We start from the raw sequence: 114282 nt of genomic DNA on the forward strand, positions 1-114282 counted from the left end.
GAATACCCGCACGCCATCGCCACGCTGGAAGCGGCCATCACCCGCGCCCGCAGCGTGGGCTGGCTGGGCGCGGACGTGCACGGCAGCGGTCGCCGCTTCGACCTGGAAGTGCGCAAGGGCGCGGGCGCCTACATCTGCGGCGAAGAAACCTCGTTGCTGGAAAGCCTGGAGGGCAAGCGCGGCGTGGTGCGCGCCAAGCCGCCGCTGCCTGCCATCTCGGGCCTGTTCGGCAAACCCACCGTGATCAACAACGTGATCTCGCTGGCTACCGTGCCCATCATCCTGGCCAAGGGCGCCACCTACTACCGCGATTACGGCGTGGGCCGTTCGCATGGGACGCTGCCCTTCCAGTTGGCGGGCAACCTGAAGCAAGGCGGGCTGGTGGAGAAGGCCTTCGGCCTGAGCCTGCGCGACCTGCTCTATGAATTCGGCGGCGGCAGCGCCTCGGGGCGGCCCCTGCGCGCCGTGCAGGTGGGCGGGCCGCTGGGCGCCTATCTGCCCGAATCGCAATGGGACGTGCCGCTGGACTACGAGGCCTATATCCAGATCTCGGCCATGATCGGCCACGGCGGGCTGGTGGCGTTTGACGACACCGTCGACATGGCGCGCATGGCGCGCTACGCGATGGAATTCTGCGCCATTGAATCCTGCGGCAAATGCACGCCCTGCCGCATTGGTTCGACGCGCGGCGTCGAAACCATCGACAAGATCGCGGCGCCCGGGGCCGACGCCCGGCAACGCGAACAGCAGGTGCATCTGCTGCGCGACCTGTGCGACACGATGATGGGCGGTTCGCTGTGCGCGCTGGGGGGCATGGCGCCCTACCCCGTGCTGTCCGCGCTGAACCACTTTCCGCAGGACTTCGGCATCGAGTCCTCGCAGTCTGCCGCGCACGCGGCCTGAACCCGAGAGGCGACCATGCTGGAAACCGTTATCAAGCGCGAACGCGACCTGGGCACACCGGCCCGCGTGTCCGAGAACACCGTCACCCTGACCATCGACGGCCAGGAAATCCGCGTGCCCGAAGGCACGTCCCTGATGCGCGCGGCCGCCGAGGCCGGCATCAACATCCCCAAGCTGTGCGCCACCGACAGCCTGGAACCGTTTGGATCCTGCCGCCTGTGCCTGGTGCAGATCGAAGGCCGGCGTGGCTATCCCGCGTCGTGCACCACGCCGGCGGAAAACGGCATGGTGGTCTTTACCGAAACACCCAAGCTGCACGAACTGCGTCGCGGCGTGATGGAGCTGTACATCTCGGACCACCCGCTGGACTGCCTGACCTGCCCCGCCAACGGCGACTGCGAATTGCAGGACATGGCCGGCGTGGTGGGCCTGCGCAATGTGCGCTACGGCTACAACGGCGCCAACCACCTGGACGCCAAGGTCGACGACTCCAACCCCTACTTCAGCTACGACGCGTCCAAGTGCATCGTCTGCAACCGCTGCGTGCGCGCCTGCGAAGAAACGCAGGGCACCTTCGCGTTGACGATATCCGGCAAGGGCTTTGAGTCGCGCGTGTCGCCCGGGCAGGACCAGCCCTTCCTGGACAGCGAATGCGTGTCCTGCGGCGCCTGCGTGCAGGCCTGCCCCACATCCACCCTGCAAGAAAAGACCGTCATCATGATGGGGCAGGCCGAGCACTCGGTGGTCACCACCTGCGCCTATTGCGGCGTGGGCTGTGGCTTCAAGGCCGAGATGAAGGGCCAGGAAGTGGTGCGCATGGTGCCGTGGAAAGACGGCCAGGCCAATCGCGGCCATTCCTGTGTGAAGGGCCGCTTTGCATGGGGCTACGCGACGCACAAGGAACGTGTGCTGAAACCCATGATCCGCAAGCACATCACCGATTCCTGGAAGGAAGTGTCCTGGGACGAGGCCATCAACTACGCGGCCTCTGAATTCCGCCGCATCCAAAGCGAGTACGGCCGCGACGCCGTGGGCGGCATTACCTCGTCGCGCTGCACCAACGAAGAAACCTGGCTGGTGCAAAAGCTGGTGCGCGCGGCCTTCGGCACCAACAACGTCGACACCTGCGCGCGCGTCTGCCATTCGCCTACCGGCTACGGCCTGAAGCAGACCTTGGGCGAATCCGCCGGCACGCAAACGTTCGACTCCGTCATGCACACCGACGTGGTGATCGTGATGGGCGCCAACCCCAGCAGCGGCCACCCGGTGTTTGCCTCGCGCCTGAAGCGTCGGCTGCGCGAAGGCGCGCGCCTGATCGTGATCGACCCGCGCCGCATCGAACTGGTCAGTTCCCCGCACATCAAGGCCGACTTCCATCTGCAAGTGCGGCCGGGCACCAACACCGCGCTGCTGTCGTCGCTGGCCCACGTGATCGCCACCGAAGGCCTGATCGATGACGCCTTCGTGGCCGAGCGCTGCGAAACCAAGGCCTTCAACGAATGGCGCGACTTCGTGTCCTTGCCCGAGAACTCGCCGGAAGCCATGGCCGAGATCACGGGCGTGCCGGCGCAAGACGTGCGCGGCGCGGCGCGCCTCTTCGCCACCGGCGGCAACGGGTCCATCTATTACGGCCTGGGCGTGACCGAGCACAGCCAGGGGTCCACCACCGTGATGGCGATTGCCAACCTGGCCATGGCCACCGGCAACGTCGGCCGCGAGGGCGTGGGCGTGAACCCGCTGCGCGGCCAGAACAACGTGCAGGGCTCGTGCGACATGGGCTCGTTCCCGCATGAGCTGCCCGGCTACCGCCACATTTCCGACAACACGGTGCGCGCGCAATTCGAAAAGGATTGGGGCGTAACCTTGCAGCCTGAACCCGGCCTGCGCATACCGAACATGTTCGAAGCAGCGCTGGGCGGATCCTTCAAGGGTCTGTACTGCCAGGGCGAGGACATCGTGCAGTCCGACCCCAACACGCAGCACGTGGCGGCCTCGCTGGCGGCCATGGAGTGCATCGTGGTGCAGGACCTGTTCCTGAACGAAACCGCGAAGTACGCGCACGTGTTCCTGCCGGGGTCGTCGTTCCTGGAAAAGGACGGCACCTTCACCAACGCCGAACGCCGCATCTCGCGCGTGCGCAAGGTGATGGAGCCCAAGAACGGCAAGTCAGACTGGGAAGTGACCGTGGCGCTGTCCAACGCGCTGGGCTATCCCATGAACTACACGCACCCGCGCCAGATCATGGAAGAAATCGCGCGGCTGACGCCGACATTCGCGGGCGTCAGCTACGACAAGCTGGACAAGCTGGGCAGCCTGCAATGGCCGTGCAACGACGACGCGCCGGAAGGCACGCCCATCATGCACATCGATACCTTTGTGCGCGGCAAGGGCAAGTTCATGATCACCAAGTACGTGCCGACCGATGAACGCAGCACGCGCCGTTTCCCGCTGCTGCTGACCACCGGCCGCATTCTGTCGCAATACAACGTGGGGGCGCAGACGCGGCGCACGCCCAACGTCATGTGGCATGGCGAAGACGTGCTGGAACTGCATCCGCAAGACGCCGAGGACCGGGGTGTAGCGGAAGGCGATTGGGTGGGCATTCAAAGCCGCGCGGGCGAGACCGTGCTGCGCGCCACACTGACCGACCGGGTGCAACCGGGCGTGGTATACACCACGTTTCACTTTCCCGAGTCCGGCGCCAACGTCGTCACGACGGATGCCTCCGACTGGGCGACCAACTGCCCCGAATACAAGGTCACGGCCGTGCAGGTCACGCGCGTGTCCCAGCCTTCGGAATGGCAGCGCCAGTGGTCGCGCTTTGCCGACATCCAGCAAAAGCTGCTGCGCGAGCGATCGCGCGAAAACGAAGCGGCGCTGACCGGGAAATAACGCCCTACAGCCCTGGATGCCATGACCGCCCCCACGCCCCCGTCCTCTCGCCCCGACTGCACGCCGACCCAGGTTACGCGCGTGCGGGCCGGGGCCATCGCCCCGGCCACCGAGTCTGACTTCGTTGCCGAGGAAACGCCGGTGGCGTTGGAGTTCAACGGCATCAGCCACGCCACCATGCTGGCCACCCCCGCCGACCTGGAAGACTTTGCGGTGGGCTTTTCGTTGTCGGAAGGCATCATCGACAGCGTCAGCGATGTGCGCGGCATTGATGTGCTGCCGCAGTGCGACGGCATCGTGGTGCAGGTGGAAATATCCAGCGCCTGCGAAGTGCGCCTGAAAACGCGACGGCGCGCCATGGCAGGCCGCACCGGCTGCGGCCTGTGCGGCGTGGAGACGCTGCCCGAAGTGCTGCGCCCGGTGGCGCCGGTGACGAACGGGACGTCCGTGCGCATCCAGGCCGTGCTGAACGCCATGCGCGACATGCGCGCGCGCCAGGCGCTGCACGACATCACGGGCGCCACGCACGCGGCGGGCTGGGCGGGCGCCGATGGCGTGGTGGCGCTGGTGCGCGAAGACGTGGGCCGCCACAACGCGCTGGACAAGCTGATTGGCGCGCTGGCGCGCCAGGCCATGCATGCCGGCAACGGCATCGTGCTGGTGTCCAGCCGCGCCAGTTTTGAAATGGTGCAGAAGACGGCGGCGGCCGGCGTGGCCGTGCTGGCGGCGGTGTCCGCCCCCACGGCGTTGGCCATCCGCCTGGCGCACGACGCCAACGTCAGCCTGGTGGGTTTCATGCGCGGCGACGATGCCACGCTGTATTCCCACGCCGAACGAATCATCCCCTGAATCGGGCCTTGAACCGAACCATGAGCCGGACCATGAACCGGACCTTGAACCGGTCTCAGAATCGGACCCTGAATTGGACTTAGACACGTAATGGAAATCGGCAACCTGATCCGCATGGCCAACCGCATCGGCCAGTTCTTTGATGCCATGCCGGACCGCCACGAAGCGCTGGAAGGCGTGGCCAACCATATCCACAAGTTCTGGGAACCACGCATGCGCAACGAGCTGCTCGGCTTCCTGGCGGCCACCCCCGACGGCGATGCCGGCGACGAACAATTGCATCCGCTGGTGCTGGAGGCGGTCACGCAGAACCGCCAGCGCCTGACGCCCGCGCCCCGCGTGGGCTAGCGGGCAAGCAAAACAAAAAAACAAACAAAGCGGCAATAAAGCCGCACCCCAGAGGAGACTGTATGGAAAGCACCGCCACCTTGGACTTGCCCGGCGCCAAGCCGGGTTTTTTTGACAAAGAACGCACCATCGCCGGGCCGGGTTTCTCGCGCTGGCTGGTGCCGCCGGCCGCCTTGGCCATCCATTTGTGCATCGGCATGGCCTACGGCTTTTCGGTCTTCTGGTTGCCGCTGTCCAAGGTGGTGGGCGGCGCCCAGCCGCTGGCCTGCCCGGCCGACATGAGCCTGGCCGCCGAACTGTTCACCACCAGTTGCGACTGGCGCATTTCCACCATGGGCTGGATGTACACGCTGTTCTTCGTGCTGCTGGGCTGCTCGGCGGCGCTGTGGGGCGGCTGGCTGGAACGCGCCGGCCCGCGCAAGGCAGGCGTAGTGTCAGCGGTGTGCTGGTGCGGCGGGCTGGTCATTTCGGCCATCGGCGTGTACCTGCATCAGATGTGGATGCTGTGGCTGGGGTCCGGCGTCATTGGCGGCATCGGGCTGGGGCTGGGGTATATCTCGCCCGTCAGCACGCTGATCAAATGGTTTCCCGACCGCCGCGGCATGGCTACCGGCATGGCGATCATGGGTTTTGGCGGCGGCGCGATGATCGGCGCGCCGCTGGCCGACATGCTGATGCGCCACTTCGCCACGCCCACCTCGGCCGGCGTCTGGCAGACCTTCCTGACCATGGCGCTGGTGTACTTCGTGTTCATGATGTCGGGCGCGCTGGGTTACCGCGTGCCGCCCACCGGCTGGAAGCCGCAAGGCTGGACCGCACCGGCCAAGCATGCCAACAACGCGATGATCACCAAGGGCCACGTCCACGTGAAGCGCGTCTGGGGCGTGCCGCAGTTCTGGCTGGTGTGGCTGGTGCTGTGCCTGAACGTCACGGCCGGCATCGGCATTCTGGGCATGGCCTCGCCCTTGCTGCAGGAAGTGTTTGGCGGCGGGCTGATCAACAAGCCGGAACTGGGCTTTGGCCAACTGGACAAGGAACAATTGGCCGCCATTGCAGCCATTGCGGCCGGCTTCACCGGCCTGCTCAGCCTGTTCAATATCGGCGGGCGTTTCTTCTGGGCCAGCCTGTCGGACAAGCTGGGCCGCAAGATGACCTATCTGATCTTCTTCGTGCTGGGCTTCGTGCTGTACGCCGCCATTCCCTGGACGGCGCACATCGGCGCGCTGGCCCTGTTCGTGGCCGCGTTCTGCGTGATCCTGTCCATGTACGGCGGCGGTTTCGCCACGGTGCCCGCCTACCTGGCGGACCTGTTCGGCACGCAGATGGTGGGCGCCATCCACGGCCGCCTGCTGACCGCGTGGTCGGCGGCCGGTATCTTCGGCCCGGTGCTGGTGAACTACATCCGTGAATACCAGTTGTCGATCGGCGTGCCGCGCGCGCAGGTGTACGACATCACCATGTACATCCTGGCGGGCATGCTGGTGCTGGGCTTCCTGTGCAATCTGGCGATCCGCCCGGTCAACCCCAAGTACTTCATGACGGACGAAGAACTGGCCCAGGAAAAGGCGCTGGCGCACGAGCGCGCCGCAGCCGCCGAAACCCACGGCGTGGGCGCGTCCACCTTCCGCACGCCCATGGCGCTGGTGCTGTTCGCCTGGGCCTGCGTGGGCATTCCGCTGGCCTGGGGCATCTGGATCACGTTGCAGAAGGCGGTGGTGTTGTTCCACTGAGCCCGCCTGAGACCGGGTCTGCTCCCGGCCTGACCCCGATCTGACCGCACGGCGCGTGGCGCGCCGTGCTCCGCCCCAGGGCGCGAAGCTGCTACATTGGCAGCCCGCGCCCTATCTTTTTTTATTGGTCCCCATGATTCTTACCCATTCCCCCGTCTTTGCCGGAGCGACACATTGAGCGCCCCCGAATTGCACTGGGAAGAAAACGACATCTCCCACACCGCCCGCTGGCGCTCAGAAACCGGCGCAACGCCGCCCAAGCGCGTGGTGGTGGTGGACGACAAGCTGACCGCCGACATGGCCTATCGCCAAGCCTGCGAAGGCGTGGGCCTGCTGTGGCGCGGAGACTTCCAGAACGCCCGCCAGTTGCTGCTGGCCATGACCCGGCGCGTGGACAAGCGTCCGCGCAAGCCCGTCGAGACCATGCTGGAAGCCTTCAACCAGCACCGCCAGATCCAATCCCAACGCGCCCGCATCCTGGGCATGCTGCTGATTCCGTTTGACGCCGGCCACGGCATTTCGCTGCGCCGCGCGCCGGATGCGCGCCAGGCCTGCGAAGAAGCCCACGGCCCGGCCGACGAACCCTATGTGGCGTCGCTGCGCGAACTGCTGGGCCTGATCGGCGCCTTTGAATGGCGCAAGAAAGGCGTGGAGATTCCCGCGCTGAACAACCGCATCCACCCGCACTACGGCGTGTTTTCGCCGCTGCGTGGCGAATATGTCGACCTGGTGGCGAACACGCCGATGCCGCGCGGCAGCGTGGCGTTTGATGTCGGCACCGGCACCGGCGTGCTGGCCGCCGTGATTGCGCGCCGAGGCGGCAAGCGTGTCATCGCCACCGACCTGGACCCGCGCGCGCTGGCTTGCGCCCGCGAAAACCTGGAACGGCTGGGCCTGTCCAAGCAGGTTGATGTGGTCGAGGCAGATCTGTTCCCCGAAGGCCGCGTGTCGCTGGTCGTCTGCAACCCGCCGTGGCTGCCGGCGCGCCCCAGCTCGCCGCTGGAACAAGCCGTGTACGACCCCGACAGCCGCATGCTACGCGGCTTTCTCAACGGTTTGACGGCGCACCTGACGCCCAATGGCGAGGGCTGGCTGATCTTGTCGGACCTGGCCGAGCACCTGGGCCTGCGCACCCGCGAACAGTTGCTGGAAATGATCGACGCCGCCGGCCTGCGCGTCATCGAACGCATCGACACCCGGCCCACCCACAGCCGCGCCAAAGACCCCAGCGACCCGCTCTATGCAGCGCGTTCGAAGGAAGTCACGTCCTTGTGGAGATTGGGCGCCGCCGCCTGATCGCCAGCGGTGACCCATGCCTTCCAGGTGTGTGGGGCCTTGCCCCACACACTACGCTTTACCCGCCGCCACGTTCACGCTGATCGCGATGATGAACACATTGAAGAAAAACGCGATGACGCTGTGCATCAGCGCCATTCGGCGTACGCGGCGGTTGACGATCTGTACGTCGGACACCTGGAACGTCATCCCCAGCACCAGCGCGAAATACGCAAAGTCCCAGTAGTCGGGTTCCTGCGTACCGGGAAAATCCAGCCCCTTGTGCGCCCCCGTGCGATGGCCGTAATAGCCATGCGCATAGTGCAGCGCAAAGATCATGTTCATGTAGAGCCATGCCAGCACGATGGTCGCGCCGGCCGCCAGCACCGCCAACGCGCCGCCCGGGCTGTTTTCGCCATGCAGCTCGACCCACAGCGCCATCAGCACCATGCAGGACAGCGCCACGCTGCTCCACAACACGCCGACGCGGCCGACGTCCTGCTGCTTGGCGCGCACGTGCAGGGACGCCGGGCTGGCCTGGCCGAATACCCGCGCCGTCAGCACCAGGAACACCAGCGCGGCCGCATCAAAACCCAGCAGCAGCGCCAGGCCGGCGGAACGGCTCCAGACGTAGGACGCGGCGCCCACCGCCAGGAATAACAGGCCACACAGCACCAGGCGCCGATGCGCGTGAAAGAAAGGCAAGCGGTCGACGGCCGTTGCGGCGTCGTCGGGCTGCGGTTCGTCCGGAATCGGCTTGGTCATGAAGGCTCCGAGTGCGGGTGGCCACGTGCGAAGGTCCCGCGTGCGACAAGAGCCCAACGCTAACCGATCGCCAGCAAACCCACCAGCGCGCCGCCGAACAAGAGCCATAAGGGATGGATGCGCGTCGTGCTGCCCAGCACGGCCACCACCGCCGTGATTGCGCCCAGCAGCCAGCTATGCACCGAGGCCTCGGTGATCAGCGCAGCACTGGCGGCCACCAGGCCCACCGTCATCGGGAAGATGCCCGCCTGGATCACGCCGCGCCACGGGCGGTCCTTGAAGCGTTCCCACAAGCCCAGCGCCAGGATGGTGATGAGCGACGACGGGCCGAACTTGGCAATGGTGGTCACCAGCATGCCCCACCACCCGGCCACGTGCCAGCCCACCAGCGTCACCACCATCAGGTTGGGGCCGGGCGCGGCCTGGCCCAGCGCGAACAACGCGGAAAAATCAGCGGCCGTCATCCCGCCATGCACGTCCACGACCTGGCGCTGCATCTCGGGCAGGATGGTGTTGCCACCGCCGAACGCCAGCACGGAAAGCTGGGAAAAGATCAGGGCCAGCGCAATCAGGGTATGGATCATCGACGTTGCCTCCAGACCAGCAGGATGCTCAACGGCGTCAGCACCGCCATGGTGGGCAAGAGCGGAATGCGCAGCACGGCAATGGCCACGAAGCACAGCGTGGCCACCACGCCCGCCAGCCAGTCGCGCCGCTTGATGACCGGCACGCCGATCTTGACCGCCATCGATATCAGCAGCCCCGCCGCCGCGGCCGCCAAGCCCGCGAACAGGTGCTGGATATGCGGGTCGTGTTGAAAGCGGTCGTACACCATGCCCAACAGAATGACGATGGCCGACGGCGCCAGGATCAGCCCCATCAAGGCCGCGAAAGCGCCCCGCGGCCCGCGAAATTTCATCCCCAGCGCGACAGACAGGTTGATGATGTTGCCGCCCGGCAGGAACTGGCACAGGCCCAGCAGGTCGGTAAACTCAGCGCCGCTGAGCCAGCCGTGCTTTTCAACGACCATGCGGCGCGCCAGGGGTAGCGCCCCGCCAAAAGCGGTCAGGCCCAGCATGAGAAAACCGGTGAACAACTGCCCACAGGTGGGTGGCGGCCGGTTGGCGGCCTCAAGGGTGGAGGGTGCTGCATTCATGGGACGAAGAGCCGGTGCATAGCCGGCGAGCAAGGGCTGGCGCATTGCAGCGCACAGCAGAAATAACAAGGCGGGAGCCTACTCTTGGCCCCGGATAATGTCTAATATATGACCCCATCGACACTCATATTCACTGCATATGGCATCAGTTGATCTCCGCCTGCTGCGCTACTTCCTGGCCGTTGCCGAAGAGGCCCACCTGACCAAGGCCGCGGCGCGGCTGGGCATCCGCCAACCTCCCCTTAGCCAGCAGATTCGCGTGCTGGAACAAGAGCTGGGCGTGACCTTATTCAACCGGCTGCCGCGCGGCATGGAACTTACCGAAAGCGGCCGCGCGTTGTTGGAAGATGCCCGCAACATCCTGGCACTGGTGGATCAGGCCGTGGACGGAGTGCGCCGCGTCTCGCAAGGCGAAGCCGGCCGGCTGACGGTGGGGTTTACGGGGTCGGCCGCGTTCCATCCCTTCGTGCCCTCGGTCATCCGCCGTTTTCGCGAAAGCGCGCCCAACGTGCGGCTGGTGCTGGAAGAAAGCAGCACGGGCGAACTGCGCGACGCGGTCAGCGAAGGCCGCGTGGACGTGGCCTTCATTCGTGGCACGGTCCTGACCACGCCGGGCGTGTCCGAAGAAACCGTGCTGGAAGAAACCATGCTGGCCGCCTTTCCCGCGGACCATCCCTTCGTCAAGGGTCGCGACCGGCGGCAGATTGCGCTGGCGGAACTGGCCGAGGAATCGCTGATTCTGTACCGCCGCCATAGCGGCCCCGGCCTGTATGACGCCATCATCACGGCGTGCAGCGCGTCGGGCTTCAGCCCGCGCGTGGTGCAGGAAGCGCCGCGCATGTTGTCCACGCTGAGCCTAGTGGCGGCGGGCCTGGGCGTATCGCTGGTGCCGGCGTCCTTGCGGCGGGTCAACATCGAAGGTGTGGTGTACGTGAACGTGACGGGCCCCGTGGCGTTGCGCGCCGGCTTGAACCTGATCTGGCGCGACGCGCCGCTGTCGGGCGCCACGCGCAAACTGATCGACGAAGTGCGCCGCCATCGCGCCGAGGGCCTGGACGAGGGGCATTCCCATCATGTCCAGTGATTCCTTGATCGGCGTGTACGACTCCGGCGTGGGCGGCCTGAGCGTGCTGCGCGCCATCCGCGAGGCGCTGCCCCAGGAACAATTGCTGTACGTGGCCGATTCGGCGCATGTGCCGTATGGCGACAAGACGCAGGCGTTCGTCCTGGAGCGTGCCTACGCCTTGGCGGATTACTTCGTCTCGCGCCAGGCCAAGGCCATGGTCGTCGCTTGCAACACGGCAACCGCCGCCGCCATCGCGCCGCTGCGCCAGCGCCATCCCGACCTGATCATCATCGGCGTGGAACCGGCCATCAAACCCGCCGCGCACCTGACGCACAGCGGCGTGGTGGGCGTGTTCGCCACCACCGGCACCTTGGCCAGCCCCAAATTCGCCACCCTGGTCCAACGCGAAGCGCCCGAGGTGCGTATCCTGTTGCACCCCTGCCCGGAATGGGTGCGGCTGGTGGAGCAAGGCACGTTGTCCGGGCCTGAAGTCGACGCGGCCGTGAGTGGGCCGGTGGCCGCCTTGCGCGCGGCGGGGGCCGACGTGCTGGTGCTGGGCTGCACCCATTTTCCCTTTCTGCGCGATGCGATCCAGGAAGCAGCAGGACCCGACGTGCCCTTGCTGGAAACGGGCGCCCCCGTGGCGCGCTGGCTCAAGCATCAACTGCACCAGCATGGCCTGTTGCGCACCGAGGGCGTGGGCTTGCTGCGGCTGGAAACCACCGGCCATGTGCCCACCTTGGCGGCCTTGGCCAGCCGGCTGCTGGCGCCGGGCCTGGACATTGGGGAAACGCCCGAACGCTGGCGTTAGGCGCGAGATTGTGAACGGGGGTTGATCAAGCGCATCTTTCGATCGGCAAAATGGGCGAAACGGGCAGATCGCGGGAAAACAATTCGAATACAGTAGAACGACCCGCCTACCCAGGCTCGCATAACAAAGGAGACGCGCATGAAACGCATCCTGATCCCCGTTGACGGTTCGCAGCCCTCGCTGCATGCCGTGCAAGCCCTGCTGGCGGCGCGCGCATATGACCCGGTCGAACGGGTGGCGCTGTTGACGGTGCAGATTCCGCTGCAATCCGGCAAGATCGGTCGAGGCCTGTCTCAGGCCGATATCGATGCCTACTACCAGGACGAGGGCGCCGCCGCGCTGCAAGCCGCCAGCGACCTGCTGTCCAAAGCCGGCGTGCCCTTCGATGTGCGCGTGGAGATCGGCGAAGCGGCCGAAACCATCGTCCGCGTGGCCGGTGAATCCAACGCCGATGAAATCTACATGGGGTCGCGCGGGCTGGGCTCGGTGTCGTCGCTGTTCATGGGGTCTATCGCCACCCGCGTCCTGCACCTGACGGACCTGCCCGTCACGCTGGTCAAGTAACGCATCAAGGAGCAACCATGCTGAACATACTTGTCCCCGTCGACGGCTCAGACAATGCCAACCGCGCCGCGCTGTACGCCCGCGAACTGGCCCAGGGCGCGTCCGCCGCGCACGTCCATCTGCTTAACATTCAAACGCCCACGCACGGGCGCGTCGGCCTGTCGCGCTTAATCACGCAAGACATGATCGATGAGTTCTACCTTCGGCAAGGCCAGGAGGCCACGCGGGAAGCCCGCAAACTGCTGGACGTGACCGGCACCGACTACACCACCCACACCGCATTCGGCCACGCCGCCACCGAAATCGCCGGCTACGCGCGCGACCACGGCTGCGCGCGCATCGTCATGGGCACGCGCGGCAATGGCACGCTGACCAACATCCTGATCGGCTCGGTCGCCAACCAGGTGCTGCAACTGACGGATGTGCCGGTGACCTTGGTGAAGTAAAAGCTCAGGCCGTGGGCAGCCGCAGGGTGACGCGCAGCCCGCCCAGCGGTGAACGCCCGGCGTGCACCTCGCCGCCATAGGTGCCGGCAAGGTCTCGCACGATGTCCAGGCCCAGGCCGGAACCCGGCAGTTGCTCGTCCATGCGCACGCCGCGCAGAAAGATCCGTTCGCGCGCATGGTCGTCGATGCCCGGGCCGTCGTCGTCGACATGCATAAGCAAATGCCCCGCGTTGGGCATTTCGCCCGTCACCCGCACCTGGCTGCGCGCCCATTTGCAGGCGTTGTCCAGCACATTGCCCAGCATTTCCTGCAAGTCCTGCGGGTCGCCCCGAAACACCATCGCGTCGGACAAACCCTGCATCTCGATGTGCAGGCCGCGTTCGGCATACAAGCGCTGCATGACGCGCACCAGCCCTTCTGTCGCCTCGCGCAGCGGCGCGCGCCCATCGGCGGCGCCCGATGACGCCGCGGCGCGGGCGCGTGCCAGGTGGTGGTCGATCTGGCGGTTCGCCATGGCAACCTGTTCGTTCACCAAGGCGGCCGGTACGCTGGCCTCGCGCGACGCGGCATTGGCCAGGATGGTCAGCGGCGTCTTGACCGCATGCGCCAAATTGCCGGCCTGCGTGCGCGCGCGCTGCACGATCTCGGCGTTCATCGCCAACACCTGGTTGAAGTCGTCCACCAGGGGCTGGATTTCGCTGGGGTAGCGGCCGTCGATGCGGGTGCTGCCGGCGTTCTGCCTGGCCAACTGTTGCCGCAAGCGCGCCAAGGGCCGCAGGCCGACCACCACCTGGACCACCGCCGCCACCGTCAACCCGGCAGCCAGCGCGCCCAGCGCCATGATCAGCATGCCGTTGAAGCGGCCGATGGGCTCGGCCAGCACGCGGCGGTCGGCGGCCACCACCAGGCGCAGCGGCGCGGCGTCTTCCTCGGCGGGTTTCAAGGTGCGCGCCAACGCGGTCAGCTCGCGTCCTGCCGGGCCTGTCGTGTCATAGGTTTGGTCGCCGGACTCGGTGGCGTGTAGCGCCGACGGTGCCGGCGCGGGCAAGGTCTGGTCCCACAAAGAGCGCGAGCGCGCCACGCCGATGGCGGCCGGACGCGCGCCATCGGCCAGCCTGTCCACCTGCCAATACAGGCCCGACAAGGGCTGCTCCAGCCGGGGGTCGCTCAGCGGCGGGGATACCACGGGGCGTCCATCCGCGCCCACGTTGACGGCGGCGGTCAGTTGATTCAAATGCAGGGCAAGCTCGGCCTGGAATTGCTGCGTGACGTGCTGGCGGAACAGGCTGGCCAAGCCCCAGCCGGCCAGCGCCACCGACCCCACAATCCAGGCCAGGGTGCCCGCCAGCAAGCGCAAGCGCAGCGAGCCCAGCATGCCGGCGCGCGCCGGCGTCATCCGCGCGCCGCCAGCCGGTAGCCCAGCCCGCGCACCGTTTCGATGGTGTCGGGCGGCAGCTTCTTGCGCAGCCTGCCGATGAAGACCTCGATGGTGTTGGAGTCGCGGTCGAAGTCCTGCGCGTAGATGTGGTCGATCAATTCCGTGCGCGACACGACCTCGCCCGCGCGTTGCATCAACACGGACAGCACCTTGAATTCGTGGCTGGTCAACGACAGCGCCTGGCCGTCGACGGTGGCCTTGGCCTGGCGCGTGTCCAGCATCAGCGGGCCGCAACGCCATTGCGCGCTGGCATGCGCCGTACTGCGGCGCAACAGCGCGCGCACGCGGGCCAGCAGCTCTTCCATGTGAAAGGGCTTGGTCAGGTAGTCATCCGCTCCGGCGTCGATGCCCGCCACCTTTTCATGCCAGTTGTCGCGCGCCGTCAGGATCAGCACCGGCATGTTGCGCTGCGCGGCGCGCCACTGCTTCAGCACGGTCAGGCCGTCCATGACGGGCAGGCCCAGGTCCAGCACCACGGCGTCGAACGCTTCGACGTCGCCCAGGAAACGCGCGGATTCCCCGTCGCCGGCCTTGTCCACCGTGTAACCCGCCGCGTGCAGGGCATCGGCCAATTGGGCGGCCAGCGTAGGCTCGTCTTCTACTACCAGGATGCGCATCAGTCCTTGCCCTTGAATTTGATGTCGCGCCCCTTCACGGCCAGCAAGGTGCCGTCGCGCGCGTCGATCTTCAGTTTCAGGATGCCGCCGCCGCTTTGCAGCACGCGGATCTCGTAGATGAATTCGTCATCGTCCTCTTCGAATTCCACCTTGACCACCTGGCCGGGGAACTCGCGTTCAACGATATCCAGCACCGCGCCCAGCGGCAGCACCTTGCCGGCTTCCAGCGCCTGGCGCGCGCGTTCGTGGTCATTGTCGTCGGCCAGGCCGCTGACCGGACCCGCCATCAGCGCCAAGGCCAGCACGCAGCCCGACAACAGGATGCCGCCACGTTTACGCCGAAAGAATGGGGGTTGCCGCAATGCAGGGCCTTTGAAAAATAGGGGGAATCGACCGCCATTTATACCGCGCCACCGATGAACCGCACATGAACAAAGGCTTCAGAAAAGGTTCATGCGACGACCCCAATAATGGCCACAGGGTCAACGAAACGACCTGATTTTCTCACTACGCTTTTTCAGTTCCCTTTTTCCCCTACCCTTTCCATTACTAGGAGCTACCCATCATGACGCGCATTCAGAAAAGCTTGGCCGCATTGGCAATTGGCGCTTCCGCTCTGGTCGCCGGCACCGCCGTGCAGGCGCAGACCGCCACGCCGGCGCCCGCAGCGCCCGCCGCCACCGCCCCCGCCGCACCGATGCTGACCATCCGCCAGGTCTACGACAAGATGGAAGCCGCGGGCTACCGCAACATCTCCGAGATCGAGCGTTCCCGCAAACATGGCTACGAGGTCAAGGCCTACGACCCGCAAGGTCAGCGCGTGAAGCTCTACGTCGACCCGCAATCCGGCGCCGTCACGCGCAGCCGCTTCGACGACTGATCGGTCCGGCCGCGCGGCCCGCGCGGGTGAGTATGATGGGGCAGTCCAACCGCCTTGGAGTCGCCTCATGCCACCCCTGCGAATTGCGCGTGCCCTGGCGGCCGGCGTGGCGCTTGCCGCGCTTGGCGCCCTGGCCGCCTGCGGCGAAATGGCCACCCTGCCCGTAGAAGCAGGCATGGGTCCCGCGCCCACGCTGCCCGCCCCCAACACCACCCTGATCCCCACCGTCAACACCGCTCGCGCCGTCGGCTGGGCAGATGGCGCACAGCCCGTGGCCGCAACCGGCCTGGCCGTGAACGCCTACGCCAGCGGCCTGGACCATCCGCGCTGGCTTTATGTGCTGCCCAACGGCGACGTGCTGGTCGCCGAAACCAACGCCCCGCCCAAGCCCGAAGGCGCCGGTGGCGGCCTGAAGGCCTGGGCGGCGGGCATCGTCATGAAGCGCGCCGGCGCCAAGACGCCCAGCGCCAACCGCATCACGCTCTTGCGCGACGCCGACCATGACGGCGTGGCCGACACCCGCAGCGTCTTGCTGCAAGACCTGAATTCGCCATTCGGCATGGCCTTGATCGGCAATCAGCTGTATGTGGCCAACGCGGACGCCGTGCTGCGCTTTCCGTACGAAACAGGCCAGACCCAGATCACCGCCCCCGGCGTGCACGTGACCGACCTGCCCGCCGGCATCAACCACCACTGGACCAAGAACCTGATCGCCAACGCCGACGGCAGCAAGCTGTACGTGTCGGTGGGTTCCAACAGCAATGTGGCGGAAAACGGCATGGACATCGAAGCAGGCCGCGCCGCCATCTGGGAGATCGACGTGGCCAGCGGCAACAAGCGGCTCTATGCCACGGGCCTGCGCAACCCGGTCGGCATGGCCTGGGCGCCAGACGGCAAGACCTTGTGGACGGCGGTCAACGAACGCGACGAGCTGGGCAGCGACCTGGTGCCCGACTACATGACATCCGTTAAAGACGGCGGCTTCTACGGCTGGCCCTACAGCTATTTCGGGCAGCACGTGGACACCCGCGTCACGCCGCAACGCCCGGACCTGGTTGCGCGCGCCATCGTGCCCGACTACGCGTTGGGTCCGCACACGGCATCCCTGGGGCTGGCCTGGTCGGGCAAGACCCGGCTGCCGGCGCCGTTTACCGGCGGCATGTTCGTGGGCCAGCACGGATCATGGAACCGCGATCCGCGCAGTGGCTACAAGGTCATCTTCGTGCCGTTTTCCGACGGCGCGCCGAACGGCCCGGCACGCGATGTGCTGACGGGGTTTCTGACCGAACAAGGGCAAGCGCAGGGGCGGCCGGTAGGCGTGGCCATCGACAGCCAGGGTGATCTGCTGACGGCGGACGACGTGGGCAATGTGATCTGGCGCGTCAGCCCGCAGCCGTAATTCGCGCCGGCTTGCGTTGTATCAAATACGCCCTTGCGGGCGTTGGCATTCTGACCGGTAGCGGGGTGAGAATGTCATGAAACCGGTTTTGTGCGCGCGTCGCACAGGCCGGACATCCGCTTTTTGCGAAACGTTGGAGGCATGAATATGTTGTTCAAGAAATTGTGCGTGGCAGCAGTCCTGGCTGTCGCGTCGGCCCCGGTCCTGGCCGCCGAATGCTCGGTGGATATCGCCGGCAACGACCAGATGCAGTTCGACAAAAAGGAAATCACGGTCAGCAAAAGCTGCAAGCAGTTCACCGTGAACCTGACGCATCCGGGCAAGCTGGCCAAGAACGTCATGGGCCACAACTGGGTGCTGACCACCACGGCCGACATGCAAGGCGCCGTGAACGACGGCATGGCCGCCGGGCTGGACAAAGACTACGTGAAGCCGGGTGACGCCCGCGTCATCGCGCACACCAAGGTCATCGGCGGTGGCGAGAAAGATTCCATCACCTTCGACGTCAGCAAGCTGGCCGCCGGCACCGCCTACACCTACTTTTGCTCCTTCCCCGGCCACTTTGCGCTGATGAAAGGCAGCTTGAAGCTGGTCGACTAAGCAGCGCGGGCGCTGCGACTCACCGACCAAGCGGCGCGCAGGTGCCGCGCCTTACCGAATAGCCAGCGCGCAAGCGCTGCGCCGCACGGGCTCCGCCCTCCGGGAAATCCGGGGCCGGGGCCCGTTTCAATGAAGGGGTTCCCCCTACAATGGCCGCTCTTCGTACACCCCGACAGGAGCAGGCATGAGCACCGAAAAAGTAGCGATCGTGACGGCGGGCGGCAGTGGCATGGGCGCGGCCGCGGCGCGCAAACTGGCGGCTGACGGTTATCGGGTCGCCATTTTGTCATCGTCCGGCAAGGGCGAGGCCCTGGCGGGCGAACTGGGCGGCATCGGCGTCACCGGCTCGAACCGGTCGACCGACGACCTGGCCCGGCTGCTTGAAACCACCTTGGATAAATGGGGCCGCGTAGACGCCGTGGTCAATAGCGCCGGCCACGGACCCAAGGGCCCGCTGCTCTCCATCAGCGACGACGACTGGCATCTGGGCATGGAGTTCTATCTGTTGAACGTGGTGCGCATCACCCGCCTGGTCGCGCCCGTGATGAAGCAGCAGAAATCCGGCGCCATCGTCAATATCTCCACCTACGCCACCTTCGAACCCGAAGCGCTGTTTCCCACGTCGGGCGTGTTTCGCGCCGGCCTGGCCGCCTTCACCAAGGTGTTTTCGGATGAGTACGCCGAACACAATGTGCGGATGAACAACGTGTTGCCCGGCTTTATCGACAGCCTTCCCGAAAAAGAAGACCGCCGCACCCGCATCCCCATGGGCCGCTACGGCACCGCCGAGGAAGTGGCGGACCTGATCGCCTTCCTGGCGTCCGACGCGTCGTCCTACATCACCGGCCAGAACATCCGTATCGACGGCGGCATCACGCGCTCGATCTGAGCCTCATGCTTTGGGATTAATCCTCTCGTCCGTATGACGGTATTGAAGCGCGCGGCGCGGTTCAGTACCGTAGTCAATCGCATACGACGAGAGGCTTGCGATGACAGTTACCCCCGGCCAGGCCTCGCGCTTTCTGGCGCAGGCCACGTTCGGGCCCACCCCCGCCCTGATCGACGCCGTGGTGCGCGACGGCTATGCCGACTGGCTCGACGCCCAGTTGGTGATGCCGCCGTCCCAGACGCACTTCGATTGGCTGCTGCAACAGCGGAAAAACACCGAAGCGTTCAAGGGCAACGGCATCAACGCGCCGCTGGAGTCCACGCTGTGGCGCAAGTTCATCAGCGCGGAAGACCAGGTGCGCACGCGCATGGCCTTCGCCCTGTCCGAGATATTCGTGGTGGGGGTGCAGTCCATCACCGCATCGTGGCCGCTGTTCGGCGCGGCGGGCTTCATGGACCTGCTGGCCGAGCACGCGCTGGGCAGCTACCAGGCGCTGCTGACCGCCGTCACCAAGAACCTGTCGATGGGCTGCATGCTGACGTATCGCGGCAACCGCAAGGAAGACCCCAAGACCGGCCGCCATCCCGACGAGAACTACGCACGCGAGGTCATGCAGTTGTTCAGCATCGGGCTGCTGATGCTGGAGCCGGACGGCACCGTGAAGCTCGTGAACGGGGCGCCGGTGGAAACCTATACCAATGCGGATGTGCAGGGGCTGGCGCGTGTGTTTACGGGCTGGGACATCAACGGCCCGGAAACCAATGTGGAATTTCACCGGCGGCCCATGGCGTTGAACAACGCGCTGCATTCGATGAGCGAAAAGCGGTTCCTGGGCGCGGTGATACCGGCGGGCACCGACGGGCGTCTGTCGCTGCAAAAAGCCATGGACGTGATTTGCGCGCATCCCAACGTGGGGCCTTTCATCGGCATGCAACTGATTCAGCGGCTGGTCACCAGCAACCCCAGCCCGGCCTATGTGCGGCGCGTGTCGGCGGTGTTCGACGACGACGGCAGCGGCGCGCGCGGCAATCTGAAGGCGGTGCTGCGCGCCATCTTGCTGGACCCCGAGGCGCGTGCGCCTGACCTGAACGACCCCACCTGGGGCAAGGTGCGCGAGCCCATCCTGCGCTTCTCGGGCTGGGCGCGCGCCTTCGGCGCCACGTCCATCAATGGCGCGTGGGCCATGCCGGATACCACCGACAACACCATCCGGCTGGCGCAAAGCCCCATGCGGTCGGCAACGGTGTTCAACTTCTTCCGCCCTCGCTACTCGCCCCCCGTCACGGAACTGGCCAAGCGCCATCTGGTGGCGCCCGAGCTACAGATTACCGACGAGACGAGCATTGCGGGTTACTTGAATTTTCTGGCGATCTACGCCGATCGCGGGTGGGAAGATTTGCAGACCAGCTACGCGCCAGAGATCGCCTTGGCGAAGGACCCGCAGGCCTTGGTGGCGCGCGTCGTGCTGCTGCTGGCCGGCGACGCCTTCAGCGAGCGCACCGCCGAAGCCATCGCAGAGGCCGTCGCCACCGTGCCCGCCAATCGGCCGCGCGACCGCGTGCGAGCAGCCATCCTGCTGGTGGCCGCCAGCCCTGAATACCTGGTGCAGAAATGAAGCGATCCCACGACGCCGACCGCCGCGCCTTCCTGTTGCGCGCCTGCGCATTGGGCGCAACCGGCGCCGCCGCGCCGCTGGCCTTGAACCTGGCGGCCTTGGGCGCAGCGGCGGCGCAGTCCGCCCCGGCCTCGTACAAGGCGCTGGTCTGCGTGTTCCTGTATGGCGGCAACGACCCCTACAACACCGTCGTACCCTACGACACCGACGCCTATCGTGCCTATGCCGCCGCGCGTGGTGATATCGGCTTGAAACGCGATGCGCTGCAAGCCACGGTCTTGCGCGGCAAAGCGCCCGCGGCGGGTGGGGGGCAGTTTGCCTTGGCCCCCGCGCTGGCGCCGCTTGCGCCGCTGTACGAAAGCGGACAGTTGGCCGTGCTGCTCAATGTTGGGCCACTGGTCACGCCCACGTCCAAAGCGGAATATATCGGTGCGCGCGTACCGTTGCCGCCGAAACTGTTTTCACACAACGACCAGCAAGCGTACTGGCAGGCGCTGGCGCCCGAAGGCGCGTCGTCAGGCTGGGCGGGCCGGCTGACGGATCTGTTCGCCGGCGCCAACGCGCAGCGCACCTTCACGGGTATTACGGCAGGCGGCAGCACGGTGCTGCTGGCCGGGCGCAAGGTGGCGGGGTATCGGGTGGGCGTCAATGGGTCCACGTCGATTGATCTGTTGGGCCGGGATATGTATGGCTCCAGCGCCTGCACCGCCCTGCTGCGGCAGTTGATCACGCAACCGCGCGAACACTTGATGGAACGAGAAATGGCGCGCATCGCGGCGCAGTCCATCAGCGCCGATACGCAATTACGCGCAGCGCTGGCAGATGTGGCGGTGCCGGGGGATTTTTCGTCACCCTTGGCGCAGCAGTTGAAGATCGTGGCCCGCATCATCGGCGCCCGCCAGGCTTTGGGCGCAAGGCGGCAGGTGTTTTTTGTGTCGCAGAATGGGTACGACAATCACACGGGTTTGAACGATACGCACCCTGCCCTGCTGCGCGAGCTGGGGCAGGCAATGGGGGCGTTCCAGCAGGCGCTTTCGTCGATGGGCGTGGCGGATCAGGTCACCACCTTTACGGCATCGGAGTTCGGACGCACGTTGGGTTCAAACGGCAACGGCTCGGACCACGGCTGGGGTTCGCACCATTTCGTGATGGGCGGCGCGGTCAAGGGCGGCCGCTATTACGGCACGCATCCAGAGATTGCGCTGGACGGCCCGGGGTTTGTGGATAACGGGCGTTTATTGCCGACGCTGGCGGTGGACCAATTGGGCGCGGCGCTGGGCGGATGGTTTGGTGCCGGGAAGGAGGAATTGGGGATGGTGTTTCCGAATTTGAGGAATTTTGATGCGGGTGGGGTGGGGGTGATGTGATGACGGCTGCTTGATGGGTTGCGCGCGATCTACGCTTGGGTTCTTTTCCTGGGCATATCGCGCTTCACCCATCCTACGATCAACGGGTCATGCAGCCATCGTAGGATGGGTGAAGCGCGAGGATGGCCGGGGCAAGGAAAAGGTGGGGATCGCGCGCAACCCATCTGCCGCCATGGAACACCGCGCGCCATACGAACGCACGGCATCTGCGATGCGTGCCGAAATCAGCTCTCTATCGCGGCACGCGTTACGCCAATTTCTTATGCTTCCCTTTTCACTCCGGAGGCGGAAATGACTGCGTATCGGCGTTTGTATATCCCCGGTGGCACTTACTTCTTCACCGTTGCGGTACTGGCGCGGGAACATCACGATTTGATCCCTCACGCATCATGGCTGAAGGCTTGCATACGGGCCGAACAACAGACCGCGCCGTTCGCGGTGCTGGCGGCGGTGTTGCTGCCCGACCATCTGCACATGATCTGGCGGCTGCCCGATAACGATGCCGACTACTCTGGCCGCTGGCGTCGGATCAAGGCGCGGTTTTCCCGGGCTTTTCGCCCTTACCATGTCCGCCGCAGCGTCTACCGCAAAGGCGAACGTGGCATCTGGCAGCGGCGCTTTTGGGAACATGTCATCCGCGATGAGCGTGAGCTTTCCGCCTGCATCCACTACATCCACATGAATCCCATCAAGCACGGCCATGTCGCCACGCCAGACGCCTGGGAGCACACGACGTTTCACGCTTGGCAACAGCGGCAAATTGCCTGGCACAGCGCCTGCCGTCACACCCATCGCTCGCGACCTGCACCGGCGGCGTCCTAGCACGCCGCCCGCTCCACGGTTCGCGACCGACACCAGCCACGTAGCACGCCACCCGCCCCTCAACTCGCGACCGTCACCAGCCACGTAGCGCGCCACCCGACCCTCGACTCGCGACCGTCACCAACCGAGTAGCGCGCCACCCGCCCCGCAACTCGCGCCCGACACCAACCGCGTAGCACGCCACCCGCCCCTCAACTCGCGACCGACACCACCCACCCACTACCGCGCCGCCAACTTTTGCTTGTCCGCCAATTGCTTCCACCGCACGGCCTCGCTTTGCACGAACGCCCCCAGTTCAGCCGGTGTACTGCGGCGAACTTCCGCGCCTTGTTCAGCTATCTTCTTCGCGACAACCGGGTCCGACAAGGCCTGATTCAGCGCCTTGTTCAGCTTATCCACCACCGCCGGCTCGACCTTGGCCGGGGCGAAGATGGCGTACCACTGCGGCACGTCCACCCCAGCCACGCCCGCCTCGGCCAAGGTCGGCAGATCGGGCAGTGCCGCGATACGGCTTGACCCTGCTACCGCCACCGCCTGGATCGCGCCCGACTTCAGGTGCGGGTACACGCTGAACAAGCTGGGGAACATCACCTGCGTCACGCCGGCCAAGGTGTCGTTCAGCGCGGGCGCGGAACCTTTGTAGGGCACGTCCAGCATGGCGATCCCGGTGGCCTGGTTGAAGAGCTCACCCGCGATCGCCGGTGCGGTACCCGGCCCGGCGGAGGCGAAGTTCAGGCCATCGGGATGCTCATGCCCGTACTTCACCAGGCCGGCCACGTCCTTCACCGGTATGCGCTTGGACACAACCATGATGGTGGGTGAATCGGCCACCATGCCGATGGGCGTGAAGTCCTTGACCGGGTCGTAGTTCAGCTTCTGCATGGCGGGGTTGATGCCATGCGTGCCGATGTAGCCCAGCATCAGCGTGTAGCCGTCCGCCGGCTGGCGCGCGACGTAGTCGGACGCAATCGCGCCCTGCGCGCCGGGCTTGTTCACCACGATGACGGTCTGGCCCAGGAGTTCGCCAACCTTCTGGCCCACCACGCGCGCCAGCACGTCGTTGCCGCCGCCCGCGGCGGTAGGCACGACCAATGTGATTGCACGTTCAGGGTAATCAGCCTGCGCCACGGCGCTTGCGGCCAGCAGCATGGCGGCGGCGCACAGGGCTTTGATGGGATGATGCTTCATTGCTTGTCTCCAGATATAGCGATTGCCGTGTTGTGACAGCCTCTTTGCGGGCCGCTTCGGCGGTAGAAAAAGTTGAATTGATCGGCGTACTAAAACTAGCGTCTTATGCAACCGCGCGCATCGGCTCGGCGCCCGCCAACACATAATGGCCGGGCACGTACAGCAGCCCCTTCATGATCTTGCGCGCCGTCCGTACCAAGCCCGCGGCGCGTACCTCGCCGCTGGCCGTGTCCAGATCGACATCGATATCCATGCCCCCCGAAGGGTGCTCGATGCGCACGGTGCGATACCCCGCCACCACGGGCGGCCCACCGCAAGCATGCGCCACGGTGCCCGGCATCAGAAACGCGCTGGCCACCCCAACCGCACCCGTTGCCGCGTGAGCGCGATGGCAAGCACGAGGCGTGAAATAGCGTGAATGCAGCGCCAAGCCGCCCGCTTCATTGCAAGGCGCCACCAGCACCGGTTTGGGGATGACGCTCTGCGACACGTCACCCAGCCCCATGCGACGACCCGCTTCCAGCCGAATGCGCTCCATGCGTTCAAGCAAGCCGGCGTTGGCGTCCAGTTGCGCGGGCGTTTCGTCGCCGCGCAGGCCGAAATCCTGCGCTCGCATCAGCACCATCGGCATGGCCGCATCGATCAGCGTCACCGCCACCCCGTCGACATATTCCTGCCGCTGCCCGGTGGGAAACAGCTTGCCGGTGATGGCGCCCCAAGCCTCCAGGAAGTTCAACCGCACCGGTGCCGCCGTGCCCGGCACGCCATCGATGCGTGCATCGCCTTCATAGGTCAGGTGGCCGCCCGGCGTCTGCACCACAGCTTCGATCACCGCGCCGGTGTTGACGTTATGCACCCGCACCGATGTGACGCCATCGCGCGGCACGACCAAGCCTTCGTCAATGGCAAAGGGCGCGGCGCCCGACAGCATGTTGCCGCAGTTGGGCCGGGTGTCGACCATGGCGCGGTCCACCGACACCTGCGCAAACAGGTAATCGATATCGCAGTCCGGCCGGGTCGAGCGCGACACGATGGCCACTTTGCTGGTCAGCGTGTTGCCGCCGCCGATGCCGTCAACTTGTAGCGCATGGGGCGAACCCATGGCGGTCAACAGCAGGCGGTCGCGCTGCACCGGGTCGGCCGGCAGCCAGTCGCCCAGAAAAAAGGGGCCGCGCGACGTGCCGCCGCGCATCAGTACGCAAGGGATTACGGTTTCCATGGAAGCCATTCTGCGACTTGGCGGCTATTATTTGAATTGCAACTTACGGATGGATTAATGCATGGCACGCATCAATTTCGATTTACAGGAATTGCAGGCCTTCGTGGCGGTGGCCGAACGCGCCAGCTTTCGCGCGGCGGCCGACGACCTGCATTTATCGCAGCCCGCGCTCAGCCGGCGCATCGACAAGCTGGAAAGCATCCTGGGTGCGCGCCTGTTGGAACGCACCACGCGGCGCGTGGCCTTGACGCAGGTGGGGCGCGTATTCCTGGAGCGCGCGCGCAGCGCCATCGACGAACTGGAAAGCGCCGTGCTCAGCATCGGCGACCTGGCCGCGCAGCGCGGCGGGCTGGTGACGGTGGCCTGTGTGCCGTCCGTGGCCTATTACTTCCTGCCGTCCGTCATCCGCGACTACACCGAGCGCTTCCCGCGCATCCGCGTGCGCATCATCGACGAAACCGCCAACACGGTGCTCAACAGCGTGGTGACGGGTCGCGCTGATTTCGGCATCAGTTTTTTCGGCACGCAGGAACCGGACGTGGATTTCAAGGCGGTGCTGCGGGAAGACTTCGTTCTGGCGGTGCGGCGCGACCATCCGCTGGCCAGCCGCCGCAGCGTGTCCTGGGAAGCGCTGTCGCAGGAACGCTTCATGACGGTCGCGAAAGAAAGCGGCAACCGCCTGTTGATTGACGATGCGCTGGCAAAGAGCGGCAAGCGCACCGTCAGCGCGTTTGAGGTCAGCCACGTGATGACCTTGCTGGGTCTGGTGGAAGCGGGCCTGGGCGTGGCCGCCGTGCCGCAGTTGGCCATGCCGCTGGCGGGGCATGCCACGCTGACGAGCGTCAAGCTGGAACACCCGCGCGTCACGCGCACGCTGGGCTTGATCGCCCGGCGCGGCCGCCCCCTGGCGCCCGCCGCGCAACAGCTTTATAACTTGATCCATCAGGCCGGCAAGACGGCCAAACGCAAAACGCCCTCCGCAGAACCCCTTACGCAGCCGTAATTCCATGACGTATTCCCCTGCCCCGGAGCATTCCCTGGCGCTGCAACCCGCCACCGAAGAAGACCTGCCCTTTCTGCTGGCGCTGCGCAAAGCCACCATGCAGGAACATATGGAACGCGCCGGTGCGCCAGCGACTGACGAACATCATCTGGCCCGCATCCAGTACCACTTCGACGACGCGCAAATTGTCTGGGTGGATGGCCGCCCCGCCGGCCTGTTCAAGCATTACCGCGATACGGACGGGTGGCACATTGTGCAGATACAAATCGCGCCGGATTTCCAGGGCATGGGCCTGGGCCGCCGCCTGATCGAGCCCGTGCTGGACCGGGCGGACGCGGAAGGCGCGCCCGTCACCCTGAGCGTGCTGAAAGGCAACCCCGCCCAGCGGCTCTATGCAGCCCTGGGTTTCACCCCCGTCAAGGAGACCGACCTGGAGTTTGAAATGCGTTACGAACCCGGCGCTGGTCGGCCGGTCGGCTGAACGTTGCAGATTTTTTTGGGCTGACGGGAATAATCCCGCCATGGCCGACGTCTGTAGCGGGCAGTCATCCCTTTCCCCCATCTACGTACGAGGCTCAACATGCGCACACATATCGCCGCCGCCCTGGTTCTTGGCTCCGCCGCCCTGTTCTCGGCCGGCGCCCACGCCCAAGCCGTCAAAACGCAAGACGGCATCCTGGTCAACAGCGCGGGCATGACGCTCTACACCTTCGACAAAGACGCTGGCGGCAAAAGCGCCTGCAACGACGGGTGCGCCAAGGTCTGGCCGCCCGTCGCCGCCCCCGCCGACGCCAAGCCCATGGGCGACATGACCGTCATCACCCGCGACGACGGCTCCAAGCAATGGGCCCATAAAGGCAAGCCCGTTTACCTGTACGTGAAGGACACCAAGCCGGGCGACAAGACCGGCGACAACTTCAAGGAAGTCTGGCACGTCATCAAGCCCTGATCCGCGACGGCTCCTGCCTGGCTGCCATGCGCGCCGACGACGAGGCCCTGATCCTGGCCTGCATCCCCAGCCTGCGGCGATACGCGCGTGGGCTGACGGGCGACCCGCATCGGGCCGATGACCTGGTTCAGGACACGTTGGAGCGCGCCTGGAGCCGCTATTCGCGATGGCAAAAGCGCGGCGAGCTGCGGGCCTGGATGTTCGGCATCATGCACAACCATTTCATCGACGGCGTACGCGCCAACAGCCGGCGGGCGGATCAGACCGCCCCGGGCGATCTGCCCGACATGCCGGTGCGCGCCACGCAGACCGATCAACTGGAGGTGCGCGACCTGGACCGCTGCCTGCAAGCCCTGCCGCCCGAGCAGCGGGAAGTGCTGTTGCTGATCTGCGTGGAAGACCTGTCCTACCAGGACACCGCGCGCGTGCTGGACGTGCCCATCGGCACGGTCATGTCCCGGCTGTCGCGCGCCCGTGAAAAGCTGGGCGCGCTGATGCGCGGACACGATTCGGTCAGCCGCTTGCATCGCGTGAAATGACATGAACGAAAAATCCCTCCATCCGGTGCCCAGCTCGGGCAGCCCCATCACCGAAGCCGATCTGCATGCCTATGCGGACGGCCAGTTGGCCCCTGCCCGCCATGCCGAGGTCGACGCGTTCCTGGCCTCGCATCCGCAGGACCAGACCCGCGTGGCGGACTGGCAGGCGCAACGCCGCGCGCTGCATGCGCTGCTGGACCCAGTGCTGGATGAACCGTTGCCCTTGCGCTTGCCCTTGAAGGCGCCGACACGGCAGTTGCCGTGGCGTGCCTTGGCGGCCGGCGTGGCGATCGCGGCGGTCAGCGCGGGCGCGGCATGGACGGTACGCGGCGCGATGGATGCGCGCCATCTGCAAACCGTGCTGGCCACCGCCGGCCCGGACCGCGCGGCGGGCGGTTACGCCCAACGCGCCGCCATCGCGCATGCGGTGTATGCACCCGACATGGGCCGCCCGGTGGAAGTCAGCGCCGACAATGAAAAGGGTTTGGTCACGTGGTTGACCAAGCGCATGGGCGCACCGGTGCGCGCGCCATCACTATCGCAAGCAGGTTATGAATTGGTGGGCGGCCGCTTGTTGCCCGGCGGCTCGGGACCGGTGGCACAGTTCATGTACGGCGCGGCCGACGGGCAAAGGCTGACGTTGTACGTCACCCGCGAAGCCGCGGGCGGCCAGACCGCGTTCCAGTTCACGCAGGAAGGGGCGGTACGGGTGTTCTATTGGGTGGAAGGCCAGTTCGGCTACGCCCTGTCCGGCGCAGTCAGCCGGGATGAACTGCAACGGGTGTCGCAAGAGGTATATAGGCAGTTGCAGGGGTAGCGAATGTGATTCGGTCACGGCGGGTAAACCCCGGATGGATCACGTCGCGGGCACCGCCCGATGGGTTACGCGCGATCAGCGCCGGTGTTCTTTAGAAGGCATTCCCGCGCTTCACCCATCCTACAATTCCCGAGCCCACCGTAGGATGGGTAGCGCGCAAGGTCCGCCGCCAAAACCCCACCCCCGATCGCGCGCAACCCATCGAACACCCCCCCTCACCTCCCCCCTTCCCTTGCCTCATGCAGCATATGCAGCGTGATCTTCCGTACCTCCGCCTTGCTCATCTCAATATGCGACTTCAGCATCCTTGCCGCCTCATCCCCGCGCCGCGCCAGCACCGCGCGCAAAATCGCTGCATGCTCGTCATACGTCGCATCAACCCGGAAATCCTTCGTGAAATCCAGCCGCCGGACAATGCGGATCTTCTCCGTCACGTCCCGGTGTATCTGCGCCATCTCCGGATTCCCGGCCGCCGCCACCAATGAACAATGGAACGCCTCATCCAACTGCGCCACCAGCCGCCCGTCCAGAATCCGCTGGGGTGGCGGCACCAACCAAACGTCTTTCAACGCACCCAGAATGCCGGACTCGTCCATGTGCTCGCGCGTGCACAGCTTGTCCACCGCCGCCTGTTCCAGCACCACCCGCACGTCGTACAGCGCTTCGAAGCGTTCAAAATCGAACGGCCGCACCTGCCAGCCGCTGCGCGGGCTGGCCAGCACGAAGCCTTCGCGCTCCAGCCGTGCCAAGCCCAGCCGCACCGGGGTACGGCTGACGCCCAACCGCGCCACCAGGTCCGCCTCGGTAAAACGCTCACCCGGCAGCATCCGGAAATCGAACAAATCGTCCTTGATGCGCTGATACACCTGGTCAGCCAGTGACCCGGCCAGCGCCGGCGCCTGCCGGATCGCCGGGCTGACCTGGACGGATTCCAGGCGCATCATCCCGCCACGGTGCAGGTGGCGTCTTCCGCCAGCACCACCAAGGGGTCGCCCGCGTTCACCGGCTTGCCCGGCACGCAGCGGATCGCCGTGACCGTGCCCGACGCGGGCGCAATCACCGACAGCTCCATCTTCATGGCCTCGACCACCACCAGCGTGTCGCCCGCCGATACGCTCTGCCCCACCTGGACCGGAATCTTCCAGATGTTGCCGCACATATCCGCGCTGACCAGGCGTTCGCCCTCGCGCAGTGCCGTGTCGGCCTCGGCCTCTTGAGCCGGCGCCTCTTGCTCCACCGCCACGTCCTCGCTCTTCCACAACGCCACTTCGGCGTCGAAGGCGCTTTTCTGGCGCGTCTGGAACACGGCGATGCTGTCCGCCTGCTCGGCCAAAAAGCGCTGGTGCGCGGCGAAATCAAACACTTCCTCTTCAATGCGCACGGTCGCGCGCCCTTCGCGGAAGTCTTCGCGCAGCACATCCAGCTCGGCCTCGGTGACCGGGTAGAAGCGCACCTGATCAAAAAAGCGCAACAGCCAGGGCTTGCCGTTCTGGAACACCGGATTCTTCAAGAACTTGTTCCAGATGGGCAAGGTGCGGCCGACCAACTGATACCCACCCGGCGAATCCATGCCGTAGATGCACATGTACACGCCGCCGATGCCCACCGTGCCTTCCGCCGTGAACGTGCGCGCCGGGTTGTACTTGGACGTCAGCAGGCGATGGCGCGGATCGATCGGCACCGCGCAAGGCGCGCCCAGATACACGTCGCCCAAGCCCATGATCAGGTAGCTGGCGTCGAACACAATGTCGCGCACGTCGTTGCGGCTGGCCAGCCCATTGATGCGCTGGATGAAGTCCACATTGTTCGGTAGCCACGGCGCGTTGGCGCGCACGGTTTCCTGATAGCGCTGCACCGCGCCCAGCGTGGCCGAATCCTCGAAGGCCATGGGCAGGTAGACCACGCGCGTGGGCACCTTCAGCGTGGCCACGTCGGCCAGGCCGGCTTCGATCTTCAACAAGCGTTCGATCAACGCACCTTGCAGAATCTGGCGGCTGTCGTAACGGATCTGCAACGAGCGCACGCCCGGCGACAATTCCTGCACGCCCTCGATCGGGTCGGCATTCAACGCCTCCATCAGCAAGTGAATGCGCATGCGCAACGCCAGGTCCAGCACGTTGTCGCCATATTCCAGCAGCAGGTAGCCGTCACCCGCCTGGCGGTACGACACCGACGGGCGCGAGCCCTCGGCCGGCAAGGCGGCGACGATGGTTTCGGACACCGTGGCGGGCACGGGCGATGGCGCGGTTGCCTCGGGCGCTACCGCCGACAGCGCCGCCACGCTTTGGTCTTGCGCGGCTTCCAGCGCCACGGCTTGCGGATAGTCCATGCGCACGAAGCGGATGCGGTCGCCTGGCTTCACCTGGCCCACCTTCCACAGTTCGGCGCGCGCGATGGTGACGGGGCACACAAAGCCGCCCAGGCTGGGACCGTCGCGCGTCAGGATGACAGGGCTGTCGCCCGTGAAATTGATGCTGCCGATGGCGTATTCGCAATCGTGGATATTCGACGGGTGCAGGCCCGCCTCGCCGCCGTTCTCGCGCGCCCAGGTGGGCTTGGGGCCGATCAGGCGTACGCCCAGGCGGTTCGAGTTGTAGTGCACTTCCCAATCCGCCGCGAAGAAGGTGTCGATGGCTTCGGGCTGGAAGAAGTCCGGCGCGCCATGCGGGCCGTACAGCACGCCGATTTCCCAGGTGTTGCCGTAGGTGGGAATCAGCTCGGCCGGCGCGGGCATCGGCTCTGCCACCGGCGCGGCGACAACACCCTCGCCCAGCTCCGGTCGCACCAAGGGCAGCATGTCGCCCACGCGCAGCGTGCGGCCGGCGTGTCCACCGAACTGGCCCAGCGCAAAGGTCGAGCGGCTGCCCAGGTAAACCGGCACGTCCAGCCCGTTGCGCACGGCCAGGTAGCTGCGGCAGCCCGACAGCGCGCGGCCGGTGGCCAGCACCTGACCCGAACGCACGGCAATTGGCTGCCACATCGGCACGGGTTCGCCGTCCAGCGTGGCGGCGCATTCGGCGCCGGTCAGCGCCACGACGGTGTCGCCGTGAAAGCGCAAGGTCGGCCCAATCAGCGTGGCCTCGATGCCGGCCGCGTCCGGCGCGTTGCCGACGATGCGGTTGGCCAGGCGGAAGGCATAGTCGTCCATCGGGCCCGAGGGTGGCACGCCGATGTCCCAGTAGCCCGTGCGGCCGGGGTAGTCCTGCACGCTGGTGTAGGTGCCGGCTTCCAGCACTTCGATGGCGGCGGGCCGGTACGTGAAGCTTTCCAGGAAGCGCGTGGACAGCTTGCCGGCGCGGAAGCGTTCGTCGGCGACGATCTGGCGCAGGTAGTCCAGGTTGGTGGCAATGCCGTGCAGCCGCGTGCGCGCCAGCGCGTCAGCCAGCTTATCCAAGGCGGCTTCGCGGGTGTCCGCGTGCACGATCAGCTTGGCCAGCATGGGGTCGTAGAAAGCCGGCACGTCGGTGCCGGTCGCCACCCAGCCATCCACCCGCACGCCTTCAGGGAAGGACACCTCGGTCAGCACGCCCGGCGACGGCTGGAACTGGCGCAGCGGGTCTTCAGCGTACAGGCGCACTTCGATGGACGCACCCTGCGGCGCGCGCGACATCGCGGCGATATCCAGCGCTTCGCCCGCGGCCACGCGCAGCATGCATTCCACCAGGTCCAGGCCCGTAACGGCCTCCGTCACCGGATGCTCGACCTGCAAGCGCGTGTTGACCTCCAGAAAATAAAAGCTGTCGCGGGCCGGGTCGTAGATGAATTCAACGGTGCCGGCGGAGCGGTAGTTCACCGACTCGCCCAACTGCACGGCCGCCGCCAGCAAGGCCGCGCGTGTCGCGGCCGGCAGCAGCGGCGCGGGCGTTTCCTCGATCACTTTCTGATTGCGCCGCTGCACCGAGCAATCGCGTTCGCCCAGCGCCAGCACGCGGCCCGCGCCATCGCCAAAGATCTGCACTTCCACGTGGCGCGCGTTATCCACATAGCGTTCGATGAACGCGCCGCCATCACGGAAGAAGTGTTCGCCCATGCGCTGCACGCTGTCGAACGCCACGGTCAGTTCCGCTTCGTTCTCGCAGCGCGACAAGCCGATGCCGCCGCCGCCAGCCGTGCTCTTGAGCATGACCGGGTAGCCGATGCGTTCCGCGTGCAACAGCGCTTCACCCAGGCTGGCCAAGAGCCCCGTACCCGGCGTCATCGGCACGCCCGCTTCGGCCGCCAGTTCGCGCGAACGGTGCTTCAGCCCGAACTCGCGGATCTGCAAGGGCGTAGGCCCCACGAACGCAATGCCCGCCGCTTCGCAGGCTTCGGCGAATTCCGCGCTTTCGGACAGGAACCCATAGCCGGGGTAGATGGCTTGTGCGCCATGCTCGCGCGCGGCCGCCAGCAGCAGGTCCATGCGCAAGTAGCTGTCGACGGCTTTTTCGCCGCCCAAGGCCACGGCCACATCGGCCTCGCGCACGTGCGCGGCGTTGCGGTCGGGGTCGGAATACACGGCCACACTACGGATGCCCAGCCGCTTCAGGGTGCGGATGGCGCGGACGGCGATCTCGCCGCGGTTGGCAATCAGAACGGTATCGAACACGGTTCGGCTCCCAAATGGCTTGCGGGGTTAGCGGGGGGTGGCGTTGGAGTTGGCGCCGGCAGCAGCACTAAGGCTCGCCAGATAGGCGCGCCAGCCGCCAAAGGTGGTGATGTCGCGCGCGCCATCCAGGCCGCGTGGTTCGCAGATGAAGCCCTTGACCAGGCGGCCGTCTTCCAGCTCCAGCGTGCCGATGCCCAAGGGCGCGGGAATCTCGGCCACGAAGGCGCCGAACGCCGTCACCGGCACATCCCACAGTTCCACTTCAATCGGCGCGCCGGACTCGGACTTCACCAGCCCCGGCTTGGGCGGCGTGGTGTTGGCCAGCGCATACAGGCGGTAGTCGCCCGCCGTGCGGGTCTTTTCCACCAGCACCGCGTGGCGCGACGTCAGTTGATGGTTCAGCGGCATGCCGGTCAGGTGCGCGCCCACCACCGCCACACGCACGGTATCGGCGGGCGGGGTCGCCACGTCCATGCCGGCCGGCAGCGGCGCGCCCGTGGCGCCCAGCGGCAGGCCGCGCTGCGCTTGCCACAGGCGGCCGAACTGCGCCAGCGCGCGGTCCTGCCAGGCCAGGCCGATCAGCGTGATGCCCGACGGCAAGCCGTCGGCGCGCATGCCGGCCGGCACCGCCAGCGCAGACAAGTCGGCCAGGTTGGCAAAGTTGGTATAGACACCCAGCCGCGAATTCAGCGTGACCGGGTCAGCTTGAAGCTGCGCGATGGTGTAGATGGACGGAGACGTCGGCACCACCAGCGCATCAAAGCCCGCCAGCGCCTGATGGATGCGCCGCGTCAAGTCAGCACGGCGGTATTCGGCCTTGAAGGCATCCAGCGCGCTGTAGTTGGCGGCTTGCTCGACGATGCCGCGCACGACGGGGTTGATGACGTCCGGCGTCTGCTTCCACAGGTCTTCCACCGCCGCGAAGCGTTCGGCCACCCAAGGTCCTTGATACAGCAGCGCGGCCAGCTCGTTGAAGGGCGCGAAGTCTATCGCTTCCACTTCGGCGCCGGTGGCCTTCAACGCACGCACGGCGTCGTCGAACACCGTGGCCGCCTGCGTGTCGCCAAAGAATTCCAGCGTGGCGGGGATGGCCAGCTTGGGCGCGCGTGGCCACGGCAGCGAGGCGCCGGCAGGCATCTTGCGCGAATAGGGATCGCGTTCGTCAAAGCCGCCCGCCACCTCGGCCACCAGCTCGGCATCGGCCACGGTCAGCGCAAAGATCGACACGCAATCCAGCGTGCGGCACGCCGGCACCACGCCTGCCGTGCTGAGCCAGCCCTTGGTCGGCTTCAAGCCCACGATGTTGTTGAAGCCCGCCGGCACGCGGCCCGAGCCCGCCGTGTCGGTGCCCAGCGAAAACGCCGCGATGCCGCGCGCCACCACCGACGCGGACCCCGAGCTTGAGCCGCCGCTGACGTAGTCGGCGTTGAAGGTGTTGGCCACCGCGCCATGCGGCGAGCGCGTGCCCACCAGGCCGGTGGCGAACTGGTCCAGATTGGTCTTGCCGATCAGGATGGCGCCCGCCGCGCGCAGGCGCTGCACCACGGTCGCGTCCTCGCCCGGCGTGTAGGCAAATTCGGGGCAGGCGGCGGTGGTGGGCCAGCCGGCCGCGTCGATGTTGTCCTTGATGGCGAAGGGCACGCCATACAGCGGCAGGCGCGCCAGGTCGCCACCAACGGCGGCCAGCATCAGCCGCAGCCCGTCCAGCTGTTCGTCCAGCGTGGCGCGGTCCACTCGCTGAATCCAGGCATTGTCTGCGGGCCCGTCTTGCGGCGCGGCGTAGTCGGCCAAAAGCGTTTCGGGCTGGGCCCCGCCTTCGCGATAGGCGGCTTGCCATTGCGCGATGGTCCAACCGATGGGGCTCGTCTGCGTTGCTGCGGCGTTCATGCTGGAATCCTTTCTTGTATACAAGTACGGATTCCCAAGCAATCGGCGTGCCATGTTTGGCGGCTACGCGGCTTTCCCTCTGGCGCCACATGCCAACGCCGTCAAACAGGCATCACGCGCCGCTTCCCGGCCGCTACGCCCGCACCGCAAGCGGGCAGGATGCGCACCTGTTTTGTGCATGACGCACGGTTTTGATCCGACCACGCCACGCGCGCAAGACCCAGCCGTATTCGCGTAAACACCCCCTCTTCATACAGCGGCCTGCCCGGCCTTGGGCACTTGGCATGCCTTTTGCTTTGATGTCCTTGAAGTCCTTGTTGTCGACTGTTTTCAGAGACCGTTCCTGCCGGCCAACCCGGCACATACCAATCAGGAGTCACCATGAAACGCAGACTAGCCCTTAAGCAACTGACCGCCGTGAGCCTGTTGGCCATGTCCGGCTGGATGCCGCAGGTATTCGCCGCCGAAGACACCATCAAGGTCGGCATCCTGCATTCCTTGTCGGGCACCATGGCCATCTCGGAAACGTCGCTGAAAGACGTTGCGCTGATGACCATCGACGAAATCAACGCCAACGGCGGCGTGATGGGCAAGAAGCTGGAAGCCGTGGTGGTGGACCCCGCGTCGAACTGGCCGCTGTTTGCCGAGAAGTCGCGCCAACTGCTGTCGCAAGACAAGGTGGCGGTGGTGTTCGGCTGCTGGACCTCGGTGTCGCGCAAGTCGGTGCTGCCGGTCTTCAAGGAACTGAACGGCCTGCTCTTCTACCCCGTGCAATACGAAGGCGAAGAGCTTGAGAAGAACGTGTTCTACACCGGCGCCGCGCCCAACCAGCAAGCGATCCCGGCCGTGGAATACCTGATGAGCGAAGATGGCGGCGGCGCCAAGCGCTTCGTGCTGCTGGGCACCGACTACGTCTACCCGCGCACCACCAACAAGATCCTGCGCGCCTTCCTGCATTCCAAGGGCGTGAAGGACAGCGACATCGACGAGGTCTACACGCCGTTTGGCCATTCCGACTACCAGACCATCGTCGCCAACATCAAGAAGTTCGCCACCGGCGGCAAGACGGCCGTCATCTCGACCATCAACGGCGATTCGAACGTGCCCTTCTACAAGGAACTGGGCAACGCCGGCCTGAAGGCCACCGACGTGCCGGTCGTGGCGTTCTCGGTGGGTGAAGAAGAACTGCGCGGCGTGGACACCAAGCCGCTGGTCGGCCACCTGGCGGCATGGAACTACTTCCAGTCGGTGAAGAACCCGGTCAACGAAGACTTCATCAAGAAGTGGAAGGCCTATGCCAAGGCCAAGAACCTGCCCAACGCCAACACGGTCGTGACCAACGACCCGATGGAAGCCACCTACGTCGGCATCCACATGTGGAAGCAGGCCGTGGAACAAGCCAAGACCACCGACGTGGACAAGGTGATCGCGGCGATGGGCGGCCAGAAGTTCAGCGCGCCGGATGGCTACACCATCGAAATGGACAAGAGCAACCACCACCTGCACAAGCCGGTCTACATCGGTGAAATCAAGGCGGACGGCCAGTTCAACGTGGTGTGGAAGAGCAAGGGCCCGATCCGTGCCCAACCCTGGAGCCCGTACATCCCGGGTAATGAAAGCAAGCAAGGCCTCTAAGCGGAGCTAGCATGCACATCGCGGCAATCGCCCATTTCTTGCGTCGTTTCATTCTTGCGTGGCTGCTGGCCATGCCACTGCTGACCGCGCCCGCGGCGGCGGCGGGCGTGGACCCGGCCCTGCTTGCGCCGCTGACCGGCGACGACACGGACGCCAAGCTGCAAGCGATTGCCGCGCTGGGCCAGTACCCTGACCCGGCCGCGGCCGCGGTCTTGCAAGCGCTGGGCAATGACCAGCTCTATGCAACGGCCGATGGCCGCGTGCTGATCGGCATCGACAGCACGCGCGCCACCGATCCGACGACGGGCGCGGCCGTGGATCTGCCTGCGGGTTCCGGCACCGTCAGCATCAACAACCGCCTGCGCCGCGCCATCCAGGCCGCGCTGGCGGGTTCGCGCTTGTTCTCGGACCAGCCAAACGAACGCCTGGATGCCGCGCGCCGCCTGCAACAAACGGGCGACCCGGCGCGCCTGCCCATGCTTGAAAAAGCATTGGCTACAGAAAAGAACGAGGCCGTGCGCGAGGCGCTGTTGATCGCGCAGGCCAACCTGGAATTGAAAAGCACCGACCCCGCCAAGCGTCTGCATGCCGTGGAGGTACTGGGCGAAACACGCAACGCCGCCTTCCGCCCCGTGCTGGCCTCGCTGACGCAGCAGCGCGACGGCGTCTACACGGAGCCCGATGCGACCGTGCGCGATGCGGCGGCCACGGCGCTCAAGCAGATCGACCGTCATCTGGCCACCATCGAATGGGCGGGCAACCTCTTTTACGGCATCAGCCTGGGCAGCGTGCTGCTGCTGGCCGCGCTGGGCCTGGCCATTACCTTCGGCCTGATGGGCGTCATCAACATGGCGCACGGTGAATTGCTGATGATCGGCGCCTACGTGACCTATGTGGTGCAGACGCTGTTCCGCGCCTGGTTGCCGGGCTGGCTGGACTGGTATGTGGTGGCCGCGCTGCCGCTGGCGTTCGTAGTGACGGCGCTGGTCGGCATGGCGCTGGAACGCACCGTGATCCGCTGGCTGTACGGACGCCCCTTGGAAACGCTGCTGGCCACCTGGGGCATCAGCCTGATGCTGATGCAAGGCGTGCGCACGCTGTTCGGCGCGCAGAACGTGGAAGTGGGCAACCCCAGCTGGATGTCCGGCGGCATCAACGTGCTGGGCGGGCTGGTGCTGACCTACAACCGCATCGTCATCATCGGCTTTGCGTTCTTCGTGGTGTTCCTGGTGTGGGTGCTGCTGAACCACACGCGGCTGGGCCTGTTCGTGCGCGCCATTACGCAGAACCGACGCATGGCCGATTGCGTGGGCGTGCCCACCGGGCGCGTGGACATGCTGGCCTTTGGCCTGGGCTCCGGCATCGCGGGGCTGGCGGGGGTGGCCCTGTCGCAGTTGGGCAACGTGGGGCCGGACCTGGGCCGTGGCTACATCGTGGATTCCTTCATGGTGGTGGTGCTGGGCGGGGTGGGCCAGTTGGCCGGCACCGTCATCGCCGCGATGGGCCTGGGCGGCGTGAACAAATTCCTGGAGCCCTATGCGGGCGCCGTCATGGCCAAGATCACCATCCTGGTGTTGATTGTGCTGTTTGTCCAAAAACGGCCGCAAGGCCTGTTCGCCCCCCGCGGCCGGAGCGTTGAATGAAACAGACCGCGCTGACCGATCTGACCCTGCTGACCCGTCGCCCGCTTTTTTCAGGCCGCGCCTGGACAGCCCTGGCCGTGGCGGCCGCGCTGCTGGCGCTGCTGCCGCTGCTGAACCTGGTGTTTCCGCCGGGCCATGCGCTGCACGTGTCGGCCTACGCCGTGGCGCTGCTGGGCAAGTTCATGTGCTATGCCATGGCCGCGCTGGCCCTGGACCTGGTGTGGGGCTACGCGGGCATCCTGTCGCTTGGGCACGGCCTGTTCTTTGCGCTGGGCGGCTACGCGCACGGCATGTACCTGATGCGCGCCATCGGCCGCGACGGCGTCTACCAAAGCAACCTGCCCGACTTCATGGTGTTCCTGGATTGGAAGAGCTACCCCTGGTACTGGTCCTTCACCGAACACTTCTGGTACGCCATGCTGCTGGTGGTGCTGGTGCCGGGCGTGCTGGCGTTTGTGTTCGGCTACTTCGCCTTCCGCTCGCGCATCAAGGGCGTGTACTTTTCGATCATCACGCAGGCGCTGACGTTCGCCGCCATGCTGCTGTTCTTCCGCAACGACACGGGCTTTGGCGGCAACAACGGCTTTACCGATTTCAAGCGCATCCTGGGCTTTGACATCACCGCGCCGGGCACGCGCGCCACCTTGTACTGGATCACGCTGGCGGCCTTGGCGGGCGCCTTGATCCTGGCGCGCATCGTCACGCAATCCAAGCTGGGCCGCGTGCTGACCGCCGTGCGCGACGCCGAAAGCCGGCTGCGCTTCATCGGTTACGACCCCTTGGGTTTCAAGCTGTTCGTGTGGACCTTGTCGGCCGTGCTGTGCGGCATCGCGGGCGCTCTGTACGTGCCGCAGGTGGGCATCATCAACCCCAGCGAAATGTCCACCGAGACCTCGATTGAAATGGTGATCTGGGTGGCCACCGGCGGGCGCGGCACCTTGATCGGCCCCATCATCGGCGCGGGCGCGGTCAATGGCCTGAAGACCTGGTTCACCAGCGTGCTGCCGGAATTCTGGTTGTACGCGCTGGGCCTGATCTTCGTGCTGGTGACGCTGTTCCTGCCCACCGGCATCGTCGGCCTGGCCCGCCGCATCACGGCACGCTTGCAGGAGAAAAAGGCATGACCAGCACGCATACCGAACTGGCCACGCTGGACGGCGGCCCCAGCGGCGACGCCGGCTACGGCCGCGTCAGCCCCAAGGGCCTGGACACCAGCCACGGCGCCATCCTGTACCTGGAAGGCATTACCGTCAGCTTCGACGGCTTCAAGGCGCTGAACGACCTGACGCTGGATATCGGCGTGGGCGAACTGCGTTGCATCATCGGCCCAAACGGCGCGGGCAAGACCACGATGATGGACGTCATCACCGGCAAGACGCGGCCCACCGCCGGCACCGCATTCTTTGGCCAGAGCATCGACCTGACGACCCTGAACGAAGCGCAGATTGCGCACGCGGGCATCGGCCGCAAGTTCCAGCGGCCCACGGTGTTTGAACAGCACAGCGTGTTTGAAAACCTGGAGCTGGCGATGAAGACGGACAAGCGCGTGCGGCCCACGCTGTTCTCGCGCCTGACCAGCGAACAAGCCGACAAGATTGGCGAAACGCTGGACCTGATCCGCCTGCGCCCCGAAGTGCAACGCCCTGCCGGCCTGCTGTCGCACGGTCAGAAGCAGTGGCTGGAAATCGGCATGCTGCTGATGCAGGAACCGCAGTTACTGCTGCTGGACGAACCGGTTGCCGGCATGACCGACGCCGAGACCGAACGCACCGGCGAGCTGCTGAACGAACTGCGCGGCCGCCATTCGCTGATGGTGGTGGAACACGACATGGACTTCGTCAACCAGATCGCGGGCGACGGCAAGGTGACGGTGCTGCACGAAGGCTCGGTGCTGGCCGAAGGGCCGATGAGCAAGGTGCAGGCCGACCCGCGCGTGATCGAAGTCTACCTGGGGCGCTAAAGATGCTGGACGTAAGCACGATCAACCAATACTACGGCGGCAGCCACACGCTGCGCGGCGTGTCGCTATCGGTGCGCCAGGGCGAGTGCCTGGCGCTGCTGGGCCGCAACGGCGTGGGCAAGACCACGTTGCTGAAATGCGTGATGGGCGTGTTGCCCGTGGCCAGCGGCAACATCGCGTTTGACGGCGCCGACATCACGCGCCTGGCGCCGCACCAGCGGGCCGCGCGCGGCATGGCTTACGTGCCGCAGGGCCGCGACATCTTCGCGCGGCTGACGGTGGAAGAGAACATCCTGATGGGCATGGCGACGAAGCCCGCCGCCCGCGCGCGCCGCATCAAGGAAGAAGTCTTCGAACTGTTTCCCGTGCTGAAGAGCATGCTGTCGCGGCGCGGCGGCGACTTGTCCGGCGGGCAGCAGCAACAGCTTGCGATTGCGCGCGCGCTGGTGGCAGAGCCCAAGCTCATCATCCTGGACGAGCCCACCGAAGGCATTCAGCCGTCCATCATCAAGGACATCGCGCGCGTCATCCACATGCTGCGCGAACGCGGCGACATCGCCATTTTGCTTTGCGAGCAGTACTTTGATTTCGCGCGCGAGCTGGCGGATCAGTTCGTCGTGCTATCGCGCGGGGAAGTGGTGGCCAGCGGCGACCGCAGCACCATCGATGGCGAGGACGTGCGCCGGCACTTGTCGGTATAGCCGAGGGCTAACGGAAACGCCATGAGGAAAAGACGCGGGCGGGCGTCTTAAGATTTCCTTGATACTGCGCGCGCATCGGAAAACTGCTCCGATATAATTCCGCTCCATGTGCTTCGCTACTTTCCTGACCCGCCCCAACCTGTGGATCGCGCTTGCCGCGATCCTGTGGGCGTCGTTGGCGCCGTCGCTAGCGCATGCCTTGAGCCTGTCGCCCGATAGCGATCACTTCCATCGCATCAGCGTTGAGTACTGCGCCAGCGAAGGGGAAGCCAGCGGCACCCTGACGCTGGAAGTGCCGCACAACGACTCGCATAACGACCTGCACGATAGCCCGCACGGCAGCAAGGCCGACGACGCCCATGGCGATCATCATTGCCCGCTGTGCCGCAACCCCCAAGCCGACGTGAGCATCCTGCCCGCGCCCGTGCCGGTGGTGCCCGTCCCCGTGGGCCGCGCCATCACCTACCCGCCGCTGTTCTTCCTGGCGGAAAACTCCCTTCATGCCTGGAGCGCGGTACAGCCGCGCGCACCGCCCGCAAACTGAGCGGGGCTTCGGTTGTTTGCCGCATGGGTTTTCCGACACGTCGGTTTCCCGTCATTGCCTGCGGCAGCGCCATGCGCCCACGCCATCGTCTTTCCTGACACGCACGACTAGCGGCTTTCGCCGCCAGGCTTAGCGCCGTCGACATCAGACCCTCGCGACTCGTCGCGCCCCGCTTATCCGAGGCGGCGCGCTGGATGCGCTCGCCCGTTTGCTCGTTTGCCGACCTCCGACATGAAACACACGACTCTCTACACCTTGCTGCTGGGCGCCATCGCCGGCAGCCCGGCCCTGGCCGCCGAACCCGCCGTGAAGACCCTGGCGCCCACCACCGTCTACGGCGCGGGCTACGCCGCACCCGCGCCCAATGGCGTGATCGACCTGGACGCCCACGACAACACCGGCAGCCGCCTGGGCCTGACCCTGCGCGAAACACCGGCCAGCGTCACCGTGATCTCGCGCGAGCAGATCGAAGCGCGCGGTTCCCTGAACACGCAGGAGATTGCGCGCGGCATTCCCGGCGTGGACAACGCCTCGCCCCCGGGCAACGCCGGCGCGGTGAGCTATCGCGGCTTCTCGGGCGGCCAGGTGTCGCAATTGTTCAACGGCATTTCCGTGCAGTACGACGCCATTGCCGGGCGCCCCATCGATAGCTGGATCTACGACCGCGTCGAAGCCATCGGCGGCCCCGCCACCTTTCTGTTCGGCGCGGGCGCGGTGGGCGGCGCCATCAACTACGTGACCAAGCTGCCCGAACGCGACACCTTCTACGACGCCCAGTTCCGCCTGGGTTCGTTCGACAGCCGCCAATATTCCATCGGCCTGAACCAGCAGTTGGCGGGCGATGCCGGCGGGCAAGGCCACTACCTGCGCATCGACGCCAACACCGGTTCCAGCCACGGCTGGGTCGACGGCAACCATAGCCGCGCCACCCAGGTGGCCGCGTCCTTGCTGTCGGACCTGGGCGCCGACGTGACCCAGACCTTCGCGTTTGAATTCCAGCGCGAACAGGTCGACCGCCCCTACTGGGGCACGCCGCTGAAGACCAATGCCAACGGCGTGGTGCAAGGCGAAGGCCACATCATGGATGGCACGCGCTTCAAGAACTACAACGTCAACGACGGCCTGTACGAGCAGTCGGTGCTGTGGGCGCGTTCCGTGACCGAATGGCGCGCGGGGACGAACCTGACGTTGAAGAACACGCTGTACCACTACCGCGCGGACCGCGACTTCCGCAACCTGGAAAGCTATCGCTTCAACGCCGACAACAGCCTGGTGCTGCGTTCGGGCGCGTTGCTGCAACGGCACGAGCAACGCCTGCTGGGCAACCGCGTCGAAGGGCTGTATCGCTCGTCCATCGCGGGCCTGCGCAGCGATTGGTCATTTGGCGCCGACATCAGCCAGAACAAGGTCACGCGCTTTCCCACCAGCCTGTCCGGCCAGGTGGACGCCGTGGACCCCTACGATTTTTCGGCGGGCGATTTCTACGACATTCCCGGCATGACGCGCGGCCACAAACCCGACCGCGAGAACCGCATCCGCACCTTTGCACTAACGCTTGAAAACCGCACGGAAGTGCTGCCGGGCGTGGCGATTGTGTCGGCGCTGCGCAAGGACTTTATCGACCTGGACCTGACCAACCGCCGCGCGGTCACCGCCACCTCGCCCGCCAGCGCGCAGCGCAGCTATTCGCCCTTGACCGGACGTCTGGGCGTGAACTGGGAGATCAGCCCGGAAGCGTCGCTGTACGCGCAGTACGCCACCGCGGCCGATCCCCCGTCGGGCCTGATGGCCACCGCGTCATTCGCCGACGTGTTGAACAACGACAAGCTCACCACCGGCACGCAGGCCGAAGTGGGCGGCAAGTTCAACTTCTGGGATGGGCGGGGTGCAGCCACCGTGTCGATCTACGAGATCAAGCGCAAGAACCTGGCGACGTCTGACCCCAACAACCCCGGCGTCAGCGTGCCGGTGGGTGCGCAGTCCGCGCGCGGCGTGGAACTGGCGGGCGGTTTGCAACTGACGTCCAAGCTGTCGCTGCAAGGCAACGTGGCCTTTGTGGACCCCAAGTACGACGACTTCACGCAGTCGGTCGGTGGCGGTTCGGTATCGCGCAACGGCAAGGTGCCGACCAACACGCCGCGCCGCCTGGCCAACGTGTGGGTGGACTACGCCTTCGTGCCCGATTGGAACGCCAGCGTCGCGGCGCGCTACGTGGGCCGCGCGTATGCGGACTCGGCCAACACGGTGTGGGCGCCGTCCTACACGGTGTTTGACGCGGCGCTGTCGCACCGGATCAACCGCAACGTGGACGCGACCTTCCGCGTGCGCAACCTGACCGACAAGGTCTACGCCGCGAACAGCAGCCCCACGATGTACTACCTGGGCGCGCCGCGTTCGGTGGAACTGACCTTGCAAATGCGGTTCTGACGAACGCGCTTAAGGGGAATGCCATGAGCGCCACGTCTACACGCCAAGCCACACCTAAGCCTGCAGGTACGCCCGCGATCAAGCCGGAAAGCAAGCCCGCCCGCCGCGCGGGGCCGCCGCTGTCCTCCCGCGTCAAGCGATGGCTCTACCTGACCCATCGCTGGGCCGGCATCGTGCTGTGCCTGTTCTTTGCCATGTGGTTTATTTCCGGCGTGGTGATGATGTACGTGGGCTACCCCAAGCTGACGCCGCAGGAAAGGCTGACGCACCTGGCGCCGCTGGATGCCGCCGCCATCGCCATCACGCCCGCCCAGGCGTTGGCGGCGGCGGGCGCCAGCGACACCACCGGCCTGAGCCTGGCCGCCACGCGGGCCGGCGCGCCGGTCTATCTGATGCCCGGCGCCCCGCGCACGGCGCCCAAGGTGGTGGATGCCGCCAGCGGCGCCCTGCTCCCGCCCGCTGATGCCGCCGTGGCCAAGGCGTCCGCGCTGGCGTGGTTTGGCGGCCAGTACGCCGCGCGCCACCAGGAGACGGTGGACGAAGACGTCTACACCCACTCGGGGTCGCTGGATGTGCACCGGCCGCTGCACCGCATCGACATGGATGACCCGGCGCGCACCCGGCTGTATGTCTCGTCGGCAACCGGCGCGGTGGTGCTGGACGCCAGCCGCAACGAACGCGCCTGGAACTACGCGGGCGCGTGGATCCATTGGTTGTATCCGCTACGCGGCAACGCGCTGGACCGCTGGTGGCACGACGTGGTGGTGTGGCTGTCGGTGGCTGGAGTGGTGCTGGCGCTGACGGGCACGGTCGTGGGCATCCTGCGCTGGCGCTTTTCGCGCCCCTACGCCACGGGCAGCCGTTCGCCCTACCGCGAACGCATGATGCGATGGCATCACATCAGCGGCCTGCTGTTTGCCGCCATCACCATTACCTGGATCTTCAGCGGCCTGATGTCGATGAACCCGTGGAAGCTCTTCACCAGCACGGCCGCGCCGCTTGCAGCCAATGCCTACGCCGGGCCCCCGGCCGACGCGCCGCTGGCGTCGCCGCGCGACCTGATTACCGCCCTGCCCAGCGCCCCGCGCGAATTGGTGTGGACCCGCGCGGCCGGGCAGGACGTGGCGCTGGCGCGCACCACCGTGGGCGCGCCGAGCGTGATGTCGGCCATCGATGCCACACCTACTGCGTTCGTGGAGAACGACTTGCGCCAAGCCGCCACGCGCTTGCTGCCGGGCGCCACGGTGCGCGAGGTCCAGGTGCTGACCCACTACGATTTCTATTACTACGCACGCGACGCGCACGCCATGCTGGGCCACGTGGAAAAGCCGCTGCCCATCTGGCGCGTGATCTACGACAACCCGCAAGCCACCTGGGTATACCTGGACCCGGCCACCAGCCAGATCGTGGGTCGGCAAGACCGCAGCAACCGGGTCAGCCGCTGGCTATTCTCGTTTCTGCACAGTTGGGACTGGACCGGCCTGTTGTCACGCCGGCCCATCTGGGACGTCTTGCTGATCGTCCTGAGCCTGGGCGGCGCGGCGTTGAGCCTGACGGGGGTTGTGATTGGGTGGCGCCGACTGGGCAAGAAGCTGGGCGGCGGATGAAGGCGCAGGATGAAACAGAACGATGAAGCAGACGTATCAAGCAGAAGGATGAAGCTGAAGTGTCATCCCGAAGCACGATCCAGGCGAATAGCGAAGCGCGTGTCCAGAAGTAAAAGCCCGCATTCAGCCGCATTTTGTAAGCGGACTGACGGGTAACCCCACTACCATCGCGACTATTGATTATTACGCTGCGATGACGTGTCATGAATGCTCTGGATGCTTTGAACCATGCCCTGTTTCTGTCGATCAACGCCGACCCGGCCACCGCCGCCTGGCAGATCCAGGCCGGCTTGCTGCTGGCCAACCGACTGATCCTGTTCGTGCCGGGCGCGCTGGTGGCGATGTGGCTATGGGGCGGGCAGGCGCAACGCAGCCTGGCCCTGAAGGCGCTGACCAGCATTGGCGTCGCGTTGTTCATCAGCTACCTGTGCGGCGCGCTGTGGCCGCAGCCGCGGCCCTTTGTGCTGGGCCTGGGCCATGCGTTTTTCCCGCACAAGGCCACCTCGTCATTCCCCAGCAACCACACCATCATCATCGCCACGTTTGCGTTCGCGCTGATTTGTGACCGGCGTTGGGCCGGCTGGGGTTGGGCGGCGCTGCTGGCCGCCGTGGTCGTGGGCACGTCGCGCGTGTACCTGGGCGTGCACTTTCCGCTGGACATCGCGGGCGGCCTGATCCTGGCGCCCATCGTGGCAGCGGCCACCGCCGCAGTGTGGAACCGCGTCGGCGGGCCGCTGACACTGGCTGCGCAAGCCCTCTACCGCAAGCTGCTGGCCATGCCGATTGCGCGCGGCTGGATCCGCGCGTAGCGGCTTCAATTGCCGACCGAGCAGCGGACCGAGCAGCGAACCCGCAAGCTCAGTTGATCGCCACGTTCGCGTCCTTCACCAGCTTGGCGTAGTTGGCCGTATCCGTGCCGATGCGGGCGCGCATCTGCTCCGGCGTGTCGCCGATGGGCACCGCACCAATCTCGGCCATGCGGCGCGAGAAATCGGGCGACTGGATGATCTTCACCATCTCGGCGTTCAGCCGCGTCACCACGTCCTTGGGCGCGGCGGCCGGCGCCAGCACGCCGAACCAGGTGCCCATGTTGAAGGGCTTCAGACCGGCCTCTTCCATCGTCGGCACGTTGGGCAGCGCCTCTGAACGCTTATTGGTGGTAACCGCCAGCGCCCGCAGCTTGCCGCTTTGTATGTGCGCCAGCACGGGCGTGATGGTGTCGAACGACATATCGATCTGCCCGCCCAGCAGGTCCGTCGTCAGCGGCCCGCTGCCCTTGTACGGCACGTGCAGCAGCTTGACGTGACCTTGTTGCTCAAACTGCGCGCCAATCAAATGCTGGCCGGTGCCCATGCCGTTGGACCCGAAGGTGAGCTTGCCGGGCGCGGCCTGCGCCAGTTTCAACAAGCCTTGCACAGTGGTCGCGTCCAGCTTGGGGTTGACCACCAGTACATTGGGCACCAGCGCCACCGTGGTGACCGGCGCGAAGTCCTTCTGGAAGTCGTAATGCAGGCTCTTGTAGACGCTGGTGGCGATGGTGTGATGCACCGCACCCATCAGCAAGGTGTAGCCGTCAGGCGCGGCCTTGGCCACGTAATCCGCGCCCAGGGTCGAGCCCGCGCCGGGCTTGTTTTCCACCACCACCGGCTGGCCCAGGCTTTTGCTTAGCTCCTGGCCCAGCGCGCGCGCCAGCACATCGGTGGTGCCGCCCGCCGGAAACGGCACCACCAGGCTGATGGGCTTGGCGGGGTAAGTCTGTGCAACGGCCATGCCGCCTGCCAGCGGCAGGCTGAACAGGCACGCGAACGCCAACGCGCGCGCGCGGGAATTTTGCTTGGACATGCTTGTCTCCTTGGACTACGAATGAACTTCGCTTCTTGTTGTATTGCCGGCCAGGCGCCCTCCAGCGCTATGCCGCTTTCACTGCCCTGCCCTGCGCCAGCCGCGCGCACACTGCGGCCGTGACTTCTTCGGTGGTGGCGTTGCCGCCCAGGTCGCGCGTGTGCAGTGCGGGCGTGCCCGTGACCTGTTCTATGGCTTGCATCAAGCGTGCCGCCGCATCCGTCTCGCCCAAATGCTCAAGCAGCATCACCACCGACCAGAACGTGCCGACCGGATTCGCCAGGCCCTGGCCCATGATGTCGAACGCCGACCCGTGGATGGGTTCGAACATGGACGGGTAACGGCGTTCGGGGTCGATGTTGCCGGTAGGCGCAATGCCCAGGCTGCCGGCCAGGGCCGCGGCCAGGTCGCTGAGGATGTCGGCATGCAGGTTGGTGGCGACAAGAGTGTCCAGCGACGCGGGCCGGTTGACCATGCGCGCGGTGGCGGCGTCCACCAATTCCTTGTCCCAGGTCACGTCCGGAAATTCGCGGCTGACTTGCAGCGCGATCTCGTCCCACATCACCATGGCATGGCGCTGCGCGTTGGACTTGGTGACGACGGTAAGCAGCTTGCGTGGCCGTGATTGCGCCAGCTTGAAGGCAAAGCGCAGGATGCGTTCGACCCCGGCGCGCGTCATGATCGACACGTCGGTCGCGGCTTCGATGGGATGGCCCTGGTGCACGCGCCCGCCCACGCCGGAGTATTCGCCTTCGGAGTTTTCGCGCACGATGACCCAGTTCAATTGCTCGGGCGTGCAGCGCTTGAGCGGCGCGTCGATGCCGGGCAGGATGCGCGTGGGGCGCACGTTGGCGTACTGGTCAAAGCCCTGGCAGATCTTCAGGCGCAAGCCCCACAGGGTGATGTGGTCGGCAATGTCGGGGTCGCCCGCCGAGCCGAACAGAATCGCGTCTTTGTCGCGCAGGGCGTCCAGGCCGTCGGCCGGCATCATCACGCCGTGCTGGCGGTAGTAGTCGCCGCCCCAGTCGAAATTCTGGAACTCGAAATGCAGTCCGCCTTCGTCGGCCAGGGCCTGCAAGACGCGCTGGCCGGCTGGAATGACTTCCTTGCCGATGCCGTCGCCGGGGATGGTTGCAATGCGATAGGTCTTCATGGCCGACAGGGCTCCTTGCTGATAAGGGTCTGTCGGCAATGTACCGAGCGCCGCGCGCCGTGCGCGCAGCGCCATTCACAACATCTTCAACTTCAGGTTGAAGATGTTGTGCCGGGGATCAGCAGCGGCTGACGTTCAGGTTGTTGATCAGGTTGTTGAATGTCTGACGCAGGCTGTAGGCGTCGTCGACGATGGTGGGGCGCATCATCTTGAAGGCGCCCGTGCGCGCGGCGTCTTCCTTGTAGCGGCCGCTTTCCGTGTGTTCCAGCACCTTGCGTCCCGCCGCCAGGAAGGCGTTGGCTTGCATCATCGTGCTGGCGCAACCCTTGGGATCGGCTTCGCGGGTCTTCTTGTCAAAGCCCAGCGCCATCTCGTTGAGCTTGTCCAGGTCTTGCTTGAAGGCGTCCTTCTTGTCGCCCAGGCCCGTGCCGTCAAAAATGCCGGTCGCCTGATTCAACGTCGACTTGCCGTAATACACCATGCCGGCGCGGTAGTAGGCCACCGTGTCCTTCTTGGCCTTTTCAAACGCTTCCTTGGTGTTGGCGGTGTCTTTCACGGAAATGCCGTGGTAGAAAGCGCTTTCCGCCTTGGCCGCCTCGGTCAGCGCGGCCACGTAGGCCGGGCTTTTCTCGCGCGCCAGCGCGCCGTTGTCCGACAGGAAGGTCTTGGCGGCGGCGTAGTTCTGCAGGTCGGTGCTAAGCGGGGCCAGCTTGCCCAAGGCTTGCGCAAAGTCCTTGGCGGCGGCGTCGATCTCGGGAATGGCGGGCTGCATCGCCAAGGCCTTTTCCAACTTTTCCTTGGTGCGCAACACCATGATGTCGTTGCCGATGACGTAGTCCTTCACGGGCTTCTTGTCGGCCAGCTTGGGCACCATGTACTGCTCGTACTGGTCCAGCGTTTCTTCAAACGACTGGTTGATACTGTTGGCCGTATCGACGTACTGGTTGTACTTGACGATCTCGGCCTGGGCGGTGCTGGCTTCGGCGGTTTTCGCTTCCGGCTTGGCGTTGTCGTCGCCGCACGCGGCGAGCATCAACGTGGCGGCTAACAGGGCGGACATGCACAAGGGGCGCGACATAAACATCTATTCTCCGAAAAAGGGAACGCATCATATGCCGCCGCCATCGTTAACACGCTACAAAGTCATTCAAACCTGTCACAAGGGTTTGCAAAGCGCGACCACTTCTGTTCATGGTCCAACAACCAGCGCTTGCGGTGCAGGCCGCCGCCATAGCCCGTCAGCGACGCATTGGCGCCCACCACACGATGGCACGGTACGACAATGCCGATGGGATTGGCGCCGTTGGCCAAGCCAACCGCCCGCACCGCCGTCGGCCGCGCGATGCGCGTGGCAAGGGCGCCGTAGCTGATGGGCGCGCCGCCGGCAATGCCGCGTAACGCTTGCCAGACCTGCCGCTGAAACGGGGTGCCGGCGGTTGCGACCTCAAGCTCGTCGACGGGCCGTAGCTCACCGTCGAAATACGCAGCCAGCGCCTGCCGGGCCGGGGAGGCTGACGAAGCATCGCGCAAGACAATGGCGTTTTTGCCGTACTGGCGGCGCAGCAGCGTATGCATACGGCTTTCGTGGTCTTTCCAATCCACCGCGCGCAGCCGATGCCTTGCATCGGTCACTATCAGCATCAGGCCGATGGGGGTGGGCGCGCGTTCAAGCAAAAAGACTTCAGGGTCGGCAGTCATCGGGCAGGATCCGGTTGGAGCACGAACATGCGGCCACGATAGCCGCCCGGGACGGCGGCAGGCTGGCGGTTTTCGGACAGGAATGTCATTGGCACAACAAGGTCCGAAAACCGCTAGATCCGCGCGCGATGGCAGCGCTAGCATGGCGGCATGAACCTTGACCACGACGCCTGCTACCGCGCGATCAGCGTGCGCGATGCCCGTTACGACGGCCGCTTCTTCACCGCGGTGAAGACGACGCGCATCTATTGCCGCCCCGTCTGCCCAGCCCGCACGCCGCTATCGCGAAACGTCACGTTCTTCGGCAGCGCCGCCGCCGCGCAAGAAGCGGGGTTTCACCCTTGCCTGCGCTGCCGGCCCGAAACCGCGCCCGAACTGGGGCCATCGCGCGACCTGCCCGACAGCGTGGCGCGCGCGCTGACGCTGATCGAGGCTGGCGCGTTGGATGAAGCCGGCATGGATACGCTGGCCGCCAGGCTGGGCGTGGGCGAGCGCCAGCTACGCCGCTTGTTCCGCCAACATCTGGGCGCGTCCGCCGTGACCGTGGCGCAGACCCGGCGCGTGCTGCTCGCCAAGCAACTGATCCACGAAACGCACCTGCCCATGGCCGACATTGCGTTTGCGTCCGGCTTTGGCAGCATCCGCCGTTTCAACGAGAGTTTCCTGGCGCTGTTTGGCCGGGCGCCGGGCGAGCTGCGGCGGTCCGCGCAACCCGAAAGACCTTTCGCGCCGCAAGGTGACATCAAGCTGCTGCTGCGCTACCGCCCACCCTACGACTGGCAGGCCATGCTGGGCTTTCTGCGCCTGCGCGCCATTCCTGGCATCGAGCGGGTGGACGGCGACCGTTATTCCCGCACGATCAGCCTGGATGGCATGCAGGGCACGATCAGCGTGCAGCCCGGCAAGGGCAACGCGTTGCAGGCCACGGTGCGCGTGGCGCGCGTGCACGCGTTGCCGGCCATCATTGCGCGGATCCGGCGGGTGTTTGATCTGGGCAGTGATCCAGTGGCGCTTGCCGCGCAGTTCGCGCACGACCCGATACTGTCCGCGTTGATCGCCGCGCGCCCCGGCCTGCGGGTGCCGGGCGCGTGGGACGGCTTTGAATTGGCGATGCGCGCCGTGCTGGGCCAGCAGATCACGGTGTCGGCGGCGATCCGGCTGGCGGGCAAGCTGGTGGCCGCGCACGGCGCCTTGCTGGCACAGCCGGAGGACGGGCTGACGCATGTGTTTCCCACGCCCGAGGCGGTGGCGCCCGCCGAGCTGGCCGTGCTGGGCATGCCGCGCAGCCGCGCGGCCACCTTGTCCGCCGTGGCGGCGGCAGCGGTGGCGGACCCGAATTTGTTCGAACCCGGCAGCAGCCTGGACGACGCCGTCTCGCGGCTGCGCGCCATCCGGGGCATCGGCGAATGGACGGCGCAATACATCGCCTTGCGGCAACTGCGTGAACCCGATGCGTTTCCCAGCGCGGACATCGGCCTGATCCGGGCCTTGGAAAAATTGGAATCGCGCGCCTACACGCCCAGGCAACTGCTGGCGCGTGCCGATTCATGGCGGCCCTGGCGGGCCTATGCCGCGCAGCATTTGTGGTCGGCGGGATGAGGGCTTAACCGCATTGGGGCTTAACCGCATTGGGGCTTAACCGCATCGGGCCTGAACCGCATCCGGGCTGAACCCCATCCGGCCTACCAGCGCGCTTGCGTGTCCTGCTGGAAATAGCCGACCAGGAAGTCCACGAAGATGCGGACCTTGGCTGATAGATGATGGCGTTCCGGGAACACCGCGTAGATGTCCGCCTGCGGCAGCGCGTAGTCTTCCAGCACGCGCACCAGGCGGCCGCTGCGCAGGTAGCGCGCCAGATCCCATTCGGCACGCTGCAAGATGCCCAGGCCCGCCAGGCCCCAGGTCAGCGTCACTTCGCCGTCGTTGCTGCTCAGCGCGCCGCGCACCTTCACGGTTTCGCTGCGGCGCCCCTTGGTGAAACGCCACAGGCTGTAAGCATCTTCGTTTTGCCGCAGCACGATGCACTGATGGCGCGCGAGGTCGTGCGGCGTGGTCGGCACACCATGCGTCTTCAGGTAGCCGGGGGACGCGCACACCAGCCGGCGGTTGGGCGCGATCTTGCGGGCGATAAGACGTGTATCGGGCAGGTCGCCAAACCGGATCGCCACATCGAAAGCGTCGCGCACGAAGTCGGCGGGGCTGTCGGTCAACTGCAATTGCAGCGTGACGTCGGGATATTTCTGCGCGAACTCGGCAATGGCGGGTGCGATGTAGCTGCGGCCAAAACCCAGCGGCGCGTTGACCTTCAGGCGCCCGCGCGGGCTGTCCTGGCGACTGGCGATAAGCTGATCCAGGTCTTCGATTTCATCCAGAATGCGGCGCGCGCTTTCCAGGTAGACCTCGCCTTCGGCGGTCAGGCTCAGGCGCCGGGTGCTGCGGTTGAACAAGCGCACACCCAGCCGCGCCTCGATCTGCGCAAGCCGTTTGCTGACGGCCGCCGGGGTCACGTCCAACTGGCGGGCAGCGGCGGACATGCCGCCCGCGCGCGCCAGCTCAACCACCAATTGCAGTTCGCTGGAGTGCCCCATGGCTAGCGGCCGGGGCGCTTAGTCGCGGAAGTTCTCGAACTGCAGGGGCAGGTCTACGTCGGTCTTTTTCAACAGCGCGATGGCGGCTTGCAGGTCGTCGCGCTTCTTCCCGGTAATGCGCAGCTTGTCGCCGTTGATCTGCGATTCCACCTTGAGCTTGGCGTTCTTGATGGCGGCGATCAGCTTCTTGGCCACGGGCTGTTCAATGCCCTGCTTGATGGTGACCTTCTGGCGCGCGCCGCCCAGGTTTTCCAGCGGGTCGGCCACGTCCAGGCAGCGTACGTCGATGCCGCGCGCCGACAGGCGGCCGCGCAAGATGTCGAGCATCTGCTTGAGTTGAAACGCGCTGGAAGCAACCTGAGTTACGACGAAGCCTTCCAGTTCGAACTTGGCCTCGGTGCCCTTGAAGTCGAAACGGGTGGCGAGTTCGCGGTTGGCTTGGTCGATGGCGTTGGTGAGTTCGTGTTTGTCGACTTCGGAGACGACGTCAAAAGTAGGCATGACACGGGTCCTGTTGGTGATGAGTGAAATTAGGCCGCCTATTTTACCGGCCCTGGAGCGGGCTTCACATCGTCACCTCCTCGCAACGACATCGCTTCACATCGTCAACACCAGCAGGCGGTCCTGTTGCAGCGGATGCGGGATCACCTGCGCGTCGATACCGAACGCCAGATACAGGTTGGCGGCGGTCAAGACCTCCCCCGGCGTGCCCTGCGCGATATCGCGGCCGCCGCTCAGCAGCAGCAGGCGGTCGCACCAGCGCGCCGCCAGGTTCATGTCATGCAGAATCACCAGTACGCCCGTATTGCCGTCGTGCGCCAGTTGCCAGGCGCGGCGCAGCAGGTCGGTTTGATGCTTGGGGTCCAGGCTGGCGGTGGGTTCGTCCAGCAGCAGGTAGCGCGCCTCACCGGGCGCGCGCGCGGCGTGGCATTGCACCAGCACGCGCGCGAACTGCACGCGCTGCTGTTCGCCGCCAGACAGTTCGGGATAGCGGCGGCCACCCAGGTGGGAAGCGTCGGCCAGGTCCAGCGCCTGCGTGACCAGCGCATCGACCTGGGCGGGCGCCAGTTCGGGAAACGGGTACGCGCCCATGGCGACCACTTCGCGCACGTCCAGGTCGAAGGTCAGACCCGGCTTTTGCGGCAGGACGGCGCGGCGCCGTGCTTGCCGCGCCAAGGCCATGTCGGCAAGCGCGGCGCCGTCCAGGCTCAACTGGCCGGCATCCGCCGAGAGTTCGGCCGCCAACGCCCCCAGCAGCGTGGATTTGCCCGCGCCGTTGGCCCCCAGCAAGCCCACGACTTCACCAGGGCGGACCGCCAGCGACACATCGGTCAGGATGCGCGTGCCGCCGCGCGACAGCGTCAGTTGGTGTGCGGCAAGCGTCATCCCAGCCTCCGTCCACGCGCCAGCAGCCACAGGAAGAACGGGCCGCCCACCAGCCCCGTGACCAGGCCGATCGGCAATTCGGCGGGTACGACAACCGTGCGGGCCATCCAATCGGCCAGCACCAGCGCCAGCCCCCCGGCAAGAACCGTGGCGGGCAGCAGCCAGCGGTGATTGGCGCCCAGCGTCATGCGTACCAGGTGCGGCACCACCAGCCCTACAAAAACGATGGTGCCGGTAGCCGCCACCAGCGGGCCGACGATCAGCGCGCTGGCCAGCACCAGTTGCGCGCGCACGCGCTTGAGCGCGTAGCCCAGGTGCTGGGCCTCGCGCTCGCCCAGCAGCAAGGCGTTCATGACGCGCCATTGGCTGATCAGCCAGGCGCTCATCAACAGCACCCACGGCCCCAGGAAGGCCAGCACATTCCAGTTGGCCCCGCCCAGGCTGCCCATGTTCCAGAACGTCAGGTCGCGTAGTTGCGCATCGGTGGCCACGAAGGTGAACAGCCCGATCACACTGAACGACATCGCCGTGATGGCCACGCCCGCCAGCAGCAAGCCCGCCACGCCCGGCACGCGCCGGCCCACGGCGTAGGCGCACATCGTGGCCACCAGGCTGCCGACGAAGGCCGACGGCGCGGTGATCCAGAAGCCGCCCGAGGTCAGCACAATGGCGGCCACTGCCCCCAAGGCCCCGCCCGCCGAAATACCGATCAGCCCGGGCTCGGCCAGCGGGTTGCGAAACAGCGCCTGCATGGCGGCGCCCGAGATCGCCAGCCCCGCGCCCGCCACCACCGCGAACAGCACGCGCGGCAGGCGAATGTCGATCAACACATTGCGCCACAGGGCGTTGTCCGGCGTGGCCGGACCCCACAGCAGCGCGGGCAGTTCGCGCAGCGGTATCGACACCGCGCCGTGGGCGCTGGCGGCCAGCACGGCCAGTACCAGCGCCACGGCCAAGAGGCCCAAGGCCAAGGGCGCGCTAACGCGCCATGACATGGGCAACCTCTTGCTTGAGCTGGGTCAGCGCCAAGGGCAGGCGCGGCCCCATGCCCAGGATCAGCAGGTCGTCCATGACCACCACGCGGCGCTTGGCGGCCGCCTGCGAACCGGCGATACCCGGCTGGGCCAGGAATTTTTCCATGCCGCCGCCGGCGTCCAGCGACGCCTTCGTCACCACGATCAAGTCCGGCCCCAGCGCGCCGATGGCCTCGGCGGACAAGGGCTTGTAGCCTTGCTGGCCGTCCAGCACATTGACCAGGCCCGCCAGATGCATGACTTCGTTGGCGGCGGTGTCGCGACCCGCGCCCTGCGGCGTGCCGGTGCGGTTCAGCAGCAGCAAGGCGCGCGCGCGCGTGGCCGGGATGGCTTCGGCGCGCGCGAGTTCGCGGGTGACCTCGTCCACCATGCGCTCACCCGCGGGCGCGACGCCCAGCGCCTCGGCCACGGCGCGGATGCGCGCCTTCAGTGAATCCACCGACGGCGCATCCGATACGGTGACCACGCGCACGCCCACGCCGGCCAGCCGCTTGAGCGCGTCCGGCGGCCCCGCCTGTTCGGACGCCAGCACCAGGTCGGGCTTGAGCGACAGCACGCCTTCCACCGGCACGGCGCGGTAATAGCCCACGCGCGGCAGCTTGGTGGCGGCCTCGGGGTACAGGCTGGATAAATCATCGCCCACCAGCCGATCGCCCTCACCCAAGCCATAGACGATTTCCGTGACGCTGCCGCCCAGGCTCACCACCCGGCTAGGTTCGGCGGCATGCACGCTCACCGCGACGACCCAGCCCAACGCAATTGCCAACCATTTTTTCATCAAGCGTCCTTACAGGATCTTCAAAGCGTTCTTAGGTCGTCTTCAAACCGCCAGCGGCGCGCCGCACAGGCCCACCATCAATTCGCGCCAGCCCGTCAGTTCCGGCTTGCCGGGTTTGCGCTCGCCAAAGAACTGCACGATCAGGTCGCCCGTGGCGGCGTACACCTCAAGCGAGGTCACCCAGCCGTCGGACGTGGGCTTGTTCACCACCCAGGCCGATGCGATGGCGGTGGTGTCCAGATGCAGGTTGAACTTCGGGTCCAGCACGTTGTACCAAGGGCCGGTGCGGCGCAGTTGCTGGACGGGGCCGGTGTGGATCTGGATCATGCCGCGATTGCCCACGAAGCACATGATGGACAGGCCCGATTCCGCCGCCGACTGCAACATGCGTTCAACGGATTCCGCCGGCACGGGCTGCGCCAGGTCTTCACCGGCCGCCGCCAACGCCGCCAGGCGCGACACCTTGAACTTGCGCAGCAGCGGGAAGAATTCGTGCGTGTCCTTCATGCCCAGCCAGGCCTCGCGCCAGCTTGCCGCGTCATCGACCTCGTCCGCATCCGTGGCGGGCGCATAGGCTTCGGTGGTGGGCCATTGCGCGTCGCCCGCGAACTTTTCCACCAGCGCGTCGTAGGCAGCGGCATTGGTGGCCTCGGTGCGGTAGACCTTGTGCACCGCCACGCCGGCGCCGTCGAAGAATTGCAGGCTGTGGCGGCCGTCCTGCTCAACCGCCCAAGCGGATTTCCACGCGGTGAAGAACACGCGCAGGTCAATGTCGGGCCCCAGCACCAGGCCCACGGGGCCGTCGGCCTGGATATCCAGATACGCGCCGTGGCGCTCGTGCACGCACCAGTCGTTGCGCGTCAGCGCCATTACTTCGCCCAGCGTGCCCAGTTCGCGGAAGATGTCTTGCGGGGTGCCGTGCAGCGCGGTGGACCTCACGCCGCCACAGCCCGCGGCGATCCACTCCGCCTCGGATACGCCCAACGCCTGCGCCAGGTTGCGGGCGCGCAGGCCCGGCTGCGACGCGGCCAGCGTTTCGTTGCGGGCGCGCAGTGCTTCGGCGCGGGTGTTGAAATCTTGATTCGTCATCGTAGGCCTCCAGCCTTGGGTGTTGCTTGCGCTTCGATATGCAAACTGCCGCCGCCGGACCAATGCCGGCGGCGGCGCGAGATCAATACTGGTACGTCAGCGACACGCGCACGCTGCGTCCCGGTTCCGTGTACCAATCCACCGTGCGCGGCAGGGCGAGCGAACCCGCGGTCGGCACGTTGATGGCTTCCCAATACTTCTTGTCGAACAGGTTGAACACGCCTGCCTGCACTTGCAGCCCCTTCACGGCGGTGGGCCGCCAATACCCCATCAAGTCCACCACACCATAGCCCGGCGCTTGAAAATCGGCATTGGGCGTGGTGGCCGATGCATCCGGGTATTCAACCTTGTCGCGCTTGAGCGCGGTGGTGAGCATGGCGTCCACGCCCCACACATCGCGGCCATAGCCGACGCCCAGAATGGCCTTCAGCGGCGCCACCGAATTCAGGTATTGCCCGGTGCCTTCATCCTTGCCCACGGCCCACGCCAGCGAACCCCAGGTGCGCCAACCCGGCGAGAACTTCCAGTGCGCGCTGGCCTCGGCGCCATAGATGCGCACCTTGGCGCGGTTGACGTTGCCCGTGATTCCCAGCGGATATTGCCCCGCCCAGCCCGCCTGCCATTGCGGCGAATTGGGGTCCAGCGGCTGATTGCTATCAATGAAGTTCTGATAGCGGTTATCGAAGAACGATACCGCACCGCCAAGCGCATCAGACCCGATCTTGGCGCCAAGTTCCCAGCCCTTGCTGGTCTCGGGTTTCAGGTACGGATTGCCCACGCGCAGATAGGTGCCGGGGCCGCCATAGTTGGTGTAGAGCTGGCTGGCGCTGGGCGCCTTGAAGCCGTAGGCGTACTGGGCGTAGACGCTCAGTTCGTCCATCGCCTTCCACGTGGCGAGCAGCTTGGGCGAGAAGCGGCTGCCGCTGTTGGACGGCGGCAGCGCGCCCGCGTTGGGATTGCTGTCGTAGCTGTCGGTGGACTGCGGCTTTTGTTCGTAGTGGTCGTAGCGCAGGGCCGGCATGACGGTGTAGCGGCCGTCGGCGAAGCTGAACTCGTCTTGCACCCACAGCGCCCATTGGTCACCCTTGGACTGCGGCACGTCGGCCTGGTTGGTGTGCAGCATGTCGCAGGCACGCGGGCCGAACGGCGCCGGCAGGCCGGGGCGGATGGTCGGGCAATTGTCGTAGCCGCTGGAATTCTGCTCGGTCTTGTTGCCATACCATTCGCCGCCCACCGTCCACAGTTGCGACACGGACGTGCCGGCGAAGCGCTTGGTCAGTTCGCCGTTCACGCCGAACAGCGTCTGCTGGATGGAGTTGCTGCGCCCGTAGGGACCGCTGGGAAAGCCGTAGCGGAACGGGTCGCCGGGAATGATGCGGGCGCGCGAATCCACACTGCGCACGCCGTCCAAGGAATTGTCCAGCCGCACGCGCTGCCAGTAGACGATGGCGGTGGCCGTGTCGATCAGGCCGCCCGCGCTGGGCGCCTGGTAGGAATAGTCGAACGACACGCGCTCGCGCTCGGTTTCTTTCTTGGTGCTGTTTTCGCCGTACAGGTAGCTGGTGCCCGCGCCCTGCTCGAACATGTTGTCGATGTCGGCATTGCGCTTGAAGGTTTCGCCCGTCAGGCCGAAGCGGTGGCCGCCTTCCACGCGTTGTTGCAGCTTCAGCAGGAAGCTGCGCTGGTCATAGTTTTCGGGGCTGGGTTCGCTGCGCTGAGGACCATAGCCGCCCACGTCGCCCCGGTTGTCCAGCGCGTGGCCGTTGCGCACGCCGGCCTGCACCAGCCAGAAGGTATTGCTGTGGATCTGCCCCGCCAGCGCCGCGTTGGCGCCCCAGCTTGAATCGGCGGAATCGTAATCGGTCTTGGCCAGCGCGCCGAGGGTCTTGCCGTCGGTGAGCAGGTCGGACGGGTCCAGCGTGCGCAGGTCGGCAATGCCCGAGATGGCGCCGGAACCGCCGCCGGTGGCGTCCGCGCCGCGCACGATGTCCAACCGCGACAGGCTGTTGAAGTCCACGGCTTCCAGGCCGCCCTTCACGCCGCGCGCGCCGTCATCCAGCCACGGCAACCGGATGCCGTCCACGCGGGTCAGCACGCGGTCTTGGTCCAGGCCACGAATGTTGATGCTGTTGGTGGTTCGGTTGAAGCTCACACCGGCTTCGGCGCGCTTGCCCAGGTCGCTCCAGTTCTTGATCTGCAAGTCGTCCATGCGCTGACGGTCGGTGCTGGTTTCCCAGGCGGGCGTGATCAATGCGCCCTCGCCTTCCACCTTGACGGGCGCCAGTTGCGTTACGCCGGGCTGCGGGGCGGCGCGCAGCACGAAGACGCCCGCGCTACGTTCCTGCACGGCCAGGCCACTGCCCTCCAGCAATTGCGCGAAGCCGTCCGCCACGGAGTAGGTGCCCGCCAGGCCCGATGTGCGGCGTTGGCCCACCAGCGCGCCATCGAACAACACCGTCACGCCCGCGCTGTCGGCAAAGCGCGGCAACGCCTCGGCCAGCGTGCCCGCCGGAATGCGATAGCTGCGCGCGGCGCTGGCGCTGGCTTGCGTGGATTGTGCCTGGGCGGCGGCCAGCGGCAGCGTCGCGGCGGACACGGCGGCAAACGCCAACGCGGCATGCACGGCGCAAGTCAGGTGAGTGACGCGATGCGCAGCTTGCGCGGGTCGGGAGCCGCTTGCGCGGCCGGCGGGAAGATAAGCCATGGTCGTCCTTTCGATCCAACGGGTATCGGCATTCGTTTGCCTATACAGACCATGACCCGCGTGATTTTGAAATCGGACAGCTCGCGCGCGGGTATTTTGTAACAGAGACTCATTCACGCTGACGACGCGCGCGGACCGATGGTCACCCAATAGGGGGTGCGGTAGCGCACTTGCACCGGCAGGGTCGCGGGCAAGGCGGCAAGCACGGCGTCGGTGTCGTTCAGTTGGAAGGCGCCGGATATGCGCAGATGCGCGACTTCGGGATCGCAGCGCAGCACGCCCGGGCGATACCGGCCAAGTTCCACGGCGAAGGCATCCAGGCGCAACTGGCTGGCGTGCAGCACGCCGCGCATCCAGTCGCCGGCGTGCGGATCGGCGGGTGATGGGTGGGACAAGCCGGCATCGCTCAGGCTGCCCTGCTGGCCCGCCGTCAGGTTCAGGATTTGCCCGCCCCGGCTGACACGCACACGGCCTTCCTGCACGCTGACCTGGCATTGCACGCCGTCCTGCCGCACACAAAAGCGCGAAGGCGGCGCTTCGATATCGCCCAGGCGGGTGCGGACGACGAAGGGGCGCGGTTGTGCATGGGGAGCTGCCGCCGAATCGGCCACGGAATCGACAGCGGAGCTAGCCGCTGAATTGCGCACGGGATACGCCACCGAGTCAGCCACAACATGCACGGCGATTTCGCCGGCGCGCAGCCGCAGCAGGCGCGTGGTGGCATCGAAGGCCACGTCCACCGCGCTGGCGGTGTTCAGTTGCAGGGTGGACCCGTCGGCCAGCACCACGTCGCGCCGCTCGCCGGCGCCGCTGCGGTAGTCGGCCGTCCAATTCATGGGGTCGGCGCGCCACGCCGCCCAGCCCACCGGCCCCGCCACCACCAGTGCCACCAAGGTCTTCAAGGCCGCGCGGCGCGATGACAGTTCGGGCCGGTTCAAGGTGGCCATGCCCAGCGCCGACGGGATCAGTCCAAAGCGTTCATTGACCCGTTGCGCGCGTTGCCAGGCGTGTTCGTGTTCGGCCTTGCTGGCCCGCCACTGATCGCAAGCGTGTACGTCGGCATCCGTGGCGCGGCCCGAGCTCAAGCGCAGCAACCAGCGCGCGGCTTCGCGCGCCACATTGCGTTCGACGGCGGGCAGTTCGCCGCCCACGCCGTTCAACTCACCGCCATGATGCATTGCTCGAACCCTCGGGCGATATAGCGGTGCACGGTGCGCAGCGACACGTTGAGCCGCTGGGCGATTTCTCCATGGCTCAGGTCTTCCAACTGCGCCATCAGGAAAGCCTGGCGCGCGGGCAGCGATAGCCCGGCCAGCATTTCATCAATTTCCTGTAGCGTTTCCAGAATGATCAGGCGCTGCTCGGCGGGCGGCGCAATCTGTTCGGGCATCAGCGCCAGTGCTTCCAGATAGGCGTTTTCGACCGAGCGGCGCCGATGATGATTCAGCAGCAGGCGCTTGGCGATGGTGGTGAGATAGGCGCGCGGTTCACGCAGCGCGTCCAGATCGTGGCGATGGCGCAGCACACGCACGAAGGTGTCCTGGGCCAGGTCGGCGGCGTCGAAGGTGTTGCCCAGCTTCGCGCGCAACCAATTTTGCAGCCACCCGTGGTGGCTGCGGTACAGACATTGGACGGTGTCGCCTGAAGCGAGCACGGGGTTCGGCACGACGGGCTCCCAGTACGCTAAAACACAAATAACAATCAATCTCATTCTAATTGCAAAACCAGGTTTCCGGTCAAGTCCAAGCGAAACACGGCGGCGGAGATATCATGCGGACAGACCGGCCGCGCCCCGCGGCCCCCTTACCGACCGGGCTGGCTCCATGATCTATAGCGTCTTGAAATTCATCCACGTGATCGCCGTGATTCTGTGGGTGGGCGGCATGCTGTTCGCGCACTGTTTCCTGCGGCCGGCGGCCGCGCAGTTGGAACCCAAGACGCGCCTGACGCTGATGGCCTCGGTGCTGCGGCCCTTTCTGAACGCGGTGCTGGTGGCGATCGTGCTGATCCTGCTGACGGGCGCGTGGATGATCGGGCAGGCAGGCAGCCTGGCGGCGCAGACCGGCGGCGAATTCTTCATGCCGCGCAGTTGGACGCTGATGGCCACTGGCGGGCTGGTGATGATGGCCATCTTTGGCCATATCCGCTTTGCGTTGTACAAGCGCCTGGCGCTTGCGGTGGCCGCGTCGGACTGGCCCAAGGGAGGTCAGGCCATGGCCGGCATGCGCCGCTGGGTGGGCGTGAACCTGGTGCTGGGCATCGTCGTGGTGGGCGTGGCGTTCCTGGCCTAGCCTGCCATCGGCCGGACAGAGGCTGGTATCGGAATTCTTTCGTTTGGTGCAATACGCCGTACATCCGTGGCGGACACACTGGGGATGACTCTCGCGGGTCACCTCAACAACGATAAGGGATTCCCCATGATCAAACGCGCATTGCACCTGGCCGCCCTCGGCCTGTTCGCCACCTCGTTCGCTGCCCCGTTCGCCACCCACGCCGCCGACGCCATCGACAACAGCGCGCTGGACAAGCCCGAGTTCCGCAGCCACAAGGCCACTTACGGCGTGGTGTACCGCCTGCCGCAAGAGGTCAACGCCGTGCTGGACGCCAAGGTGAATGGCGTCTTGAAGCAGGACCTGCTGGCGCTGGGCCTGAAGACCGAGGCCGACACGCCCAACCTGCCGCACGTGACGGTGGTGCATATCCACAGCGCCGACCCCGCCACGCCCGCCCGCATGCTGAAGGCGCTGCCCAAGCCGCCCGCGCCCTTGCAGGTCACGCTGAAAACCTTCTACCCGACCGAAGCCGCCAAGGACGCCGGGCACCCCTGGTGGCTGGACCTGGGCGTCGTCAAGAGCGGCCAGGGTTTCGAAGACATGATGCGCTACAACACCGTGGCCACCGCCGCCCTGGCGCCCTTGCGCGACGGCCCCTTGCCGCGCGTGACCGGCCCCGTCTACGCCAAGATGAGCGACGCCGGCCGCACGCTGGTCAAGACCATGGGCGTCAGCGGCGTCAATGTGATGCAAGACGGCAAGGAACTGCGCGCCCACAACCCGCACACCACGCTGGTCTACAGCATGGCGCGCTACGACACCCGCTTGCAGGACGCCATGAAGCAGGAATCCGCCAAGTTCAACGCGGTGCTGCCCGACGGCATCAACACCACGTTCAAGGACGTTTCCATTGTCGAAATCGGCTTTGCCGGCAACGTCGTGCGCGAGATCTATCGCGTCAGCCTGGAAGACGGCTCGGTGATTGACGTGGCCACGGGCAAGAAGATCGGCGCCTGAACGCCTGCTTGGCCCCGGTGCGGGCCAAGTGGAATTGGGCAAGGAACGGGCTGCCGACTGCTGCCATTCCGTGGCAGCATTACGCCATTCCCGCCACGCGCCCTTTCCCCATGTCCCGCACCGAACGACTTCTGGACCTGCTCCAGACCCTGCGCCGCCACCGCCTGCCCGTCAGCGGGCATCGGCTTGCCGCCGAAATGGGCGTCAGCCTGCGCACGCTGTACCGCGACATCGCGACGTTGCAATGCCAGGGCGCGGAAATCGAAGGCGAGCCGGGCGTGGGCTACGTGCTGCGTCCCGGCTTCATGCTGCCGCCGCTGATGTTCAGCACCGAAGAAATCGAGGCGCTGGTGCTGGGCACGCGCTGGGTCGCGGGGCGTTCGGACGAGCGCCTGGGCATGGCGGCGCGCAACGCGCTGGCCAAGATCGGCGCCGTGTTGCCGCAGGAACTGCGCGATGAATTGGACGCCATTCCGCTCTTGGTGGCGCCCAGCGCCATCGCGGTGGTGGACCGGGTGGACGTGGCGCTGATCCGCCAGGCGATACGCACGGAACACGCCCTGCACATCAGCTACCGCGACGACAAGGGGTCGGATTCCGACCGGGTGATATGGCCGTTTGCCCTGGGCTTTTTCGACAGCGTGCGCATCGTCATGGCCTGGTGCGAGCTGCGGCAGGACTTCCGCCATTTCCGCACCGACCGCATCGCCACGCTGACACCCGGCGAGCGCTATCCCCGCCGCCGCCACGTGCTGCTGAAGGAGTGGCGCGCCATCGCGCAGGAGTCGCAGGATTGCTGAATACCGAAGTGCTGAAGGCTGAACTGCCGACGCACACTACTGCCAAAAACTGACAGTACCCTTGCCTAAGATGCGTGCATCCCTCACCCAGGAGCGCGTCATGTCTCGCACAAACCCAGCCGACACCAATCTCGTCATCTTCTACGTTGAAAAGCCGCAGACCAGCGCGGCGTTCTACAGCGCCCTGCTGCAACGTCCGCCGGTTGAAAGCTCGCCTACGTTTGCGCTCTTCGTGCTGGACTCCGGCTTGAAGCTGGGCCTGTGGTCGCGCTACACGGTGGAGCCCGCCGCGGCGGGCCGGGGCGGCGCGTCTGAACTGGCGTTCTGCGTGGCGGATGCCGACGCGCTCAACCAGCGCCACCTGGACTGGAGCCTGCGTGGCCTGCCGATTCTGCAAGCGCCCACCAACATGGATTTCGGCCGCACCTTCGTGGCGCTGGACCCCGACGGCCACCGCCTGCGAGTCTTTGCGCCGGCACGCGAACCGGCCACGGTGGCGGAACCCGCCGACACCGTGGCCGCGCATGCCCTTTGATCCGGCCCAGGCCGCTGATCAACCGCGCTGCTGGCGGGCTTGAAGCACCACGGCTTCGCCGCGCTTCTTGAACAGCACCGCATACAGCGCGGCCAGGATCAGCAGGAACGGCACGCCGAACACCAAGGTCATCTGGAACACGTTGGTGAAGTAAGTGGTGATCAAAATCGCCAGCATCGCCACCGCGCCCAGCAACGTCAGCACCGGAAAGCCGGGCATGCGGAACGACAGCGCGCCACCGCCTTCGCGTGCCCAGCGGCGGCGAAAAAAGTAGTGCGTCACGAAGATCATCATCCAGGTGAACAGCGCGCCGAACATCGAGATGGCCATCATCAAGGTGAAGGCCGTGTCGGGGTACATCACCTTCAGCACCACGGCGATGGCGATGCCGCTGGTGGACAGCAGCAGCGCATTCAGCGGCGTGCCGCTTTTGGTCAGGCGGCCGAACAAGGCCGGCGCATGACCCGCGCGCGACAGGCTGAACATCATGCGCGTGGTGATGTAAAGCTGGCTGTTCATGGCCGACAAGGCCGCCACCAGCACGATGAAGTTGATGACGCCCGCCGCGCCCGGGATGTCCAGCGCCAGCATCACCTTCACAAAGGGGCTACCTTCCTTGCCGGCTTCGTTCCAGGGCACGATCGCCAATATCAACGCCAAGGTCAGCAGGTAGAACACGACCAGCCGCACGATGGTGGCGCGAAACGCTTTCTTCACGGCGCGCTCGGGGTCTTCGGCCTCGCCTGCGGCCACCGCGATCATCTCGACGCTAAGGTAGCTGAAGATCGAGATCACCACGGCAATCCACATGCCCCACAGCCCATTCGGAAAGAAGCCGCCGTGCGCCGTGTATTGCGCCACGCCGTACTGCGGGTTGCCCCACACAACATACGCGCCCAGGATGATGAAGGCCACGATGGCGGTGATCTTCACGGTAGAGAACCAGTATTCGATGGTGCCGAACGCCTTGACGCTCATCGCGTTCACCAGGATCAGCGCCCCCGAGAACACGCACACCCATAGCCACCCCGGCACATCGGGGAACCAGAAATGCATGTACTCGGCCACGGCGGTGACCTCGGTGCCCACCGCCAGCACCACGCACGACCAGTACGCATAGCGCACCAGAAAGCCGGCCAGGGGGCCGATGTAGTGTTCGGCATAGGCGCCGAAGGACCCGGACGTGGAATGCGCCACCGTCATTTCCGCCAGGCAGCCCATCAGCAAGAGCGTGATCAGCCCGCCAATGGCGTAGCTGATGATGACGCTGGGCCCGGCAAAGCCGATGGCGAATTTACTGCCCAGAAACAGGCCCGTGCCGATGGCCCCGCCGATGGCGATCATGCTCATCTGGCCCGAGGTCAAGCGTCGCTTGAGCCCCTGTTCGCGTTCGGCGATCTGGCCGAATCCTTGTGGTTTTTTCATTGTCTCCTCCTGCATTGCCCCCTCCTCCAGTGCGCTCGCTTTATGGTGGTGATGCCGGTTCGGCCCCGCGAGATGGGGCCACGCTCTTTGGCGTTCAGGTCACGGTCGAGCGTTGCTTGTATTCCGGCTTGTCCCAGGCGCGCGTGTCCAGCACGTCTTTCAGGATGTCCACGGCGTCCCAGACGTCGGCATGGCCGAAGTACAGCGGCGTCAGGCCAAATCGCAGCACTTCGGGCTCGCGGTAATCGCCGATCAGGCCGCGCGCGATCAGCGCCTGCATGACCTCGTAGCCATTGGGATGCAAGAAGCTCACGTGGCTGCCGCGTTCGGCATGCGTGCGCGGCGTGACAAGCGTCAGCGGGTGGTCCGCGCAACGTTCCTCGACCAGCTTGATGAACAGGTCGCCCAGCGCCAGCGACTTCGCACGCACCTGCGCCATGTCGGCGGCTTGCGCCACGTCCAGCCCGCATTCCACCAGCGACAAGGACACGATGGGCTGGGTGCCGCACAGGTAGCGGCGGATGCCGCCGGCCGGCTCGTAGGCCACGGCCATGTCGAACGGCCGCGTGTGGCCCCACCAGCCGGACAGCGGCTGCCAGAAGTCCTTCGTGTGGCGCGGGGCCACCCAGATGAAAGCCGGCGAGCCGGGGCCGCCGTTCAAGTACTTATAGGTGCAGCCCACGGCGAAGTCGGCGTTGGCGCCGTTCAGGTCCACGGGCACCGCGCCGGCCGCGTGCGCCAGGTCCCAGATGGTGAGCGCGCCGCGCTCGTGCGCCAGCGCCGTCACTGAAGCCATGTCGTGCATCTGGCCGCTGCGATAGTTGACGTGCGACAGCAGCATGACGGCAACCGAGTCGTCCAGCGCCTTGTCCAGCGGCAGCTCGTCGTCGATCAGGCGCATCTCGTAGCCCTGCTGCAGCAGGTCGATCATGCCCTGCACCATGTAGAGATCGGTGGGGAAGTTGTCGCGTTCGGACAGGATGACGCGGCGTGCCGGCTGCTGTTGCTGCTGAATGCGCAGCGCGGCGGCCAGCGCCTTGAAGATGTTCAGCGAGGTGGTGTCGGTGACCACCATTTCGCCGTCGCGCGCGCCCAGCAGGCTGCCCAGCTTGTTGCCCAGGCGCGCGGGCAATTCGAACCAGCCGGCCGTGTTCCAGCTACGGATCAGGTCGGTGCCCCATTCCTGCGTGATGACGCCGGCGGCGCGGGCGGCGGCACCCTTGGGCATCACGCCCAGCGAATTGCCGTCCATGTAGAGCACGCCGGGTGGCAGCTCGAAGCGGTCTTTCAGGGGGGCCAGGGGGTCTTTCCGGTCTGCGGCGACGCAGTCTTCGCGGGTAGTCATGCGGTGCTCCTTCGGGCAATATGCTGCAAACAGGATAGCAGCGCCATGGGGCCTGAAAATTGCAAAACCAGGCGTGGCTTACCCTAGGATTCCGCATTCAATTGCGCCAAATTTCCATTTTTAGAATTGGATTGCACCATGCAGCTAGACGCCACCGATCAGCGCATCCTGGTCCGCCTGCAAGAGAACAGCCAGATCAGCAACCAGGACCTGGCCGAGCAGGTGGCGCTGTCGCCATCGGCCTGCCTGCGCCGCGTGCGGGCGCTGGAAGAAGCCGGGTTCATCCGCAACTACCGGGCGGTGCTGGACGCCGACAAGCTGGGGTTTGAATTGGAAGCCATCGTCCACGTGTCGCTGGACCAGTCCCGCCCGGGGTGGCACGAGGCCTTTCTGGCCGGCATCGCGGCGCACGACGAAATCACCGAAGCCAGCATCGTGACCGGGGCGTCGAACTACATCTTGTCGGTGCGCACCCGCAACCTGGCGGCGTTCTCGCAGTTTGTCGAAGACAAGCTGAGCAAGATCGCGGGGGTGCGCGATCTGTGTTCGCATATCGTCATGCGCAAAGTGAAAGACCGGGGCGGCATGCTGCCGCTGACGGCGTGGCGCTAAGCCGCCCCGAATCGTAGAAATCCGAATACCGTGACAAAGTGGCAGGCCGAGCCCGCCATCACGAACAGATGCCAGATGCCGTGGGCATGCCGCCAGCGCTGGTCTTTCACATAGAACAGCGTGCCCACCGTGTACGCGGCCGCGCCCGCCAGTAACCAGGTCAGGCCCGCCGACGACAAGGCGCCCGCGATCGGGGCGGCGAATATCACCCCCAGCCACCCCATGGCCAGATACAGCGGCAGGGCTGGCGCCGCACCGCGCGCCCACCACAGTTCACGGCTGATGCCGATGGCCGCCAGCAGCCATATCGCCACGCCCATGGCCGCGCTCCAGGCGTGGTCCACGGGCCCGAAGGCCAGCGGTGTGTAGGTCCCCGCAATCAACAGGTAGATGGCGCAGTGGTCGGCCTTGGCCCAGCGCGCCTTGTAGCGGCCGCGCGTGCAGTGATACAGCACCGACGAGGCGTACACCGCAATCATCGATGCCGCGAACACGGCGCAACTGATGATCTGCCGCGTATCCACTTTCAGTTCCGCCGCGCGCGCGATCAGCGCGCCGGACGCGGCCACGGCCATCGCCAGGCCCGCCAGATGCGTGGCGCCATTGAATCGTTCGCCTTCGTACATGTGTCCTCCCAGCGCGCCGGTGCCATGCCGGCCCTGGCCATCATGGGCCCGCCGTGTGACACGTTGACGTCACCGGCGGGCGCGCCCGGAGCTCAGGCGATGAAATCCACCGCGGCGGGAAAACCTTCCACCGCGCGCGCCGCCAGGATGGCGCGCTGCACCGCGATGGCCATGGCTTCGGCCGCCATCACGCCCAGCAGCATGACGTTGCCCGGCTTGCCGGACGTGCCGGTGCCCAGCGCAAAAATGGTGTCGCCGTCCAGCATGGTGTGGATGGGGTTGATGCTGCGGGCCAGCCCGTCGTGCGCCATGCCCGCGATTTTCTGCGCCTGCGCCTTGGTCAGCGTGGCGTCGGTGGCCACCACACCGATGGTGGTGGCCGTGCCCGCGCGCATCGATCGGGGCAGGTCGCCGGCCAGGATGGCCGCGCGCGTATCCAGAAACTGCTTGCCGTCCGCCGTGCGCGCGCCGGCCAGGATGCGGCCGGTGGCCGGGTCCAGCACGTCGCCCACCGCGTTGACGGCCACAATGGCGCCCACCGTCACGCCCGCCACCGTCAGAGATGCGCTGCCGATGCCGCCCTTCATGGCGCGCTTGGGTCCGTACAGCTTGCCCACGGTGGCGCCCGCGCCCGCCCCGACGTTGCCTTCTTCAGGCGCATCGGTCGACGCCGTTTTGCACGCCTGGTAGCCCGCTGCCGCGTCCGGGCGGATCGACGCATCGCCCACGCCCAGATCAAACAGGATGGCCGACGGCACGATGGGCACGTGCGCCACGCCCACGTCAAAGCCGATCTTTTTTTCCTCCAGGTAACGCATCACGCCGCTGGCGGCGTCCAGCCCGAACGCGCTGCCGCCCGACAGCACGATGGCATGCACTTTTTCCACCATGTTGACGGGGTTGAGCAGGTCGGTTTCACGGGTGCCGGGCGCGGCGCCGCGCACGTCCACGCCGCCAATCGCGCCCGCTTCGGCAATGATGACCGTGCAGCCGGTGGGGCGGCGCGTGTCGGTGTAGTGCCCCACGCGCAGGCCCGCAACCTGGGTGATGCTGCCGCCTCCGGGCAGCAGCCGCGAACCATTGGCTTGGGCGGGCATGCCGCCCGCCAATGCCGCCGCGCCCGCGGCGGCCGCCATGAAGGTCCGCCTGTTCCATTGCTGTTCCAAACCCATCTCCCTTTGCTTGCCGTTTACTTGAAGTTCACCTGCGATTTCGCTGTCTGCGCCCGAAGCGTCTCATGCCGATCGGGAACTTGTTAATGACTGGAAGCTATATTTTTACTATTCCTTATGCTTTGTGGAAAAATAGGCGCGTTGCTAGAGTGCGGCTATGACGGGGGCCCCGTGCATCACGGTGCCCTCCAAAATGACACCGATCTTCCGGAGCATTGCCATGAAACTCTTACGCTCGTTGTTCATCGCCGGCCTGATCCAGGCCACCGCCCTGGGCGCCGCCCATGCCCAATCCGGGTTGGACCAGATCAAGTCCGCGGGCACCTTCAAGATTGGCACCGAAGGCACCTACGCCCCCTTCACCTTCCACGACGCATCGGGGCAGCTTACCGGTTTTGATGTAGAGATTGGGCGTGCCATTGCCGAACGCCTGGGCGTCAAAGCGCAGTTCGTGGAAGGTAAGTGGGACGGCCTCATCGCCGGCCTGGACGCCAAGCGTTACGACGCGGTGATCAATCAGGTGGGCATCACCGACGCGCGCAAACAAAAATACGACTTTTCTGATCCGTACATCTCGTCGGCCGCCGTGCTGATCGTGCGCGACGACAACACCAGCATCAAGTCGTTCGCCGACCTGAAGGGCAAGAAGTCGGCCAACACGCTGACCAGCAATTTCGGCAAGCTGGCGCAAAGCCATGGCGCGGAAGTGGTGGCGGTGCAGGGCTTTAACGAAGCCATTGACCTCTTGACCTCGGGCCGCGTGGAAGCTACGGTCAACGACAACCTGTCGTTCCTGGACTTCAAGAAGCAAAAGCCGAACGCCAAGGTGAAGATCGCCGCCACCGACAAGACCGCTGAATTCAGCAACTCGGGCGTGCTGATCCGCAAGGGCAACCCCGAACTGCAAGCCGCCATCAACAAGGCGCTGGCGGACATCAAGGCCGACGGCACCTACAAGACCATTTCGGTCAAATACTTCGGCACGGACTTGTCGGCGCAGTAAGCCGCGGACACGCACATGACGCTACCTACCTGGCTCCAGGCCGTCATCCCCGATTGGCTGTTGGCGCAGATCGGGTCATGGACCGTGCCGGCCTGGGTACAGTTGATGGCCGATTCGTTCTGGCCGCTGCTGCACGCCGGCCTGGTGTTCACCGTGCCGCTGACATTGATGTCGTTCGCGCTGGGCCTGGCGCTGGCGTTCGTGGTGGCGCTGATCCGGTTGTTCGGGCCGGCGCCGCTGGTGGCGCTGGTGCGCTTCTATGTGTGGCTGATCCGGGGCACGCCGCTGCTGGTGCAGTTGTTCGTGATTTTCTACGGCCTGCCCAGCGTGGGCATCGTGCTGGATCCCTTGCCCGCCGCGCTGATCGGCTTCACGCTGAACGTGGGCGCCTACAACTCCGAAGTCATACGTGGCGCCATCGAATCCATCACCAAGGGCCAATGGGAAGCCGCCTACTCGCTGAGCATGACGCGCGGTCAGGCGTTGCGCCGCACGATCCTGCCGCAAGCCGCCCGCGTGGCGGTGCCGCCGCTGTCGAACTCGTTCATTGCGCTGGTCAAGGACACGTCGCTGGCGGCGGTGCTGACGGTGCCCGAGATCTTCCAGGCGGCGCAGCGCATCGCGGCGGTCACGTATGAACCGCTTATCCTCTATACCGAAGCCGCGCTGATCTACCTGGTGTTCAGTTCCGTGTTGTCCGCCGCGCAAGTGCGCCTGGAACGGCGCTTTGGCCAGCACGCGGTGTTTTCCGAGAAGACCCGATGATACGGCTGCAGAAAATCGAAAAGGCGTTTGGCGGCAATCTGGTGCTCAAGCAGGTGGACGTGAGCATCGCCGAAGGCAGCGTCACCGCGCTGATCGGCCCGTCCGGCAGCGGCAAGAGCACGCTGCTGCGCTGTGTGAACCTGCTGGAAGTACCCGACCGAGGCACGCTTGCCATCGGCCCGGAAAGCATCGACTTCGAACCCGGCAAGAAGCTGACGCGGGAACAGGTGCAGCGCGTGCGCAGGCAGACGGGCATGGTGTTCCAGAATTTTCAGTTGTTCCCGCACCAGACGGTGATCGGCAACGTCATGGAAGGCCTGCTGACCGTGCAGAAGTGGTCGCTGGACCGGGCCCGCGCGCGTGCGGAAGAATTGCTGAAGAAGGTGGGCATGTCCGAAAAGGCCGACGCCTGGCCCGCCAACCTGTCTGGCGGACAACAACAGCGCGTGGCGATCGCACGCGCGCTAGCGCCGGCGCCGCGCGTGCTGCTGTGCGACGAACCCACGTCCGCGCTGGACCCGGGCCTGGCGGCCGAAGTGGTGGATGTGCTGCGTCAGTTGGCTTCCGAAGGCATGACCATGCTGATGGCCACGCACGACCTGCGCCTGGCCGCCAACGTGTCACGTGAGGTGGTATTTATATTGGATGGCGTGGTGGTCGAATCCGGCGATTCCCGCACGCTGTTTTCCCGGCCGAAGGATCAACGGACGGCGGCGTTCATTTCAACGCTGACACAAGATAATCCCTCGTAGGATGGGTGCAGCGCGAACGACCCTGCCCAAGAACACCATTGCCGTTCGCGCGAAACCCATCAAACGGCCGTGAACGTTGAACCGCCCTACAAAAAACCTGCGTGATGGCCGCGGTTGTGAAAAACGCCATCGTTGCATGATGGGTTTCGCGCGATCCATGGTCGCGTTCTTGGCCACAACCTGCCGCGCTGCACCCATCCTACCGGTAGGATCAACCGCTCGCCCGTCGTAGGATGGGTGCAGCGCGAACGGACCCTGCCCAAGAACACCATTGCCGTTCGCGCGAAACCCATCAACCGGCGGGGAACGTTGACCCGCCCTACAAAAACCTGCGTGATGGCCGCAGTGGTGAAGAACGCCATCGTTGCATGATGGGTTTCGCGCGATTCAATGTCGTGTTCCTGGCCACAGCCTGCCGCGCTGCACCCATCCTACCGGTAGGATCAACCGCTCGTCCGTCGTAGGATGGGTGCAGCGCGAACGACTCGGCCCAAGAACACCATTGCCGTTCGCGCGAAACCCATCAAACGGCCGTGAACGTTGACCCGCCCTACAAAAAAACCTGCGTGATGGCCGCGGTGGTGAAAAACGCCATCGTCGCATGATGGGTTTCGCGCGATTCAATGTCGTGTTCCTGGCCACAGCCTGCCGCGCTGCACCCATCCTACAGCCGGACTATCCCATCGACCCGCCATGCATCATCGTGGCGGCAAATTCCCTGCCGGATCTACCGCTTGGCCGTTGTAGCGGAGCTCGAAGTACAGGCCTACCTGCTTGCTGTCGCTGTTGCCCATTTCGGCGATTTTCTGGCCTTGTTTTACGCTCTGGCCTTCCTTGACCAGCAGCTTGCGGTTGTGCGCGTAGATACTTAGAAAGCTTGCGTTGTGCTTGACGATCACCAGATGGCCATAACCGCGCAGGCCGCTGCCGGAATAGGCCACGGTGCCGCTGGCGGAGGCGACCACCGGCGTGCCCGAGCTGTTGGAAATAACGATGCCGTTGGAGCCGCCGCCGTCATATCCGCGCGTGACCTTGCCCTGTGCCGGCCATACCAGCGAGATCGCTCCGGGAGGCGCCGTGCGGCGCTTGCCGGACGATGCGGATGCGCGCGACGAGCCGGCGGGTTTTGATGCCGACTTGCTGGGCGTGGAGGTGCGGGCCTGTCCGGCGGGCGGTTCCACCCGCAGCATCTGCCCCACTTCGATCGTGTTCGAATTCGACAGGCGATTCCAGCGCACCAGGTTGCTGACGGAGGTGCCCTGCTTGCGCGCGATCTGCGTCAGCGTGTCGCCCGACTGCACCCGGTAGTAGCCAGGCTGGACCTTGGTGGTGCCGCACGCCGACAGCAGCAAAGCCAGGACCACGATGCAAAGGCCCATCCACAAGCGCGCCCGAGTCCGCGTCGGACGGGACCGCGCCGTCGAGGACGTTGCGAGAACAGGCACGTACACGGTCGGGACGGACAGGGAAAGCACTGAAACTTGAGGCACAGAGGTAGGCAATGGTTGGGGCTGAACGATCGGATAGGAACGAGCAAGAACGGCAAACACCCGCTAGACACGCAGAAATCAACGTACGCGCGTTAAACAATAGCAAGCGCGAGCAAGCCGGTTCGCAAGCGGGACAGCCAGCCGGCTAGCAAGAAGGGTACCAAGATTTTTGCGTGGCCGGTGCCGCGCCGGGCCATGCTGAGCGCCGGGCCGCGCATTGCACTGGGCCGTGCAGTGCGCCAGGTCTTGCCGTGCCAAGCCGTGCTTGGCCGCGCTGCGGGCCGCGCAGGCCCGCGCCGGGCTTCGACTAGAATGCCGCTATGTCCGAATTCACCCGCCTCTTCCGCTTCAGGAGCGCCGTGCGCGCCCGGGGCGTGTTGTGGCTGGCGCTTTTGGCCTTGGCGCTCCGCGCACTGGTGCCCACCGGCTACATGCCGGATGCCAACGCGCTGCATGAGGGCCGGTTGGAAGTCACCTTCTGCTCGGCCGCCGGCGAATTGTCCACGCTGGATCTGGTGCTGGACAAGCGCGCCCCAGGCGGCCCGACCCCACACGATGCCGCCGAAACCGGCGCGCAATGTCCCTTCGGATTGTTGGCGCATGTGGCGCCGGCGCCTACACCCACCGTCACCCCCATTCTGTTGCCCGTTGGCCGGCCCGCGCCGCCCGCGGCCACGTATCGCGCCCTGCCCCCGCTGGCCTCCCACGGCCCGCCGCTGGGTTCACGCGCCCCGCCCTTCTTGGCTTGACTCCGACTGCCCGCGCGGCCCGGCCGCGCGCTTAGCCACGTCAACCCAAGAGGTTTTCATGCGTTTCCCGCGCTCTATTTCATTGCGCGCGCCCGTTGGCGCCGCCCCTTCCCACGCGCCCGATCCCCGGCGCCGCCTGCTGTTGTCTTCCCTGGCCCTGCTGGCCCTGACCGGCTGCGGCCCCGACGCCCCCAAGCTGCACGGCATGGACTTGTCCGGCATGCCCACGGGCGATTTCCAACTGCAGGACAAAACCGGTCAAGCGCGCACCCTGGCCGACTACCGTGGCCACCCCATCCTGCTGTTCTTCGGCTTTACCCAATGCCCCGACATCTGCCCCACGGCGCTGACCCGCGCCCTGGAAATGAAGGACCTGCTGGGCGCCGATGCCGACAAGCTGCGCGTGCTGTTCATCACCGTGGACCCCGAGCGCGACACGCCGGAAATCCTCAGCGCCTACACCGAGGCCTTCGACCCCGGCTTCGTGGGCCTGCGCGGCACGGCGGAACAAACCCGCGCCGCCGCCCAGTCCTTCAAGGTGTTCTATCAGAAGGTTCCCACCGGCTCGTCCTACACCATGGACCACACCGCGCTGACCTACGTGATCGACGCCCAGGGCAAGTTACGCCTGGCGCTGCGCCACGCGCAGACCGCCGCCGAATGCGTGGAAGACCTGCGCACCGTGCTGTAACGCTGCGCGCCGACCGCCGACCTCGGCCGGGCCTTCCTGTGGATGCCCTATCCCCATATCCCTACACATCCAAATAAATACAGACACCCCATCATGAAGAACTTCTCGCTGCGCACGTTTGCCACCGCCCTGTCCCTGTCCGTGCTGGCAGGCTTTGCATCCCCCTCCCTCGCTGCCGATGCCCCGCTGAAGGTGGAAGACGCCTGGGTCCGCGCCACGGTTCCCAACCAACACGCCACCGGTGTGTTCATGCGCCTGACCTCGCCGGACGCGGGCCGCCTGGTGGCCGTGGAGTCCGACGCCGCCAAGCATGTGGAAGTCCACGAAATGGCGATGCAGGACAACGTCATGAAAATGCGTGAAGTGCCTGCCGTCGACTTGCCCGCCGGTCAGGCCGTGGATCTGAAGCCGGGCGGCTATCACGTCATGCTGATCGACCTGGCCCGCCAGATCACCCCGGGCGACCACGTGCAACTGACGTTGATCGTCGAAGACGCCAAGCAGCAACAGCACCGGGTGCCGGTCACGGCTGAAGCGCGCGCGCTGAACGCCAAGGCCGGCGCCGCGCCCGCAGCGGCCCATGGTCACGGCCACTGACGCGCTCTATATATAGAGGGCATTCAACTGGAACGCGATTGGCGGCGACAAAAATCGGGGACGCACACGACCCCACGCCGCCAGCGTGTCGCGCTGAATCGCCATACAATGCCTGCACGTCCACCGTCGGCGCCTCACCTCAAGGCCCGACGGCAGCCGGCCACTTGCGCCGCGCGCCGGATGCCTGCGTTCCGCGCCGCCGGGCGCTTGACCCGCCGGCGGGCCGCCGGCAACTCTGTGTCTGGATATGCCCGGTAGTTCCGCTTTTTCATTCCTGCGTACCCTTTGCAGCCTGCGCTGGCTCGCCATCGCCGGCCAAGCCGCCACCATCCTGCTGGCCAGCAGCGTACTGGGCCTTGCCCTGCCGCTTGAGCCCCTGTGGATCGGCGTGGGCGTGCTCATCGGCTTCAACGCCTATGCCAGCCTACGGCTGCGCCATCCCCGCGACCTGTCCCACGCCACCGCGTTCGGCCATCTGTTGGTGGACATGGCCGCCTTGTCCTGGATGATTGGCTGGAGCGGCGGCATCAGCAATCCGTTCGGCATGATGTTTTTGATCCTGACCGCGCTGGCGGCCCTGGCGCTGCCGCGCAATTGGGCGCTGGCGGCGGCGCTGGCCGGTATTTGCGGCTACGCGGCGGCGGGCATCTTCGGCCAACCCTTGCGCGGCGACGTGGACACGCACACCCTGCTGCTGTGGGGCCTGGGCGCCAATTTCCTGATTTCGGTAGTCGTGGTGCTGGTGTTTTCCACCCGCCTGGCGTCTGACCTGCGCGCCCGCGAGCGCGAACTGGCCCGCCTGCGCGAACGCTTCACCCGCAATGAAGGCATCGTCGCGCTGGCCACCCACGCCGCCGCGATGGCGCATGAACTGAACACCCCGCTGGCCACCATGACCTTGCTGGCCGACGAGATCGCCGCCGAGGTCAAGGACGAAGACCTGCGCGAAGATGTGTCCACCCTGAGCCAATTGCTGGCCCTGTGCCGGGAACGCATTCGCAATCTGGCGGTCCCAACCGCCGTGGACCTGGTGCGTGTGGTGGGCCAGTGGCGCTTGATCCGTCCGACTATCGACCTGCAACGCTCGGGCGCCTTGCCTCCCAGCCTGCGGGTGGACCCGGCGATCGCCCACTTGTTGCAGGCCCTGTTGAACAACGCGGCGGACGCCGGCGAAGCCGCTGAAACACCGCGCGTGGACCTGCATCTGGAATATGGCTACGGCGCTTTGCGCGGTGAAGTGCGGGACTACGGGCGAGGCTTCGACCCCGACCAGACCCTGCTGCCCGTGACCAGCCTGTTCAACAGCGGCAAGCCGGGCGGGCTGGGCGTGGGCCTGGCGCTGTCGCATGCCACCGTGGAACAGCTAGGCGGTGAAATGACCATGACCGCCGCCGTTGGGGGAGGCACCCGCATCCGCTTTTACCTGCCCCTGGGCAACCCCGGAACTTGATTGTGATGAACCCTACCGACCTTGGCCTGTTGATCGACGACGACGAACTGTATGTGCGCACCTTGCAGCGCAGCCTGTCGCGTCGCGGCCTGGAAACCCGAACCGCCACGGGCATCGCCGAAGCGCTGCGCGTGGCCGAGGAAATCCGTCCGGCGTTTGCCCTGGTGGACCTGCGCCTGGGTGAAGACTCCGGCCTGACGCTGATCCGCCCCTTGCGCGCCCTGCGCGCGGACATGCGGATCCTGCTGGTCACCGGTTACGCCAGCGTGGCCACCGCCGTCGAAGCCATCAAGCGCGGCGCGGACGACTACCTGCCCAAGCCGGCCACCGCGCCGATGATCCTGCGCACGCTGGGTTTGGTGAAGCCAGAATCCGTTACCATCGAAACGACCATGACGCCGTTGCACCGCCTAGAATGGGAGCACATTCATCAGGCCCTGCACGAAACCGGCGGTAATGTTTCGGCGGCGGCGCGCCTTCTGGGCATGCATCGGCGGTCGCTCCAGCGCAAGCTGGCCAAGAAACCGGGGCCGGAACGCGAAGTGATCGTCGACTGATTTGTGCGGGTGCGACACATCTTTACAACACCCCATTGTGCGGGTGCGACATAACGTCGCACCCCCTATATCTCCTCCGGGGCAACTGCCCCCCTAGGAAAACCCTGAATCTGCCCCTCTGGGGGCTGATTCCTCCCAGGCAATGCGACCATGTGTCGCATGCTTGACGGATATCAAGCCGATAGGATGGACGTTGCTGCTTGGCAGCATTTCGCCCCGCTGCTACGCAGCATTTCCAACCCTCCATCCAAGGCTGTACGTGAAACACCCCCTCCTTGCGACCCTAACGCGCATTTTTGGCGTCGGCGCGGTCATGCTGCTTGGCGGCTGCAACATGGAAATTCTCTCTCCCAAGGGAGACATTGGCGCCCAGGAAAAGACTTTGCTGTTCACGGCGACGGGGCTGATGCTCATCGTTGTGATTCCGGTACTGTTCATGATCGTGGCGTTTGCGTGGAAATATCGCGCATCCAATACCAAAGCTGACTACCAGCCCAAGTGGGCCCACTCCACGGCGATTGAAGTCGTGGTCTGGACCGTTCCTTGTATCATCGTGGCGATTCTTGCCGTGATCACCTGGCGCTCCACGCACGCGCTGGATCCCTACAAGCCGCTCGTTTCCGAACACAAGCCCGTCACCATCGAGGTGGTGTCGCTGGATTGGAAGTGGCTGTTCATCTACCCCGAATACGACATCGCCACGGTCAACGAGATCGCGTTCCCCGTGGACGTTCCGGTCAACTTCCGGATCACGTCGGCCTCGGTCATGAATTCGTTCTTCATTCCGCAACTGGGCAGCCAGATCTACTCGATGGCCGGCATGGAAACGAAGTTGCACCTGAATGCGCGCGAAGCCGGCACCTACGCCGGTATCTCGGCCAACTACAGCGGCGCCGGTTTCTCCGGCATGCGCTTCAAGGCCATCGCGACGTCGCAAGAAGGGTTCGACAACTGGGTCAAGGAAGCCAAGGCTTCGCCTACGGCCCTGACCCCCGAGGTTTATGCCGAGCTGACCAAGCGCAGCGAACGCAACCCGGTCGTCAAGTATTCGTCGGCGCCTCCCGCCATGTTTGATTTCGTCTTGGGCAGCACGATGTCCAAGATGGCCGGTGTGGACTCCGCCACGTGCACGTCCACGTCGAACAATCTGATCGCAGGAATTAACTAACAATGCTCGGGAAACTTACCCTCGAGGCCATTCCGTACCATGAACCTATCGTCATGGTTACGCTGGCCGCCGTGTGCCTGGGAGGCCTAGCGGTCTTCGGCGCCATCACCTACTTCGGCAAGTGGAAGTACCTGTGGACGGAATGGTTGACCTCCGTCGACCACAAGCGCATCGGCGTGATGTACATCATCGTCGCGCTGATCATGCTGCTGCGCGGCTTTGCCGACGCCATCATGATGCGCACCCAGTTGGCGGTGGCATCCGCCGACTCCGCCGGCTTCTTGCCACCACACCACTACGACCAGATCTTCACCGCCCACGGCGTCATCATGATTTTCTTCATGGCGATGCCCTTCATTACCGGGCTGATGAACATCGTGGTGCCGCTGCAAATTGGCGCCCGCGACGTGGCCTACCCGTTCCTGAACTCGCTGAGCTTCTGGCTGTTCGGTGCCGGCGTCGCGCTGATGATGATCTCGCTGTTCGTGGGCGAATTCGCCGCGACCGGCTGGCTCGCCTATCCGCCGTTGTCTGGGCTGGATTACAGCCCAAGCGTCGGGGTGGACTACTACATCTGGGCACTCCAGATATCAGGGTTGGGCACCACGCTTAGCGGCATCAACTTCATCGTGACCATCCTGCGCATGCGCGCACCGGGCATGAGCCTGATGAAGATGCCGATCTTCACGTGGACCTCGCTGGTCACCAACGTGCTGATCGTCGCCGCCTTCCCCGTCCTGGCCGCAACGCTTGCGCTGCTGACCATGGACCGCTACCTGGGCACGCACTTCTTCACGAACGACATGGGCGGCAACGTCATGATGTACGTGAACCTGATCTGGATCTGGGGTCACCCCGAGGTCTACATCCTGGTGCTCCCGGCGTTCGGCGTGTATTCGGAAGTGGTTGCCACCTTTGCCCGCAAGACGCTGTTCGGCTACAAGTCCATGGTTTACGCCACGGCCGCCATTGGCGTGCTGTCGTTCCTGGTCTGGCTGCACCACTTCTTCACCATGGGCGCGGGGGCCAACGTCAATGCCTTCTTCGGCATTGCAACGATGATTATCTCGATCCCGACGGGCGCGAAGATTTTCAACTGGCTGTTCACCATCTACCGCGGCCGCCTGCGCATCACGACGCCGGTGCTGTGGACGCTGGGCTTCATGATCGTCTTCGTCATCGGCGGCATGACCGGCGTGATGCTGGCCATCCCCGGCGTGTCTTTCGTGCTGCACAACAGCTTGTTCCTGATCGCCCACTTCCACAACACCATCATCGGTGGCGTGGTGTTCGGTTGTATCGCGGGCATGACGTACTGGTTCCCGAAGGCATTCGGCTTCACGCTGAATGAACGCCTGGGCCGCTACTCGTTCTACTGCTGGTTCGTTGGTTTCTTCATGGCCTTCATGCCCCTGTACATCCTGGGCTTCAAGGGCATGACGCGTCGCCTGAACCACTACGACAACCCCGAATGGCAGCCGTACCTGCTGGTTGCGCTGGCTGGCGCCGCGCTGATCATGCTGGGCATCTGGTTCCTGTTGCAGCAAGTGTTCGTGTCGGTTCGCCAACGCAAGCAAAACCAGGACGTCACCGGCGATCCCTGGGATGGCCGCACCCTGGAATGGTCGATTTCGTCGCCGGCTCCTTTCTACAACTTCGCCCACGTTCCTCACGTTGATGAGCTGGACCAGTTCTGGGAAGACAAGCAAAGCGGCAAGGCCTACAAGCGCCCGGCCAAGTACGAAGACATCCACATGCCGCGTAACACCGGCGCCGGCGTCTACATCGGTTTGTTCGGCCTGGTGATGTGCTTTGCGCTGATCTGGCACATCTGGTGGCTCGCCGCCGCTGGTTTCGTCGGCATGATCGGTGCGTTCATCGCCCGTGCCTACGACCGCGACGTCGATTACTGGGTCCCGGCCGCGGAAGTCGAACGCATCGAAAACGCTCACTTTGACAAAATGCAGAAGGCCGCCTGAGCCATGATTCAAGCCGTAGCCACTCACCCCCACGCGGGTCACGACGATCACGCGCATCACGACGATGGATCCAAGACCGTTTTCGGTTTCTGGGTCTATCTGATGAGCGACTTGCTGATCTTTTCGGTGCTGTTCGCCACGTTCGCGGTGTTGTCCAACGCCACCGCGGGCGGCCCCACGGGCAAGGAACTGTTCGACCTGAAGTTCGTGCTTGTCGAAACGCTGTTGCTGTTGTTCTCCAGCTTCACCTTCGGCATGGCCAACCTGAACGTGCACGCCAACAACAAGTCCCGCGCGATGGGCTGGTTGATGGTCACGTTCCTGTTCGGCGCGGGCTTTATCGCGATGGAAGTCTGGGAATTCCATCACCTGATCACTGAAGGCGCGGGCCCCGGCCGCAGTGCTTACCTGTCGGCGTTCTTCACGCTGATCGGCACGCACGGCCTGCACGTCACCTTCGGCCTGATCTGGATCATCGTCATGCTCGACATGATCCGCCGCCATGGCCTGGACTCGATCAACAAGCGTCGCCTGGCGTGCCTGAGCCTGTTCTGGCACTTCCTGGACATCGTCTGGATCTGCGTCTTCACCTTCGTCTATCTCTTGGGAGCCCTCTGATGTCGCACTCCGCTGCGGCCGCACACGGCCACGACGATCACGCCGCCGACCACGGCAGCCTGAAGTCCTACATCATCGGTTTCGTGCTCTCGCTGCTGCTCACCTTCGGCTCTTTCGGCCTGGTGATGCACGGCGCGCTGTCGCACACCATCACCATCGTCGGCGTCGTTGCCCTGTGCGTGCTCCAGTTGCTGGTGCAACTGGTGTACTTCCTGCACATGGGCGCGTCGAAGTCGGCGCGCGACAACCTCGCCGCGTTCGTCTTCACCGTAATGATCATCGCCATCATCGTGGGCGGGTCGGCATGGGTGCTGTACAACATGAACGTCAACATGGGCCACGCCATGTAATGACGGCTTGCCGCCGACGCTGCTAGTCAGCGTCAACGCAAAAAAAACAGGCGCCTTCGGGCGCCTGTTTTGTTTTGGAGCGCATGCACCGTGCGCGGCCGCCTAGCCTGGCGCCTTCACCGTCAACGTCACGTTGGCGCGCGTGGCCAGATCGCGGGCGGATACGCCCACAAAGGGCTGCACGCGCGAGGCCTGGTCCAGGTCGCAACTGGCTGCGCCCTGCGCGCCGTCCAGCACCTGCCGGATCGCCCGCGCGCCCGTCGGGCTGATGGGGCCGGTGTTGCTCAGTTGCCAGGCCAGCACGTCCGCCACCGCCATGCCGCAACGCCATGGGGTGCGATACAGCCCGGCGTCATGCGCCAGCAGCATTTGCGCCTTGGCGTCGTTGCCCACACGCAGCATGATCACCAGCGGCAAGGCGTCGGCATCCACGACGCCATCCAGGCGCGCGCCGGCGTCGCTTCTGTCCGACGCATCGGCGCCCTGTTCCAGCCATTGCAGATAGAGGTCGTCGGGCAGCCACGGCAGGCTGAGCGGCGCCAGGCGATTGTTGCCCAGACCGGTGGCGTCCTGCGCCCAGGTCAGCGGCACGCCGGCCGCCAGCAGACGGTCGGCGGTGGCGCGCAGCTTGGCGCGCTGGCCGTCCCATTCCGGGCTGTTCTGCTTGATGGCCGCGCGAATCTCCAACTGATTCCACACGCTCAAGAGGCTGGACAGGGATTCCGGCGTCAAGGCCTGGCGTGGCGGCTTGGCGGCTTCCGCCAATTGGTCCACCAGCGTCGGCTGCATGGTGCGCGCGGCCAGCGTCAGCGCTTCATTCAGGCCATTGCGTTCCGGCGTCTTGCTGGCGCTATAGCCGCCTACCGCCGCGTCCGCGCCCAGGGCCAGGGCGAAGGTCACGCGCTCGGGAATGGGATACACCACCGTGGGCGTGAACTCGCCGCTGATGGCGCCGCGCAGCGCTTCCAGCAGGGGCGTTTCCCACATGTTCTGGTTGCCGTAGACCATGCGCACATAGGCGGCATTGATGTCGGCGCCCTTGGCCAGCAGCGCCTGCGCAAACCAGAACGTCTTGGGGCTTTGCATCGCGGCATGCAATGCCGACCGGCCGTTCTTTTCGCGTGCGTTGGGGTTGGCGCCCTTGGCCAGCAGATAGTTGAGCGTGTCCTTGTCTTCGCTGTAGTACGAAATGCGGCGCACCAGCAGCGGCGTGCCGTTGGAGTCCGCCGCATCCAAAGGCGCGCCCGCCGCAATCAGGGTGTCGGCCAGCGCGTAGCGTTCGGCGGCGGGGCGGGTATCGCGGACGTCGGGCAGCGCGCTGGCCAGCAGCACATAGCCGTTGTTGGGCCCATCAGCGCGCGCGCCCGCCGCCAGCAACACCCGCACCGTTTCCAACTGCTTGCGGGATACGGCCACCGCCAGCGCCGACGTGCCGTTCTCGTTCACGCCGTTGGGGTCCTGCCCGGCCGCCAGCTCGGCGCGCACGGCGTCCAGGTCGTCTGCCTGGATCGCCTTGAAGATGGCAAGCCTGGGGCGGCACGTCTCTGCGTTTAGCGGTGCGGCATCGTTCAACGCCGCGCCGATCCGCGTGGCGATGTTGCCGGGGATGGGCTCATTGGCTTCCAGCCTGCGCGTGCAATACAGGCGGTAATCTTCGCGCGCCAGGGCTTCGAAATAACTCCGCTTGTCGCGCGTCTTCGTGCTTTGCTTCCAGCGCGCATCGGCCCGGTTCAAATAGGCCGCCGTGCGTGCCGGGTCGCGCCGCAATACGTCGGTCAGGATGCGGTCGGCCTGCTCGGTATCGCCCGACTCGGCCAGCCAGAAGCCGTAGTCGTTCAACGCCGTCAGCATCTCGGGATCTTTGCCGGTGGGGTCGATCTCGCGGTAGTCCTGCTCCATGACAAAGCGGCGCAGATCGGCCAGCGCGCGGCTGAACTCGGCGGTCTTGGCGCGCGGCACGGCACGCGCGACCTGATGCAGCGTGCGAAAGGTGGCGGTCACATCCACCGGCGTGCGGTATTCAAAACGCACATCGGCGGGAAACGCGGGCATGCGCACGGGGTAGTCGGTCAGCGCCGGCCGCAGCGTGGCCAGGGCCTGCGTCTTGCGTTCATCGTTCCAGGGCCGGTCGGCCGTCACGACGATCAGCCGTGTGTCGGCCTGGACGGTGGCCGCCACGCCGTCCGCATCCACCAGGAAACCGTCGGCCCGCGTGTCGTCCGAGCCTGGGTACGCGTAGCCCACCCAGTACTGGGTTTGCGCCTCGCGCGGCGCCCTGACCCGCACATTTTCTTCGCGCGAGGCCTGCCAGCTTGCCGGGTCGATCACCAGCGGCTGCGAACGGAAATCCAGGCTGAACTCCTTGCCCGCGCCACGCACGTACCGATACAGGTAAAGCCGGTTTTCCATCTGCCCGACCAGCACCGCGTCCTTGACGTTCTCGGTTCCCCAGACACGCCGCTCGGGTTCGCGCAGCGGGTAGCGCGACAGGCGCATGGCGTCTATGACGGCTCCGATGTCGTACGCCACGGCAGGCCGAGGCGCCGCCGAAAAACCTGCCAAGGCCACCAGGACGGCGCCGAACAATCGGGAAACTGCGGGACGAAAGCTGCGCGACATGCGTGGACGAAGCCAGAAGAATCAGGGACGCCGATGATACTCGTCCGCGCGCAGACATTTACCGCCCGCCCTGGTCGGCTCTTCGGGTATGTCCTGAGACGATTTTGTCCACAATATCGTCAGGCTGACATGGCTTTCGTTATATATTTCGCAACATATCGACTTCATTAACATCAGAATTACTTTCGCGACTGCCGCTACCGCCATGGACGCCGTGCTGACCTCTCCTACCGCCCATGCCGACATTGCCATGCCGGCCCAGCGGTTTGCCCGCGCCCTGTTGCACCACGCGCCGCCGGGCCACCCTGATGCGGGCTTCTTCGCCACGGTGATCGGCACCAGCCTGGCGCACCATGACCTGGCGCGCAGCGGCCTTTGCCCCGAAGAACTGGCGGAACTGCTGCACTATCTGTTCCCGGGCGCACTCGCTTCCCCGGACGCCAGGCTGGCCGATCTGGTCCAGCAATACGCCGCCTATGCGGCACGCGGCCGGGGCGACCCCAAGCCCGGCTTTACCTTGCTGATGCGCGTGCTGCTTGAAGCCTACCGCGCCCCCGATACCCTCACCACGCCCTGGGTCACCGGTGTGCTGGTGCACGCCTGCCTGCGCCCCGACCATCTGTGGCGCGACCTGGGCCTGTCCGGCCGGGAAGACGTGACCTTCCTGCTGGCGCGCCACTATCCCGGGCTGGTAATGCGCAACACGCGCAACCTGCGCTGGAAGCAATTCCTGGCCTACTCGGCCTGCGAACATGCGGGCTTGCCGCCGTCGGCCGCACCCGGCTGCCCCCAGTGCGAAGACCACGACGTCTGCTACGCCAACGCGCCCGACTGAGGGCGCGTCGAACTGAAAGCCTTAGAACCGATAGGTGGCGCCCAGGCCCAACCCCAGGCTGCGCCCCGCGGCCGGCTCGTAATACCGGCCGTTGTTTTCGTTGACGATCACCGAGCCCACGTATTGCTTGTCGAACAGGTTGTCCACCCGCGCATAGGCGCTGAGTTCCCAGGCATCCACCTGCTTGATATAGCCGGCGCTTAAGGCAGCCACGAAGTAGCCGGGTGCGTCCTGGTCGTTGGCGTCATTCACATAGATCTTGCTGAGCAAACGACCTTCCAGCGCCGCCTGCCAGCCTTCCGGCGGCGCCCACGCCACCGAGGCAAATACCGATTGCCGCGCAATCCCCGGAATCTTGTTGCCCGCGCGGATGCCGCCCGAGCCGTCGTCGGCGTAGCGCGCGTTCAACCAGGTATAGGCAAACTGCGTGCGCCAGTGCGGCGCCAGTTCACCTGACCAGCCCAGCTCGAAACCGTCACGCCGCGTGCGGCCCGCGTTCTGGTACGTGGTGCGTCCGCCTGAACTACCGGCCGACACGATCTCATCATCGGTACCCGTGTGGAAGACGGCGGCCGTCAGCAGCCCGCCCGCCATGCGGGCCTTCACCCCCGCTTCCAGATTGGTGCTGAGCGACGGCGCCAAGCCAAAATTCAAGCCTGGCAAGCCGCCTGGGCGATACGAGATTTCGTTAAAGGTGGGCGTCTCAAAACCGCGTCCGTAGGACGCATACACGCTGACGTCGTCACTGACCGCATAGCGCAGCGCCGCAACCGGCAGGGCTTTGCGGTAGCGCGCCGTGCCGCTGTCGTCGCCGTTGCCGGGGGTGATGTAGTGGTCGTTGGAATCGAAGCTGACGGTGCTGTAGCGCAGGCCCGCGTCCAGCGTCCAACGCTCTGTCATTTGCCAGGATGCTTGCAGATACGGGTCGGCGTTGTACACGGAGTTGGTTTCATCGCGGCGCAACGCGCCCTGCACGCCCAGTTGCGGGTTGGCCACCGTGCCGGTGAAGTTCTGATAGCCCTTGCGGTCTTCCCGCATCGCGTCGTAGGCAATGCCGCCCACCAGCGTCAGCGGCCGCCCGGCAACGTCCAGCTCAGACGTCCAGCGCACATCCGCGCCGCCGTACTGGCGCGATAGATCGATGACGCCCCCCGCCTGCGTGGGCGCCAGTTGCACGGCGGGCGGTATCGACTGGTACTGAGTCGTGTCGCGCTGGCCGTAGTACGCCATCACGCGCAGCGTGTTGCGGCTGTCCACCTGACGTTCGTAAACCAGACCCCCTTGCGTCTGGCGCACGGTCTTGCGGGTGTTGTACTGCTCGGCCAGGGGTGCCGCGCGGGGGTCGTCCTGAAACTGTTGATAGGTCAGGCCCAGCGGGTCTTGCGCGGTCAGGTCCACGCTGTTGACCACGATCGTCAAGCGGCTGGCGTCGTCCAGTTGCAGGCCCAGCTTGGCGTTGGCCAGGTTCTTGCGGGCCGCGCTGTGGTCGCGATAACCGTCGGTGGTGAAGCGCGTGGCGCCCACTACATAGTCCAGGTCGCCGGGGCTGCGGCCCGCATCCGAACTCGAACCCGAACTCGAACCCGTGGCGCCGCTGGCGCGCACGCCATAACGCCAGGTGCCGTAGCTGCCGCCCCAGGCGCTGGCCGTCACGGACGGCGGCGCAACGCCGTCTTCGGTAAACGCCTGGATCACGCCGCCCGACGAATTGCCGTACAGCGCCGAAAACGGCCCACGCATGACTTCGACGCGGCCCAGCGTGGCGATGTCGATATTCGACGTCTGCCCTTGCCCGTCCGGCATCGTGGCCGGAATGCCATCGACATACAGACGCACGCCGCGCACGCCGAAGGTGGACCGCGCGCCAAAGCCTCGGCTGGATATCTGCAGGTCTTGCGCGTAGTTCTGCCGGTTCTGGATCTGCAGGCCAGGCACCCCGACCAAGCCTTCGGACAGGTTGATTTGGGGTTGGCCCTGGCGCATGCGCACGCCGTCCACCACATCCACGGAGGCGGGCGTGTCCAGTATTGATGTGCCCAGGCGCGTGCCCGTCACCACCACGGGGGCCAGGATGGCATCCCCCGGCTGCGCCCAGGCGCCATGGTCCAACCCTGCTGTCAGACCGGCCGTCAGGCCCGCCGCCTGCATCACCCACCGCAAGCCTGGGCGCGGTCCGCGCCTGACGTTGCCGAGTCCGATTTCTTTCTGCCGCGCCCTGCCGCCGCGTCCGACCGCCTGCGTCAAATCCGTCTCCCTGTTGAAATGCCTGGCTATTGCCTATGCCATTGGAAATCCGTCATGGGAATAGGTTCTAATAGCCGCCATGGAACCCATGCAAGACATCGAACGCCGCCTGCAAGAGCTGGAAATCAAATCCAGCTTTGCGGATGATCTATTGGAACAGCTCAATCAGATTATCGTCCGCCAACAACAGCAGATAGACCGGCTGCAACGCGAAGTGGCCGACCTGCGCCAGCAGGCACCCGAAGGCGCCGCGCCTTTTCGCAGCCTGCGCGACGAACTGCCGCCGCACTATTGAAGCGGCATGATTGACGCGGCCCTACCGACGCCGCGCCGCTAGTAGCGGTAGCGCAGCAAGCGCCCCATCCGTCGCAGCAGCGGCACGCGCCGCATCAATCCGAACCCCATCCGCGCAAGCCAACTGAACCTGGCCCGTTGCGCGCGCCAGCTATCGTCATCCAGCCCTTGCTCGGTGTGCAGCAGCAAGCCGGGTGCCTGGGCTTCAAGATCTTGCGCATGGTTCAGGCTCCAGCGCATCGCGGCGCCCATTGCGCGGAACATGTGGTTGCGCGAGGCCAGCGCCAGGCCCAGCCGGCTATAGGCGTCGAACACAACTTCCCCCGAGGGAAATTGCGTGCTGACCACCCGCAGCAGTTGCAGCACCTCTTCTTCGCGCAGATAGAGCAACAGGCCTTCGGCCACCACCAATGTCGGCTGATCGGTGGGAATGTGCGTCAGCCAGCCCAGTTCGGACAGCGTGGTCCCGATCAGTTCGCAACCCGGACGCGCGGGATAGAGCGCGCGGCGCAGCGCGATCACGTCGGGATAATCCACGTCGAACCACGCTACCGAGGGTGACGGGTCCACTCGAAACACGCGGCTGTCCAGGCCGCAACCCAGATGCAGCACCGTGGCCGAGGGATGCGCGGCAAGGAACTCCCGCACCCAGGCATCCAGCATGTAGGCCCGCATCGACAGCCCGATCATGGCATCGCGGCCCATGCGCAGCGCCGCGAAGTCGTAGTCGATGCGGGCAACCGCCGCCGCGGCGTAGCCATCCTGCAACAACGAATCGGGCATGCGGCTTTCTTGCGCCTTCGCGTACAGCGTTATCAGCAACGTGGCTTTTTCACCGCTAAGCCGCACCTTTTCCATGCAAATCCCCCTATGCCGGTCGGACGCTATCGATTCCATAAATGGAGACTATGCAGAAAATCGAACGATATTCTTTCCATTTATGGAAATATCTTTTACGGATATCCGGGTTTATCCCTAGTTTCGATCGGCGCAGAATTCAGTCATCGGGAAACAGCAACGAACCACGACGGATAGGCCGCCGGATTCGCTCCCACGGCTCTTGAAATCGGAGATTTACCATGAAGAAGACCCTCGCTACCGCTTTGATGTTGTCCTTTGCCGCCCTGAGCGCCGGCGCCTACGCATCGGATAACACCGAACCCAACAACGTGCCGTTCCAAGGCGTTTACGGCACGCCCTATCAAGGCCCGACCCGCGCCCAGGTGCAAGCCGAACTGGCTGAAGCCCGCGCCGCCGGCCTGGTGACCAACGTAGAACCGAACAATGTGCCGTTCCAAGGCGTCTACGGCACCCCGCACACGGGCAAGACCCGCGCCGAAGTTCAAGCTGAACTAGCGACCGCCAAGGCTGCCGGCCTGGTGTCCAACGTTGAACCGAACGACATGCCCTTCGCCGGCGTCTATCACAGCAACTGATCGACCCAGCAACGCTTGGGCCGCGCACCCGCAACGCTCAGGCAACGAACGCACAACGAGTGCTCCCTCCCCTTGTTGTACCCTTGGCCGCCCGCATTCAGGCGGCCTTTTTTTGTCAGCCGCCCCCGCGTGGCAAACGCAACGGCTTCGCGTACTATCGGCTCCAGTGCAAGATAAAAATCTGACTCATCAGAAGGGAGCCCATCTTGAAATACACCCGCGTTCTCGCCGCGCTGCTGGTAGCAGGCGGCATGTCGGCAGCGGCGGTCGCCGCGCCGCCCGTGATGCTGAACAACTCGCTCATCACGCAAATTCCCAAAGGCGACCGGACCTCTTTCCATGATGCCGTGGCCCAGGCCTTGAATAGTTCGGCCGATGGCCAGCGCACGGAATGGACCAGCAAAGCCCAGGCCAAGCGCGCCGCGCCGATCACCGTGCAGCTGACGCCCACGCAAACCTCCAAGGTCAAGGACGACCGCGTCTGCCGCTTCCTGGTGGCGGATTTTGCGCGCACCAGCACCACCGAAACCTGGAAGTTCTGGTTCTGCAAGCAACCGGACGGCACCTGGAAGGCCAGCAGCACGTAAAGCTGCCCCATGAAAAAAATGCCCCCACGGGGGCATTTTTCTTTGGGAGTGGCGCAACGGATGCTATGGCGCAAGCTGCACGCCACACCATTGCGCGATGAACAGCGCGATGGTCTTGGTGATCAAGCGCACCGATTCCAAATGCACGCGCTCGTCGAAGCCATGGATGTCCAAGGACTTTGGCCCATAGACCAGGGTCGGCATGTCGCCATAGATCACGAACACGCGCGCGTCCAGATAGCCGGGCGTCGTGAACGTTTGCAAGTCGCTCTGAAACGCCTGGCGATGGCAATCGCGCAAGGTGCTTTCGGCGTCGGAGCCTTCTTCCAGCACGTAGCCCTCGGCGTAGAAGCCGGTGTACGTGACCTCGGGCTGCGTGCCGCCCAGGCGCGCGTCTGACACGGCATCACGCAGGCAGGCGTCGATCTCGGCCCGCGCCTCGTCCGCGGTCGTGCCCGGATAGATGGCGGCGCGCACGTCGAACTCGCACCAGGGCGGCACGGTCGACGGCCAATCACCGCCCGCGATCTTGCCGATGTTGAAGTTGATGGGGTGGTCCAGGTGCTCGAAATGCCGGTGGCAATGATGCTGTGCGTTCCATTTGCCCTCCAATTTACGTAGCGCTTCGATGGTGGCGTAGGCGGCGTCGATGGCGTTGAAGCCATTGGCCATTTCGCGCGTGTGCGTGGGATGCCCCTGCACGCGGACCTTGAACCACAACACGCCGACGTTGGCGCGCACCAACATGTTTTCCTCGGGCTCGGGAATCAGCACCGCGTCGGCCCTGTACCCCCGCAACAGCGCGGCCAGCGCGCCATTGCCCGTGCATTCTTCTTCGACCACCGACTGGAAATAAATGGGCGCCGCCGGCGCATAGCCCGCCGCGCGCAGGGCGTCGTAGGCGAAAAGATTGGCGGCCAGTCCGGCCTTCATATCGGCCGCGCCTCGGCCATACATCCAGCCGTCGATGATGGCCGGATCCCAGGGCGAGCGGCTCCACATTTCCTGCGGCCCCGTCGGCACCACGTCGACATGCCCGTTCAGGATGAGCGAGCGCCCGGTCTGTACCTCGGGCCGGTAGGTGCCCACCACATTGAACGCATTTTCGTAAGACACGGTGACCGGTCCGAAACCCGGATGCGAGCGGATGTCTTCCACGTCGATCTTCCAGCGGTCCATGGCAAAGCCGCGTTGGCGCATCGCCTCGTACAGGAAGTCTTGCGCCGTGTGCTCCTGCTCGCGCAGCGACGGAAAGCGAACCAGATCCTGCGTGAACGCCAGTTGCGCATCGAAGTGGTCGTCAACCGCTTGAAGAATGCGGCGCGTCTGTTCCGCGGTCAATGGCGCGGGTGCGATTGCCTTGTCCATGATGTGTCCTTGAGCGAAGAGTAAGCGTCAGTGCCTGGGGCTTTATCGCTCGCTGTCAGAACCTGCGTCAATTTCCGATTTCTTATCATCGACTTAAGAGAAATTAATGTTGAAATAGACGAGCGACGGAGGCGAAGATATCGCGTCCTCAAAATTCATCAATTCCTTATTGTTCAACGCACTATGAAAGAAAAGGCCATGCCGACGGCAACGGTTTCCCGCATGGGAGACCGTCTGGATTGGAATCTTCTTCGCACTTTTCTGGTGATTGCAGAAGAGCGCAGCATTAGCGGCGCTGCTATCAAACTGCATCTGACGCAGTCGGCGGTCAGCCAAGCCTTGCGCCGCCTGGAAGCGCAGTTGGACCGCAGGTTGATTGAGCGGCATCACGCCAAGTTCGCCATCACCCCGGCCGGGGAAGAGGTGCGACAGGCCGCGCAGGCCATACATGGAAGCGTGTCGCAACTGCTTAGCGACGTGGCGCAAGCCGAAGAACAAACGGTGGGCCGCGTGCATCTGCTGGTGGCCAGCCGCATCCATTCGGCGATGTATGACGATTTTTGGGCGCGCTTTCATCGTGCGCACCCGCGCATTGAAGTGCAATTGGACGTGTTGCCCAGCAGCGAGATCGTGAACGCTTTGCAGCAGCGGGCCGCCACGGCGGGCATCGCGCTATGCCGGCAGATTCCCCAGCGCCTGGACCACAAGCTGTTCCTGCAACAGCGCTATGCGCTGTTCTGCGGCAAGAACCACCCGCTGTTCGGGCGTGCCGACATCCGCATGGAAGACCTGCTGCACGAGAACTTTGTGTCTTTCGCCAGTGACGCCTTGGGCGACAGCCTGTCGCCGCTGACGATCTTTCGCGATCAGCGCGGTTTCTCGGGAAGCATCGTCGCAACGTCTTCGCAGCATGACGAGGTCAAGCGCTTGCTGGTGGCGGGCTTTGGCATCGGCTGCCTGCCGGAACATAGTGTCGAGGCAGACCTTGCCGAAGGCCGATTGTGGCGGTTGCCGCCCGGCGAGGGTGTGTGCGCGGCGGACCTGCACCTGCTGTGGCACCGCGACGCACACCGCAGCCCCGCCGAGGACCTTTTCATTACAGCCTTGCGCGACCATATCGACAGCTATTCGCTGCCGCAGCGGCTGTTGGCCCATCTGCCCTAGGCGGCTTCCACCCGGTTCGCGTCCAGCACGGTCATTGCCGTCATGTTGATGATGCGGCGCACCGTGGAACTGGAGGTCAGGATATGCACCGGTGCGTTCGCCCCCAGCAGGATCGGACCCACCGCCACGTTGCCGCCCGCCGCCGTCTTGAGCAGGTTGTAGGCAATGTTGCCCGAGTCCACGTTCGGGCACACCAGCAGGTTGGCTTCGCCCTTCAAGGTGGACGACGGCAGGATGCGCATGCGCAGCGCTTCGTCCAGCGCGCAGTCGCCATGCATTTCGCCATCCACTTCCAGTTCGGGCGCGGCTTCGCGCACCAGCTCCAGCGCCTGGCGCATCTTGGCACCCGAGGCCGAGCTGCCGGAACCGAAGTTCGAACGCGACAGCAGCGCTACCTTCGGCGCAAGGTTCATGCGAGCCATTTGCTGGGCGGCCATCACCGTGAATTCCGCGATCTGCTCGGCCGTGGGTTCATCGTTGACATGCGTGTCCACCAACACCACCGTGCGCTCGTTGAGCAGCAGGATGTTCATGGCGGCATACACGTTGGCGTCGGGGCGGCGGCCGATCACTTCGTTCACAAAACGCAGGTGGTCGTGATAGGCGCCGACCGTGCCGCAGACCATGCCGTCGGCGTCGCCCAAGTGCACCATCATCGCGCCGATCAAGGTCAGGCGGCGGCGCATTTCCACGCGCGCCATTTCCTTGGTGATGCCGCGACGGCACATCAGTTCCCAGTACGTGGTCCAGTACTGATGGAAGCGTTCGTCGTATTCCGGGTTGGTGACTTCAACGTCTTCACCCAGGCGCAGGCGCAAGCCGAACTTCTCGATGCGCGACAGCAGCACGGCGGGACGGCCCACCAGGATGGGGCGCGCCAGGCCTTCGTCAACCACCACTTGCACCGCGCGCAGCACGCGTTCGTCTTCGCCCTCGGTGAAGACGATGCGCGCCTTGCCCCCGCCGCGCACGATGCGCTTGGCGGCCGAGAACAAGGGCTTCATGAACGCGCCCGAGTGGTACACGAACTGCTGCAATTGTTCTTCGTAGGCTTCCAGGTCGGCCAGCGGGCGCGTGGCTACGCCGCCGTCCATGGCGGCCTTGGCCACGGCCGGTGCAATGCGCACGATCAGGCGCGGGTCGAACGGCTTGGGGATCAGGTATTCAGGGCCGAACGAGATGTCGTAGGTGCCGTAAGCGGCGGCCACGACTTCGTTCTGCTCTTCTTCCGCCAACTGGGCAATGGCGTAAACGGCGGCCATTTCCATTTCGCGCGTGATGGTGGTGGCGCCCACGTCCAGCGCGCCACGGAAGATGTACGGGAAGCACAGAACGTTGTTGACCTGGTTCGGGTAGTCGGACCGGCCCGTGGCCATGACGACATCGTCACGTACCGAATGCGCCAGTTCCGGCAGGATTTCCGGCGTGGGATTGGCCAGCGCCAGGATCAGCGGACGCGGCCCCATGGCCGCAACCATTTCCGGCTTGAGCACGCCGCCCGCCGACAGGCCCAGGAACACGTCGGCGTCCTGGATCACCTCGGCCAGCTTGCGGGCATCCGTCTTTTGCGCAAAACGCGCCTTGTCCGGGTCCATCAGCACGGTGCGGCCTTCATAGACCACGCCTTCGATGTCGGTGACCCAGATATTTTCCAGCGGCAGGCCCAGGTCCACCATCAGGTCCAGGCAAGCCAAGGCGGCAGCGCCCGCGCCGGACGTCACCACCTTGACCGTCTTGATGTCCTTGCCCACGACCTTCAAGCCGTTGATGAACGCGGCCGACACGGTGATGGCGGTGCCATGTTGATCGTCGTGGAAGACGGGAATCTTCATCCGTTCACGCAGCTTGCGTTCCACGGTGAAGCATTCCGGCGCCTTGATGTCTTCCAGGTTGATGCCGCCGAAGGTGGCTTCAAGACCCGCGATGATCTCGACCAGCTTGTCCGGGTCGGTTTCGTTGATTTCGATGTCGAACACGTCCAGGCCGGCAAACTTCTTGAACAGCACCGCCTTGCCTTCCATGACCGGCTTGGAGGCCAGCGCGCCGATATTGCCCAGGCCCAGCACCGCCGTGCCGTTGGTGATCACGCCCACCAGGTTGCCGCGCGCCGTATAGCGGTAGACATTGGACGGGTCGGCCACGATTTCCTCGCAAGCCGCCGCCACGCCCGGCGAATACGCCAGCGCCAGGTCGCGCTGGTTGACGAGCGGCTTGGACGCCACCACGGAAATCTTCCCCGGGGTCGGGAACTCGTGATAGTCCAGGGCTGCTTGACGGTCGGAGGGCGAGTTCATGTGGCGGTAGCCTCGTTTGACTTGAATAGGTGACGGGAATGCCGGCTTGAAGCCAGCTTTCAATATGGGAAAAATTCTAGGCGGACAGGCATAAGGTGATGATTCGGATTTAATATCGTCCCATTACCTTTACCTTATGGCGTGTCTATGACGGCCTTTGACCCGGATGCCGTTATCCGGAAACTGACCTCGCGGCTGAAGATGCGCCACCTGATGCTGCTGCTGCAAATCGAGCAGCACGGGTCGCTGACCCGGGTGGCCGAGCACATGGCGACCAGCCAGCCCGCCGTGACGAACGCCCTGGCCGAACTGGAAAGCATGTTCGACGTGCCGCTGTTCGACCGCTCGGTCCGGGGCATGACCCCGACCCCCTTGGGCGCGGTGGTGCTGGCGCGCGCGCGCGGGCTGGTTCACGACCTGGGCCACTTGGTGCAGGAAATGGAGGCCGTGGCGGCCGGCCACGCCGCCCATCTGCATATCGGCGTCATCCCGTTCGTGTCGGGCCAGATGCTGTCGGCCGCCATCAGCCGGACCTTGCCGCAGGGGCGGCGCATCACCGCCACCATCCACGAAGGCCAGGGCCCGGCCCTGCTGCGCCAACTGCGCGACCATACTCTGGATATCGTGGTGGGCTGGGCCACGCCATCGGTGGACCTGAGCAATATCGATTTTGAAGTGCTCTACCACCAGCAACCGCGCCTGATCGCCAGCCGGCGCCTGGCGGCTCGGCTGGGGCGGTCGCGGCTGGAATGGAACCGGCTGGCGGACCTGGACTGGATCCTGGGCACGCCGGGCAGCCCAATCCGCGAGCAGGTGGCCGACATTTTCCTGCGCGCCGGCCTGGCGCCGCCCCCGCCGTCGGTGCAAAGCGATTCGTCCAAGCTGATCGGCGAAATCATCGTCGCCAGCGACCGCGCGGTGTCGATCCTGCCGGCCGACATCGCCGACGAACTGGTGCGGATTGCCGGCGCGGCCATCGTGCCCTATTCGTTTGACTGGACCTTGCCGCCGATCTCGCTGTTTACCCGCGCCGACGGCCTGCGGCGCAACGTGGATGCGCTCTTTGCGTCCGCCCTGCGCGAGGTCTATACCAAGGGAGCACGGCCTGCGGCCTGAGCGCCGCCGATGACGACAATTGCCAAGAAATGCAAACGGCCCACAGTACGCGGCGGCGCCCATCCTATACTTGCCGCGCCAAGTTTCATCCAGGAGGCCGCCGCTTGTTCCCCCATACACCATCCGCCGCACCACGCCGCGCCCTAGCCCTCCTTAGCCTTGTCGGATTGACCACGTTATCGGGCTGCAGTTCGTTGCTTGGCGAAGGCACTGGCGCCGCCGCGGGCATTGCGGGTACGGCCATCGCCAATAAAGTCACGGACAACGCTACGGTGGCCACCGGCATTGGCCTTGGTGTACAAGCGGGCGCCAAGGCGGCACTGGCCTACGCACAGCGCAAAACGCGCGGCGAAGAGCAGGATGCCATCGCCATGGCCGCGGGCGTGCTGAATGTAGGTAGCGTCGCCGCCTGGAGCGTCAAGCATCAGCTTCCCATCGAAAGCGATGCGCAAGGGCAGGTTTCCGTCAGCCGCGTCATCGGCGGCGTCGGACTGGAGTGCAAGGAAGTCGTTTTCTCCATCGACACGCCCGCCGACAAGCCGGGCACGGAACCGCAGCGCGAGTTCTACGTCACCACCATCTGCCGAGACGGCGCGCAATGGCGCTGGGCCAGCGCAGAACCCGCTACAGCCCGCTGGGGGGCGCTGCAGTGAAGCAACGCGCTTGTGGGCTGGCCTTGATGTTGGCCGTCAGCATCGGCTTGTATGGCTGCCAAAGCTCCTCGATCGGCGGCGCAACCGGCGCGGTCGTCGGCACGATCAGCGGCGCGGCCACCGCCAACCCGGTTGCCGGCTATGCCATCGGCGTCACCGTGCAAGCCGCGGTGGACGCCACAGTGAAGTACGTGATGCGCGATTGGAAAAACGATCAGCAGAACGTGATGGCAAACGCGGCCGGCGAACTGCCCATCGGACAAGTACGGCACTGGCAGATTCGTCACGCGCTGCCCGTGGGCAGTGAACAGGGCGGCATCCAGGTCGTGCGTGACATTGACACCCCGCTTACCCACTGCCGCGAAGTGCTTTTCACGGTGGAGCAAGACGACGCCCCTGCGCCCGCCTACACCAGTTTGATCTGCCGGCAGCCCTCCGGGCAATGGAAGTGGGCGGCGGCCGAGCCATCAGTCGCCCGCTGGGGCGGCTTGCAGTAGGCTTGATCACGCCAAGACCGGCAAGCGATACTAGGCCGATCCGACTTTCCCAGCCCGCCGCTTTCCCGCCCATGCCCTCTGGCCAATTCCTGATGCATCGCAGCGCGCTTGCCGGCGTGCAGGCCATGGCCGCGCGCAGCCGCCATGCCTTTGCGCGGCACACGCATGACCAGTTCGGCATTGGCGTGATGCGCCAGGGCGCGCAGGTGTCGCACAGCGGACGCGGCCAGGTGCGCGCCGGCCCGGGCCACGTCATCACCGTCAACCCGGGCGAGGTCCATGACGGCGCGCCCATCGGAGACACCCCACGCGCCTGGCAGATGCTGTACCTGGACCCGGACGTGGTGGCGCAAGCGGCAAGCGACCTGGACGAGGACGGCCGCGCGGGCGCCTGCTACGAATTCGAACACCCCGCGCGAAGCCAGCCCGTCTTGGCGCGCGACGTATTGACGTTGTACGCGCACGCCATCAGCACCCCCGCCCCGCTGGCCTGCGACGCCTTATTGCTGCGTATCCTGGCGCAGGCGCGCGGCGACGGCGCCCGCAGCCTGGCGCTTGAGGCCAGCCAAAGCGTGCCCGCATCCATCCGCCACGCGCGCAGCCTGATCGATGATGCCCCCGCCGCCACGCTGTCGTTGGCCGACCTGGCCGCCGCCAGCGGACTCAGCCGCTATCAGGTGCTGCGCGCCTTTGCCCGTGCCACCGGCATGACGCCGCATGCGTATCAAATACAGCGGCGCCTGCTGCTGGCGCGCCAGTTGATCCGGCGCGGCATGACGCTGGCCGACGCCGCTGCCGCCAGCGGCTTTGCCGACCAAAGCCACATGACGCGGCTGTTCGTTCGGACCTACGGCGTATCGCCTGGCCACTACGCCATCGCGGCCTGCGCGACCTGAGCCGGGATCTGGGCTTGGCTCCGCGCCTGATCTGAACCAGGGCCTGTACTCACCCACTGCAATTTCGTTCAAGACCGGCCGCGCCCGCGCGCCCTACGCTGCGTGCTTTCCACACTTGGCACGGCAATGGACACGAACAAACGAATGTGGGGTTATGGCTTTCTGGCAGCGGCCATGGCGCTGGTGGGCAGCACGGTCATCGCCAGCAAGATCATCGGGTCGGGCATGCCGCCCTTTACCGCCACCGCCCTGCGTTTCGCCATTGCGCTGCCCTGCTTCGCCTTGCTGATGGCCGCTACCGGAGCGCGCCTGCCGCGCCTGCAAAGGCGTGACTGGCTGCTGCTGGCGGCGCAGGCCATTGCCGGCAGCGTGGGCTATACGACACTGTTGATCGCCGGCTTGCAACGCGCCTCGGCCGTGGATGGCGGCATCATCCTGGGCACCTTGCCGCTGGTGTCCGCCGCCATCGCCGTGTTGCTGCTGGGCGAACGGCCGGGCAAGGCCACGCTGGGCGCCATCGCCACGGCGGCATTCGGCGTCTGGCTTATGACCCGCGGCGAGGCAGGCGCGGATCACGCCACGTCGTGGACGGGCAATGCGCTGATTCTGGGCGCGGTGGTGTGCGAAGGGCTGTTCATCCTGCTGAACAAGCGCTTGCGCGTGCCCGTGCCGCCGCTGGCGTTGTCGACGGTGATGGCGGGGTTCGGCCTGGCGTTTTCGGCGCTGGCGAGTATGGCCGAGTCGCCTTGGACATTGAGCATGTCGACCGACGCCATGATGGCGGTGGGCTATTACGCGCTGGTGCCCACGGTGGGGGGATTTCTGCTCTGGTACGCGGGTGCTGCGCGCGTGCGTGGGTCGGAAGCGGCGCTGTTCACCGCGCTGGCGCCGGTGTGCGCGGTGTTGCTGGCCGCCAGTGTGTTGGGTGAAACGGTGACGCTTGCCCAGGCGGCCGGCATGGGCTGCGTGCTGGCCGGCGTGTTGATGCAGGGTCTGGCCACTAGCCTCGGCTGAACGCCAGCGCGAACTCGTCGGAAAAAATATCCGCCAGCGCATGCCGCAACGCGGCGGCGCGCTCGGCGCCGTAGGCCGCTTCGAAACGGCGCTGCGCATCTTTCCACAGGCGTTTGGACTCGGCCAGTTTGGCGCGGCCAGCCTCGGTCAGCGCCACACGGCGGCTGCGCCCATCGCGCTCATCGCGCGACATTTCCACATAGCCGTCGCGTTCCAGCGGCTTCAGGTTGTGCGCCAGCGCCGAGCGGTCCAGCACCAGCGCGCGCGCCAGGTCGGTCATTGACGGCGAACCCGCGCGGGCGATGTGGATCAGGATGGAATGCTGCGACACCTTCAAGCCGCAGGGCGCAAGCACCGTGTCATACAACTGCGACACGCGCCGGGTCGCCTTGCGCAAGGCGGCGCCATTGCAGACGAGGGGGTCCGTGATGGTGGCGAGGGCAGAGGGTTCAACGTCGGACATGAGGGCAGGAATAGAACAACAGCAAGGGCAAGGACAAGGACTTAAGGCGAAGGCAACCGCAGCAGCTGCGACAGCGACAGCAAACCGGGTCAGGCAGGTCAATACCCTACTGCCGAGGCTGGCTCGCGTCCAGCCCATTCTTGACAGATATTGGCATATGCACGTAAATTTTATCGCACTCCATTCCGGCGCACGTCCATGTCAGCCAGCCCCCCTTCGCCCTCCCCCACGGCAAGCTCCGCCAACCCGCGCCTGCAAGCCATGCTTGACGCGCCCATTGCCCCCACGCTGGCCCGCCTGGCCTGGCCCAATGTGTTGATGATGACGGCGCAGTCCGCCACCAGCCTGATCGAAACCTGGTTCCTGGCGCGGCTGGGCACCTCGGTGCTGGCCGGCGTGGCGCTGGTGGTGCCGGTGCTGTTCCTGATGGGCAATATGTCGCAAGGCGCGATGGGCGGCGGCATTTCTGCGGCCGTGGCGCGCGCGCTGGGCGGCGGGCGCAGGCAGGAAGCCGACCAACTGGTGCTGCACGCCGTGGTGCTCAACGCGATCTTGGGCATGCTGTTCTGTGTGCTGATGCTGGCCTTCGGGCCGCAGTTGTATCGCGCGCTGGGCGCACAAGGCGAAGCGCTGGACGCCGCGCTGACCTATTCCAACGTGATCTTCGGCGGCATCGTCCTGATGTGGCTGATGAACGCTTTTGCCAGCGTCATCCGGGGCACCGGCAACATGCTGGTGCCCGGCGCGGTGATCTGCGGCGGGGCCTTGCTGCTGGTGCCCTTGTCGCCCTGCCTGATCTTCGGTTGGGGTCCGTTTCCTGCCCTGGGCGTAGCGGGCGGCGGTTGGGCACTCGTCATCTACTACGGCGTGGGCGCGCTGATCCTGGGACTCTACTGCGCCAGCGGCCGCAACCCCGCGCGGCTGGTCGTCAGCCGGCTGCACTGGACACTGATGCGCAGCATTCTTAGTGTGGGCGCATTGGCAACCCTGAACCCGCTGCTGACCAATGCCGTGGTGGCGCTGACGGCGGCCTTGGTCGGCGCCCATGCCGGCACGGCCGCCGTGGCCGGCTACGGCATTGCCGTGCGGCTGGAATATTTGCTGATGCCCATTGCCTTCGGGCTGGGCGCGCCGATGGTTGCGATGGTGGCGTCCAACATCGGCGCGGGGCGGCCCGAACGCGCCATGCGTATCGCGTTGACGGGCGGCGCCATGGCCTTCGTGCTGGCCGAAGCCATCGGGCTGACGGCGGCGTTTTTTCCAGAGGCCTGGCTGCGGCTGTTCGGCGCCGAAGACCACATGCTGCAAGCCGGCGCCGACTACCTGCGCACCGTCGGTCCCGTATATGGCTTCTTTGCGCTGGGGTTTTCGATGTACTTCGCCTCGCAAGGCGCGGGGCGCTTGAAATGGCCGTTGGTCGCCGGCGGCCTGCGCCTGGTGACGGCGGTGGGCGCGGGCGCCATCGCGCTGCACCTGACCGGGTCGCTGACGGTGTTCTTCCTGGTGGCGGCCGTGGCGATGTGCCTGTACGGCTTGATCATTCTGGCCGCGGTCGCTTCCGGCTCTTGGTTTGCGCCGGGCCATCTGCCAAAGGCCCGCCCCTTGGCGCGTTCGTAAGCGGCGCATCGCGCAGCGCGTACGCCACCAGTTCGGCGGCATACGCCGGCAGAGCGTCGCGCACGCACAGCACCAGGTTGCGCGCGGCCCAGGCGTCGGCCAGCGCCACACGCTGCACGCCCGCCGCCCGCCCGAGGCGTATGCCCGCCACGCGCGGCACAATCGCGATACCCACGCCCTGCCCCACCATGCGGCACACGGCATCGAAGCCGCGCAAACGCACGCGGTACGACAGCATCTTGCCGCTGCGCCGCGCATGGTGCGCAATATGGTCTTGCAAGGCGCTGCCTTCCACCAGCCCCACGAAATCTTCATCCACCACCTCGCTCAGCATGACGGACTGCCGCTGCGCCAGCGCATGGCCACGCGGCACGATGACGCTCAGCGGATCATGGCGAAAGGTCTGGGGGTGCAGGCCATGCAGGTCTGCCGAGTCCGCCAGCACGCCGATATCGCAGGTGCCCGCGCGCAAGGCATCGGCAATGTCCAGGCTGGCTTTTTCTTCCAGGTCCACCGACACGCGAGGATGGTCGCGCAGAAAATCGCCCAGCACGGGTGGCAGATATTCACTTAAGGCGGTGGTGTTGCACAGCACGCGCACGTGCCCTTTCAGGCCGTGGCCAAAGTGGTCGAGCTCGCCGCGCATGCGGTCGATCTGCGCCAGCACGACGCGCGCATGATGCGCCAGCGTCTGGCCGGCCGGGGTGAGCTCCACGCCGCGATGCGCGCGCAGCAACAGCGGCACGCCCAGGTCGCCCTCCATGCCCCGGATGCGTTCACTGGCCGAGGCCAACGTCATATGAGTACGCTTGGCGCCCGCGGTGATGGAGCCCGATTCCTGCACGTTGAGGAAAAGACGAAGGTCGGTCAGGTCGAATCGCATGCGGCCAGCGTAGCACGCAGCCCTATGGCCCAGCCATAGGATAGCTATGCAAGATCCCGATTCTGATGGCGGTGCATTGCGGCGCAGAATTCGTCTTTCGATGACTTGGTAATCCTTAGAAAATGATGAATTCCATTCCAAGACCACACCCCACCAAGAAATACGCTGGGCCGATTTGCCGGCGCATATTCCTGGCCAGCATCAGGCAAGACCATAGCCATGCCCGGCACACAGTGACGACATGACGACGATGGATCTCCTGCCCGGCGGCACGCCAACAATACTGGCCGCCGTCGTGTCCGTATTCGTCCTGGCCGGTGTGGTCAAGGGCGTGGTGGGCTTGGGGCTGCCCACCATTTCCATGGCGATGCTGGCCTTGGTGATGGCGCCCGCGCAGGCCGCCGCCTTGCTGATCGTGCCGTCCTTGATCACCAACCTGTGGCAGGCACGCCCCTGGCCCACGTTGGCGCCTGCCCTGCGGCGCATCGGCACCATGCAGGTCGGCGTGTGCGTGGGAACGCTGGCCGGTGCGATGTGGCTGGGCGCGCCCAGCGGGCGTTGGTCCAGTGTGTGCCTGGGGCTGGCGCTGATCGCCTATGCCGCGTGGGGCCTGTTCGGATCGCCGCCCAGCGTGCCGCGCCGGCACGAGCGCGTGCTGGGCGCGCTGGTGGGCACGATCACCGGCATGATCACGGCGGCCACCGGGGTGTTCGTGATCCCCGCCGTGCCCTATCTGCAAGCCTTGAACCTGGGCAAGGACGGATTGATCCAGGCCATGGGCATTTCATTCACGGTGTCTACGGTGGCGCTGGCGGCGGGCCTGTGGCTCAACGGCGGCTACAGCCCGGGCGCCGCCAGCGCATCGCTGCTGATGCTGCTGCCCGCGCTGGCCGGCATGGCGCTGGGGCAATGGCTGCGCGGCAAGTTGTCGGCCCGCACATTCAAGCTGTGCTTCATGATCAGCCTGGCCTTGCTGGGCGCGTGGCAAGTGGCGCAAGGCTGGGCGGGCTAAGCCGCATTCGGCGCGCGGCTTGATCGGGTACACCCCGCTTGGCGCGCGGCCTGATCAGGTAAACCACGCGTGGCGCGCGGCTTGACGGCCTACCGCGCCCAATGCGCACCACTCGTCATGCCGCCAGGCGCCGCTCGTCCACGAAGCCGATGGACACCGACATGTCGCGCCAGCGCGCCAGTTCCTGCTGCACCGACTGGATCTTGCCGCGCGCCTGGTCAAACGCATCGCGCCCCAGAAACAGGTGCAGCGGCGCGTACTGCGCTTCGGCCGCCTGAATCAACGCCTGCGCCGCCTTGGCCGCATCGCCGCCGTCATGCGCCTGGACGGCGCGCGCGGCCCGTTCGGGAGAGTCGCCGCCATCACGCGGCGATACCGCCCGCATCGCGCCCGGGTACACCAGCGACACGCGCACGCCCCAATGCGCGGCTTGCGCCGCCAGCGCCTCGGTCATGCCGCACACCGCGAACTTGGCGGCGCTGTAGGCGCCCCACTCGGCATGCCTGCCATCAAAGCCCAAGATCGACGAGACATTGATCACATGCCCGCTGCCCTGCGCCCGCATGCGCGGCAATACGGCGCGGATCATATTGAGCGCACCGAAGACATTGATATCAAACGCGGCCCGCACGTCGGCGTCAGACAGTTCGGCCAACGAGCCCGGGCACGCCGCCCGCGCGTTGTTCACCAACACGTCCACCCCACCAAAGGCCGCCAGCGTGGCGGCCACCGCGCGGCGCACGCTGCGTTCATCCGCCACGTCCACCGTCAGCGGCAGGAACTGGCCTTCAAGCTTCGCGCCCACCGCGTCCAGCAATGCATCGCCATCCCGCGACGTCGCCGCCACCTTGTGCCCCAGGTCCAGCAGCATCCGCACCAATGCCAGGCCCAGGCCCGTCGATGCGCCCGTCACCAACCAGATTTTTTCGGATTTCATGCGATTCCCTTCCCTTGCTTGTCGTACTTGCGGCCTCCGGCAAGATGCCTGGCGGCCGGCTCGGGACAACGCTTTTCATGACGAAACATCGACCCCAAGCCTGGAAGGGATATTAAGAATCGAGCGCGAGCGCGTACAGGCTCGTTCTTGCTGGAAACCTGCCTATTCCTACGTTGATGCGGCGACGGGGGGGGACGCGGGGAGGTACGCCGGAGCGGACGTGGCGCGGACGCTGGGCGTGGCGCTGGGTTGACGCTGGGCGGACGCGAACCTCAGCGCGAACCTCAGCGCGAAAACCGCCGCCGTTGCCCGGTCTGCCGGACCGCCGCCACCAAACCCTGCACTGCGGATTCCTCTGAACGCACGTAGGCATGGAAGCGCGCCGCCGGCAGGTCGGGCATGCCGTCCTCTTGCGACAAGGCGCGCAGGCCCTCGCGCAACTGGCTGCGCGCCACCGGCGCCACGGCAAAGCCTGCTTGCGCGGCAGCCAGGCAGCCCGCCATGCTGCCGCTTTCAAACGCCGGCAGCCACGGCTTGCCGGCCTGCGAGAGCGCCGCGATGGCCGCGGCGCGGTACACGCACGGGTCCGGAAACACCGCCAAGGGCACGGGCGCATCGGGTTCCCAGGGCTGGTCGTCACCCCAGGCCCACACCAAATCCTCTTCCCACAGCAGTTCGCCCTCGTCGTGCACGCGCGCACATTGCTTGCCGAAGACCACGTCCAGCTTGCCGCGCGCCTGCTGGCGCAGCAGGTCGGCGGTGATGCCCACCTTCAGCTCGATCGACGCATCCGGGTGCGCCCGATGAAAGGCTTGCAGCACTTGCGCCAACCAGGCCCCCGCAAAGTCCTCGGACGAACCGATACGCAAGCGGCCCTTCAAACGCGCGCCGCTCAAGCGGGCGCGGGCCTCGCGTTCCAGGTCGACAATGTTGCGGGCGTAGGCGTACAGCGTCTGGCCGGCGGGCGTCAGTTCGAAGCTGCGCGTGGTGCGCGCAAGCAAGGTGGCGCCGGCCAGCATTTCAAGCCGCTTGATGTGGCCGCTGACCGCCGACGGCGTCAGCGCCAGCGCATCGGCGGCCAGCGCGAAGCCGCCGCAGTCGACCACCTCGATAAAGGTACGCAACAAGGTCAGGTCCAGCACTGCGCCAGCCGAGTCGTTGAGGGTGTCCATGGCCACTGCCTGTTAATTCACGAAGCATTGATAATAGCCTTTCATTCATCATGAATCATGACAACTCGACCCGGTATCGTGACAGCGTCATCACAACCCAAGGAGCCATCGCCATGCCCGCCTACGCCCAGGTACAAACACCCTTGCTGGATATCGCCTACCTGGAATGGAACCCCGCCGGCTCGCGCACCGCCGTGCTGGTGCATGGCTGGCCGGACAGCCCGGAATGCTGGACCCCGGTCGCGGCGCGCATGGCCGCAGAAGGCTACCGCGTGCTGTGCCCCGCGCTGCGCGGCTTTGGACCGACGCGCTTTCGGCACGCCGCCACGCCGCGCAGCGGCGAGCTGGCCGCACTGGGGCGCGATCTGCTGGACTTCATCGACGCACTGGCCTTGGACCGCCCCACGCTGGTCGGCCACGACTGGGGCGCACGCGCCGCCGCCAACGCCTGCGGCCTGCGGCCCGGCGTAGCGACGCAACTGATCCTGCTGTCGGTAGGCTACGGCACCAACGACCCGAACCAAGTGCTGCCGCTTATGCAGGCGCGCAACTATTGGTACCACTGGTACATGGCCACGCCCCGGGGCGCGGCCACGGTGCGCGACGACCGCCTGGCCTTTGCCCGCATGATGTGGGACACCTGGTCGCCCGGCGCCTGGTACGCGCCGGATGATTTCAACGAAGCGGCGCGCGCGTTCGACAACCCCGATTGGGCTGACGTCGTGCTGCATTCCTACCGGCACCGCTGGGGGCATGCCGAAGGCGACCCGGCCTACGCGGCCGACACCGCCCGACTCACCCCCGCGCCCGTATTGACGGTACCAACGCTGGTGTTGCATGGTGGGGCCGATGCCGCCAACCACCCCGCCACGTCCGAGGGCAAGGAACACTTTTTCAGCGGCGCTTACGAACGCCAGGTGCTGGACGGCGTGGGCCATTTCCCGCAGCGGGAAGCCCCGCAGGCCGTGGCGGATGCCATCCTGCGGTTCTGCGCGACACCCGGCAATGACGCCCTGCCGGGCAGCCCGCCACGGAATGGCGGATAATCCGTCTGTTTCCCGCCGCGCAACGCGGCGGATTTTTGTGGGCGCGTGGCGCGCCCGACAGCATTCGGAGTCAACTATGCATCGCGGCATTCAGGCGATTGAACACTTCATGGAATCCATCGGCCTGACCTGGCGCCCCGGCTCGACCGAAAGCGCCGAGCTGCGCGTCAGCTACCGCATCGGCAACACCCGTCCGCTGGGCATTGACCGCACCTTGGTCGAGTTCCATTGCGACGCCAAGCGCCCCAAGGTCTGGGTGCCCGAGTTCTCGCGCACCAGCTTTCACCAGTGGTTTGAAGTGCCGTTCCAGGAATTCGAGTTCACCCCCGGCGGCTCGATGCTGAAGATCAAAGCCCCCGCGCGCGGCAACGCGCCCCCGTACAGCGTGGGGATCAAGCCGCTGGCTTGATGGATGAAGTCCCGTGCCTGCGGCGTGCCGCAGGGCAAGCGGGCCAGATTTGACTCGATCGGGTCAAATCTGGCCCGTTTTTATTGTTGCTTATCAATGGCTTATAAAAATCGAGTCAAAACTGGCCCGATTTCTTGTGAAAAACCCCGGTTTTTAGGGGTGCAACGAAGAAATCCGCGTCCACATCGGGTTTTGTATTTCACAAGTCATTGATTCAAAAAGGATAATTTTCAGTTCCTTAACCTGGCACCGTTCTTGCATAAGAGGGCATGGCGGCCGTTTCGGCCCGCCATCCGGCTTTTCCAGCCGCGACGACAAGAACGGAGCCCGTCATGCCCCCCAGCGCCTGCCCGAAAGCCCTGCAAGCCCCGCATCCCAGTTCCAAGTTGTTGGGCAAGGCGGTATCTCCCCCGGCCTGCGAAGCCGCCATTCCCCTGTACCCCTTGCGCTATGGCATTGCGGATTCGCCTTATCGCACCGATATCCATCAGACGCTGGCGACACCGGACTATCCCGCCCTGACAGGCGACAAGGCTTATGGCCTGCGCGTGCTGCGGCCGGGAACCTATGTGTACCTGTGCTACTTCCGGGATGGAAGGATGTGGAACCGCCACTACCAAGTCACGGAAGACATCCGCTTTGCGCCAATCTGGTGGGGCGAGGCGGACTACGCCCATTCGACGCCGGGTTCACAAGTGCAGCCAGACACGACCGGCGCGGCGCCTTGCGTATGGGTGCCGCCCGCCGCGCGTGACAGCCAGGTCTATCTGCTGGTAAGCGACACGATCCTGACGCATGAAGCCCTATGGGAAGTCGAGACCAACGCGGACGGGCGGCGCGATGCGCTGGCCACGGTCGTCGCCCCGTTCAACGGCCCGGAGCAGCCCCACGTATTCAACGCAGTGCTGTTGACGCTGGCCACGCCGGAACTGATGCGACCCACATTAGGTGGCGTGCCCACGTACTACCCCTGGAGCGAGATCACGCCCGCGAAACACTATCCGGACGTGAACGACATCGTCAGCCGGATGCATGCCGTTCTGCGTTTCCACGGAGATGTCGTGCCGCTGGCGGTCGTGCTGCACGACCCCGTGGGCATCGCCAGCGAACTCAACTACCTGTGCGCCGCCCAGGTCAAGAAGCGTGACGACTATCAGGCGCAAAGCAAGCACCGGCTGCACAGCGCCGGCCTGATCGACGCCTACTTCAAACAAGCCGAAGCCGCCAGCAAGACCCCGCCCGCCTTGACCGCGCTCGCCCGCCAGCGGGCGCTGGTGAACCTGGCGGGAGCGCGGGAATTTGCTCCCGCGTATCAAGCCCGAGTCACCACATTTCAGGCCGACATCACTCGCGCATGCGCGGACGTGGTCGCCTGGCTGCAAGGTGTGCACAAGGCGGGATTACTCGGGCAAGCGTTCGGACTCTTCGACCTGCGCTGCCCGCACAACGCCAGCAACTTTGAAGCGGTTGTCCTGCATTGCTTTGGCGCTACGGTGCATTCAGACGACGGGCTGGCGGAACTGGCCAGGCACATCGAAGCCGCCCCGCACATTAGCCCCCTGTGGCGCGCGCTGGGCGCGGGCGACGAGCCGCTGATGGCGCGGCTGGCAGCACCGATGACCATCGGCAAAGGCGTGTACGACGCGGTGGACCGCGTGCTGGAAGAACGGCCCGGCACGCCGATTACCGATCTGCTGACACGGCTGCTGTGGCCGTACCTTGGAAGCGCTTCTGTGCAGGCTGCGGATATTCAGGTTCGGCGATTGCGGCATATCGGCGAAATGCGCTTTGGGATAACGGTCGGACGCCGACTGGTGACGCCGCAACAGTATTTGGCGTATAGCGGGGAATTGCAGGGGTATGTAGCGATGGGGCGTGAGGTGCAAGTGCGATGGCCTGGGGCGTTTTTGCCTGCGGCAGGCACGGGCACAGCCAAGCGCGTGCAGGCGGCGAGCGTTGAGATTTGGGAATGGGAGACGGTGGGGACGACGACGGTTGTTGATATGGATCCGGAGGGGAATCCGCTGATCAGGAATTTGAATCGGCTGAGAGCTGCGGCCGGGGCGGTGTCGACGGGTGTGGGGGGTGGGTTGGCGATTTGGGGGATGAGGAATGCGGTTGTGGGGTGGGAGAAAGAACGCAATATGGCTTCCATTACTTCGTTGTTTGGCGCTGGAGCAGCACTCCTCGCCGCATCGACCGAAACTGTCAGTCTCTCAATTTCGACTCTCGCCGCAAAGCGAGGAGACCTCGCCTATTCCAAGGCGGCAAAGGTCTTCGGCGTAAAGTGGGGCGCCACTGCCGCCGGGACGCTTTCCATCAGTTTGTTTGCAGTGGCAGATCTCTTTCGTGCGGCCCGCGCCAGCGACGACTCCAACCCGGAACAATCACGACTGTATCTGTACTCGGCGCTGTCCGGAGGCGTTTTGGCACTTGCCACCGGGGCGGGCGGCACTGCAACAGTCGCCACGATGTTAGGAGGCGGGAAAGCTGTCGCCGTTCTGGGGCTGACACCCGCGGGCTGGGCCGTCATCGCAATCTTGGCAATAGGCGCCGTCGTCTACTTCACCCTTCAAGCCGATCAGGCCCAACACCCCCCCCTGGAAATCTGGCTCAAGCACTCCGCCTGGGGCGTCGCCACGCCGCGCTTCACGCTGCCGCAAGAACTGCATGCCTGGCACAGCCTGCACTTCAGCCCCCGCATCACCCCGCAATGGCAGTCCCTGCGCGGTGTTGCCGGCAACCTGCGTATCAGCTGCATGCTGCCCGAGACGTCCGGGCAGGACGACTTTCAATCCAAACTCAAACTCACGCTTTACGGAATGCCACTGGAAACCGTGGACACCTCCACTGCTTTCTGCACGCCCGGCGCATGCGTGGATCTCAACAGGCAATACGTTATCGGCCCGTTGAACAATGGCCCTGGCCCGGAACGCGGATGGCGGATCAGCATGCACGAGGATGCCAAGGTCGAGCTGACGTACCTGTACCGTCCCGATACCCAGAACTTGCCCTCAATCGGCCTGGAACAACCAGGCGCGCCCGAACCGCTGGTGTTCACCTCATCGGGTTTCTTCTCTGACTCCATCGACCCCGCCAAGCTGGCTCCCGTCAAGGCGCCGACATGAGCAGGCACAACGACATCGTCAAGCGGCTTCCTCGTAGCCTCCTATTTGGGGCCAAGCGATTTGTTCGTCGTCATCTTGCGTCTGAAGATGTGCCGAAAGGCGGTACGCCACTTTCCGAAATACTGGGAATACGTCGGGTCAATAATCAATGCATAGAGCTGGAGCCATACGGCAACGTGATACGGAACGTCCACGCAAACAGCATTGGTGTGTTTTTCATCATGGGAACGGCCTCGTCAGCGTTCATCTGGTCCATTACGCCGTCGCCCATTGACATTGAAATCTGGCTAGTCCTGTTTATCGCGCCCTGGGCCATGGCGGCATTTGGTGGCTTCATGTATCTGTGCACACGCCGCCTCTTCGGGAAATTCCGCGGGGGCTTCATTCGCATCCATCGTGGCACCCGCAAGCTTTACTTCGTCACGCCACGGGACGGACGTCTCATGACGCTCGAATGGGATCAGATTCAGGCCCTGGCCGGCTACATTCCAACGATCGGCGCAGCCGGATATAGCAGTCACTATCCCCTTTACCTGATCGCCGTCGACTGGAATCAAACTCCGCCAAAAGAAATATGCGTTTCCTGCGGCAACCTCGGCTGGCGGGACGGCGGGGTTTCCGCGAAACAACTGTGGGATTGCCTGCAGATATTCATGCAACACGGATCCGACGCCTTGCCAGAGCCTCCGTCGGTCCCTCCGCGCCTATCACGCAAACAGACCTTTCTGCGTTGCTATCGCAATTGGGCTGAGAGGTTTGTCCACGACCTCTCCACGCCGAAAGGCAAACGATGGGCTCCACTGTGGATTCCCGCCAAGGTCCTCTGGCTGATCTGCATCGTGTTCCCCGACAGCCTCGCCGAGTTCATTGAATACAACGTGCCCTATACGTCCTTCCCCAAAGAGATCGACGCGCTCTGCGGCTTCAACGAAAAGCGCGTTCCCATCATGCGGCTGAATGGTGAACGCATTGACTCGTGATCACACCGACATCGTCCAACGACTTCCTCGATCGCTTCTGATCGGTGCGAAACGACTTCCTCAGGGCCCAATTCGCCGGCCAAAGAGCATAGATGTCGAAGGCGACGGCATGTTCGCAATACGGCGAATTAGCGAACAAGCTATTGAGTTGGAACCTTTCGGCAACCTGATGCGCAATGTGTTTGCCAGTGGCATTGGTGTGAGCTTGGTCATGGGCACTGGAATTTCGATACTCTTCTCGATCTTCGCCGCGCCTCCGCTCCCCCCCTCGATTGTGCTGTTGCTGTTTCTAAATCCGTGGCTGGGTGCAGCGTTCGTCTGCATTCCTTACTTTCTCACCCGCCACTATTCAGGAAAGTTCCGTGGCGGCTTCATCCGCATTCATCGCGGCACACGCAGGCTCTACGTAGTCACTCCTCGCGACCAGCGATTGCGGATACTTGAATGGGACCAAATTCAAGCCCTGGCCGGGTACGTTCCCACGGTCGGGGCAGCCGGGTATAGCAGCCAATATCCCCTTTATCTAATCGCCGTTGACTGGAATCAAACCCCTCCCGCGGAAGTCTGCGTGTCCTGCGGCAACCTCGGCTGGCGAGACGGTGGAAGCTCCGCCAAGGAGCTATGGGACTGCCTCCGGATCTTCATGGAACACGGCGCCGACGCGTTGCCGCAACCGCCCCCCATCCCACCCCGCCTATCACGCAAAGAAACCTTCCTGCGTTTCTACCGCGACTGGGCTGACAAATACCGCCGTGACCTCGCGACCCCAAAGGGAAAGCGATGGGCGATCTTGGTAATCCCCGCAAAGATCCTGGCACTGATCTGCATCGTGTTCCCCGACAGCCTTGCCGAGTTCATCGAATACAACGTGCCCTACACGTCCTTCCCCAAAGAGATCGACGCGCTCTGCGGCTTCAAGGAAAAGCGTGTTCCCATCATGCGGCTGAATGGTGAACGCATAGACTCGTGATCAAACTCGAACGGTAGAACGCCTTTATACAAAGCTCTGCGGCTTCGTCGACCTGCCTGTTCCCGTCACACCCGCTTGTACATGATCGTCGTCGCATCGACCTTGCCCGGGTCATGCGGGTCGCGGCTGAAGCCGGGGATTTGTCCCACCGCGATATAACCGGCCGACGTATACAAGGGTTCGGCGCTATCGCCCGTGCGGGTGTCCAGGGTGATCAGGCTGCGCCCGAGCTTCACGGCTTGCGTTTCGGCTTCGTTGAGCAGGCGGCGGGCGATGCCGCGGCGGCGGAAGTCCGGATGGACCAGCAGCTTGCGGATCTCGGCCCGATGCGGTTGATTGGGTGGCGTATCGCAATCCAGTTGCACGGCGCCGGCCAGCCGGCCGCCCTCTCGCGCGACCCACAACGACAGACCACCTTGCGCAACCGCGGGCAGTACTTTGATCCGCCAGAACGCATTGGCGTCGTCCATTGAAAACGGCAGGACAAAGCTGACGCTGGCGCCATCCTGCACGCAGGCGTGCAGCAGGCCGCTCAGTTCGGCCAGGCAGGCTTCCGCGGCGTCGGCCGTCAGCAGGGTCAGTTCAACGCGGTTGTTGTCGTGGGGCATGGTGGGCTCAGACGATGAACAGCAGATAGCGGGCGCCGCGTTGCGGCGGGGTCACGAACAGGCTGGCGCCGAACAGTTGGTAGCGCAGACAATCGCCGGGCGCCAGGGTGTACGACTGTCCATCAACGGTGATGCTCAGTTCGCCTTCCAGCATCAGCAGGTGGTGTTCCAGGCCGGGCCGGGGTGATTGCTCGTAGGCAATGCGGGCGCCGGGCGCCAGTTCGCAGGCCAGGACTTCGCCGGCAAGTTGCTGCGCGGGCGGGGATACCGAACGGCGGCGAAAGCCCGCGCTGTCGTCGACCCACACGGCCTGGGCGTGTTCGGGCACCAGCGGCGCGAAGTCGTCTTCCACCATCATCATCAGGCGCGACATGGTCAGGCCGTGCGCGGCGCACAACTTGCCGAGCACGGCGGCGGTGGGGCTGACGTCGGCGTTTTCCAGGCGCGACAAGGTGGCGCGGCTGACGCCCGCCAAGCCGGCAAGCTCGTCCAGCGACCAGCCGCGTTCTTGCCGCAGCGCCTTCAGCCGCTGGGCGATGCGGCGGTCCAGATCAGTATCGACGGGTATGTTTTCCATATATGGGAATTTATCTCACATACGAAAACCCGGCAAGATCGGATCTTAAATAAAACTTCGGCACAATACGGCATGCCTTTGGCCAGAATCCTACTCATGTCTCTCCTTTGCCTATCGTTTTTGGGCGGCTGCGCCCTGCCGCCGTTGGACAAACGCAGTGAATCGCAGGCCTTGACGCCTGACGAGTCGCTGGCCACGCCGCTGGGTCGCGGCATTGCGCCTCGGGCGGCGGCCCACCCCGGAAAATCCGGCATCCACCCCTTGAGCGATGCCCATGACGCCTTTGCAGCCCGCATGATGCTGGCGCGCGCGGCCGAGCGCAGCCTGGATGTGCAGTACTACATCTGGCACAACGACATGACCGGCACCATGCTGCTGGAAGCGCTGCACGAAGCCGCCGACCGGGGTGTGCGCGTGCGCCTGCTGCTGGACGACAACGGCACGGCTGGTCTGGACAAGGTGTTGGCCGCGCTGGATACGCACCCCAATATTGAAGTGCGGCTATACAACCCTTTCGTGCTGCGCTGGCCGAAGCCCTTGGGCTACGTCACGGATTTCAGCCGACTGAATCGACGCATGCACAACAAGTCATTCACCGCCGATAACCAGGCCACCATCATCGGTGGCCGCAACATCGGCGATGAGTACTTTGGGGCGGGCAGCGGCGTGTTGTTCACCGACCTGGACGTGCTGGCCATCGGTGCGGCGGTCAATGATGTATCCAAGGACTTCGACCGCTACTGGGCCAGCGACTCCGCCTACCCGGTGGACCGCTTGCTGAAACCGGCCCTGCCCGGCGAACTGGAAGCCCTGGAGGAACAGGCCAGCAAGGTCGAGCGGTCACCCGAGGCCGCCACGTATGCCGAAGCGCTGAAGCAGTTGCCGTTCATCCGGCAACTATTGCAAGGCGAGCTGGAACTGGAATGGGCCGAGACCCGCATGGTCAGCGACGACCCGCGCAAGACGCTGGGCACCGCGCCGCGCGAGGCCATGCTGCCGCACCAGCTTTACGACATCATCGGCACGCCCACCCGCGACATGGAACTGGTGTCGCCCTATTTTGTGCCGACGGCCGACGGCACCCAGTCCTTTGCAAGGCTGGCGCGAAACGGCGTGAAGGTGCGGGTGCTGACCAATGCCTTAGAGGCCACCGATGTGGCGGTGGTGCATTCCGGCTACGCCAAGCGCCGCAAGGACCTGCTGGTCAGTGGCGTCGAACTGTATGAAATGAAGCGCAAGGCGGGTGGGGCCGAGCGCAACAAGAGCATGGGACCGTTTGGGAGTTCGGGTTCCAGCCTGCATGCCAAGACCTTCGCGGTGGACGGCCAACGCATCTTTGTCGGGTCGTTCAACTTTGATCCGCGATCGGCCACGCTGAACACCGAACTGGGATTTGTGATCGACAGCCCCACGCTGGCGGGCCGCATTGCCGAGGCGTTTAGAGAAGACGTGCCCAAGGTGGCGTATCGGGTATGCCTGGACGAGCAAGGCAGCTTGTACTGGCTGGAACAGCGCGACGGCAAGACGCTGCGGCACAACACCGAGCCGGGCACGTCGGCGTGGAAACGGTTCTCGGTGTGGTTCGTGTCGCTGTTGCCGCTGGAATCGATGCTGTGACGCCATCGCAACAAGCGGAGTTCACGGCGACCGCGACGGACGTAGACTGATCTGTTTGAGACCCAGCGTTTCAGCCGCTGCGGTTCAAACCCCGCTTTTCAGCGCCATACCCGCCTTGAACGTTCCACCATGACCGCCCCGCCCCGCCCTGCTTTGCCCGACCTGGACTGGACCGCCGCCACGCAGTCCCTGGACGCGCACGGCAATGCGATCCTGCCCGGCCTGTTGACCCCCGCGCAATGCACCGATCTGGCCGACGCCTATTCCGAAACGGACCGCTATCGCAGCCGCGTCGTGATGGCGCGACATGGCTTCGGGCGCGGCGAATATCAGTACTTCGCCTACCCGCTGCCGCCCCTGCTGCAAGGCCTGCGCACCGCGCTGTACCCCCGCCTGGCGCCCATCGCCAACCGATGGAACCGGCAGATGGGCATCGCCGTGCAATACCCCGATGATCACGCCGC

The 114282-nt window shown here is 65.4% G+C and carries 108 protein-coding genes (2 of these 108 running past the window's edge); 68 read left to right on the forward strand and 40 right to left on the reverse strand.

The window, feature by feature from the left end; all coding sequences use genetic code 11:
- From M2361_RS13255 to M2361_RS13280, 6 genes are all read left to right on the forward strand, one after another.
- Window positions 1-903: the 3' portion of an NADH-quinone oxidoreductase subunit NuoF gene (locus tag M2361_RS13255; protein ID WP_259249618.1), read on the forward strand. 714 nt of this gene lie to the left of the window's left edge; only the last 903 of its 1617 coding nucleotides appear in the window; the start codon falls outside the window, past its left edge; the stop codon is at window positions 901-903.
- Between the two features lie 15 nt (window positions 904-918).
- A complete protein-coding gene (gene fdhF / locus M2361_RS13260) occupies window positions 919-3795 on the forward strand; it encodes a formate dehydrogenase subunit alpha (protein WP_259249619.1) in 2877 nt (958 codons plus the stop codon).
- Between the two features lie 21 nt (window positions 3796-3816).
- Window positions 3817-4644, forward strand: coding sequence for a formate dehydrogenase accessory sulfurtransferase FdhD (gene fdhD, locus M2361_RS13265; RefSeq protein WP_259249621.1), 828 nt, complete (start codon window positions 3817-3819; stop codon window positions 4642-4644).
- Between the two features lie 90 nt (window positions 4645-4734).
- The gene (locus M2361_RS13270; RefSeq protein WP_100854786.1) at window positions 4735-4992 is read left to right on the forward strand and encodes a formate dehydrogenase subunit delta; all 258 of its coding nucleotides are present in this window, start codon (window positions 4735-4737) and stop codon (window positions 4990-4992) included.
- Between the two features lie 62 nt (window positions 4993-5054).
- Window positions 5055-6722 (forward strand): OFA family MFS transporter, encoded by a 1668-nt coding sequence (locus M2361_RS13275; RefSeq protein ID WP_259249623.1) that lies wholly within the window; start codon window positions 5055-5057, stop codon window positions 6720-6722.
- A 174-nt stretch (window positions 6723-6896) separates the two neighbouring features.
- Complete coding sequence (locus M2361_RS13280; RefSeq protein WP_259249625.1) at window positions 6897-8018, forward strand: class I SAM-dependent methyltransferase; 1122 nt, start codon at window positions 6897-6899, stop codon at window positions 8016-8018.
- 51 nt (window positions 8019-8069) lie between these two features.
- Here the strand turns inward: M2361_RS13280 and M2361_RS13285 are convergent, their stop codons facing one another.
- The 3 genes from M2361_RS13285 to M2361_RS13295 are packed head-to-tail and all read right to left on the reverse strand — an operon-like array spanning window position 8070 to window position 9918.
- A complete protein-coding gene (locus M2361_RS13285) occupies window positions 8070-8762 on the reverse strand; it encodes a DUF1345 domain-containing protein (protein WP_259249626.1) in 693 nt (230 codons plus the stop codon).
- A gap of 59 nt (window positions 8763-8821) precedes the next feature.
- Window positions 8822-9346 carry a chromate transporter gene (locus M2361_RS13290; RefSeq protein ID WP_259249630.1) on the reverse strand — a complete coding sequence of 175 codons (525 nt, stop codon included), beginning with the start codon at window positions 9344-9346 and terminating at the stop codon, window positions 8822-8824.
- Window positions 9343-9918, reverse strand: coding sequence for a chromate transporter (locus M2361_RS13295; protein ID WP_100854781.1), 576 nt, complete (start codon window positions 9916-9918; stop codon window positions 9343-9345). The genes M2361_RS13290 and M2361_RS13295 overlap by 4 nt, the downstream gene beginning before the upstream one ends.
- A 139-nt stretch (window positions 9919-10057) precedes the next feature.
- Between M2361_RS13295 and M2361_RS13300 the strand changes: the two genes are divergently transcribed.
- From M2361_RS13300 to M2361_RS13315, 4 genes are all read left to right on the forward strand, one after another.
- The gene (locus M2361_RS13300) at window positions 10058-11002 is read left to right on the forward strand and encodes a LysR substrate-binding domain-containing protein (protein WP_259249632.1); all 945 of its coding nucleotides are present in this window, start codon (window positions 10058-10060) and stop codon (window positions 11000-11002) included.
- Entirely contained in the window at window positions 10992-11795 is an 804-nt protein-coding gene (gene murI, locus M2361_RS13305) for a glutamate racemase (protein WP_259249634.1), read from the forward strand. The genes M2361_RS13300 and murI overlap by 11 nt, the downstream gene beginning before the upstream one ends.
- A 138-nt stretch (window positions 11796-11933) precedes the next feature.
- Window positions 11934-12359: a universal stress protein gene (locus tag M2361_RS13310; RefSeq protein WP_100854778.1), complete on the forward strand. Its 426-nt coding sequence runs from the start codon at window positions 11934-11936 to the stop codon at window positions 12357-12359.
- Window positions 12360-12376: 17 nt separating this feature from the next.
- Window positions 12377-12805, forward strand: a complete 429-nt coding sequence (locus M2361_RS13315) for a universal stress protein (protein ID WP_259249636.1) — start codon at window positions 12377-12379, stop codon at window positions 12803-12805.
- 4 nt (window positions 12806-12809) lie between these two features.
- On the opposite strand, the gene M2361_RS13320 is transcribed toward M2361_RS13315, so the two are convergent.
- The 3 genes from M2361_RS13320 to M2361_RS13330 are packed head-to-tail and all read right to left on the reverse strand — an operon-like array spanning window position 12810 to window position 15222.
- Complete coding sequence (locus tag M2361_RS13320) at window positions 12810-14201, reverse strand: sensor histidine kinase (protein WP_259249639.1); 1392 nt, start codon at window positions 14199-14201, stop codon at window positions 12810-12812.
- Window positions 14198-14860: a response regulator transcription factor gene (locus M2361_RS13325; RefSeq protein ID WP_100854775.1), complete on the reverse strand. Its 663-nt coding sequence runs from the start codon at window positions 14858-14860 to the stop codon at window positions 14198-14200. The genes M2361_RS13320 and M2361_RS13325 overlap by 4 nt, the downstream gene beginning before the upstream one ends.
- A complete protein-coding gene (locus M2361_RS13330; RefSeq protein ID WP_404976364.1) occupies window positions 14860-15222 on the reverse strand; it encodes a PepSY domain-containing protein in 363 nt (120 codons plus the stop codon). Before M2361_RS13330 ends, M2361_RS13325 begins: the two co-directional genes overlap by 1 nt.
- Before the next feature lie 203 nt (window positions 15223-15425).
- Between M2361_RS13330 and M2361_RS13335 the strand changes: the two genes are divergently transcribed.
- The 7 genes from M2361_RS13335 to M2361_RS13365 all read left to right on the forward strand — a co-directional run bounded on the left by M2361_RS13335 (window position 15426) and on the right by M2361_RS13365 (window position 22432).
- Window positions 15426-15740, forward strand: coding sequence for a PepSY domain-containing protein (locus tag M2361_RS13335; protein WP_259249641.1), 315 nt, complete (start codon window positions 15426-15428; stop codon window positions 15738-15740).
- Window positions 15741-15807: 67 nt separating this feature from the next.
- Window positions 15808-17139 (forward strand): sorbosone dehydrogenase family protein, encoded by a 1332-nt coding sequence (locus M2361_RS13340; protein ID WP_259249643.1) that lies wholly within the window; start codon window positions 15808-15810, stop codon window positions 17137-17139.
- A 147-nt stretch (window positions 17140-17286) separates the two neighbouring features.
- Window positions 17287-17739 carry an azurin gene (azu, locus tag M2361_RS13345; protein ID WP_259249644.1) on the forward strand — a complete coding sequence of 151 codons (453 nt, stop codon included), beginning with the start codon at window positions 17287-17289 and terminating at the stop codon, window positions 17737-17739.
- A gap of 184 nt (window positions 17740-17923) precedes the next feature.
- Entirely contained in the window at window positions 17924-18628 is a 705-nt protein-coding gene (locus tag M2361_RS13350; RefSeq protein WP_100854772.1) for an SDR family oxidoreductase, read from the forward strand.
- Window positions 18629-18728: 100 nt separating this feature from the next.
- The gene (locus tag M2361_RS13355) at window positions 18729-20243 is read left to right on the forward strand and encodes a DUF1800 family protein (RefSeq protein WP_259249646.1); all 1515 of its coding nucleotides are present in this window, start codon (window positions 18729-18731) and stop codon (window positions 20241-20243) included.
- Window positions 20240-21610, forward strand: a complete 1371-nt coding sequence (locus tag M2361_RS13360) for a DUF1501 domain-containing protein (protein ID WP_259249647.1) — start codon at window positions 20240-20242, stop codon at window positions 21608-21610. The genes M2361_RS13355 and M2361_RS13360 overlap by 4 nt, the downstream gene beginning before the upstream one ends.
- Before the next feature lie 291 nt (window positions 21611-21901).
- Window positions 21902-22432, forward strand: coding sequence for an REP-associated tyrosine transposase (locus M2361_RS13365; RefSeq protein WP_259249649.1), 531 nt, complete (start codon window positions 21902-21904; stop codon window positions 22430-22432).
- Window positions 22433-22651: 219 nt separating this feature from the next.
- Here the strand turns inward: M2361_RS13365 and M2361_RS13370 are convergent, their stop codons facing one another.
- Both M2361_RS13370 and M2361_RS13375 read right to left on the reverse strand, forming a co-directional pair.
- Window positions 22652-23620 carry a tripartite tricarboxylate transporter substrate binding protein gene (locus tag M2361_RS13370; RefSeq protein ID WP_259249651.1) on the reverse strand — a complete coding sequence of 323 codons (969 nt, stop codon included), beginning with the start codon at window positions 23618-23620 and terminating at the stop codon, window positions 22652-22654.
- 103 nt (window positions 23621-23723) lie between these two features.
- Window positions 23724-24839 (reverse strand): 4-oxalomesaconate tautomerase, encoded by a 1116-nt coding sequence (locus tag M2361_RS13375; protein ID WP_259249653.1) that lies wholly within the window; start codon window positions 24837-24839, stop codon window positions 23724-23726.
- A 61-nt stretch (window positions 24840-24900) separates the two neighbouring features.
- On the opposite strand from M2361_RS13375, the gene M2361_RS13380 reads away from it, so the two are divergent.
- The 5 genes from M2361_RS13380 (at window position 24901) to M2361_RS13400 (ending at window position 28147) form a co-directional block, all read left to right on the forward strand.
- Window positions 24901-25842, forward strand: a complete 942-nt coding sequence (locus M2361_RS13380) for a LysR family transcriptional regulator (protein ID WP_259249656.1) — start codon at window positions 24901-24903, stop codon at window positions 25840-25842.
- A 4-nt stretch (window positions 25843-25846) separates the two neighbouring features.
- Window positions 25847-26323 carry a GNAT family N-acetyltransferase gene (locus tag M2361_RS13385; protein WP_259249657.1) on the forward strand — a complete coding sequence of 159 codons (477 nt, stop codon included), beginning with the start codon at window positions 25847-25849 and terminating at the stop codon, window positions 26321-26323.
- A gap of 99 nt (window positions 26324-26422) precedes the next feature.
- Complete coding sequence (locus tag M2361_RS13390) at window positions 26423-26791, forward strand: hypothetical protein (RefSeq protein WP_259249659.1); 369 nt, start codon at window positions 26423-26425, stop codon at window positions 26789-26791.
- A gap of 26 nt (window positions 26792-26817) precedes the next feature.
- The gene (locus M2361_RS13395; protein WP_259249661.1) at window positions 26818-27330 is read left to right on the forward strand and encodes an RNA polymerase sigma factor; all 513 of its coding nucleotides are present in this window, start codon (window positions 26818-26820) and stop codon (window positions 27328-27330) included.
- A 1-nt stretch (window position 27331) separates the two neighbouring features.
- Complete coding sequence (locus tag M2361_RS13400; protein WP_259249662.1) at window positions 27332-28147, forward strand: anti-sigma factor; 816 nt, start codon at window positions 27332-27334, stop codon at window positions 28145-28147.
- A 215-nt stretch (window positions 28148-28362) separates the two neighbouring features.
- Here the strand turns inward: M2361_RS13400 and M2361_RS13405 are convergent, their stop codons facing one another.
- Genes M2361_RS13405 through atzF form a run of 3 tightly spaced genes read right to left on the reverse strand, consistent with a single transcriptional unit; the run spans window position 28363 to window position 34619 of the window.
- Window positions 28363-29091, reverse strand: a complete 729-nt coding sequence (locus M2361_RS13405) for a GntR family transcriptional regulator (RefSeq protein WP_259249664.1) — start codon at window positions 29089-29091, stop codon at window positions 28363-28365.
- Complete coding sequence (uca, locus tag M2361_RS13410) at window positions 29088-32732, reverse strand: urea carboxylase (protein ID WP_259249666.1); 3645 nt, start codon at window positions 32730-32732, stop codon at window positions 29088-29090. The genes M2361_RS13405 and uca overlap by 4 nt, the downstream gene beginning before the upstream one ends.
- Window positions 32733-32759: 27 nt before the next feature.
- Window positions 32760-34619 carry an allophanate hydrolase gene (atzF, locus tag M2361_RS13415; protein ID WP_259249667.1) on the reverse strand — a complete coding sequence of 620 codons (1860 nt, stop codon included), beginning with the start codon at window positions 34617-34619 and terminating at the stop codon, window positions 32760-32762.
- Between the two features lie 381 nt (window positions 34620-35000).
- On the opposite strand from atzF, the gene urtA reads away from it, so the two are divergent.
- From urtA to M2361_RS13460, 9 genes are all read left to right on the forward strand, one after another.
- The gene (gene urtA, locus M2361_RS13420) at window positions 35001-36254 is read left to right on the forward strand and encodes an urea ABC transporter substrate-binding protein (protein WP_100854759.1); all 1254 of its coding nucleotides are present in this window, start codon (window positions 35001-35003) and stop codon (window positions 36252-36254) included.
- 11 nt (window positions 36255-36265) lie between these two features.
- Window positions 36266-37897: an urea ABC transporter permease subunit UrtB gene (gene urtB / locus M2361_RS13425; protein WP_259249669.1), complete on the forward strand. Its 1632-nt coding sequence runs from the start codon at window positions 36266-36268 to the stop codon at window positions 37895-37897.
- Window positions 37894-39021, forward strand: coding sequence for an urea ABC transporter permease subunit UrtC (gene urtC, locus M2361_RS13430; RefSeq protein WP_100854757.1), 1128 nt, complete (start codon window positions 37894-37896; stop codon window positions 39019-39021). The genes urtB and urtC overlap by 4 nt, the downstream gene beginning before the upstream one ends.
- Complete coding sequence (gene urtD, locus M2361_RS13435) at window positions 39018-39857, forward strand: urea ABC transporter ATP-binding protein UrtD (protein ID WP_100854756.1); 840 nt, start codon at window positions 39018-39020, stop codon at window positions 39855-39857. The genes urtC and urtD overlap by 4 nt, the downstream gene beginning before the upstream one ends.
- Window positions 39858-39859: 2 nt before the next feature.
- Window positions 39860-40558 carry an urea ABC transporter ATP-binding subunit UrtE gene (gene urtE / locus M2361_RS13440; protein WP_100854755.1) on the forward strand — a complete coding sequence of 233 codons (699 nt, stop codon included), beginning with the start codon at window positions 39860-39862 and terminating at the stop codon, window positions 40556-40558.
- A gap of 106 nt (window positions 40559-40664) precedes the next feature.
- Entirely contained in the window at window positions 40665-41102 is a 438-nt protein-coding gene (locus tag M2361_RS13445; protein ID WP_259249671.1) for a DUF2946 domain-containing protein, read from the forward strand.
- Between the two features lie 231 nt (window positions 41103-41333).
- A complete protein-coding gene (locus M2361_RS13450; protein ID WP_259249672.1) occupies window positions 41334-43529 on the forward strand; it encodes a TonB-dependent siderophore receptor in 2196 nt (731 codons plus the stop codon).
- A gap of 23 nt (window positions 43530-43552) precedes the next feature.
- A complete protein-coding gene (locus M2361_RS13455; protein WP_259249675.1) occupies window positions 43553-45136 on the forward strand; it encodes a PepSY-associated TM helix domain-containing protein in 1584 nt (527 codons plus the stop codon).
- Window positions 45137-45339: 203 nt separating this feature from the next.
- Complete coding sequence (locus M2361_RS13460; protein WP_259249677.1) at window positions 45340-45945, forward strand: phosphatase PAP2 family protein; 606 nt, start codon at window positions 45340-45342, stop codon at window positions 45943-45945.
- 49 nt (window positions 45946-45994) lie between these two features.
- On the opposite strand, the gene M2361_RS13465 is transcribed toward M2361_RS13460, so the two are convergent.
- The 4 genes from M2361_RS13465 to M2361_RS13480 form a co-directional block, all read right to left on the reverse strand.
- Entirely contained in the window at window positions 45995-46978 is a 984-nt protein-coding gene (locus tag M2361_RS13465; protein WP_259249679.1) for a tripartite tricarboxylate transporter substrate binding protein, read from the reverse strand.
- 67 nt (window positions 46979-47045) lie between these two features.
- Window positions 47046-48131: a tartrate dehydrogenase gene (locus tag M2361_RS13470; protein ID WP_259249680.1), complete on the reverse strand. Its 1086-nt coding sequence runs from the start codon at window positions 48129-48131 to the stop codon at window positions 47046-47048.
- Window positions 48132-48249: 118 nt separating this feature from the next.
- Window positions 48250-49191, reverse strand: coding sequence for a YiiG family protein (locus M2361_RS13475; RefSeq protein ID WP_259249683.1), 942 nt, complete (start codon window positions 49189-49191; stop codon window positions 48250-48252).
- 83 nt (window positions 49192-49274) lie between these two features.
- Entirely contained in the window at window positions 49275-49829 is a 555-nt protein-coding gene (locus M2361_RS13480) for a methylated-DNA--[protein]-cysteine S-methyltransferase (protein WP_259249684.1), read from the reverse strand.
- Window positions 49830-49979: 150 nt separating this feature from the next.
- Here M2361_RS13480 and M2361_RS13485 point away from each other — a divergent pair, with 150 nt between their 5' ends.
- A complete protein-coding gene (locus M2361_RS13485) occupies window positions 49980-51428 on the forward strand; it encodes an AlkA N-terminal domain-containing protein (protein WP_259249687.1) in 1449 nt (482 codons plus the stop codon).
- 83 nt (window positions 51429-51511) lie between these two features.
- Here the strand turns inward: M2361_RS13485 and M2361_RS13490 are convergent, their stop codons facing one another.
- The 9 genes from M2361_RS13490 to M2361_RS13530 all read right to left on the reverse strand — a co-directional run bounded on the left by M2361_RS13490 (window position 51512) and on the right by M2361_RS13530 (window position 61074).
- Window positions 51512-52417, reverse strand: a complete 906-nt coding sequence (locus tag M2361_RS13490; protein ID WP_259249689.1) for a LysR family transcriptional regulator — start codon at window positions 52415-52417, stop codon at window positions 51512-51514.
- Between the two features lie 18 nt (window positions 52418-52435).
- Entirely contained in the window at window positions 52436-52918 is a 483-nt protein-coding gene (locus tag M2361_RS13495; protein WP_259249690.1) for a YajQ family cyclic di-GMP-binding protein, read from the reverse strand.
- A gap of 96 nt (window positions 52919-53014) precedes the next feature.
- Window positions 53015-53803, reverse strand: a complete 789-nt coding sequence (locus tag M2361_RS13500; protein ID WP_259249692.1) for a heme ABC transporter ATP-binding protein — start codon at window positions 53801-53803, stop codon at window positions 53015-53017.
- Entirely contained in the window at window positions 53800-54798 is a 999-nt protein-coding gene (locus M2361_RS13505; RefSeq protein ID WP_259249694.1) for an iron ABC transporter permease, read from the reverse strand. Before M2361_RS13505 ends, M2361_RS13500 begins: the two co-directional genes overlap by 4 nt.
- Window positions 54782-55615, reverse strand: coding sequence for a hemin ABC transporter substrate-binding protein (locus tag M2361_RS13510; RefSeq protein WP_259249695.1), 834 nt, complete (start codon window positions 55613-55615; stop codon window positions 54782-54784). The genes M2361_RS13505 and M2361_RS13510 overlap by 17 nt, the downstream gene beginning before the upstream one ends.
- Window positions 55616-55657: 42 nt before the next feature.
- Window positions 55658-56704, reverse strand: coding sequence for a hemin-degrading factor (locus M2361_RS13515; protein ID WP_259249697.1), 1047 nt, complete (start codon window positions 56702-56704; stop codon window positions 55658-55660).
- Window positions 56705-56786: 82 nt separating this feature from the next.
- Complete coding sequence (locus M2361_RS13520; RefSeq protein WP_259249699.1) at window positions 56787-59408, reverse strand: TonB-dependent receptor; 2622 nt, start codon at window positions 59406-59408, stop codon at window positions 56787-56789.
- A gap of 113 nt (window positions 59409-59521) precedes the next feature.
- The gene (locus tag M2361_RS13525) at window positions 59522-60586 is read right to left on the reverse strand and encodes a FecR domain-containing protein (protein WP_259249700.1); all 1065 of its coding nucleotides are present in this window, start codon (window positions 60584-60586) and stop codon (window positions 59522-59524) included.
- Complete coding sequence (locus tag M2361_RS13530) at window positions 60565-61074, reverse strand: sigma-70 family RNA polymerase sigma factor (RefSeq protein ID WP_050450060.1); 510 nt, start codon at window positions 61072-61074, stop codon at window positions 60565-60567. Before M2361_RS13530 ends, M2361_RS13525 begins: the two co-directional genes overlap by 22 nt.
- 157 nt (window positions 61075-61231) lie before the next feature.
- Here M2361_RS13530 and M2361_RS13535 point away from each other — a divergent pair, with 157 nt between their 5' ends.
- The 4 genes from M2361_RS13535 to M2361_RS13550 all read left to right on the forward strand — a co-directional run bounded on the left by M2361_RS13535 (window position 61232) and on the right by M2361_RS13550 (window position 64033).
- A complete protein-coding gene (locus M2361_RS13535; RefSeq protein WP_259249703.1) occupies window positions 61232-61699 on the forward strand; it encodes a CopD family protein in 468 nt (155 codons plus the stop codon).
- Between the two features lie 126 nt (window positions 61700-61825).
- Window positions 61826-62698, forward strand: coding sequence for a hypothetical protein (locus M2361_RS13540; RefSeq protein WP_259249705.1), 873 nt, complete (start codon window positions 61826-61828; stop codon window positions 62696-62698).
- Window positions 62699-62808: 110 nt separating this feature from the next.
- Window positions 62809-63498 carry a YafY family protein gene (locus tag M2361_RS13545; protein ID WP_259249707.1) on the forward strand — a complete coding sequence of 230 codons (690 nt, stop codon included), beginning with the start codon at window positions 62809-62811 and terminating at the stop codon, window positions 63496-63498.
- A gap of 100 nt (window positions 63499-63598) precedes the next feature.
- Window positions 63599-64033, forward strand: coding sequence for a VOC family protein (locus M2361_RS13550; RefSeq protein ID WP_259249709.1), 435 nt, complete (start codon window positions 63599-63601; stop codon window positions 64031-64033).
- 18 nt (window positions 64034-64051) lie between these two features.
- Here M2361_RS13550 and M2361_RS13555 read toward each other — a convergent pair whose 3' ends face one another.
- Together M2361_RS13555 and kynU are read right to left on the reverse strand one after the other, a co-directional pair.
- Window positions 64052-65458, reverse strand: coding sequence for an amino acid permease (locus M2361_RS13555; protein WP_259249711.1), 1407 nt, complete (start codon window positions 65456-65458; stop codon window positions 64052-64054).
- Between the two features lie 94 nt (window positions 65459-65552).
- The gene (gene kynU / locus M2361_RS13560; RefSeq protein ID WP_259249712.1) at window positions 65553-66803 is read right to left on the reverse strand and encodes a kynureninase; all 1251 of its coding nucleotides are present in this window, start codon (window positions 66801-66803) and stop codon (window positions 65553-65555) included.
- Window positions 66804-66941: 138 nt separating this feature from the next.
- On the opposite strand from kynU, the gene M2361_RS13565 reads away from it, so the two are divergent.
- Window positions 66942-67415: an Lrp/AsnC family transcriptional regulator gene (locus M2361_RS13565; RefSeq protein WP_259249713.1), complete on the forward strand. Its 474-nt coding sequence runs from the start codon at window positions 66942-66944 to the stop codon at window positions 67413-67415.
- On the opposite strand, the gene M2361_RS13570 is transcribed toward M2361_RS13565, so the two are convergent.
- Window positions 67412-68041, reverse strand: a complete 630-nt coding sequence (locus M2361_RS13570; protein WP_259249716.1) for a hemolysin III family protein — start codon at window positions 68039-68041, stop codon at window positions 67412-67414. The two genes, M2361_RS13565 and M2361_RS13570, sit on opposite strands and share 4 nt — an antisense overlap.
- Before the next feature lie 92 nt (window positions 68042-68133).
- Complete coding sequence (locus M2361_RS13575; RefSeq protein WP_259249718.1) at window positions 68134-69177, reverse strand: P1 family peptidase; 1044 nt, start codon at window positions 69175-69177, stop codon at window positions 68134-68136.
- A 256-nt stretch (window positions 69178-69433) separates the two neighbouring features.
- On the opposite strand from M2361_RS13575, the gene M2361_RS13580 reads away from it, so the two are divergent.
- The 3 genes from M2361_RS13580 to M2361_RS13590 all read left to right on the forward strand — a co-directional run bounded on the left by M2361_RS13580 (window position 69434) and on the right by M2361_RS13590 (window position 71733).
- Window positions 69434-70216 carry an amino acid ABC transporter substrate-binding protein gene (locus tag M2361_RS13580; RefSeq protein WP_100857627.1) on the forward strand — a complete coding sequence of 261 codons (783 nt, stop codon included), beginning with the start codon at window positions 69434-69436 and terminating at the stop codon, window positions 70214-70216.
- A gap of 84 nt (window positions 70217-70300) precedes the next feature.
- A complete protein-coding gene (locus M2361_RS13585; RefSeq protein ID WP_039884473.1) occupies window positions 70301-70981 on the forward strand; it encodes an ABC transporter permease subunit in 681 nt (226 codons plus the stop codon).
- A complete protein-coding gene (locus M2361_RS13590) occupies window positions 70978-71733 on the forward strand; it encodes an amino acid ABC transporter ATP-binding protein (RefSeq protein WP_259249723.1) in 756 nt (251 codons plus the stop codon). Before M2361_RS13585 ends, M2361_RS13590 begins: the two co-directional genes overlap by 4 nt.
- Before the next feature lie 698 nt (window positions 71734-72431).
- On the opposite strand, the gene M2361_RS13595 is transcribed toward M2361_RS13590, so the two are convergent.
- Window positions 72432-73112, reverse strand: coding sequence for a peptidoglycan DD-metalloendopeptidase family protein (locus tag M2361_RS13595; RefSeq protein ID WP_100857626.1), 681 nt, complete (start codon window positions 73110-73112; stop codon window positions 72432-72434).
- Between the two features lie 431 nt (window positions 73113-73543).
- Here M2361_RS13595 and M2361_RS13600 point away from each other — a divergent pair, with 431 nt between their 5' ends.
- From M2361_RS13600 to cyoD, 9 genes are all read left to right on the forward strand, one after another.
- Window positions 73544-73972, forward strand: coding sequence for a DUF2946 family protein (locus M2361_RS13600; protein WP_259249728.1), 429 nt, complete (start codon window positions 73544-73546; stop codon window positions 73970-73972).
- A gap of 58 nt (window positions 73973-74030) precedes the next feature.
- Entirely contained in the window at window positions 74031-74663 is a 633-nt protein-coding gene (locus tag M2361_RS13605) for an SCO family protein (protein ID WP_259249729.1), read from the forward strand.
- Between the two features lie 93 nt (window positions 74664-74756).
- Window positions 74757-75260, forward strand: coding sequence for a copper chaperone PCu(A)C (locus M2361_RS13610; RefSeq protein ID WP_259249731.1), 504 nt, complete (start codon window positions 74757-74759; stop codon window positions 75258-75260).
- Window positions 75261-75507: 247 nt separating this feature from the next.
- Complete coding sequence (locus M2361_RS13615) at window positions 75508-76710, forward strand: ATP-binding protein (protein ID WP_259249732.1); 1203 nt, start codon at window positions 75508-75510, stop codon at window positions 76708-76710.
- A gap of 5 nt (window positions 76711-76715) precedes the next feature.
- Window positions 76716-77267: a response regulator transcription factor gene (locus M2361_RS13620; RefSeq protein WP_100854729.1), complete on the forward strand. Its 552-nt coding sequence runs from the start codon at window positions 76716-76718 to the stop codon at window positions 77265-77267.
- A gap of 259 nt (window positions 77268-77526) precedes the next feature.
- The gene (gene cyoA, locus M2361_RS13625) at window positions 77527-78435 is read left to right on the forward strand and encodes a ubiquinol oxidase subunit II (RefSeq protein ID WP_259249735.1); all 909 of its coding nucleotides are present in this window, start codon (window positions 77527-77529) and stop codon (window positions 78433-78435) included.
- A gap of 2 nt (window positions 78436-78437) precedes the next feature.
- Entirely contained in the window at window positions 78438-80414 is a 1977-nt protein-coding gene (cyoB, locus tag M2361_RS13630; protein WP_054422652.1) for a cytochrome o ubiquinol oxidase subunit I, read from the forward strand.
- A 3-nt stretch (window positions 80415-80417) separates the two neighbouring features.
- A complete protein-coding gene (gene cyoC / locus M2361_RS13635) occupies window positions 80418-81032 on the forward strand; it encodes a cytochrome o ubiquinol oxidase subunit III (protein ID WP_100854727.1) in 615 nt (204 codons plus the stop codon).
- Entirely contained in the window at window positions 81032-81382 is a 351-nt protein-coding gene (gene cyoD / locus M2361_RS13640) for a cytochrome o ubiquinol oxidase subunit IV (RefSeq protein WP_046805162.1), read from the forward strand. Before cyoC ends, cyoD begins: the two co-directional genes overlap by 1 nt.
- A gap of 102 nt (window positions 81383-81484) precedes the next feature.
- Here the strand turns inward: cyoD and M2361_RS13645 are convergent, their stop codons facing one another.
- A complete protein-coding gene (locus M2361_RS13645; RefSeq protein ID WP_259249742.1) occupies window positions 81485-83968 on the reverse strand; it encodes an ankyrin repeat domain-containing protein in 2484 nt (827 codons plus the stop codon).
- A 238-nt stretch (window positions 83969-84206) separates the two neighbouring features.
- On the opposite strand from M2361_RS13645, the gene M2361_RS13650 reads away from it, so the two are divergent.
- Window positions 84207-84836, forward strand: coding sequence for a nitrogen fixation protein NifQ (locus M2361_RS13650; RefSeq protein WP_259249744.1), 630 nt, complete (start codon window positions 84207-84209; stop codon window positions 84834-84836).
- Window positions 84837-84857: 21 nt separating this feature from the next.
- On the opposite strand, the gene M2361_RS13655 is transcribed toward M2361_RS13650, so the two are convergent.
- On the reverse strand, window positions 84858-86984 hold the full coding sequence (locus M2361_RS13655; RefSeq protein ID WP_259251479.1) for a TonB-dependent receptor: 2127 nt from the start codon (window positions 86982-86984) through the stop codon (window positions 84858-84860).
- 175 nt (window positions 86985-87159) lie between these two features.
- Between M2361_RS13655 and M2361_RS13660 the strand changes: the two genes are divergently transcribed.
- Window positions 87160-87375: a SlyX family protein gene (locus tag M2361_RS13660; protein WP_046805159.1), complete on the forward strand. Its 216-nt coding sequence runs from the start codon at window positions 87160-87162 to the stop codon at window positions 87373-87375.
- A gap of 38 nt (window positions 87376-87413) precedes the next feature.
- On the opposite strand, the gene M2361_RS13665 is transcribed toward M2361_RS13660, so the two are convergent.
- A complete protein-coding gene (locus tag M2361_RS13665) occupies window positions 87414-88232 on the reverse strand; it encodes a class I SAM-dependent methyltransferase (protein ID WP_259249748.1) in 819 nt (272 codons plus the stop codon).
- Between the two features lie 221 nt (window positions 88233-88453).
- Here M2361_RS13665 and M2361_RS13670 point away from each other — a divergent pair, with 221 nt between their 5' ends.
- The gene (locus M2361_RS13670; protein ID WP_259249750.1) at window positions 88454-88810 is read left to right on the forward strand and encodes a DUF4148 domain-containing protein; all 357 of its coding nucleotides are present in this window, start codon (window positions 88454-88456) and stop codon (window positions 88808-88810) included.
- 206 nt (window positions 88811-89016) lie between these two features.
- A complete protein-coding gene (locus M2361_RS13675; protein ID WP_100854722.1) occupies window positions 89017-89397 on the forward strand; it encodes a hypothetical protein in 381 nt (126 codons plus the stop codon).
- 63 nt (window positions 89398-89460) lie between these two features.
- Here M2361_RS13675 and M2361_RS13680 read toward each other — a convergent pair whose 3' ends face one another.
- Window positions 89461-90765 (reverse strand): ArgE/DapE family deacylase, encoded by a 1305-nt coding sequence (locus M2361_RS13680; RefSeq protein WP_259249752.1) that lies wholly within the window; start codon window positions 90763-90765, stop codon window positions 89461-89463.
- 198 nt (window positions 90766-90963) lie between these two features.
- On the opposite strand from M2361_RS13680, the gene M2361_RS13685 reads away from it, so the two are divergent.
- The gene (locus M2361_RS13685) at window positions 90964-91929 is read left to right on the forward strand and encodes a LysR family transcriptional regulator (RefSeq protein ID WP_259249754.1); all 966 of its coding nucleotides are present in this window, start codon (window positions 90964-90966) and stop codon (window positions 91927-91929) included.
- Here M2361_RS13685 and M2361_RS13690 read toward each other — a convergent pair.
- Window positions 91926-94223 carry an NADP-dependent malic enzyme gene (locus tag M2361_RS13690; protein ID WP_259249756.1) on the reverse strand — a complete coding sequence of 766 codons (2298 nt, stop codon included), beginning with the start codon at window positions 94221-94223 and terminating at the stop codon, window positions 91926-91928. The two genes, M2361_RS13685 and M2361_RS13690, sit on opposite strands and share 4 nt — an antisense overlap.
- A 147-nt stretch (window positions 94224-94370) precedes the next feature.
- On the opposite strand from M2361_RS13690, the gene M2361_RS13695 reads away from it, so the two are divergent.
- From M2361_RS13695 to M2361_RS13715, 5 genes are all read left to right on the forward strand, one after another.
- Window positions 94371-95339: a LysR substrate-binding domain-containing protein gene (locus M2361_RS13695; RefSeq protein WP_259249757.1), complete on the forward strand. Its 969-nt coding sequence runs from the start codon at window positions 94371-94373 to the stop codon at window positions 95337-95339.
- Window positions 95340-95443: 104 nt separating this feature from the next.
- On the forward strand, window positions 95444-95992 hold the full coding sequence (locus tag M2361_RS13700; protein ID WP_259249759.1) for a hypothetical protein: 549 nt from the start codon (window positions 95444-95446) through the stop codon (window positions 95990-95992).
- Complete coding sequence (locus M2361_RS13705) at window positions 95989-96489, forward strand: hypothetical protein (RefSeq protein WP_259249760.1); 501 nt, start codon at window positions 95989-95991, stop codon at window positions 96487-96489. Before M2361_RS13700 ends, M2361_RS13705 begins: the two co-directional genes overlap by 4 nt.
- A 71-nt stretch (window positions 96490-96560) precedes the next feature.
- Window positions 96561-97385, forward strand: coding sequence for an AraC family transcriptional regulator (locus M2361_RS13710; RefSeq protein WP_259249761.1), 825 nt, complete (start codon window positions 96561-96563; stop codon window positions 97383-97385).
- A gap of 126 nt (window positions 97386-97511) precedes the next feature.
- Window positions 97512-98399: a DMT family transporter gene (locus tag M2361_RS13715; RefSeq protein WP_259249763.1), complete on the forward strand. Its 888-nt coding sequence runs from the start codon at window positions 97512-97514 to the stop codon at window positions 98397-98399.
- Here M2361_RS13715 and M2361_RS13720 read toward each other — a convergent pair.
- On the reverse strand, window positions 98386-98862 hold the full coding sequence (locus tag M2361_RS13720) for a MarR family winged helix-turn-helix transcriptional regulator (protein WP_259249768.1): 477 nt from the start codon (window positions 98860-98862) through the stop codon (window positions 98386-98388). The genes M2361_RS13715 and M2361_RS13720 overlap by 14 nt on opposite strands.
- Before the next feature lie 261 nt (window positions 98863-99123).
- Here M2361_RS13720 and M2361_RS13725 point away from each other — a divergent pair, with 261 nt between their 5' ends.
- A complete protein-coding gene (locus M2361_RS13725) occupies window positions 99124-100479 on the forward strand; it encodes an MATE family efflux transporter (protein ID WP_404976410.1) in 1356 nt (451 codons plus the stop codon).
- Here the strand turns inward: M2361_RS13725 and M2361_RS13730 are convergent.
- A complete protein-coding gene (locus M2361_RS13730; protein ID WP_259249772.1) occupies window positions 100400-101362 on the reverse strand; it encodes a LysR substrate-binding domain-containing protein in 963 nt (320 codons plus the stop codon). The genes M2361_RS13725 and M2361_RS13730 overlap by 80 nt on opposite strands.
- Window positions 101363-101603: 241 nt before the next feature.
- Between M2361_RS13730 and M2361_RS13735 the strand changes: the two genes are divergently transcribed.
- Window positions 101604-102374, forward strand: coding sequence for a sulfite exporter TauE/SafE family protein (locus M2361_RS13735; RefSeq protein ID WP_259249774.1), 771 nt, complete (start codon window positions 101604-101606; stop codon window positions 102372-102374).
- A 115-nt stretch (window positions 102375-102489) separates the two neighbouring features.
- Here M2361_RS13735 and M2361_RS13740 read toward each other — a convergent pair whose 3' ends face one another.
- On the reverse strand, window positions 102490-103311 hold the full coding sequence (locus tag M2361_RS13740) for an SDR family oxidoreductase (protein ID WP_259249775.1): 822 nt from the start codon (window positions 103309-103311) through the stop codon (window positions 102490-102492).
- 284 nt (window positions 103312-103595) lie between these two features.
- Entirely contained in the window at window positions 103596-104483 is an 888-nt protein-coding gene (locus M2361_RS13745) for a LysR family transcriptional regulator (protein WP_259249778.1), read from the reverse strand.
- Window positions 104484-104596: 113 nt separating this feature from the next.
- Here M2361_RS13745 and M2361_RS13750 point away from each other — a divergent pair, with 113 nt between their 5' ends.
- From M2361_RS13750 to M2361_RS13770, 5 genes are all read left to right on the forward strand, one after another.
- Window positions 104597-105529 (forward strand): alpha/beta fold hydrolase, encoded by a 933-nt coding sequence (locus M2361_RS13750; protein WP_259249779.1) that lies wholly within the window; start codon window positions 104597-104599, stop codon window positions 105527-105529.
- A 76-nt stretch (window positions 105530-105605) separates the two neighbouring features.
- The gene (locus M2361_RS13755) at window positions 105606-105938 is read left to right on the forward strand and encodes a hypothetical protein (protein ID WP_100854710.1); all 333 of its coding nucleotides are present in this window, start codon (window positions 105606-105608) and stop codon (window positions 105936-105938) included.
- A gap of 332 nt (window positions 105939-106270) precedes the next feature.
- On the forward strand, window positions 106271-109066 hold the full coding sequence (locus M2361_RS13760) for a toxin VasX (protein WP_259249783.1): 2796 nt from the start codon (window positions 106271-106273) through the stop codon (window positions 109064-109066).
- Window positions 109063-110046 (forward strand): hypothetical protein, encoded by a 984-nt coding sequence (locus tag M2361_RS13765; RefSeq protein WP_259249786.1) that lies wholly within the window; start codon window positions 109063-109065, stop codon window positions 110044-110046. The genes M2361_RS13760 and M2361_RS13765 overlap by 4 nt, the downstream gene beginning before the upstream one ends.
- Entirely contained in the window at window positions 110024-111016 is a 993-nt protein-coding gene (locus M2361_RS13770) for a DUF6708 domain-containing protein (protein WP_259249788.1), read from the forward strand. The genes M2361_RS13765 and M2361_RS13770 overlap by 23 nt, the downstream gene beginning before the upstream one ends.
- 65 nt (window positions 111017-111081) lie before the next feature.
- Here the strand turns inward: M2361_RS13770 and M2361_RS13775 are convergent, their stop codons facing one another.
- Both M2361_RS13775 and M2361_RS13780 read right to left on the reverse strand, forming a co-directional pair.
- A complete protein-coding gene (locus M2361_RS13775; RefSeq protein ID WP_259249790.1) occupies window positions 111082-111624 on the reverse strand; it encodes a GNAT family N-acetyltransferase in 543 nt (180 codons plus the stop codon).
- A gap of 7 nt (window positions 111625-111631) precedes the next feature.
- Window positions 111632-112201: a helix-turn-helix domain-containing protein gene (locus M2361_RS13780; RefSeq protein WP_259249791.1), complete on the reverse strand. Its 570-nt coding sequence runs from the start codon at window positions 112199-112201 to the stop codon at window positions 111632-111634.
- Between the two features lie 72 nt (window positions 112202-112273).
- Between M2361_RS13780 and M2361_RS13785 the strand changes: the two genes are divergently transcribed.
- Window positions 112274-113818: a phospholipase D family protein gene (locus M2361_RS13785; RefSeq protein WP_259249792.1), complete on the forward strand. Its 1545-nt coding sequence runs from the start codon at window positions 112274-112276 to the stop codon at window positions 113816-113818.
- 129 nt (window positions 113819-113947) lie between these two features.
- Window positions 113948-114282: the 5' end (the start) of a 2OG-Fe(II) oxygenase gene (locus M2361_RS13790; RefSeq protein WP_259249794.1), read on the forward strand. It continues 376 nt past the right edge of the window; only the first 335 of its 711 coding nucleotides appear in the window; it begins with the start codon at window positions 113948-113950; its stop codon lies beyond the right edge, outside the window.

The sequence above is a fragment of the Achromobacter sp. JUb104 genome (assembly GCF_024806975.1).
GTDB classification, from domain to species: domain Bacteria; phylum Pseudomonadota; class Gammaproteobacteria; order Burkholderiales; family Burkholderiaceae_B; genus Achromobacter; species Achromobacter spanius.

Bases quoted from the DNA above. Each gene is read 5' to 3' on its own strand.
- M2361_RS13365 (WP_259249649.1), top strand. From the start codon at position 21,902: ATGACTGCGTATCGGCGTTTGTATATCCCCGGTGGCACTTACTTCTTC.
- M2361_RS13320 (WP_259249639.1), bottom strand. From the start codon at position 14,201: ATGACGCCGGCGCGCGCCGGCATGCTGGGCTCGCTGCGCTTGCGCTTG.
- M2361_RS13730 (WP_259249772.1), bottom strand. From the start codon at position 101,362: ATGCGATTCGACCTGACCGACCTTCGTCTTTTCCTCAACGTGCAGGAA.
- M2361_RS13610 (WP_259249731.1), top strand. From the start codon at position 74,757: ATGAAGAACTTCTCGCTGCGCACGTTTGCCACCGCCCTGTCCCTGTCC.
- M2361_RS13300 (WP_259249632.1), top strand. From the start codon at position 10,058: ATGGCATCAGTTGATCTCCGCCTGCTGCGCTACTTCCTGGCCGTTGCC.
- M2361_RS13475 (WP_259249683.1), bottom strand. From the start codon at position 49,191: ATGTCCGCCCTGTTAGCCGCCACGTTGATGCTCGCCGCGTGCGGCGAC.
- M2361_RS13715 (WP_259249763.1), top strand. From the start codon at position 97,512: ATGGACACGAACAAACGAATGTGGGGTTATGGCTTTCTGGCAGCGGCC.
- M2361_RS13670 (WP_259249750.1), top strand. From the start codon at position 88,454: ATGAAGAAGACCCTCGCTACCGCTTTGATGTTGTCCTTTGCCGCCCTG.
- M2361_RS13620 (WP_100854729.1), top strand. From the start codon at position 76,716: ATGAACCCTACCGACCTTGGCCTGTTGATCGACGACGACGAACTGTAT.
- M2361_RS13550 (WP_259249709.1), top strand. From the start codon at position 63,599: ATGTCTCGCACAAACCCAGCCGACACCAATCTCGTCATCTTCTACGTT.
- M2361_RS13385 (WP_259249657.1), top strand. From the start codon at position 25,847: ATGACGTATTCCCCTGCCCCGGAGCATTCCCTGGCGCTGCAACCCGCC.
- murI (WP_259249634.1), top strand. From the start codon at position 10,992: ATGTCCAGTGATTCCTTGATCGGCGTGTACGACTCCGGCGTGGGCGGC.
- M2361_RS13605 (WP_259249729.1), top strand. From the start codon at position 74,031: ATGCGTTTCCCGCGCTCTATTTCATTGCGCGCGCCCGTTGGCGCCGCC.
- M2361_RS13505 (WP_259249694.1), bottom strand. From the start codon at position 54,798: ATGTCATGGCGCGTTAGCGCGCCCTTGGCCTTGGGCCTCTTGGCCGTG.
- M2361_RS13395 (WP_259249661.1), top strand. From the start codon at position 26,818: ATGCGCGCCGACGACGAGGCCCTGATCCTGGCCTGCATCCCCAGCCTG.
- M2361_RS13465 (WP_259249679.1), bottom strand. From the start codon at position 46,978: ATGTCCAAGCAAAATTCCCGCGCGCGCGCGTTGGCGTTCGCGTGCCTG.
- M2361_RS13315 (WP_259249636.1), top strand. From the start codon at position 12,377: ATGCTGAACATACTTGTCCCCGTCGACGGCTCAGACAATGCCAACCGC.
- urtE (WP_100854755.1), top strand. From the start codon at position 39,860: ATGCTGGACGTAAGCACGATCAACCAATACTACGGCGGCAGCCACACG.
- M2361_RS13285 (WP_259249626.1), bottom strand. From the start codon at position 8,762: ATGACCAAGCCGATTCCGGACGAACCGCAGCCCGACGACGCCGCAACG.
- urtA (WP_100854759.1), top strand. From the start codon at position 35,001: ATGAAACGCAGACTAGCCCTTAAGCAACTGACCGCCGTGAGCCTGTTG.
- M2361_RS13500 (WP_259249692.1), bottom strand. From the start codon at position 53,803: ATGACGCTTGCCGCACACCAACTGACGCTGTCGCGCGGCGGCACGCGC.
- M2361_RS13655 (WP_259251479.1), bottom strand. From the start codon at position 86,984: ATGCAGGCGGCGGGCCTGACGGCCGGTCTGACAGCAGGGTTGGACCAT.
- M2361_RS13710 (WP_259249761.1), top strand. From the start codon at position 96,561: ATGCCCTCTGGCCAATTCCTGATGCATCGCAGCGCGCTTGCCGGCGTG.
- M2361_RS13490 (WP_259249689.1), bottom strand. From the start codon at position 52,417: ATGGGGCACTCCAGCGAACTGCAATTGGTGGTTGAGCTGGCGCGCGCG.
- fdhD (WP_259249621.1), top strand. From the start codon at position 3,817: ATGACCGCCCCCACGCCCCCGTCCTCTCGCCCCGACTGCACGCCGACC.
- M2361_RS13535 (WP_259249703.1), top strand. From the start codon at position 61,232: ATGATCTATAGCGTCTTGAAATTCATCCACGTGATCGCCGTGATTCTG.
- M2361_RS13390 (WP_259249659.1), top strand. From the start codon at position 26,423: ATGCGCACACATATCGCCGCCGCCCTGGTTCTTGGCTCCGCCGCCCTG.
- M2361_RS13350 (WP_100854772.1), top strand. From the start codon at position 17,924: ATGAGCACCGAAAAAGTAGCGATCGTGACGGCGGGCGGCAGTGGCATG.
- M2361_RS13695 (WP_259249757.1), top strand. From the start codon at position 94,371: ATGACGGCCTTTGACCCGGATGCCGTTATCCGGAAACTGACCTCGCGG.
- M2361_RS13555 (WP_259249711.1), bottom strand. From the start codon at position 65,458: ATGAAAAAACCACAAGGATTCGGCCAGATCGCCGAACGCGAACAGGGG.
- M2361_RS13765 (WP_259249786.1), top strand. From the start codon at position 109,063: ATGAGCAGGCACAACGACATCGTCAAGCGGCTTCCTCGTAGCCTCCTA.
- M2361_RS13750 (WP_259249779.1), top strand. From the start codon at position 104,597: ATGCCCGCCTACGCCCAGGTACAAACACCCTTGCTGGATATCGCCTAC.
- azu (WP_259249644.1), top strand. From the start codon at position 17,287: ATGTTGTTCAAGAAATTGTGCGTGGCAGCAGTCCTGGCTGTCGCGTCG.
- urtB (WP_259249669.1), top strand. From the start codon at position 36,266: ATGCACATCGCGGCAATCGCCCATTTCTTGCGTCGTTTCATTCTTGCG.
- M2361_RS13445 (WP_259249671.1), top strand. From the start codon at position 40,665: ATGTGCTTCGCTACTTTCCTGACCCGCCCCAACCTGTGGATCGCGCTT.
- M2361_RS13565 (WP_259249713.1), top strand. From the start codon at position 66,942: ATGCAGCTAGACGCCACCGATCAGCGCATCCTGGTCCGCCTGCAAGAG.
- M2361_RS13485 (WP_259249687.1), top strand. From the start codon at position 49,980: ATGAACCTTGACCACGACGCCTGCTACCGCGCGATCAGCGTGCGCGAT.
- M2361_RS13590 (WP_259249723.1), top strand. From the start codon at position 70,978: ATGATACGGCTGCAGAAAATCGAAAAGGCGTTTGGCGGCAATCTGGTG.
- M2361_RS13270 (WP_100854786.1), top strand. From the start codon at position 4,735: ATGGAAATCGGCAACCTGATCCGCATGGCCAACCGCATCGGCCAGTTC.
- cyoB (WP_054422652.1), top strand. From the start codon at position 78,438: ATGCTCGGGAAACTTACCCTCGAGGCCATTCCGTACCATGAACCTATC.
- M2361_RS13495 (WP_259249690.1), bottom strand. From the start codon at position 52,918: ATGCCTACTTTTGACGTCGTCTCCGAAGTCGACAAACACGAACTCACC.
- M2361_RS13325 (WP_100854775.1), bottom strand. From the start codon at position 14,860: ATGCGCATCCTGGTAGTAGAAGACGAGCCTACGCTGGCCGCCCAATTG.
- M2361_RS13575 (WP_259249718.1), bottom strand. From the start codon at position 69,177: ATGGCGGCCGCCGCGGGCGCGGCGGCATTGGCGGGCGGCATGCCCGCC.
- M2361_RS13355 (WP_259249646.1), top strand. From the start codon at position 18,729: ATGACAGTTACCCCCGGCCAGGCCTCGCGCTTTCTGGCGCAGGCCACG.
- atzF (WP_259249667.1), bottom strand. From the start codon at position 34,619: ATGAACGCCGCAGCAACGCAGACGAGCCCCATCGGTTGGACCATCGCG.
- M2361_RS13600 (WP_259249728.1), top strand. From the start codon at position 73,544: ATGTCCGAATTCACCCGCCTCTTCCGCTTCAGGAGCGCCGTGCGCGCC.
- M2361_RS13680 (WP_259249752.1), bottom strand. From the start codon at position 90,765: ATGGACAAGGCAATCGCACCCGCGCCATTGACCGCGGAACAGACGCGC.
- M2361_RS13760 (WP_259249783.1), top strand. From the start codon at position 106,271: ATGCCCCCCAGCGCCTGCCCGAAAGCCCTGCAAGCCCCGCATCCCAGT.
- M2361_RS13460 (WP_259249677.1), top strand. From the start codon at position 45,340: ATGAATGCTCTGGATGCTTTGAACCATGCCCTGTTTCTGTCGATCAAC.
- M2361_RS13480 (WP_259249684.1), bottom strand. From the start codon at position 49,829: ATGACTGCCGACCCTGAAGTCTTTTTGCTTGAACGCGCGCCCACCCCC.
- M2361_RS13375 (WP_259249653.1), bottom strand. From the start codon at position 24,839: ATGGAAACCGTAATCCCTTGCGTACTGATGCGCGGCGGCACGTCGCGC.
- M2361_RS13740 (WP_259249775.1), bottom strand. From the start codon at position 103,311: ATGAAATCCGAAAAAATCTGGTTGGTGACGGGCGCATCGACGGGCCTG.
- M2361_RS13520 (WP_259249699.1), bottom strand. From the start codon at position 59,408: ATGGCTTATCTTCCCGCCGGCCGCGCAAGCGGCTCCCGACCCGCGCAA.
- M2361_RS13405 (WP_259249664.1), bottom strand. From the start codon at position 29,091: ATGATGCGCCTGGAATCCGTCCAGGTCAGCCCGGCGATCCGGCAGGCG.
- M2361_RS13380 (WP_259249656.1), top strand. From the start codon at position 24,901: ATGGCACGCATCAATTTCGATTTACAGGAATTGCAGGCCTTCGTGGCG.
- M2361_RS13340 (WP_259249643.1), top strand. From the start codon at position 15,808: ATGCCACCCCTGCGAATTGCGCGTGCCCTGGCGGCCGGCGTGGCGCTT.
- M2361_RS13515 (WP_259249697.1), bottom strand. From the start codon at position 56,704: ATGACGAATCAAGATTTCAACACCCGCGCCGAAGCACTGCGCGCCCGC.
- M2361_RS13450 (WP_259249672.1), top strand. From the start codon at position 41,334: ATGAAACACACGACTCTCTACACCTTGCTGCTGGGCGCCATCGCCGGC.
- M2361_RS13290 (WP_259249630.1), bottom strand. From the start codon at position 9,346: ATGATCCATACCCTGATTGCGCTGGCCCTGATCTTTTCCCAGCTTTCC.
- M2361_RS13745 (WP_259249778.1), bottom strand. From the start codon at position 104,483: ATGGACACCCTCAACGACTCGGCTGGCGCAGTGCTGGACCTGACCTTG.
- M2361_RS13650 (WP_259249744.1), top strand. From the start codon at position 84,207: ATGGACGCCGTGCTGACCTCTCCTACCGCCCATGCCGACATTGCCATG.
- cyoD (WP_046805162.1), top strand. From the start codon at position 81,032: ATGTCGCACTCCGCTGCGGCCGCACACGGCCACGACGATCACGCCGCC.
- M2361_RS13310 (WP_100854778.1), top strand. From the start codon at position 11,934: ATGAAACGCATCCTGATCCCCGTTGACGGTTCGCAGCCCTCGCTGCAT.
- M2361_RS13685 (WP_259249754.1), top strand. From the start codon at position 90,964: ATGCCGACGGCAACGGTTTCCCGCATGGGAGACCGTCTGGATTGGAAT.
- urtC (WP_100854757.1), top strand. From the start codon at position 37,894: ATGAAACAGACCGCGCTGACCGATCTGACCCTGCTGACCCGTCGCCCG.
- M2361_RS13770 (WP_259249788.1), top strand. From the start codon at position 110,024: ATGGTGAACGCATTGACTCGTGATCACACCGACATCGTCCAACGACTT.
- M2361_RS13775 (WP_259249790.1), bottom strand. From the start codon at position 111,624: ATGCCCCACGACAACAACCGCGTTGAACTGACCCTGCTGACGGCCGAC.
- M2361_RS13660 (WP_046805159.1), top strand. From the start codon at position 87,160: ATGGAACCCATGCAAGACATCGAACGCCGCCTGCAAGAGCTGGAAATC.
- M2361_RS13690 (WP_259249756.1), bottom strand. From the start codon at position 94,223: ATGAACTCGCCCTCCGACCGTCAAGCAGCCCTGGACTATCACGAGTTC.
- urtD (WP_100854756.1), top strand. From the start codon at position 39,018: ATGACCAGCACGCATACCGAACTGGCCACGCTGGACGGCGGCCCCAGC.
- M2361_RS13540 (WP_259249705.1), top strand. From the start codon at position 61,826: ATGATCAAACGCGCATTGCACCTGGCCGCCCTCGGCCTGTTCGCCACC.
- M2361_RS13785 (WP_259249792.1), top strand. From the start codon at position 112,274: ATGCCTTTGGCCAGAATCCTACTCATGTCTCTCCTTTGCCTATCGTTT.
- cyoC (WP_100854727.1), top strand. From the start codon at position 80,418: ATGATTCAAGCCGTAGCCACTCACCCCCACGCGGGTCACGACGATCAC.
- M2361_RS13780 (WP_259249791.1), bottom strand. From the start codon at position 112,201: ATGGAAAACATACCCGTCGATACTGATCTGGACCGCCGCATCGCCCAG.
- M2361_RS13470 (WP_259249680.1), bottom strand. From the start codon at position 48,131: ATGAAGACCTATCGCATTGCAACCATCCCCGGCGACGGCATCGGCAAG.
- M2361_RS13725 (WP_404976410.1), top strand. From the start codon at position 99,124: ATGCTTGACGCGCCCATTGCCCCCACGCTGGCCCGCCTGGCCTGGCCC.
- M2361_RS13665 (WP_259249748.1), bottom strand. From the start codon at position 88,232: ATGGAAAAGGTGCGGCTTAGCGGTGAAAAAGCCACGTTGCTGATAACG.
- M2361_RS13335 (WP_259249641.1), top strand. From the start codon at position 15,426: ATGACGCGCATTCAGAAAAGCTTGGCCGCATTGGCAATTGGCGCTTCC.
- M2361_RS13595 (WP_100857626.1), bottom strand. From the start codon at position 73,112: ATGGGCCTTTGCATCGTGGTCCTGGCTTTGCTGCTGTCGGCGTGCGGC.
- kynU (WP_259249712.1), bottom strand. From the start codon at position 66,803: ATGACTACCCGCGAAGACTGCGTCGCCGCAGACCGGAAAGACCCCCTG.
- M2361_RS13545 (WP_259249707.1), top strand. From the start codon at position 62,809: ATGTCCCGCACCGAACGACTTCTGGACCTGCTCCAGACCCTGCGCCGC.
- fdhF (WP_259249619.1), top strand. From the start codon at position 919: ATGCTGGAAACCGTTATCAAGCGCGAACGCGACCTGGGCACACCGGCC.
- M2361_RS13755 (WP_100854710.1), top strand. From the start codon at position 105,606: ATGCATCGCGGCATTCAGGCGATTGAACACTTCATGGAATCCATCGGC.
- M2361_RS13510 (WP_259249695.1), bottom strand. From the start codon at position 55,615: ATGAAAAAATGGTTGGCAATTGCGTTGGGCTGGGTCGTCGCGGTGAGC.
- M2361_RS13735 (WP_259249774.1), top strand. From the start codon at position 101,604: ATGACGACGATGGATCTCCTGCCCGGCGGCACGCCAACAATACTGGCC.
- M2361_RS13525 (WP_259249700.1), bottom strand. From the start codon at position 60,586: ATGCATCATGGCGGTGAGTTGAACGGCGTGGGCGGCGAACTGCCCGCC.
- M2361_RS13360 (WP_259249647.1), top strand. From the start codon at position 20,240: ATGAAGCGATCCCACGACGCCGACCGCCGCGCCTTCCTGTTGCGCGCC.
- M2361_RS13580 (WP_100857627.1), top strand. From the start codon at position 69,434: ATGAAACTCTTACGCTCGTTGTTCATCGCCGGCCTGATCCAGGCCACC.
- M2361_RS13455 (WP_259249675.1), top strand. From the start codon at position 43,553: ATGAGCGCCACGTCTACACGCCAAGCCACACCTAAGCCTGCAGGTACG.
- M2361_RS13295 (WP_100854781.1), bottom strand. From the start codon at position 9,918: ATGAATGCAGCACCCTCCACCCTTGAGGCCGCCAACCGGCCGCCACCC.
- M2361_RS13720 (WP_259249768.1), bottom strand. From the start codon at position 98,862: ATGTCCGACGTTGAACCCTCTGCCCTCGCCACCATCACGGACCCCCTC.
- M2361_RS13570 (WP_259249716.1), bottom strand. From the start codon at position 68,041: ATGTACGAAGGCGAACGATTCAATGGCGCCACGCATCTGGCGGGCCTG.
- M2361_RS13370 (WP_259249651.1), bottom strand. From the start codon at position 23,620: ATGAAGCATCATCCCATCAAAGCCCTGTGCGCCGCCGCCATGCTGCTG.
- M2361_RS13400 (WP_259249662.1), top strand. From the start codon at position 27,332: ATGAACGAAAAATCCCTCCATCCGGTGCCCAGCTCGGGCAGCCCCATC.
- M2361_RS13615 (WP_259249732.1), top strand. From the start codon at position 75,508: ATGCCCGGTAGTTCCGCTTTTTCATTCCTGCGTACCCTTTGCAGCCTG.
- M2361_RS13275 (WP_259249623.1), top strand. From the start codon at position 5,055: ATGGAAAGCACCGCCACCTTGGACTTGCCCGGCGCCAAGCCGGGTTTT.